This window comes from Sutterella wadsworthensis, assembly GCF_003315195.1.
In the GTDB taxonomy this organism is placed as follows: Bacteria; Pseudomonadota; Gammaproteobacteria; order Burkholderiales; family Burkholderiaceae_F; genus Sutterella; species Sutterella wadsworthensis.
The window spans coordinates 57,672-173,014 of the sequence record NZ_QNRV01000001.1 but is presented as its reverse complement, the minus strand read 5'-3'; the positions used below and the strand labels follow the sequence as shown (position 1 = coordinate 173,014).

74 protein-coding genes and 2 pseudogenes (2 of these 76 cut by a window edge) are annotated in these 115,343 nt (G+C 56.9%); 33 read left to right on the top strand and 43 right to left on the bottom strand.

Going from position 1 to position 115,343, the window contains the following annotated elements:
* The 5 genes from DES29_RS00615 to DES29_RS00595 form a co-directional block, all read left to right on the top strand.
* Window positions 1-763, top strand: partial view of an AraC family transcriptional regulator gene (locus DES29_RS00615; RefSeq protein WP_113854292.1) — the 3' portion only. Its footprint begins 344 nt before the window's first position; only the last 763 of its 1,107 coding nucleotides appear in the window; its start codon lies off the left edge, out of view; the stop codon is at window positions 761-763.
* Between the two features lie 92 nt (window positions 764-855).
* Entirely contained in the window at window positions 856-2,127 is a 1,272-nt protein-coding gene (locus DES29_RS00610) for an MFS transporter (RefSeq protein ID WP_165648823.1), read from the top strand.
* A gap of 279 nt (window positions 2,128-2,406) precedes the next feature.
* Entirely contained in the window at window positions 2,407-3,369 is a 963-nt protein-coding gene (locus DES29_RS00605; RefSeq protein WP_021995493.1) for a 2-hydroxyacid dehydrogenase, read from the top strand.
* Between the two features lie 111 nt (window positions 3,370-3,480).
* Window positions 3,481-4,338 (top strand): NADPH-dependent 7-cyano-7-deazaguanine reductase, encoded by an 858-nt coding sequence (locus DES29_RS00600; RefSeq protein ID WP_021995492.1) that lies wholly within the window; start codon window positions 3,481-3,483, stop codon window positions 4,336-4,338.
* 277 nt (window positions 4,339-4,615) lie between these two features.
* Entirely contained in the window at window positions 4,616-6,103 is a 1,488-nt protein-coding gene (locus tag DES29_RS00595; protein WP_038024919.1) for an FAD-dependent oxidoreductase, read from the top strand.
* Window positions 6,104-6,256: 153 nt separating this feature from the next.
* Here the strand turns inward: DES29_RS00595 and mmuM are convergent, their stop codons facing one another.
* Together mmuM and DES29_RS00585 are read right to left on the bottom strand one after the other, a co-directional pair.
* Complete coding sequence (mmuM, locus tag DES29_RS00590; protein ID WP_016474210.1) at window positions 6,257-7,213, bottom strand: homocysteine S-methyltransferase; 957 nt, start codon at window positions 7,211-7,213, stop codon at window positions 6,257-6,259.
* Window positions 7,214-7,338: 125 nt separating this feature from the next.
* Window positions 7,339-8,229 carry a MetQ/NlpA family ABC transporter substrate-binding protein gene (locus tag DES29_RS00585; protein ID WP_005432258.1) on the bottom strand — a complete coding sequence of 297 codons (891 nt, stop codon included), beginning with the start codon at window positions 8,227-8,229 and terminating at the stop codon, window positions 7,339-7,341.
* 610 nt (window positions 8,230-8,839) lie between these two features.
* Between DES29_RS00585 and DES29_RS00575 the strand changes: the two genes are divergently transcribed.
* A complete protein-coding gene (locus tag DES29_RS00575; RefSeq protein ID WP_021995491.1) occupies window positions 8,840-9,286 on the top strand; it encodes a hypothetical protein in 447 nt (148 codons plus the stop codon).
* 101 nt (window positions 9,287-9,387) lie between these two features.
* On the opposite strand, the gene DES29_RS00570 is transcribed toward DES29_RS00575, so the two are convergent.
* From DES29_RS00570 to DES29_RS00545, 7 genes are all read right to left on the bottom strand, one after another.
* Window positions 9,388-9,669 (bottom strand): hypothetical protein, encoded by a 282-nt coding sequence (locus tag DES29_RS00570; RefSeq protein WP_231293725.1) that lies wholly within the window; start codon window positions 9,667-9,669, stop codon window positions 9,388-9,390.
* Window positions 9,670-9,739: 70 nt separating this feature from the next.
* A complete protein-coding gene (locus DES29_RS12410) occupies window positions 9,740-9,886 on the bottom strand; it encodes a hypothetical protein (protein ID WP_016474206.1) in 147 nt (48 codons plus the stop codon).
* Between the two features lie 53 nt (window positions 9,887-9,939).
* Window positions 9,940-10,620, bottom strand: coding sequence for a methionine ABC transporter permease (locus DES29_RS00565; RefSeq protein ID WP_005432253.1), 681 nt, complete (start codon window positions 10,618-10,620; stop codon window positions 9,940-9,942).
* The gene (locus DES29_RS00560) at window positions 10,620-11,645 is read right to left on the bottom strand and encodes a methionine ABC transporter ATP-binding protein (protein WP_016474205.1); all 1,026 of its coding nucleotides are present in this window, start codon (window positions 11,643-11,645) and stop codon (window positions 10,620-10,622) included. The genes DES29_RS00565 and DES29_RS00560 overlap by 1 nt, the downstream gene beginning before the upstream one ends.
* Before the next feature lie 35 nt (window positions 11,646-11,680).
* Complete coding sequence (locus tag DES29_RS00555; protein ID WP_113854329.1) at window positions 11,681-12,916, bottom strand: M20 family metallopeptidase; 1,236 nt, start codon at window positions 12,914-12,916, stop codon at window positions 11,681-11,683.
* A 189-nt stretch (window positions 12,917-13,105) separates the two neighbouring features.
* The gene (locus tag DES29_RS00550; RefSeq protein ID WP_021995489.1) at window positions 13,106-13,969 is read right to left on the bottom strand and encodes a MetQ/NlpA family ABC transporter substrate-binding protein; all 864 of its coding nucleotides are present in this window, start codon (window positions 13,967-13,969) and stop codon (window positions 13,106-13,108) included.
* A gap of 399 nt (window positions 13,970-14,368) precedes the next feature.
* Window positions 14,369-15,295 carry a LysR family transcriptional regulator gene (locus DES29_RS00545; protein WP_021995488.1) on the bottom strand — a complete coding sequence of 309 codons (927 nt, stop codon included), beginning with the start codon at window positions 15,293-15,295 and terminating at the stop codon, window positions 14,369-14,371.
* 177 nt (window positions 15,296-15,472) lie between these two features.
* Between DES29_RS00545 and DES29_RS00535 the strand changes: the two genes are divergently transcribed.
* The 3 genes from DES29_RS00535 to DES29_RS00525 all read left to right on the top strand — a co-directional run bounded on the left by DES29_RS00535 (window position 15,473) and on the right by DES29_RS00525 (window position 20,608).
* The gene (locus DES29_RS00535) at window positions 15,473-17,377 is read left to right on the top strand and encodes an FAD-dependent oxidoreductase (RefSeq protein WP_170126107.1); all 1,905 of its coding nucleotides are present in this window, start codon (window positions 15,473-15,475) and stop codon (window positions 17,375-17,377) included.
* A 139-nt stretch (window positions 17,378-17,516) separates the two neighbouring features.
* Window positions 17,517-19,796, top strand: coding sequence for an acetate--CoA ligase family protein (locus tag DES29_RS00530; RefSeq protein WP_236578962.1), 2,280 nt, complete (start codon window positions 17,517-17,519; stop codon window positions 19,794-19,796).
* A gap of 182 nt (window positions 19,797-19,978) precedes the next feature.
* Window positions 19,979-20,608 carry a hypothetical protein gene (locus tag DES29_RS00525; protein ID WP_021995484.1) on the top strand — a complete coding sequence of 210 codons (630 nt, stop codon included), beginning with the start codon at window positions 19,979-19,981 and terminating at the stop codon, window positions 20,606-20,608.
* Window positions 20,609-20,740: 132 nt separating this feature from the next.
* Here DES29_RS00525 and DES29_RS00520 read toward each other — a convergent pair whose 3' ends face one another.
* A complete protein-coding gene (locus DES29_RS00520; RefSeq protein ID WP_016474199.1) occupies window positions 20,741-21,949 on the bottom strand; it encodes an amino acid aminotransferase in 1,209 nt (402 codons plus the stop codon).
* A gap of 308 nt (window positions 21,950-22,257) precedes the next feature.
* Between DES29_RS00520 and DES29_RS00515 the strand changes: the two genes are divergently transcribed.
* The 4 genes from DES29_RS00515 to DES29_RS00500 all read left to right on the top strand — a co-directional run bounded on the left by DES29_RS00515 (window position 22,258) and on the right by DES29_RS00500 (window position 26,264).
* Window positions 22,258-23,064 carry a ZIP family metal transporter gene (locus DES29_RS00515; RefSeq protein ID WP_005432229.1) on the top strand — a complete coding sequence of 269 codons (807 nt, stop codon included), beginning with the start codon at window positions 22,258-22,260 and terminating at the stop codon, window positions 23,062-23,064.
* A 224-nt stretch (window positions 23,065-23,288) separates the two neighbouring features.
* Window positions 23,289-24,317: a universal stress protein gene (locus tag DES29_RS00510; protein WP_021995483.1), complete on the top strand. Its 1,029-nt coding sequence runs from the start codon at window positions 23,289-23,291 to the stop codon at window positions 24,315-24,317.
* Window positions 24,318-24,425: 108 nt separating this feature from the next.
* Complete coding sequence (locus DES29_RS00505) at window positions 24,426-25,337, top strand: universal stress protein (RefSeq protein WP_021995482.1); 912 nt, start codon at window positions 24,426-24,428, stop codon at window positions 25,335-25,337.
* 33 nt (window positions 25,338-25,370) lie between these two features.
* Complete coding sequence (locus DES29_RS00500; RefSeq protein WP_021995481.1) at window positions 25,371-26,264, top strand: universal stress protein; 894 nt, start codon at window positions 25,371-25,373, stop codon at window positions 26,262-26,264.
* A 192-nt stretch (window positions 26,265-26,456) separates the two neighbouring features.
* Here DES29_RS00500 and DES29_RS00495 read toward each other — a convergent pair whose 3' ends face one another.
* Window positions 26,457-29,666 (bottom strand): beta strand repeat-containing protein, encoded by a 3,210-nt coding sequence (locus DES29_RS00495; RefSeq protein ID WP_113854284.1) that lies wholly within the window; start codon window positions 29,664-29,666, stop codon window positions 26,457-26,459.
* 387 nt (window positions 29,667-30,053) lie between these two features.
* On the opposite strand from DES29_RS00495, the gene DES29_RS00490 reads away from it, so the two are divergent.
* Window positions 30,054-30,422 (top strand): hypothetical protein, encoded by a 369-nt coding sequence (locus DES29_RS00490; protein ID WP_021995160.1) that lies wholly within the window; start codon window positions 30,054-30,056, stop codon window positions 30,420-30,422.
* Window positions 30,423-30,617: 195 nt separating this feature from the next.
* Here DES29_RS00490 and DES29_RS00485 read toward each other — a convergent pair whose 3' ends face one another.
* Complete coding sequence (locus tag DES29_RS00485) at window positions 30,618-32,123, bottom strand: C69 family dipeptidase (protein WP_113854282.1); 1,506 nt, start codon at window positions 32,121-32,123, stop codon at window positions 30,618-30,620.
* A 324-nt stretch (window positions 32,124-32,447) separates the two neighbouring features.
* A complete protein-coding gene (locus DES29_RS00480) occupies window positions 32,448-34,256 on the bottom strand; it encodes an FAD-dependent oxidoreductase (protein WP_113854281.1) in 1,809 nt (602 codons plus the stop codon).
* 332 nt (window positions 34,257-34,588) lie between these two features.
* Between DES29_RS00480 and DES29_RS00475 the strand changes: the two genes are divergently transcribed.
* The 4 genes from DES29_RS00475 to DES29_RS00460 all read left to right on the top strand — a co-directional run bounded on the left by DES29_RS00475 (window position 34,589) and on the right by DES29_RS00460 (window position 39,818).
* The gene (locus tag DES29_RS00475; protein ID WP_021995163.1) at window positions 34,589-36,841 is read left to right on the top strand and encodes an inorganic phosphate transporter; all 2,253 of its coding nucleotides are present in this window, start codon (window positions 34,589-34,591) and stop codon (window positions 36,839-36,841) included.
* Between the two features lie 337 nt (window positions 36,842-37,178).
* Entirely contained in the window at window positions 37,179-38,078 is a 900-nt protein-coding gene (ttdA, locus tag DES29_RS00470) for a L(+)-tartrate dehydratase subunit alpha (protein ID WP_021995944.1), read from the top strand.
* Complete coding sequence (ttdB, locus tag DES29_RS00465; protein WP_021995945.1) at window positions 38,075-38,692, top strand: L(+)-tartrate dehydratase subunit beta; 618 nt, start codon at window positions 38,075-38,077, stop codon at window positions 38,690-38,692. The genes ttdA and ttdB overlap by 4 nt, the downstream gene beginning before the upstream one ends.
* A 193-nt stretch (window positions 38,693-38,885) precedes the next feature.
* Complete coding sequence (locus DES29_RS00460) at window positions 38,886-39,818, top strand: LysR family transcriptional regulator (RefSeq protein ID WP_113854279.1); 933 nt, start codon at window positions 38,886-38,888, stop codon at window positions 39,816-39,818.
* 8 nt (window positions 39,819-39,826) lie between these two features.
* Here DES29_RS00460 and DES29_RS00455 read toward each other — a convergent pair whose 3' ends face one another.
* From DES29_RS00455 to DES29_RS00425, 7 genes are all read right to left on the bottom strand, one after another.
* Window positions 39,827-40,297, bottom strand: coding sequence for a CYTH domain-containing protein (locus tag DES29_RS00455; protein ID WP_021995150.1), 471 nt, complete (start codon window positions 40,295-40,297; stop codon window positions 39,827-39,829).
* A gap of 261 nt (window positions 40,298-40,558) precedes the next feature.
* Window positions 40,559-41,347: a hypothetical protein gene (locus tag DES29_RS00450; protein WP_021995151.1), complete on the bottom strand. Its 789-nt coding sequence runs from the start codon at window positions 41,345-41,347 to the stop codon at window positions 40,559-40,561.
* A 309-nt stretch (window positions 41,348-41,656) separates the two neighbouring features.
* Window positions 41,657-42,133 carry a YjiG family protein gene (locus tag DES29_RS00445; protein WP_005430257.1) on the bottom strand — a complete coding sequence of 159 codons (477 nt, stop codon included), beginning with the start codon at window positions 42,131-42,133 and terminating at the stop codon, window positions 41,657-41,659.
* On the bottom strand, window positions 42,126-42,797 hold the full coding sequence (locus DES29_RS00440) for a nucleoside recognition domain-containing protein (RefSeq protein ID WP_016474183.1): 672 nt from the start codon (window positions 42,795-42,797) through the stop codon (window positions 42,126-42,128). The genes DES29_RS00445 and DES29_RS00440 overlap by 8 nt, the downstream gene beginning before the upstream one ends.
* A 243-nt stretch (window positions 42,798-43,040) precedes the next feature.
* Window positions 43,041-43,301 carry a heavy-metal-associated domain-containing protein gene (locus tag DES29_RS00435; protein ID WP_005430254.1) on the bottom strand — a complete coding sequence of 87 codons (261 nt, stop codon included), beginning with the start codon at window positions 43,299-43,301 and terminating at the stop codon, window positions 43,041-43,043.
* Between the two features lie 121 nt (window positions 43,302-43,422).
* Window positions 43,423-45,996, bottom strand: a complete 2,574-nt coding sequence (locus DES29_RS00430) for a tetratricopeptide repeat protein (RefSeq protein WP_021995152.1) — start codon at window positions 45,994-45,996, stop codon at window positions 43,423-43,425.
* Between the two features lie 34 nt (window positions 45,997-46,030).
* On the bottom strand, window positions 46,031-46,891 hold the full coding sequence (locus tag DES29_RS00425) for a DUF4261 domain-containing protein (protein ID WP_016474181.1): 861 nt from the start codon (window positions 46,889-46,891) through the stop codon (window positions 46,031-46,033).
* A 148-nt stretch (window positions 46,892-47,039) separates the two neighbouring features.
* On the opposite strand from DES29_RS00425, the gene DES29_RS00420 reads away from it, so the two are divergent.
* Together DES29_RS00420 and DES29_RS00415 are read left to right on the top strand one after the other, a co-directional pair.
* Window positions 47,040-47,804, top strand: a complete 765-nt coding sequence (locus DES29_RS00420) for a hypothetical protein (RefSeq protein WP_016474180.1) — start codon at window positions 47,040-47,042, stop codon at window positions 47,802-47,804.
* Between the two features lie 437 nt (window positions 47,805-48,241).
* Window positions 48,242-49,738, top strand: a complete 1,497-nt coding sequence (locus tag DES29_RS00415; protein ID WP_113854277.1) for a lyase family protein — start codon at window positions 48,242-48,244, stop codon at window positions 49,736-49,738.
* Between the two features lie 120 nt (window positions 49,739-49,858).
* On the opposite strand, the gene DES29_RS00410 is transcribed toward DES29_RS00415, so the two are convergent.
* The 9 genes and pseudogenes from DES29_RS00410 to DES29_RS00375 all read right to left on the bottom strand — a co-directional run bounded on the left by DES29_RS00410 (window position 49,859) and on the right by DES29_RS00375 (window position 83,277).
* On the bottom strand, window positions 49,859-52,939 hold the full coding sequence (locus DES29_RS00410) for a DEAD/DEAH box helicase (protein WP_236578963.1): 3,081 nt from the start codon (window positions 52,937-52,939) through the stop codon (window positions 49,859-49,861).
* A 267-nt stretch (window positions 52,940-53,206) separates the two neighbouring features.
* On the bottom strand, window positions 53,207-56,452 hold the full coding sequence (gene carB, locus DES29_RS00405) for a carbamoyl-phosphate synthase large subunit (RefSeq protein ID WP_016474177.1): 3,246 nt from the start codon (window positions 56,450-56,452) through the stop codon (window positions 53,207-53,209).
* 51 nt (window positions 56,453-56,503) lie between these two features.
* Complete coding sequence (gene carA / locus DES29_RS00400) at window positions 56,504-57,688, bottom strand: glutamine-hydrolyzing carbamoyl-phosphate synthase small subunit (RefSeq protein WP_005430247.1); 1,185 nt, start codon at window positions 57,686-57,688, stop codon at window positions 56,504-56,506.
* An 849-nt stretch (window positions 57,689-58,537) separates the two neighbouring features.
* Window positions 58,538-76,213, bottom strand: a complete 17,676-nt coding sequence (locus DES29_RS00395) for a leukotoxin LktA family filamentous adhesin (RefSeq protein WP_113854273.1) — start codon at window positions 76,211-76,213, stop codon at window positions 58,538-58,540.
* A 62-nt stretch (window positions 76,214-76,275) separates the two neighbouring features.
* The gene (locus DES29_RS00390; RefSeq protein ID WP_113854272.1) at window positions 76,276-77,988 is read right to left on the bottom strand and encodes a ShlB/FhaC/HecB family hemolysin secretion/activation protein; all 1,713 of its coding nucleotides are present in this window, start codon (window positions 77,986-77,988) and stop codon (window positions 76,276-76,278) included.
* Between the two features lie 590 nt (window positions 77,989-78,578).
* Window positions 78,579-79,598 carry a c-type cytochrome biogenesis protein CcmI gene (gene ccmI / locus DES29_RS00385; RefSeq protein ID WP_005430246.1) on the bottom strand — a complete coding sequence of 340 codons (1,020 nt, stop codon included), beginning with the start codon at window positions 79,596-79,598 and terminating at the stop codon, window positions 78,579-78,581.
* Window positions 79,595-80,191, bottom strand: coding sequence for a cytochrome c-type biogenesis protein (locus DES29_RS12720; RefSeq protein WP_227058121.1), 597 nt, complete (start codon window positions 80,189-80,191; stop codon window positions 79,595-79,597). The genes ccmI and DES29_RS12720 overlap by 4 nt, the downstream gene beginning before the upstream one ends.
* An 84-nt stretch (window positions 80,192-80,275) precedes the next feature.
* Window positions 80,276-82,237 (bottom strand): annotated as a pseudogene (locus DES29_RS00380) (heme lyase CcmF/NrfE family subunit); the annotation flags it as partial.
* 233 nt (window positions 82,238-82,470) lie between these two features.
* The gene (locus DES29_RS00375) at window positions 82,471-83,277 is read right to left on the bottom strand and encodes a peptidylprolyl isomerase (RefSeq protein ID WP_021994993.1); all 807 of its coding nucleotides are present in this window, start codon (window positions 83,275-83,277) and stop codon (window positions 82,471-82,473) included.
* Window positions 83,278-83,719: 442 nt separating this feature from the next.
* Here DES29_RS00375 and DES29_RS00370 point away from each other — a divergent pair, with 442 nt between their 5' ends.
* Window positions 83,720-84,532, top strand: a complete 813-nt coding sequence (locus tag DES29_RS00370) for a MetQ/NlpA family ABC transporter substrate-binding protein (protein WP_021994992.1) — start codon at window positions 83,720-83,722, stop codon at window positions 84,530-84,532.
* A gap of 106 nt (window positions 84,533-84,638) precedes the next feature.
* On the opposite strand, the gene DES29_RS00365 is transcribed toward DES29_RS00370, so the two are convergent.
* From DES29_RS00365 to DES29_RS00350, 4 genes are all read right to left on the bottom strand, one after another.
* Window positions 84,639-86,090 (bottom strand): amidohydrolase, encoded by a 1,452-nt coding sequence (locus DES29_RS00365; RefSeq protein ID WP_113854268.1) that lies wholly within the window; start codon window positions 86,088-86,090, stop codon window positions 84,639-84,641.
* A gap of 305 nt (window positions 86,091-86,395) precedes the next feature.
* Window positions 86,396-87,820, bottom strand: coding sequence for a hypothetical protein (locus DES29_RS00360; protein WP_113854266.1), 1,425 nt, complete (start codon window positions 87,818-87,820; stop codon window positions 86,396-86,398).
* Between the two features lie 261 nt (window positions 87,821-88,081).
* A complete protein-coding gene (locus tag DES29_RS00355; protein ID WP_016474170.1) occupies window positions 88,082-88,501 on the bottom strand; it encodes a DoxX family protein in 420 nt (139 codons plus the stop codon).
* 274 nt (window positions 88,502-88,775) lie between these two features.
* A complete protein-coding gene (locus DES29_RS00350; protein WP_021994988.1) occupies window positions 88,776-89,525 on the bottom strand; it encodes an endonuclease in 750 nt (249 codons plus the stop codon).
* Window positions 89,526-89,659: 134 nt separating this feature from the next.
* On the opposite strand from DES29_RS00350, the gene DES29_RS00345 reads away from it, so the two are divergent.
* Window positions 89,660-90,469: a MazG-like family protein gene (locus DES29_RS00345; RefSeq protein WP_113854264.1), complete on the top strand. Its 810-nt coding sequence runs from the start codon at window positions 89,660-89,662 to the stop codon at window positions 90,467-90,469.
* Window positions 90,470-90,489: 20 nt separating this feature from the next.
* Here the strand turns inward: DES29_RS00345 and DES29_RS00340 are convergent, their stop codons facing one another.
* The gene (locus DES29_RS00340) at window positions 90,490-91,164 is read right to left on the bottom strand and encodes a methylated-DNA--[protein]-cysteine S-methyltransferase (protein WP_021994986.1); all 675 of its coding nucleotides are present in this window, start codon (window positions 91,162-91,164) and stop codon (window positions 90,490-90,492) included.
* A 123-nt stretch (window positions 91,165-91,287) separates the two neighbouring features.
* On the opposite strand from DES29_RS00340, the gene DES29_RS00335 reads away from it, so the two are divergent.
* The 7 genes from DES29_RS00335 (at window position 91,288) to DES29_RS00305 (ending at window position 99,326) form a co-directional block, all read left to right on the top strand.
* The gene (locus DES29_RS00335) at window positions 91,288-92,619 is read left to right on the top strand and encodes a beta-ketoacyl synthase N-terminal-like domain-containing protein (protein WP_236578964.1); all 1,332 of its coding nucleotides are present in this window, start codon (window positions 91,288-91,290) and stop codon (window positions 92,617-92,619) included.
* Window positions 92,616-93,119, top strand: coding sequence for a hotdog family protein (locus DES29_RS00330; RefSeq protein ID WP_021994984.1), 504 nt, complete (start codon window positions 92,616-92,618; stop codon window positions 93,117-93,119). Before DES29_RS00335 ends, DES29_RS00330 begins: the two co-directional genes overlap by 4 nt.
* A gap of 39 nt (window positions 93,120-93,158) precedes the next feature.
* Window positions 93,159-93,908 carry a 3-oxoacyl-ACP reductase FabG gene (gene fabG, locus DES29_RS00325; RefSeq protein ID WP_021994983.1) on the top strand — a complete coding sequence of 250 codons (750 nt, stop codon included), beginning with the start codon at window positions 93,159-93,161 and terminating at the stop codon, window positions 93,906-93,908.
* Window positions 93,905-95,179 (top strand): beta-ketoacyl-ACP synthase, encoded by a 1,275-nt coding sequence (locus tag DES29_RS00320; protein WP_021994982.1) that lies wholly within the window; start codon window positions 93,905-93,907, stop codon window positions 95,177-95,179. The genes fabG and DES29_RS00320 overlap by 4 nt, the downstream gene beginning before the upstream one ends.
* Window positions 95,180-95,240: 61 nt before the next feature.
* A complete protein-coding gene (locus DES29_RS00315; RefSeq protein WP_113854262.1) occupies window positions 95,241-96,278 on the top strand; it encodes a hypothetical protein in 1,038 nt (345 codons plus the stop codon).
* Window positions 96,279-96,331: 53 nt separating this feature from the next.
* Window positions 96,332-97,411, top strand: a complete 1,080-nt coding sequence (locus DES29_RS00310; RefSeq protein WP_046446019.1) for a methyltransferase — start codon at window positions 96,332-96,334, stop codon at window positions 97,409-97,411.
* 439 nt (window positions 97,412-97,850) lie between these two features.
* Window positions 97,851-99,326: an aldehyde dehydrogenase family protein gene (locus DES29_RS00305; protein WP_021994978.1), complete on the top strand. Its 1,476-nt coding sequence runs from the start codon at window positions 97,851-97,853 to the stop codon at window positions 99,324-99,326.
* Window positions 99,327-99,449: 123 nt separating this feature from the next.
* Here DES29_RS00305 and DES29_RS00300 read toward each other — a convergent pair whose 3' ends face one another.
* The 5 genes and pseudogenes from DES29_RS00300 to argC all read right to left on the bottom strand — a co-directional run bounded on the left by DES29_RS00300 (window position 99,450) and on the right by argC (window position 105,622).
* Window positions 99,450-100,370 (bottom strand): LysR substrate-binding domain-containing protein, encoded by a 921-nt coding sequence (locus tag DES29_RS00300; protein ID WP_227057976.1) that lies wholly within the window; start codon window positions 100,368-100,370, stop codon window positions 99,450-99,452.
* An 814-nt stretch (window positions 100,371-101,184) separates the two neighbouring features.
* A pseudogene (locus tag DES29_RS00295) lies at window positions 101,185-102,408 on the bottom strand (acetylornithine/succinyldiaminopimelate transaminase); the annotation flags it as partial.
* An 87-nt stretch (window positions 102,409-102,495) separates the two neighbouring features.
* The gene (locus tag DES29_RS00290; protein ID WP_021994615.1) at window positions 102,496-103,254 is read right to left on the bottom strand and encodes a GNAT family N-acetyltransferase; all 759 of its coding nucleotides are present in this window, start codon (window positions 103,252-103,254) and stop codon (window positions 102,496-102,498) included.
* 502 nt (window positions 103,255-103,756) lie between these two features.
* On the bottom strand, window positions 103,757-104,563 hold the full coding sequence (gene argB, locus DES29_RS00285) for an acetylglutamate kinase (RefSeq protein ID WP_021994614.1): 807 nt from the start codon (window positions 104,561-104,563) through the stop codon (window positions 103,757-103,759).
* 18 nt (window positions 104,564-104,581) lie between these two features.
* Window positions 104,582-105,622, bottom strand: coding sequence for an N-acetyl-gamma-glutamyl-phosphate reductase (gene argC / locus DES29_RS00280; RefSeq protein ID WP_016474155.1), 1,041 nt, complete (start codon window positions 105,620-105,622; stop codon window positions 104,582-104,584).
* Window positions 105,623-106,083: 461 nt separating this feature from the next.
* Here argC and DES29_RS00275 point away from each other — a divergent pair, with 461 nt between their 5' ends.
* Together DES29_RS00275 and DES29_RS00270 are read left to right on the top strand one after the other, a co-directional pair.
* Window positions 106,084-107,664 carry an FAD-dependent oxidoreductase gene (locus tag DES29_RS00275; RefSeq protein ID WP_016474154.1) on the top strand — a complete coding sequence of 527 codons (1,581 nt, stop codon included), beginning with the start codon at window positions 106,084-106,086 and terminating at the stop codon, window positions 107,662-107,664.
* 184 nt (window positions 107,665-107,848) lie between these two features.
* Complete coding sequence (locus DES29_RS00270; protein ID WP_021994613.1) at window positions 107,849-108,568, top strand: Crp/Fnr family transcriptional regulator; 720 nt, start codon at window positions 107,849-107,851, stop codon at window positions 108,566-108,568.
* 76 nt (window positions 108,569-108,644) lie between these two features.
* Here DES29_RS00270 and DES29_RS00265 read toward each other — a convergent pair whose 3' ends face one another.
* From DES29_RS00265 to DES29_RS00255, 3 genes are all read right to left on the bottom strand, one after another.
* On the bottom strand, window positions 108,645-109,829 hold the full coding sequence (locus DES29_RS00265; protein WP_021994612.1) for a porin: 1,185 nt from the start codon (window positions 109,827-109,829) through the stop codon (window positions 108,645-108,647).
* A 222-nt stretch (window positions 109,830-110,051) separates the two neighbouring features.
* Entirely contained in the window at window positions 110,052-111,260 is a 1,209-nt protein-coding gene (locus DES29_RS00260) for a porin (RefSeq protein WP_021994611.1), read from the bottom strand.
* A gap of 338 nt (window positions 111,261-111,598) precedes the next feature.
* Entirely contained in the window at window positions 111,599-112,108 is a 510-nt protein-coding gene (locus DES29_RS00255; RefSeq protein WP_021994610.1) for a hypothetical protein, read from the bottom strand.
* Between the two features lie 198 nt (window positions 112,109-112,306).
* On the opposite strand from DES29_RS00255, the gene DES29_RS00250 reads away from it, so the two are divergent.
* Both DES29_RS00250 and DES29_RS00245 read left to right on the top strand, forming a co-directional pair.
* Window positions 112,307-113,440: a DmpA family aminopeptidase gene (locus tag DES29_RS00250; protein WP_021994609.1), complete on the top strand. Its 1,134-nt coding sequence runs from the start codon at window positions 112,307-112,309 to the stop codon at window positions 113,438-113,440.
* 98 nt (window positions 113,441-113,538) lie between these two features.
* Complete coding sequence (locus DES29_RS00245; RefSeq protein ID WP_113854258.1) at window positions 113,539-115,164, top strand: Na/Pi cotransporter family protein; 1,626 nt, start codon at window positions 113,539-113,541, stop codon at window positions 115,162-115,164.
* Window positions 115,165-115,184: 20 nt separating this feature from the next.
* Here the strand turns inward: DES29_RS00245 and yddG are convergent, their stop codons facing one another.
* A protein-coding gene (yddG, locus tag DES29_RS00240; RefSeq protein WP_046446014.1) for an aromatic amino acid DMT transporter YddG crosses the window boundary here: on the bottom strand, window positions 115,185-115,343 show its 3' end. It continues 819 nt past the right edge of the window; the window shows 159 of its 978 coding nt (coding positions 820-978); its start codon lies off the right edge, out of view — the gene reads right to left on this strand; it ends in the stop codon at window positions 115,185-115,187.

The window sequence follows — 115,343 nt, the reverse complement described above, 5'->3', positions numbered from 1 at the left end:
CCCCTATGAGCTCCGGGGCGGTCTCGCAGATTACGGCATTAAGCCCGGTTACGAAGAAAATATTTTGCTCGCTGGGAAAATGACGCTGGACCCGACGGCTGCCGCTCAGCTGCGCGCTGCGCTCCCTCCGCTTCTGATCCTCAAGCCCAATGACAACGAGGCGGATCGCCTTGGATGGATGATGAAAATGCTCCATGAAGAGGTCGAATCTTCCGGGCCGGGCAGCTCACTGGTGACCACCCACTTGATGCAGCTTGTGCTCATCGAAGTCATTCGATGCTGGATTCATTCGCCTGAAGCGAAAAACCACCCCGGCATTTTTCTGGCGCTGCGCCAGCCGACGCTCTTTCGCGCGCTCTCTGCCATCCACAATGCGCCCGAGAAGCCTTGGACTGTCGAAACACTAGCCCGCACCGCAGGTATGTCTCGCTCGGGCTTTGCCAAACTTTTTAGAGAAAGCGTCGGCGAGACGCCGCTCGCCTACCTCACCCAATGGCGCATCACGGCAGCCTGTCAGCTCCTGCGTGACACCAACTTCTCCATCAAAGAAGCGGCCTCCCGACTTGGTTTTTCCTCTCCGGCCCTATTTACCGCTGTCTTCCAGCGCATTATGGGAATGACGCCGACACAATGCCGAGAGCAGCAGATGCGGGAACTGACGGCAAGCCTTGCTGCTTATGCGGCTTATGAAGCTTATGAAGCTTCCGGCAATATTGGCCAAGAAGCTCAAGTCCCCACAATCGGCACAAACCGTAAAATTTAGACGAATCCTAAAGTAATTTGGACTAAATGGCATTATTAGTCCATCATTTTGTTCCTAGAATGGCGTCCGTACAAATTCCATTCCAAGGATTCATGATGGCTCTCCGATCAATCAACAAACAAAACAGCCCTTCTGACGGCCGCCGTGCATTCACCTTCTCCGTAGCGGCGCTCTGCGTGATTATCTGCTTCGCCGCAAGTGCAATACCAGTTCCCCTCATTGCAATCTGGACACAGGCACTTGCGCTCACCACTTTTGAAGTTTCCATGACAGTCTTTGCCTATGTCGGCGGCTGCCTTGCGGTGCTTCTCTTTTTCTCAAAACTCTCCAATTATTTCGGCCGCAAAATAACGGTCATTCTGGCCCTTGCTGTCGGCATTGCCTCCTGCTTGTGCTTTATTGATCCGCACAATGCCTCAGCGCTCATTTTGGGGCGCCTGCTTCAAGGCGTGTTTGCCGGCCTGGTAACAAGCGCCGCCATGAGCTGGACGGTTGACACGGCGCCCAAGTCCCATGTATGGCTGGGAACCGCTCTGAGTGCTGCCGGCCCCGGCATCGGATTCATCTTCGGAACCGTGCTCTCCGGGCTCTCGGCGGAAACCGGCATCATCTCGGGAGATACCCTCTTTATTGGACTGGCCGTCACGCTTGCCGTCGTGCTCGCAGCAGCAATACCAGCAGTCGAAACGATGCGGCCGGGGGCTATGTCGCTGATCAGTGCATTGACCCCGAGCTTCGGCATCCCTCAGAAAGCCAGAAAGGTTTTCCCGCTCTGCGCAGTCGGTTATATCGGCACCTGGGCGCTCAGCACTTGGTTCCAAGGCTTCTCGGCCATGATCGGCAGTGCGGTTTTTGCAGATGGTCAGCCCTCGCCGGCCTATGCTGCACTCACGTACATGCTGTTAGTGACCCCCTTTGCTGCCGGCGGCATCCTTTGCGGAAAACTGAACCCGCGCAGAATGCTTTTGCCTTTAGTGACCGGGTATCTGGTCTCCGGAACCGGGATGTTTGCGGCAGCAGCCTATGCCCGCCCGATCCTCTTTGCCGTACTCCTTGTTCTATGCGGCTTCATCATGGGCGCGATCTGCTCTTTGGCGCTCAAGCTCCTCATGGAATACGCTGACATCACGGAGCGCGCTCAGACGATTTCGACGCTTTATCTGGCCGGTTATCTCGGCACGAGCATTCCGTCGTTTCTGCTCGGTTATTTTGTGCCGAACGCCGGTCTCGGCACCATCGGCCTGGCATTTTTCGGTTGGTTTGCACTGGTTTGGATCAGCGCTTTCGCCTTTAGGCGTCTCGCCGCACAGCCTGACGGCGGCTGCACGGCTCTGCACCCTCAGTCAGCCGTTGCGATGGAATGATCTTCCAGCATCTCAGTGAGCCCGCTAAACCGGGTTGACTCGCATAAGCCTCCGTTCGGCGCTGCTGACGGAGGCTTTTTTCTGCCTGGACTTTGAAAAGACTTGTCGTCCGTCCGGATGAAACGAACTCATCCCTTCCAAACTCAATCCGCAAAGCTCGATGCGTGTACTGCGAAAATCACTCTTTGACATGGATTGACGCCTTCAGAGGAGCTTCATCGTCCTAAACTGTTGTTCACGCATTAGCCGCCCGAACAACTTTTCTCTAAGGTTTGGAATATGCTCAACGACCGTCCCTGCATCGTCAATTTGATTTCCTCGCGCAATACCGGGCATCCGCTCTCACTTCAGCTGCCGCAGCTGGGAGAAGTTTTCTATCGTGATCAGCTCACGCCCGAAGCAGCGGCCAAACTCGGTCCCAGCGTTGATGTCCTTGTTGGTGCGTCCAACCTCAAAGTACCCAAATCCGAACTCGATCTTTATCCCAACCTCAAAATGGTTGCGGATTTCGGCGTCGGCTATGACGGCTTCGATACGGCGGAAATCATCCGGCGCGGACTCCGCTTCAGCCATACCCCTGACGTTCTCAGTGAAGACACGGCTGACCTTGGCCTCGCGCTTTTGCTTGATGTCACTCGCCGCGTCGCTCAGGGCGACGCCTTTATCCGCCGCGGCGACTGGCCGAAGAAAAACTTTCCGCTGGGACGCCGTCTTTTCGGCAAAAAGCTCGGCATTGCCGGTCTCGGACGAATCGGGAGCGTCATCGCTCAGCGCTCGCAGGCCTTCCGCATGGAGGTGGGCTACACCTCACGCTCACCCAAGAACGTCCCTTGGCAGCGTTTTCCCGACATGAAAGCCTTGGCTCAGTGGTGCGACTTCCTTATCGTGGTCATTCCGGGAAGCCCCGAAACGCATCACTTGGTTAATGCTGAAGTGCTCGATGCGCTCGGCCCTCAGGGGTATCTCGTCAACATCGCCCGCGGCGCGCTTGTCGACACCGATGCCCTTATTAAAGCCCTGAAGGAGCACCGCATTGCCGGCGCTGCGCTTGACGTGTTTGAGCACGAACCTCACGTTGAAGAAGGACTCATCGCACTCGACAATGTTGTGCTGACGCCGCATCAAGGCTCTGCAACCGTAGAGACCCGTGCCGACATGGCGGATCTTGTCATGCGCAATATCCGAAAGGCGCTCTCCGGCCAAGCTGTTATCACGCCGGTGCCGGGAACACGCAAAGACTAATTTCCGTCCAATCATCTGCGGCGGCCTTGACGCCCAGTCTAAGCATGTGGAGAATGCGCTCACCATAGTGCAACCGCATGCTTGGCCGCCGGCGCGGCAAAAGGATTTCTAATGGCTGTTTTGATGCCGGAACCTCAGGGCACTGCTCTGGGTTTAACCACCGTCTATGCGGATCAGTACGATCCGAAACTGCTTTTCCCCATTTCCCGCAACATCGGTCGAGACGCCATCGGCGACCACGACTTCATCGGCACCGATATCTGGCGCATGTATGAATTCTCCTGGCTCAATGCCAACGGACTGCCGCAAGCGGCAGAAGTTGACCTCTTTGTGCCGGCATCGTCGCCCTCGATCATCGAATCAAAATCACTCAAGCTCTATCAAGGCAGCTTTGCACAAACCCGATTTGCGGGCGGTGCCGAGGAAGTTGCGGCGATTCTGAAGCGGGACCTTTCCAACGCCGCCGGCGCTCCGGTTGAAGTGGCTGTCAATACGCTCGACACTTGGACGCCGACGATTGACGATCTGCCCGGAGAACTCCTCGAAGAAGCCTTCCCGGATGTGAGCATCACCGATTTTGAGGTCAACACCGAACTCCTGCAGAAAGCGCCGGCTGCGATCGATACGGACGTTAAGGGCAATATTCGTGCGGCGGTTTGGCGCACGAATCTTTTTCGTTCGCTCTGCCCCGTCACCGGACAGCCCGACTACGCATCCGTCTCTATAGCGCTCACCGGCGAAGCTGTCGACCCGCGTTCCCTCCTGAAGTACCTTGTGAGCTACCGCGCCCACCGAGGATTTCACGAACAGTGCGTAGAGCAGATCTTCCACGATCTGCGCTCGAGGTTCACGTTCACCGCGCTTGAAGTTCAGGCCTGTTTTACCCGTCGAGGCGGCATTGACATCAATCCTTACCGCTCCATGAGTTCCAAGATGCCCGAATTCGTCATCCGCGAAGGACGTCAATAAACTTGACGGCAAAGGACTGCAGCAGCAAAAACTGCAGTCCCATTCATACAAACGTAAACCAGTCTGTCAGCAGGTTTGCTCTTTCATTTTGTTACTCCGTTTCGTGCGGGAAATAACGTGAAACAGACTTTGTCATTTCGACATAAATAAGAACAATTCTCATCTATTCACTGCACCCGACGCTTCTATGATCTTTTTTGTCAAATAACGGCCGCCGCCTTAATCCCCCGTTCCAGAGGCTTAGAGCGGATGGCCAAGACCATAAAAAAGGTGAAAAATGACCACAAATCGTCGTGAGTTCTTCAAAACTGCAGCCGTCGGAGCAGTAGGAGCGGCGGGTATGCTGGGCGGCGTGACTGCTGCCGAAGCCAAATCGAGCAAATCCGCCAAATACGACCTCGTTATTGTCGGTGCCGGCTGCGGCGGGCTCGTTTGTGCCATTCATGCAGCAGAACTTGGCCTGAAGCCGCTCCTGCTCGAAAAGATGCCGATGCCTGCGGGCAATGCTATTTATGCCGCCGGCTTCCTGCTCGGTCTTAACACGAGCTTCCAGAAAGCCAAGAATGTCCCGGCCGATACGGCCGAAGCGTTCTATGACGACATGATGAAGGTGTCGCAGCAAAAAGCGGTGCCCGCTTTGACGCATACCGTCGTTGACAACTGCACGCGCCTTCTTGAATGGCTCCACAGCTACTGCGGCATCAACTTCCTGACCGGCAACAAATTGGTGTGGCCGCAGCTTTACCGCTCCCACCTCGTCACCGGCGAACTGAAGCCGGGCGGAGCACAGCTCGTCATGACACTCCTCAATAAGGCCAAGGCCATGGGCGTTGAAGTGCGCACGAGCACCAAGGTGGTCGAACTCATTGCCGACCCGAAGACGGGCGGCGTCGCCGGCGCCAAGGTGAAGACCAAGGGCGTTGTGTCGGAAGTCTATGCGAAGTACGGCGTTGTGCTCGCAACGGGCGGCTTCTCGGCCAATCAGGCACTCGTCACGCAGTACATCGGTTCTGCCGGCGCGAAGATGCCGATTCGCGGCTCGCGCATCGTCGCTGGCGAAAACATTGTGCTCACGGCACCCTTCCTGCCCAAAGTTGTCAACGTCGACCAGTTCCACTGCGGTCCGATTTACGGCCCGACCGGCGCCAACCCGCTCAACATTGTCAACAACGGCGTCTGCGTCAATCGTCAAGGCGTTCGCTTTACCGATGAAGGTCAGACCTATGTGCAGATGTCTCGCGATGTCGCGAGCATGACGCCGGATAACTGGGCCTTCATGGTCTGCGACCAGAAGACGCACGATATGCCGATTCTGAAGAACGACTGGGAATCCTACGCCCGCACCAAGGCGCCGGTCTACACCGGCCAGACGCTCGAAGAAGCCGCCAAAGCGGCCGGCATCGATGCCAAGACGCTGCAAAAGACCGTCGAGGACTTCAACAAGGCCGTTGCCGGCGGTGATGCGGGCAAGCTCACGCCGCCCAACACCCGTGACAAGGCTCCGGTCATTGATACGGCGCCCTTCTATATTGTCCCGTTCCAGGGCGGCATGACGGCCACCTTCGGCGGCCCGCTGATTAATACCGAAGGCGAAGTGCTCGACACGGAAAATCATCCCGTCGGCAATCTCTACGCCATCGGCAATGCGGCCGGCGGCTTGTTCTATGACAATTACGTGGGCGGTGCACAGCTGACGGCTGCCGGTGTATTCGGCATGATTGTCGCTGAGCACGTCAAAGCGCTCAAATCCGGCAAAGCAGCTTAAAATAGTCTTCTTGCATGCCAATGCTGAGGATTGAGAAGCACGCTTCTTAATCCTCAAAGCCAAAAAAACGGCGCCCATTTCTTCGTGAAATGGCGCCGTTTTTCTTGGTTCTTCAGAAAATTGGATTTGCAGAGGGGCTTTCAGCCCTCTTCCTTAATGCTTCTCGGCCGCCCTATGAAGGAGCTCCGCAATCTGCACAATGTCCTTAGGCAGCGTGCGGCAGCAGCCGCCGATGCAGCGTGCGCCCGTATGTTCCCAGAGCGGCACGTAATGATTCCAGTCCGGCTCATGCACACCCTGAGCATGCCAGGTCTTCGTTGTCGGATCATACGTCTCACCGGAATTCGGATAGACAACCAAAGGCTTGTCTGTATAAGCGGACAACCGCTTCAGACCCGGTTCCACCCATTCGCGCTTAACGCAGTTGAAACCGAAGGCTTCAACATGCGGATCTGCATCAAGACATTTGGCAAGGACTTCGAGCTTTGTGCCGTCGGGCATATCGCCGTCCTTAAGCGTCACAGTCACCCAGCAGGTGATATCGCGGTCAGCAATCATGGCGAGGAGCGCCTCAATTTCATCAAAACGAGGCTGCGTTTCAATCGCCAAAATGTCCATGCCGGAATTGAGCAGTTCGTCAAGGCGAAGCTGATGAAAAGCGTAATACTCCTCACGCGTTAGATCGTAGGCGCCCGTATATTCACTGCCGTCTGCCAGATATGCACCGTAAGGCCCAATGGAGCCCGCCGTGAGCAGATCCGCCGGATCCCATTCCGGGTGCTCGAGCAGCACATCGTTTTTCGCTTCGCGCACCAGTTCTCCGCTCAAGCGAATCAAGCGGGAGGCTTCGGCCTTTTCAATGCCTTTGCGGGCAAAGGCCGCTTCAGTCGCCTGATATGAACAAGCCTCGACGGCATTCGCACCGGCTGCGTAGTAGTCGTAATGAACTTTGCGCACCAGATCCGGACACTCCAGAAGCGCCTTGGCACTCCAGAGCGTATCGTTGAGATTGAGCCCAGCGGCTTCGAGCGGAGTTGACATGGCTCCGTCAATAACGAGTCCGCCGCGGCGAGCAATAAGGTCGGCAATGGGATGTTTGGTTAAAGCCATCAAAGAAACTCCAAATCGGTTGTGCCGGATATTTTAAAGCGGCAGAGGAAACCGGCGATTTCGTCGTCTGTTTCATCCGCCGCTTTTAGGCAGCTCACTAAATCTGCTGAGCGTTCAGCAGATCATTATTTGGCGGGCTGCTCCCAGGCCGGGTTGATCTGTCCCTTGAACTTTTCCTTGATGAAGGCAGCCACTTCCGGCGACTGATAGCACTTGACGAAGGTCTGCACTTCAGGCGACTGCACATTGTCCGGACGTGCGGCAATGATGATGAGTGCGTACTTAGCGTCGCGGGACTCAAAGTAAAAGCCCTGCTTATTAACGTCGAGACCGCCGGAAACCGCGTAGTTCATCGGCACACAGGCCACATCAAGATCCTGCAGGCTGATCGGAAGCTGAGCGGCTTCGAGTTCAACGAGCTTCACACCGCGCGGATTTTCCGCCACGTCATGAATGGAAGCTTCGCCCTTATAGTCGGGCTTGAGTTTAATGATGCCGGCCTTCTCGAGCAGAACGAGCGCGCGTCCGCCGTTAGACGGATCATTTGGAATGGCGATTTTCGTATCGGCCTTGATGTCATCCAATGAATGAATCTTGTTGGAATAAAGGCCCATCGGCTGCACAACGGCATTGGCAGCAACCACCAGATCCGTGCCCTTTTGCTTATTGAAATTGAGCAGGAACGGTTCGTGCTGATAGACAGCGACGTCAAGCTGCTTTTCGGCAAGGGCGGTATCGGGCGTGATGTAATCCGTGAACTCGACCACTTTGACGTCAAAGCCCTGCTTCTTAGCAACTTCAGCGGCCTTCGTCACGATGTCGGCATGCGGTCCTGCGGTCACAGCAACCTTGATGGGCTTAAGCTTCGGAGCCTCGGCAGCTGCGGGTGCAGCCGCAGGCGCCTGCGCGGCAGCCTGCTTTTCGGGCTCAGCCTTGCTGCAGGCAGTAAGAATCGGAGCTGCGCTCAGAGCAACGCCGAGGGCCAATGCGGATTTAAGGAAGGTGCGCTTCTGCATGGTGAACTATTCCTGTCGATAAAATTTTGGGACTTATACAGTTAAAAGAGACCCGTTTGCTCTAGAGCGCTGCAGGCGCTGCACACAGCTGACTTCGTCACTGCGTCGACTGCGGGACCTGATGTCCTGGGCCGGTCTCTTCTTCGATGCGGAGCTTCTTGTCCGGACATCGAGCAGATTCGTCCGCGACGAATCTGATTGGGATGAATGCGTTGGCGGATCCGCGATCCGTCTGAATTATTCTGCCCGAAGAGCGCTCGGGAGCAGCAAGAAATCTGAAGGAGACAAAGTAATACCTCAAGGCAATTAGGCGGCTTGAGTATGCTCGATGCGGCTTTGATCGACCAGACGCACGGCCATCCCTCAAACCGCAGCCCGCACGTGCCTCTCATGGGGCCGAAGTTTTCAGGATGTCACCTGGACACCGCTGAAGCAAACGCACGCAAACCGGTACTTGTCGAAACACCATCCGCAGACTTTCGAGACGGCTGCAACATCTGCAACTTTTAGGCAAGAACCCGCCCTGCCGGTTGCAATTTGCGAATGTCTTCATAGATGCAATGGCGGCAGAATAAGCCCAACAACCGTCATTTCAAAGGAGTTATCTTCCATGGCCAACATGAATTTCAAAGCGGCAGCGGCCGTCGCCGCCCTTTCTGCACTCTTCCTTGCCGGCTGCAGCGACGGGGCGAAAACAGAGCCATCCACCGCTGCCGCTTCCTCATCTGCAGCCGCTCCGGCGAAGACGGAACCTTCAGCAGCACCATCTGCGGCTGAGAATACTGCCCCTGCCGCACAGCCCGGCCGCGGCTGCCTGCAGGTAACCGCCGTCCATCCTTATGATCTCAAGGACATGCGTTTTGACGAAGCCGCTCAAGCCTTGGCGCATGCCACCGGCTGTGCAGTGCGCTACACCGATCAGGAACTTTCGGCAATGAAAATTGCACCCGTTGTCGGCACGATGTCAATCAAGGATGCCATTGCCGCAGCGCTCGACGGCTCCCCTTATACAATTTCAAACGCTACGGATGAAGTGATTGAAGTCACCAAAAAATAAAGGACTGAGGCTCTGTCAACGTTGATAGGCTGCACCCTCCAAAGATGCAGCCTATTTTCTTTCATGCCTTCAGGCAGCCGAAGTCTGCGGACCTTCCGCCGTCATTTTTTGGTCTTGAGCGGTGTCTTCGATGAATCTCGTCCGTCCGCGGCTTTTGGGCCGTATAAAACGGACAATACAAGCGTCAGGATGCAGCAGACAAATGAAACGATGATCACCGGATAGGACAAATATTTTTGGTCCACAATCGGCGCGATCACGGCTGCGACGAAAACCAATTCGGAAATTTTGGCAACTTTCTTTATAAGAATCTGTAGAAGTTGACGCACGGTACACCTTCTGGAGGATTGGCTGCTGTTTTTAAATGCGGCGCTGGTGAACAAAGCCGCACTCCATCAACAGCATAACGTTGACGGAGCGGCCGTTAAATCAAACCTGTCCCATTTTGCGTTCTCAGGCATCAGTGAGGCATTTTTTCGCACGATCTTCTTCACTCTTGACGGCCGTCCGCCGACGGCGCTCCTTTGGGAGCCGCTTGGGCTTTGCACCGGCAGAATCGATGGGTTCGACGCTGCCGGAGCAAACATCCGTTGTCGTCATATGTGCATGACTAGTCGGGTTTCAATGCTCTCTGCATGTTCCAAAAGAAACCGTCAGTGCGTGGTACGGCGGATGATCATATTTCCAAAGAACTGGAAGATGCTGATGATGGCGAGAATAATGAGCACCGTCAGCCAAATCATGTCGCGGTAGCCCATCTGATAGCCGTAGCGGATGGCAAAGTCGCCGATGCCGCCCGCGCCGATCGCGCCGGCAATGGCCGTAATGCCCACAAAGCTGACGAAGGTAATCATCGTCACGCGGGTGATGCCCGGAATACTTTCCCGCAGATAGACGCCGAAAATGATCTGCCGCGGTGAAAAGCCCATTGCCGCACTGGCCTCTACGAGACCGTGGTCAATTTCGGAGAGCACCGATTCGATCTGACGCGCAAAGAAAGGCACCGTACCGAAAACGAGCGCAACGAAGCTCCCCGTCACGCCTGAACCGGTACCGACCAGAAAGCGCGAGAGCGGGATCAGAAGCACGATCAGGATAATGAATGGAATCGAGCGGATGATGTCGATCCCGCGGTCAAAAATCGTGAAGAGCGGCCGATTCTCAAGGATGCCGCCCGGACGGCACGTGACGAGCAGCACTCCGACGAGAATGCCCAGAATCCACGAAAGAATGCCGGACACGCCAATCATTGTGAAGGTCTGCCCCAGGCAGGTCAGCAGTTCGCCGCCCAATTGCTTGAGGTTGGGCGCAAGAAAATAGATCCAGTCAAACATTAGAGAGCCTCCACGACGACGTTCTGGCTGCGAATGAATTCAAGCGCATCTCCTACAGATTCAGGTGTACCCGAGAGCGTGACGGCGAGTTTGCCGAGCGGCGTCCCCTTGAGCAGCTCAACATTGCCGAAGATGATGTTGGCCTCCACGCCGAAGCGCTGGTAGAGCTCGACCATCAGCGGCTTTCCGGCCGAAGAACCCGTATAAGTGAGCAGATACACCGTCTGGCCGTGATTGACGCCGTCGCCCGAACGAGTTTCTTCAAGGAGTTCATAGAGATCATCGACATTCGTCGCTGTATCAATAAAACCCTTCGTCACCGGCATTTTGGGATGCGAGAAGATCTCGAGGATCGTGCCTTCCTCGACCACTCGGCCTTTTTCCATAACCGCCGCACGGTCGCAGATGTACTTGACGACCGACATCTGGTGCGTGATCACGACAATCGTGATGCCCAGCCGCTGGTTGACCTCCCGCAGAAGCTTCAAAATCGACCGCGTCGTCTTCGGGTCAAGTGCGCTCGTCGCTTCGTCGCACAGCAGCACCTTGGGATCATTGGCCAGCGCGCGGGCAATGGCCACACGCTGCTTCTGACCGCCAGAGAGCTGCGAGGGGTATGCATCCGCTTTATCAGAAAGCTCAACGAGCTCCAAAAGCGACGAGATCTTGGCCTTGCGTTCGGCAGGCGTAAGCGTCGTCAGCTTCAGCGGCATTTCGATGTTCTCGGTCACCGTGCGCGAGGGCATCAAGTTGAAGTGCTGGAAAATCATGCCGATACGCTGACGAACTTGACGCAGCGCCTTTTCGTCGAGCTCAGTGAGGTCGACACCGTCGACAATCACTTCGCCTGAAGTCGGCCGCTCGAGCAAATTGATGCAGCGCACAAGCGTGGACTTCCCCGCCCCGGAAAAGCCGATGATGCCGAAAACCTCTCCGGCGTTGATGGCGAGCGAAACATCGTCGACTGCGGTGACGGTTCTGTCGCCCGATTCAAACCGCTTGGTAATGTGATTGAGCTTGATCATTTGATTTTCTTGTGATTCAGGCTGATGAATGAGGGTTAATGCTGTTTTGCGGCCGCAGCCTGACGCACGAGCGCGTCGGCATGATCAGCCTTGATGTCGGCAAGCAGCTGCGGATCCGTCAAGAGGTCGAGCCCCGTAAGCGCAAGCGCTTTGGCGCCCAAACCGATGGAAGCCAGTCCGAGCGCAGAGCAGGACGCCGCTTTGAACTCTTCACTGTGACCGCGCACGGGCACTTTACTGATCCGGATCGTCGGCTGAATGGTGGGAATCACCTGTGAAACATTGCCGACATCGGAGGAGCCGCCGGCTTTTTCTGCCGAATCCTCAACCTTTTCGCCGCTGCCCGTTTCGGCAAGCAGCTCTTCCATACGCCGGCGGTAGACGGCGTCGAACTTAGGCGTGAGGATTGTATTTTCCACGCGGTTCTGCGAGGGTTTCATGGATCCCTTAGCCCCCGTCATCAAAGCTGCGCCCTCGACAATGCGTTCGACCTTCTTCCAAACCTCTTCGAGTACCGGAGCAGTTGCCGCGCGCAGATAAAACTTCGCCGCAGCGTATTCCGGGACAATGTTCGGCGCATCACCGCCATGCGTAATGATGCCGTGAATGCGCACATCGGCCGGGAGGTGCTGGCGAAGCGCATTGATGCCGTTATAGACCTGAATCAGTGCGTCAAGCGCATTGATGCCCTGCTCGGGCGCACTTGCGGCGTGCGAGGCCTTGCCATGAAATTCAATGTCTACCGGCGCACAGCCTAAGGAAGGATTCGTCAGGCGATGACCCGAGGAGCTCGGATGCACGCAGAGCGCCGCATCCACATCCTTGAAAAAGCCTTCGCGAACGAAGCTTCCTTTGGCACTGCCGTTCTCGCCGCCTTCTTCGCCGGGTGTTCCATAAACGCGGATTTCACCGCCCACCAATTTTGCGGCTTGTGCCAGCGCAACGCCGGCGAGCGCACTGGTGGCGCCGAAAAGGTTGTGACCGCACCCGTGCCCGAGACCGACCAGCGCATCGTACTCGGCCAAAAAGCAGAGAACCGGACCGGGTTTGCCGGATTTGAATCGTGCGTCAAAACCCGTAGGATGACCGGCCACATCAACCTGAACTTCAAAACCTTCACCTTTAAGCAGATCCGAAAGCCGCTTGCAGGCAAAGTATTCGTGGTTGCTGGTTTCAGGATGCGCGTGAATATCGCGCGCGGCAGCCTGATAGATTGGCAGGCGCTTCTCGACAAACGCTTTGATGATCTGTTCGGGGGATTCGGTAGTCATGACGGTCGGCTTTCTTTTTTGAAGGGATGGATGCTGACGCTTTGAGGAGGCATGCGGGGCTTTCAGATACGTCCCAAAAAACACCGCAGATGAATGAAGCGCAAAACCGTCCGGGCGCAGCAGCGCAGATCCGGACGGTTGAATGCGGCGGCGAAAAAGCATCGGACGGTGCTTTTTTTTGAGAGCCTCTTACTTCAGTTTGTAATCAGCAGCCCCAGGCCAGACCGGCACGTAGGCACCCTTATAGGCATCCTTGAGCGTCTGGGCTACATCCTGCGTCTGATAAGCGGCAACCACCTTCTTATAGACAGGATTGTCCTTATCGGCTTCGCGCGCAACGATCACGTTGACGAGCTGACCAAAGTACGGATTCGTCTTCGGATCCAGATTTTCCGAGAAGATTGAATCCGCATACGGATCGAGCTTCGCAGTAAAGGCATTGCCGCCGTTGATGACCGCCGCCGTCACATCAGGCAGGAGGTTTGCGAGCATGCCGGACTCTGCCTCAACGATCTGCACTTTCTTATTGAAATGCGTGATATCGGTTTTATTAGGCACATAGCCCTTGTCGGGATTGAGCGTGAAAAGACCCGCGGCTTCAAGCAGCTTCAGCGCACGGCCGCCGTTGGTCAGATCCGCCGGAATGGCAATCTTGTCGCCGTCCTTGATGTCGGCAATCGCCTTGATCTTCTGCTTGTTGTTGAAGACGCGAAGCGGCGTCACAAGCGTGTCGCCGATGGCGACGATCTTGTAGCCGTTGCGCTTGATGTCATTGGCAAGATATGCCTTGTGCTGGAAGGCATTGAGATCAATTTCCTTATCTGACAAGGCGCGGTTGGGCGTTGCATAGTCGGAATATTTGACGAGCTCAACTTTGATCTTGTCTTTCTCAAGGAGCTTATTGACGGTGTCCCACTGGGCGTTGTATTCGCCGACAACACCTACCTTGACGGTTGTGATATCCGTTTTTTCATCACCGCCGCAGCCGGCGAGCGTGACAGAAACGAAAATGGCAGCGGCCGCAGCAGCAGCGCTCTTGGTGAATTTGGTCATGTCTGAAAAGTCCTTCTGACGATGTTCTTGATTCTTTTGTCTGAAAGGGAGCGCCGCGCGCTCCACGCCTTCGAAAGAGGATTTGCAGCTCCGCTCGAATTCCCGCGGAATCCGACGCTGCAGAAAATTGAAGGCGCACTTATGTGCGGAAGGGAACGGCCGATCATCCTATGAGGCAGCGGTTCCTGACGTACCCTCTAGCGCTCTGCATAAGCATCTAGGGGGCGCGTTCTGTAAGAATATCTGATGAATCACTAGGCGTACTAAGCACAATTGCCAGGTATTGATGATGTTCGTCGAAGCCAAAGCGAACATTCGTTCATGTCTGCCTCTCTCCGGTCTCACTGCAGCGCTCTTGACCTCACCCGCGCCTATTCGAATACGGACCATGAGGCACACTCAAAGCGTTTTCATCCCTGCACGCGACGGGGCTGAAGCATTCACCAGGAACCGGAGAAGAGCATCCGCATCCGGGTTCAATTCTTTGAGATTGGGCACATGCCAGATACGAATCAAAAGCGAAGCCCAAGGTTCATCGAGCGTTAACGCACAGACTCTTTCATCCTTTTTGGCAGCCTCAAGCGGCAGAATCGTTACGCCGCGGCCTGCTGCTGCAAAATGAAGCGCACTCGCGTAGCTCTCCGTCCAAATCTTGACGCGGAGCCTGCCCCCCGTCTTCGCCACCTCTTCGTCAATCACGTGACGCAGCGCAGTATCTCGATCGAGTGCAATGAAATCGAAATCAAATAAATCTGCGAGCCGCACACCCTTTTGTCCCCTCAAGGCCTTCCCTGCCGAAGACTCGGGTGCGAATACAGCAGCGAGCCGCAGCGGCCGGTACGGCGCACAAAGCAGTTCGGCGTGACCTCCCGTCCAAGAGGTGAAGGCCAGGTCACAGGTGCGGTTCAACACCGAATCGAGCAGTCGTCCTGCTCGAGCATAGTTAGTGAGTTTGATGCTCACCTCGGGATTCTGCTCCAAAAAGGCACTCACGTCGTCTGCCAAGCCAACCGTCATCGCATTGGGAAGCGCTGCCACGCATACCTCCTGATGATTCATTCGAAACCGCGTCAGAACACTTTCCAAAACTTCTGCATCGTGGAGCATCGCCCGAACGGCATGCACGGTCTCAACGCCTGCAGGCGTCAAATCCACCCCGTGCGGTCTGCGCTCAAAAAGCTTCACGCCCGAACGAGCTTCGAATGCCTTAAGCCTCGCAGAGGCTGAACTTACCGCCAAATGAACTTCAGACGCAGCCTGCGATACAGAACCCGCACGTGCGGCGGCAGAAAAAAGACGGAGATCAACCAGATCGTAGGTAAACATTTTGTCGGTACTTTAACGCTTTGCATTGTGATTTCGTTTTTAACGAATTCACTATTCGCAAGAATAATAAACCAACATGATGATATTTATATAGTATTTTGTCGTTCACACGACAAAAAACTCATTCGATTTACTCGTATTCGAGAATCCTTTCATCACTCTTTCAAGAACAGCATTATGCGTGCCTTTCGTCTCTCCGCAGCCGCACTCTGTCTGAGCGCCGCATTTCTCTCCTTTCCTTCCGCTTATGCTGCCGAGCCTGCTGCTCAGGAAGTCATTTCGGCTTCAAGCAGCTATCTGCAAAGCATTCAATGGGACGCCGAATACGACGTTGTCATCGCCGGTTACGGCTTTGCCGGCGCCGCAGCCGCCATTGCTGCTGCAGATGCCGGCGCCAACGTGCTGATGGTTGAAAAGGCGCCCTACGGCAAAGAAGGCGGCAACAGCCGCTACGCTCATCAGGGCTGCCTCTTTTTTGATCCCTCAGCACCCGACGATGAGCTCTTCGCCTACATGAAGGCGATGCAGAAGGGCGCTGACAATCCTTCCGATGAAGTGATTCGAACCTATATCAAAGAAACCAAACATCAGGCTGAATATCTCAGGAAACTCGGCGCAGATCCTAAAGTCACCCCCAACGCGGCTGAATTTCCCGACTTCAAAGGCGCCAAGTACATTCAGCGCGTCTTTGTTTCACTGCCGGGTGCAGACGGCAAGCTCTATGCGCTGATGCAGGAAAATGTTGAAAAACGCGCCAGCCGCATCGACATTTGGTACGAATCGCCGGCAGTCAAACTCCTTCAAGATGAAAAGACCGGGATCGTTCACGGCATGGTGGTCAAAAGCGAAGGCCGCGACCGCCTTATCCGTGCCCGCCGCGGCGTCGTACTCGCTACCGGCGGATTTGAAAACAATCCGCGAATGTATGAAAACTACGCCTATATCTACAATGCATTCCCCAAAGGCGCGCACTTCAATACGGGCGACGGCATCGAGATGGCGCTCGACGTCAATGCCAAACTCGTCAACATGGCCGTCGTCAACGGCCCGGATCCCAACGTGATCAATCCGGACACGGGCGCGGCTTACGGCTATCTGCTGCACGACACCTCGCACAACATTTCCGGCTGCGGCTTCACGCGCAACAACGCCGTCATCGTCGGCGCTGACGGATGGCGCTTCATGAATGAAGCCACCCACTCCAAGCACGGCCGCGTGCCCTACCACAACGGCTGGACTCCGCTTGTCATGCCCGACAATGCCTTCATGATCTTCGACGAAGAAGCCCGAAAATCCGAATGCATTTACGAATCCTGGAGCAAAGATTCCGAAAAAGAAATTGCTTCCGGGATGGTGAAGAAAGGCAATACGATTGAAGAGATTGCCCGCGAGCTCGGCATAGATCCTGACGGTCTGCGCCGACAGATCGACTTCTACAACGAACAGTGCGCCAAGGGTGACGATCTTCAGTTCAAACGCGGCAAACGCTATTTGAAGCCGCTCCTTTCCGCACCTTTCTACGGCGTCAAAGTCGAGAAAACCTTCACGAATACGCAAGGCGGCCCGGAACGCAATGAGCGAGCCGAACTGATCAAACGCGGCGGCGGTGTGATTGCTCATCTTTATGCCGCTGGCGAACTTGGTTCCGTCTTTCCGAATCTCTATAACGGCGGCGGCAATATTGGGGAAGCGCTTGCTTTCGGCCGAATCGCCGGCATGGAAGCCGCGCGGGTCAAAACGGATGCAGATCCTCAGAGCGTCATGCAGGGCGCCGCGAACTGGCATCCCAAAGCCGTTCGTGCCTCAGCAGCTCAAGCCGGCGAAGTGACGGGCCGCAGCCGCGGGATCGGCGGCGCAATCGTCCTGGGCGTGAAGTTTGAGGGCGACCGCATTCAAGCCGTCCGTGTGATTGAACACCATGAAACGCCCGGCATCGGCGCAAAGGCATTGGAGTCGCTGCCTGCTGCAGCCGTCGCAGGAAACGGCAAAGTCGACAGCGTTTCCGGAGCCACCATCACGACCAAGGGTTTCCGCGAAGCTATCGCTGACGCCATTAAGAACCACTCTGCCAAAAAGCAGTAACTGAGCCCCCGCTCAAACGCACGGCTTCTTCGAGTGCCTTCGGGGCGCTTAGGCTCTCCGAAGGCACTCGCCATAGAAAACGCCGGCGAACAAAAGAATGGGGGCGCAAGTAATCCGAATGGTCAAATGACAATTGGACTTGAATCGATACAATGCAGTGATGCCGTCTGTTTCAACGATGCCTGCGAGAGCTGCGGGCATCCATTGCCAACGCAATCTTTATAGAAATACTGAGCGCCTGGCGCAGCCGCATATTGAAAAGAGTCTCTTTGACACTAACACCAAGGATTCACCCGCCATGCTGCTTGACCATATCCTGAAGCCTCGTGCAGTCGCCGTCGTCGGCGCCTCCACTCGTCCGCACACGATCGGCAACGATCTTCTGAAGCGCCTGCTCGAATACGGCTTCAAGGGACACATCTACCCGGTCAACCCCAAGGGCGGCGAGATCGAAGGACTTCGCACGTATACGTCCGTCAGCGAACTCCCCGACGGCGTGGATCTGGCGGTCATCGTTGTCAACGCGAAATTTGTGCTTTCCACCGTTGACGAATGCGCTGCCCGAGGCATCAAGGGACTCGTCGTCATTTCCGCGGGCTTTAAGGAAACTGGCGGCGAAGGCCGCGAGCTCGAAGAAGCGCTTGCGGCCAAGGTCCGCGCCAACGGAATGCGCATGGTCGGTCCAAACTGCCTCGGCGTCGTCAACACCAACCCGAATGTGCGTCTTGATGCATGTTTTGCTGAAAGCCTCCCCGTTGCGGGCGATATCGGCTTTGTTTCGCAGTCGGGCGCATTGGGCGGCGGCATCCTCAATATTCTCAAGGATCTCAATGTTGGCTTCGCGCAGTTTATTTCAATCGGCAATCAGGCCGATGTGAACGCGGAAACGGCGCTTGAATATTGGGAAAACGATCCGGATGTGAAGCAGATTCTGCTTTACATGGAATCGATCCCGGATCCCGCGAACTTCCGCAAGCTTGCCACCCGCATCTCCAAGAAAAAGCCCATCGTTGCGCTCAAAGCCGGCCGCTCGGCCGCCGGTGCTTCAGCGGCCTCTTCGCACACGGGCTCCCTCGCCGGCGGCGACCGCGCAGCCGACGCGCTCTTAAAGCAGTCCGGCGTCATCCGCGAAATGTCGCTCAAAGACCTCTTCTCCACCGCCAAAGTGTTCGCCAACTGCCCAATTCCGAAGGGCGACCGCGTGGCGATCGTCACCAATTCCGGCGGTCCCGGCATCATGGCGACCGATGCGGTCTGTGAATTCGGCATGCAGATGGCCCCGATCAGTGACGAAACAAAGGCGGAACTGCGTTCCTTCCTGCCTGCAGCCGCTTCGGTGAAAAATCCCATCGACATGATCGCCTCTGCCCCGCTGGAACACTACCGCCGTACGGTCGAAACGGTTTTGGCCGACCCGAATGTCGACATGGTGATGGTGATTTACCTGCCGTTCCTTGGCCTCAAAGACATCGATGTTGCCCGTGAACTGATGCGAATCCGCGCTGATCATCCTGAAAAGCCCATCGTCGGCGTCTTCATGACCAAGAGCGAATTCTTCCAGCAGCTCTCCGAAATGAAGGTCACCGTACCCTTCTATATGTATTCGGAAGAAGCAGCAGAAGCTTTCTGCCGCCTCAACCAGCAGCGCCTCTGGCAGGCTCGTCCGGAAGGCGTGGTGCCGCAGCGCCCGATGGACGAAGATCGTGCGCTCTCGATCTTCAAAGCAGCTGCCGCTGAGGGCCGCCGCGAACTCACAACGCGCGAATCCCTCGAAGTACTTGACGCCTGCGGCGTGCGCACCTGCCGCAGCGGCATGGCTCACAGCGAAGCAGAAGCCGTTGAGCTCGCCGCCCGCGTGGGCTACCCAATAGTCATGAAAATGACGTCCAAATCCACCTCGCACAAGACGGATGTGGGCGGGGTGCGTGTCGGCATTGCCGACGAAGCACAGCTGCGCACCGAATATCAGGATCTGCTTGCCAAACTCGAGGCCAAGGGGCTGCTTGAAGGTCTTGAAGGCGTCATCATTCAGGAAATGGTCAAGAGCAAGCGCGAACTTGTCACCGGCATCGCCACCGATCCTCAAATGGGTCCGATGATTATGTTCGGTCTCGGCGGCGTCTTTGTTGAAGTCCTTAAGGATGTCGCTTTCCGCATCGCGCCGCTTACCGACATTGATGCTCAGGAACTCATCCGCTCCGTCAAAGCGGTGAAGCTCCTTGAAGGCGCCCGCGGCATGATCCCTGCACAGATGGACAAGGTCGAAGACACCCTGCTGCGCATTTCGCAGCTCGCCGATCAGCATCGCTTCGTGAAGGAGCTCGACATCAACCCGCTGATGGTGAGCGATAAGGACGGCGAACCCATCGCTGTTGATGCCCGCATCGCTATCGACGTGGATGCCGTGAAAGCCCTTTGATACTCACGCGTCTTAGCAACTCTGTCAAGCCTCTTTCTGAGACTTGAAAACATACAGCCTGAAGCAATCCTTTGCTTCAGGCTGCTCTTCAATGACCGCGAGCACTGCATTATGCTGAGGGAAGTTCGTGCCACGGTTTCGGCAGCACGCAGCCAGTCCAAGAAGTCACAAGGATTCCAAAAATGCTTGATCTTCAGCGCTACGCCTTCTACGACGCCAAACGAACCATGCGTTTGACGCTCGAGCCGGTTTCCATCCTCGAAATGCTTCAGGATCTGCCGGGAGAATTGCTTTTCTCAGCACCGCTTCCTGCTGCCAGACTGGGTGTTCCCTGTGCATCGCCTGACGTTATGCATGCGCGTGCTGCGGAATTTGCGCAATTCGATGAAGAAACGGCCTTTCGTCTGTGGTTCAATCCCGAACCGTCGGCCGACGGCAGAAGCGTTTACGTATCCGCTCCCGACGCACTGCCGGAGATGAACGGCGCGCCGGACTTCGGCATCGCCAGCGCGGGCTTTCTCATCGGCAGTACGCTCGAAATGCTTCAATGGGTTCAAAGCCTCACCGGAGCGGAAACCCCTGACGAACAGCGCTCAGAGCTTTCCAAAATGCTTTCTGCAGCTTGCGAACCGCCGCATGCCGCAATTCTCACGGAACTCTCGAGCGGCACGGAACTGATGCGCTGGCCCGTGCAGTGCGGCAATCCTATTCGTGCACTTTCTCAAGCCGCTGCACAGTGGCCGGAAGTCAAGTTTGCCGAAGACGACTTCGAATTCTCCTTGAAGCCGGATCTCATCCACGACCTGGGATGAGGATGAGCAAAATTGAGAAGACGGCTCTCCGGGCACAAAAAAGCTCTGAAAAATCCCTCGATCCCCCAGAGCCTCGATGTACGCCATGCTCCGCCCCGCAGTCCGCTGAGGCGAAGCATGTTTTTCACCCGATTATTGACGCGACTTAATGACGTCTGCAATCGCCTTGGCAGCAACGGAAACATTGCGCAGATTCAGTCCCGCAATGCAGATGCGGCCGTTGCGAACGCCGTAGACGGCATGCTCTTCACGAAGCACATCCATTTCTTCCGGCGCAAGACCCGTGAAGGAGAACATGCCCTTTTGCTTGACGGCAAAGCTCATATCCACGCCTTCGGCCTTGCCGGCCTCAAAGAGCGCCGTGCGCATCGCATGAATGCGGGCGCGCATGCCGTCAACTTCCTTGCGCCAGGCCGCTTCGAGCGCCGGGTCGGCGAGAACTTCGGCAACAATCTGGCCGCCGTGGCAAGGCGGGTTGGAATATTCCTGACGAACGATGCGCTTGAGGATTGAAAGCACCACTGCCGTGGATTCCTGAGTGCCGCAGTAAATATGCAGCGCGCCCACGCGTTCGCCGTAGAGTCCGAAATTCTTCGAGCACGACGTTGCGGCCATGAAGGTGAGGCCAAGCTCAGCGAAGAGACGAATGGCATAAGCATCTTCCTCAATGCCGTCGCCAAAGCCTTGATATGCCATGTCAATCAAAGGAAGGAGATCCTTTTCCGCCACGACCTGAGCAACCTCACGCCATTCCTCATGGGTGAGATCAAGCCCGGTCGGATTGTGGCAGCAGCCATGGAGGAGCACCAGCGTCTTGGGCGGAAGTGCCTTGAGCGCCTTGATCATGGCGTCAAAATCCACTGCCGAGCGGTCAGCCGAAAGGTACGGATACTTGCCGACAGAGAGCCCGTCAGCCTTGAAAATCGCAATGTGATTGCCCCAGGTCGGATCCGATACGACGGATTCCTGAATGCCCAGGAACTGATGCGCAAACGCCGCACCCAGCTGCAGTGCGCCGGTGCCGCCCAGCGTCTGGACAGTGGCAATCGTGCCGGCGGCAACTGCCGGATGATCCTTGCCGAAAACGAGCTTCTGCACGGCTTGACAATAGGCGGGAAGCCCCGACATCGGCATGTAAGTACGCGGCTGATGACGGTTCGTCATTCGGCGTTCGGCCTCTTCGACCACCTCAAGGAGCGGCACCTTGCCCGCTTCGTTCAGATACACGCCGACGCCGAGATTGACCTTATTGGGACGCTCATCGGCCTGATAGAGACTGACGAGACCGAGAATGGGATCGTCCGGCATGGGGGCGAGAGCGGCAATATCGTTCTTAAGCATTTGATGCGTCCTTGCAAAAAACAAAAGAGAGCGGAGAGGACAGTGCGGCGGCACCCTGCCGTCAACTGTGCGAATGGATTGGAACATTATGAATAATGCGCATGCGCTTTGGCGAACTGCAGCAGAGTCCGCCGCTCTGCTGAGCGCAATTTGCGCCCTGCCCTTTGATGCTGTGCCGACCCGCCTCGGGTAGATTGCTTATGAATACTTCGTCGATCGTCCTACACTGCTCAAATCCGATACGATGTTTTTGAGAATAATTCTCAATTAAAATATTTCTCGTTTTTTTCTTTAAGCAGACAAGTACGATGGATGGAGAACTCCTGGCCGTTCTGAAGTGGACCGCTGTCTATACAGGATTTACATTTCTGTGTACCGCCGCAGGCGCCGCAGCTGTATTTTTTCTTAAGCCCGATGCCAAGACTGAACTGGCTGAAACGCTTTCGCTCGGCTTTGCTGCCGGCATCATGACTGCTGCCTCTGTCTGGAGTCTGATCATACCGGCTCAGGAAATGGCGCAGAAACAAGGTGATACGCCGTGGCTGATAGCCTCCTTAGGGATTGCTGCGGGCGCAGGTTTTCTCAAACTCCTTGATGCCGTGCTGCCGCACCTTCACCCCGGCGCTTCGAAACCCGAAGGGCCTAAAACAAAGATGCACCGTGCGATGCTTCTTTTTCTGGCTATCACGCTGCACAACATCCCCGAAGGCGGATCGGTCGGTCTGACTGCGGGGCTTGCGGCCATTGCCGGCGATTCCGCTTCACTTTCAGCGGCTTTCGCGCTGGCCTTGGGCATTGGCATCCAGAACATCCCCGAAGGCGCCGCAGTATCACTGCCGCTTGCCGGACAAGGCGTATCGCGCTGGCGGGCTTTTTGGTTCGGCACGGGTTCAGGCGCTGTTGAGCCGCTTTTCGGCATTCTCGCGGCCCTTGCCATTCCGCTCTTTCTCCCGGTGATGCCCTTCATGCTCGCTTTTGCCGCCGGCGCCATGCTTTACGTGGTGGTCGAAGAGCTCATCCCTGCCGCCCATTTGTCTCAGCACTCTGACGCCGGCACGCTTTGCTTCATTTTCGGCTTTGTCATCATGATGGCGCTCGACACCGCACTAGGCTAAAGCGACTTTTTATGTCGTTATACAAAAAGATTTAAAATAAGGCATTTTCAAAATAGTACAAATACGGTAGCGCTCGAAAGCCAAGAAGGATCATAATCAAATCAAGAAAGAAGACTGTAATCAGTCGTCTTCCAAAGGACGCTGACCATCAGTCTTCCAGCACGGCGCCGCGGATAAGTCCCCCGCTGAGCGCTCCGGAGCCACCCATAATGAAGGAGTGTTCCATGCGCATTCTCGTACCGGTTGACGGCAGTATTCCCAGCCGCAGTGTTTTACAGTTTGTTTCCGACCGCGCCAAGCAAATGCCGGTTATGCCCGTTGTTCAGCTCCTCACGGTTGAGCCGCCGGTTCCTTCAAGCGGCATCGGCACGATGATGGAGCTCGAGGCAGTGCGTTCGGCGTTTGCCGCCGAGGGCGAACGAGTGCTTGAATCTCTGCTTCCGATCGCAGGCGGCATTCCGCTTTACCGTGCCGTTGTCTACGGGCGCCCTGGAGAGGAGATTGCCAATGCCAGCGACACCTTCTGCGCCGACTTAATCGCCATGGGTACGCACGGCCGCAGGGGTGTTTCCCGTCTTTTTATTGGTTCAACGTCGCACTCGGTGCTCGCACTTGTCGAACGCCCGCTCCTATTTATTAAAGGAACGCAATATCCCGAACCGACAGAAAACCTGCATATCACACTGGCTGTCGACGGCTCCAAATTCGGCAGTGCCGCAGCGAAATTTATCGTTCGCTCGCGCGACTTCTTTGGTCCCTGCCCAACGGTTGATGTCGTGAGCGTGCTCCCCGATATGGAACGCTGGCTCACCAACCACTCCGTCGGTTTCGAATCCATAGTTGTAAAAACCCGAGATCGCTGGAACGAAGAAGCTGATGCACTCTGGAAAGAAGCTGTCGCTGTGCCGCTTGAAATACTCTCGCGCGCCGGCATTAATGCCCGCGGCGTCAAATATTTCGGCAAACCTGCGCAAACAATTGCGGAGCATGCTCGAAAGACCGGCGGCATTGTTGTCATCGGCAGCCATGGCCGCGGAAACTTCCTGCAGGCTGTGCTCGGCTCCACGGCTTCAAAACTCTGCGCTATTGTTGATCAGCCGCTTCTCATTGTTCGGATGCCGTCAGGTGCGCTTGACCCCAAAGCAGAGAATGATGACCTTCCCATGACGCTGGAAACGGACTGGGACGCCTGTGCGGAGCCCTCCGAACCTTCGGCGGCGTCACATCATGGTGAAACACCCAATCAACACTGATAGACACGAAAGAGGAGCGACGAAGATCGGTCGGAAGCTCCCGGTGCTGATACTGTCAATAAGAGATAGTGAAGCTTTAAAGAAACAAAGCTTCTCAAAGGAGTGAAAATGAGGATTCTGATTCCTGTAGACGGAAGCACATACAGCCGTGCAGCTGTTCGCTTTATTGGCGCCCGCTCGAAGTTCATGGGCGAAAAACCTGATGTAACGCTGCTCAATGTGCAGCAGAACATACCGGGAACAGTGATTGAGCATTTCAGTCTGGAAGCCGTTCGGTCCGTTTATGAAGCTGAAGGCAAGGCGATTGTGGAGAAACTTGCGCCTGAAATCGAGGCCTACGGCATTGAACCGCATATGGCGGTGCGTATTGACGACTGCGGACCAGCTGTCGCCAAAATCGCGGTCGACGACAATATTGACCTGATTACCATGGGGTCTCGCGGTCTTTCCCCCGTCAAGAGCTTCTTCCTGGGTTCTGTTTCCCGCAGCGTGCTCGAGCACACGACAACACCCGTGCTGCTCGTGCGCGAAAAAGAGCTCCCCGAACGCGAGAACCTTCGCCTGCTGCTCGCAGTCGACGGCTCGGATTACGGTGAATCGGCCGCAGCCTTTATTGCCGACCATCCCGGTCTTTTTGGTCCGAATCCCACTATTGACGTGATCTTTGTGGCGCCCGACTACACCAAGATGGCACTCGCGGAAGTTGACAGTGTGACGCCCGCGCCCACGCTGAAGTTCTTTGAAAAAGAGAACCAGCTGGCTTGGGAAAATGCCGTGACGCCGGTGCTCGCCACCCTTCGCGATGCGGGGTTCGACGCCAAGGCCGTTAAGCGCACGGGCGATGCGGCTGAAGCGATTGCCGCCTATGCCGGCGAAAACGCGGACCTCATCGTCATGGGTTCGCACGGCTGGGGCAAGTTCAAATCTGCAGTGCTCGGTTCAACCGCCGCTAAAGTCGGTGCCGCAACTGAACTGCCGATCCTCATCATCCGTACAGACAAAGACGAACTTCTCGTTTGATCGTCAAATTTTCAAACTCAAAGGATATGCCACATGCGCATTCTTGTTCCCGTTGATGAAAGTCTGCACAGCCGCCGCGTGATCGAATTCATTTCGCACCGCGAAACGCTTCTCGGCACCACGCCGGAAATTGAACTTGTGAACGTGCAGTACTCCGTGCCGGAAACGATCATCCATCTTTTCGGCATGGAGGCGGTCAAACAGTACTACCTCGAAGCCGGGAAGAAGGTTTTTGATGAGCTCGGCCCGGAGACTCTCCGCCGCCGCGGCGTCACCGAACGCGTCCTTTACGGCGATATCGGCAAGACGCTTGCCGAAGAAGCAGAGGTCTTTAAGGCCGATCTCATCGTGATGGGCACCCGAGGCCTCAATCCCGTCAAGGGACTGCTTCTTGGCTCGGTCTCCAACGACCTCCTTGCCCGCACAAAGGTGCCGATGCTCCTTTTGCGCGACAAGACGCCGCCCTTGATGGACAAGCTCCGTGTCGGCATTTTTGTCGACGGCTCCGACTACGGCGCTGCTGCCGCAGACTTTGTGCTGCGAAACCGTGAACTCTTTGGTGCAAAATCGGAATTTACCGTGGTGCATGCCTCCGCGCCGATTCCAGACCCCGTCGCGCCTAATCCGGTTTCACCGCATATGCCTACGCTCACGCGACAAGAACGTGAAGCGGAGCAGCGCCGTGTCTTTGCTGACGCCGTAAAGCCGGTGATTGACCCCTTTGAGGCTGCCGGCCTTGCCGTGAAGGCTGAACTCGTCGTGGGGGACGCCGACCATGCCTTGGCCGACTATGCCAACAAGAATCTTGACATTGTGGTAATGGGCAGCCACGGCTACGGCAACTTTAAAGCGGCCGTTCTCGGTTCGACCGCCATGCATGTTGCCGCACTGACGGAAGCGCCTATTCTGGTTATTCGCAAGGATTAATTCTTAGAAAGCGATTCCATTGCGCAGATCGGAGCCGTCATGGCCCGATCTGCTTTTTTTATAAGAAGCCCTCAGTCTCTTTTCACCCCGAAAAGTTAAGCTCGGGCTCGCCCAAAAACTAAGCGCACCTGACGGCATCTGCCGGTCAGGCGCGCTTTTGGCGTCAAGCGATTTCCTTTCGCTTAAAACAGATTAGAAGGCATAAAGAACGCTGATATTGCCCGCGGCACCGCGGCGATCGCCAACGTAGCCTTTAACGCCGATACCTGCCGTCCACGGACTTGAAGCCGAAGGCTTCACGGAGAGCCCCAACTCAAGAATACCGGTATTGCCTGAAAGCGAAGGCACATCCAGAGCCGCAGCTGAACCGCCGAAAAGAATGTCAGCCTCTGCATCACCGTCAAAGACATGTTCGTATGCTGCGCCGACCTTCCACGAAGTCGTTTCAGAGAAGTCGCCCGTCAGACGGCCGCCGATACGCAGTGCATGCGTTGTGGCTGAACTCATCGAAAGCGTTTCGCCGTAACCCGTGCCGAGATCGGTGTCATCGTTGTCCAGATAGGTGACCGTATAGCGGCCATAGAGGTCGAGCTGTACCGGATCGAGTTTGAACACATATCCGCCGCCAAGATGAGCGGAGGCATAGAAAGCATCGGATTCAAAATGCGCCGAAGCGTTCCCGAACGCACCATCAAAATCGGTCGAAGCAGAACCCGCCCGCACGGAACCTTCAAGATAGAAGGGCGTCGAGAAGTCATAGCGCAGGGCCGCGCCGACGCCATAGTAATCATGGTCGGCATCGCCTCGCGCACCGTTAACATGAGAGTCAGAAGACGCCCAGCCGGCTTCTACAAAACCGGCAATCAAAGCGCTGCCCACTCGGCCTGCTGCACCAGCAGCCAAGGAAGTGCCGCGCAGGTCAACATGAGAACCGGTTTCATAGCGAGACTTTCCGCCGTGAATCGCACCGAAGGCCGTGAAGCCGGAAGCGCCCTGAGCGGCGCGAACTGCTGCATTGAGACCTTCGTCGGCAATGAACTCTGCCCCCTGATTCACAAACGCCACGGAGCCCAGAAAGGCTTCGGAAAGCGTCTTGGAATTGGTGTTGGCTTCACCCTTGCCGCTGATTGTTGACTCACCGATCTGAAGGCCGCCGGAGGTGATGCCCATGCCGTTACCCGTACCAGCTTCGACGTTGTAGGTAAAGTCGCCGGTCGGCGTTTCAACAACAACAACGATGTCTTTATCGGTCTTCACGGAACCATCGATCAGCGTCTGACCGGCTTTGGCTTTCGCACGAATGCTCTTTGCCTCACTTAGATCGATGGCTCCCGTACCGTCACCAACGGTAAGCACTGGGGCGTTCTGGTCGTCGGCAGCATTAAAGGTATAGGACTGAGCGGTTCCAGTCACACTGCCAACGGAGTTGACGCCAGTGAAAACAATGGATGTTTTGTCAGAACCTTTTAAATTCAATTCACCTGAAACCGTGGTGTCCGTTAAAGAAGCGCTGCTCGTGCCGACCGTACTGTTAGCACCGGAACCGCCTGTGTACACAGACCCCGACACCGTTGTAGCCGTGATCTGCAGCTGGGCGGATTCGACAGAAGACTTTGCACTCCCGGAAGCAATACCGCCAGCGTAGACATTCACTTCCTTGCCGAATGATCCCAATTCAGCATTTGAAATAGTGAGAGCGGCGCTCTTAACGGCCGTTTCAGAACCGCTCCCGTAGGCATAACCGCCGCCAACAACGTTGTCATTAATAGTTGCACCGTCGATCACAACTAACGAAGTATCGGAAGTGGATGTTAATGTGGTTGTAGCATTATCAAGCTTGTTCCAAGATACGCCGCCGCCAACCACTGCCGCTGAAATATTGACCTTGTCTCCAGCCGCAAGATACGTTAAGGCTTCTACCGTACTATCTCCCGAGATGGAAACTACGGATGAACCGACAGAGGATGTGGAAACAAAATCTCCCGTCTTGTCATAGGCGTAGCTAAGACCGCCGCCGATAACGCCATGGACAGTTCCGCCCGTCATTTGGATTGATGCCTGTCCCTCAACATCGGCCGCCATGTTGCCGGAAGCGCCTTGCCCGATTTTGGAATGTCCGCCGCCGATCACAACACCCTCTACGGTTCCGCCGGAAATTGTGACGGATGCATCACCGGTGACGGTATTGGATATCGTCCCTTTCAATCCGTTTACCTTGCCGCCGCCGATCACATTACCTTTGATAGTCCCATTTTGGATAGTGACCGAAGTGCTTTCAACAGTTACGTTAGCGGTGTTCGTACCATTCGGATTGCGCTGCCGAACATAACTGCCACCAATGACCTCATCACCCAGCGTCGCATTCTCAGCATCTACGAATACCGAACTTGTTCCGCTGATACTCGAACTTGATGACTCACCATCAAGCGTCAAATGCAGCAGACTGCCGCCAATGACGGATTCACTAGTCGCAATCTTCTTAGAACCCGTGATGGAGACAGAAGTACTGCCGTTGATCGTACTTGAAGTGGCGTTTTTGCCAGAGCCGCCAAATCCCAAAAGATCCCCGCCGACTACGCGGCCCGTAATGTCAACATCTTTTTTAGCGTCAATAATGACCGAAGAGCCTGATGACTCCGTCGATGATTTTTGCCCTAGAGCAGCACTGCCGCCGAAGACGCCGAACTCGGAAGAATTAAAGGTTCCCCCTTCAATCAGGAGAGAACTGACGCCGGTCGTAATGGAAAGGTGCGGTTTAGAGGAATCCGATGCTTGTTCTTTACCATAGTTATCTGCAACACTGCCGCCAAAAACAGCTCCGGTAAAAGTTCCGCCGGAAATACTAAGGGAAATATCCCCTGTTTCTGCAGTAGTTAAAGCCGGAATACCATAATCTTTATTACCTGTGGATTTCACATACGATCCACCGATCACACTGACCTTGTCTCCCCAACTCATGGCACTGCCAGTGACGGTTCCTCCTGAAATCGCTGCCGTCACATTCCCTGTAGTCAGGTTGGTGTTGTCCGCATTATTGGCCTTGCTGCCGCCAATAAAATAGGTGACGGAGCCTTCCCCCGACAGAGTGACGTGAGTGTTGCCAATCTTAAGATCGTAGCTACCGGTATTAGGCTTCCTGATGTGATTGCCGCCAATCAATTCATCAAATGTTCCGCCCGTGAGTGTGATATTAGTGTTGCTCGCACTATGGTCAAAAACGTTTGTCTCAGTTTTGTCGTCATAATGCCACCCGCCGATCAGTTTTATCGAGTCCCCTGAGGGGTATGACCCTGTTCCATCAAATATCTTTGTTTGCCCGTTTGCTTCGTATTCAGAAGCCCCTGCAAATGCAGGTCCCATTGCCAATGCTGTCAACGAAGCAGCAATAATCGTTTTCTTCATCAAGCTCTCCAGTGAAAACAAGGGTTGCAGTCTTTTTTACCCCCCCCCCCCTTCTTCTGTCAAGCGTCTTGGTTTTCCTGATGAACTCGGGCGTGATCCTGGACGATAAAAAAGAGCTTTCCAGCAATGAAGCAAAACCCATTATGATTGATGTTCCGTGAACATCAACTGTTTGATTATCCAAAAAATTTGATTGATATACGGTAATCAAATGAAAACTATTGGCATTGCCTCTGCGCAATGGCTGTTGTTTAGCGGATCTGTCTTTAAGGGTCCGTTAGGTATACGCAAACAAGTGATTGTATACATTTGAAGCTGTATGATTCATCCTCGTACAACCCATTGAGCTCAGACTACGTAACTTCTCTCACTTTTCCGAAATTAATCATGAAAAAAGCACTAATCGCCATTACCGCATTGACTTCATCCGCCCTGATCGCCGGCTGTGCCAATGTCCCCCGGGAAGCTCATCGCATCAATTTGATCACTCTCGATGAAGCCGAGGCCAACCACTGCAAGAGCCTCGGCTGGGTTGGATCGGTTTCGGTTCTCCTCATCAACGGCAAAGCCCGCAACACGGCCGTCATTCTGAAGAAAGCTGTCAAGATGCCCGGCGCGACGCACATTGCCTATACCAAAGGCGAAGCCGGCTATGCCACGACTCGCGCTCAGGTGCTGAGCTGTCCGAACCCCAACCTGAAAACAAAAGATCCGGAAACGATGGCTTATCAGCGCGAATACCTCGAGCACGACTAACGCTGGAATCAATCTGCTCGACCGCTTTCGCGCTTCATCAGCTCTTTCGGGCCTGAGTACGATTCAAAACCATCCGCCCGCTGATTTTCTTCAAATCAACGGGCGGATTTTTGTGAAATTCAGCCTTTGCAATGAAAAGCGAATTCCGGAGACGAGCTCAGTTTGAAACAGGTCTCCTGTAGAGAGACAGGCTCATTAATCCTTCTTTTTACGGTTGGCGAAGAAGTTATCCTTTTGGATATCTGCAGTACGGATCGTGAAGACTTGATTCATCAAATCTGCGGTCAGCGCTTCTGCATCTGCTATCACCTGAATGTTGAAGTCGTCGAGCGACTTCTGAGCAGCCGCAGGATCCTTTTTCAAGGTCTTGACATAGCTGTCCTCAAAAGTCTTCATCCGGCCTTCGACCTCTTTTTCAAACTCCGCATAAGCCTTCTTCACAACGGGGGCGAGCGTCGGATAGTCCGTCATAACAAGCGTCTGAAGCTTGCGGAACTTCCAATAAAGGCTCTTGTCATCGGCCTTGTCGGTACCCATGCCGAAGTGTTCCGGATAGGCACTCACGCCCGAATACACAGGGAAATAGACCGAGAGATCAGCCATGCCCATCGCCAGATAGGTCACTTCGCCGATCGCACGCGGCAGCCATGGGCGCACCTGCATCACATGAGACTCATAGGTGCGGAAGACACTCACCGGGCGGTAGGGTTCGTCGCCGCGAAGCCCCTTGGTGTACGGATCATGAGACTGCAGCTCTCCGGACTCAAAGTGATTGCGCATGATGGCCTTCAGGTCAGCAATGGTGACCTTCTGGTCGGGCGCGGCCCATACCGGGAAGCTTCGGCCGGCCTGCACCGGCTGCTCGAGACTCGGCGTCAGCAGTTTCTGAATCTGCCAGACGCGCGGATCGTTGTAGTCGCGGTCACGATCATCATCGCGGCAGTACGCCTTGGAAAAATTGAATTCTCCATCTTTCTTCGGGTCGTAGAAACCGTTCTTTACAGCGAATTCAACGAGCGTTTTGGAAGCCAAAAAGTCCGAGCTCTTCGGATCGTACTTCTGCAGACGTCCTTGGTTGCCGGAAGCAAAGTATTGTTTTTTCGGTGCGCGCTGAGCGAGCCACTGGTGGCCCGTGCCCGTTTCGAAGTACCACACTTCCTTTTCATCCATCAGCACAACGCCGAAACCTTCTCCGGCACCCTTGGTTTCAACGATGGATCCGAGCAGCTGCACGGCTTCGCGAGCGGTTTTAGCCACTGGCAAAAGCACGTCCGGAATGTCATCTTCGGTGATGCCGGTGTCCTCAACATAGGGATCAATCTTCAGAGCATCATCGCGCGCAAAGATTGATTCCGTTCCCGAAAAACCGACGCCCGCTTCATTCCAGCCCGTTGCACCGTGCACTTGGGTCTGCCAATTCGGCACCGTGGTGAAGCGCATGGCATTTTCCGGCAGCGGATACTCAAAATTGTTCGCTCCGTGGTGATCGGCTGTTCGATACATGCCTTTCTGCCCTTTCTTGGCCGGATGAATCACCAAATGCTGCGCTTTCAGTGCGCTGCTGTCAGCCGAGCGGGCAATCAGGATTGAACCGTCAGACGTGGCATCTTGCCCGACCACAACCGTGGTGCAGGCCAAAGCAGAGCCGGCGACGAGCGAAGCAATGGCACCGGCGAGCGCAGCAATGCGAAATGATTTCATTAAAAATTCTCCTCATATGGTGGATCCCGAATCAACGCACTCCCCTTGGTCATCGCAAATGGGCAGGGAACCGCACTGCGAGGGGACTGCAGCGGCAAAACCTCAGTCGTGCCGCACTGTCAACCAGGCCCCCGCAAGGCTAATGCTTCTAGGTAATTTGTCGTATAAGGACTTCTCCGGTCTTGCATATTGCGGTGACTTCCATAGAGCGCTTTCAAAGCAATGCATTGAAAAAAAGATCCTGCAGCCGATGCTTTGTCTGCAGGATCTTGATTGAAATCTCTCCGAGAGGCGTGCAGCGCACGCCTTCAAACCGAGAGTGTGTTATTTCGCGTAGGAAGCAGCCGATTCAGCAGCCACGACACCCGACACGATGGCCCACGAATTCATCATGGCGGTCATGGAGTCAGCGCCGTTCGCGCCGCCCACCACGCAGCCCGCGCCATAAAGACCCGGGATGGCAGAACCGTCCTTCTTCAGAATACGCATCGCGCCGTCAGCCTTGAGGCCGCCCAGCGTGGTCTGATAGCGAACCTTCTGCTCCACAATGCGCCAGGTGCCGCCTTCGGCAAGACCGCCCGTCAGACGGCGGCTGAAGTCCTTGTCGGAACCGGCCTTCACCATATCGTTCCAATGTTTAACGGTCGCCTCAAGCCCTTTCGGATTAATGCCCATTTGTTTGGCAGCATCTTCAAGACTCTTCGAGACCGCCATCACTGGGTGACCATTGTTGACGATCTTTGTCCATTCGTTAAGCGACTCGGCGCTGGGCACGAGCTTATCTTCCAAAGACTTCGCAACGTACTGCTTCCAGGCAGCGTCATCCATGACGATATAAGCAATGGAGCCAGGCTGCTCGATCGTCTTATCCGTCAGAACGCCCAGTCCGGCATTCTCATCGACAAAGCGCTTGCCGTCACGGTTGACGTAAATTGCGCCGCTCTTTTTCATGGTGTCGGTCGACGAGGCCGTTGCAGCCAAGCCGTGGTGCGGACGCGTTTCAACGCCCTGCGGATACTGCTTCACAAGGTCCATATTGATGGTTGCAGCACCGATGGCTTCACCCATCTTGAGACCGTCGCCCGTTTCACCGTCCACGCCATAGAAAAGGAAGCTCTTCATCTTCGGGGGCAGCAGCGACTGATCCGCACCGTAGCCGCCGGAGGCGAGAATCACCGCCTTGGAAGTGAGCTCCACCGTATTGCCGGCAGCATCCACAGCCTTCACTCCGACCACTTTGCCGTCCTTTTCAATGAAGGACTGAGCACGCGTTTCAAGCATCAGCTTCCCGCCCATATCGAGGAACTTTCCTTTCATGAGATTGAGGAAGTTGACGGAGCGCCCCTGAACGCCCAACTGACGGTTTGCGGAATGATCCGGGTACTGCGTGGCGGCCGGGCCATACGGAATCTTCATGTCGTAGATCAGCCAGTCGACTACGCCGCCCACCTTCTCCGTCACCATCTTGACGAGCACCGGATCATTGCGGTTCTTGCCGACGCGGAAGATGTCCTTATAGGCAAGTTCAGGCGAGTCCTTCGTTTCCTTCATGACTTCGCGCTGGTAGCGAGAGCCGGTGGCGATCAGCGTGCCGGCATTGAGCACCGTAGCGCCGCCGATCGTCGGCATCTTTTCGATCAAGATGACGCTCTTGCCGAGCGTTTCGGCCTTAACCGCTGCAGAGATACCTGCGCCGCCGGCACCGACAACCACGATGTCAGCAGATTCCTTGATGACTTTATGAGCTGTCTTTTTCGAGACAACGGCAGCCGCAAATGCTGCCGGATCTCCGCCGCCCGCTTTAATGGCTGCGGCAACCGCTGCTTTGATGCCGTTGGTAGTGAGTGTTGCGCCGGAAACCGCATCAATGCCTGTTGTCTGAGCCTGAACAATCTCGCCGGGCACGCGGGCGAGCGCCGCATCAGAGATACCCGGCGTTTCGCTGTGTTTTACGACCTTGACGGCGGTGATCTTTCCGCCGGCAGCAGTCAGTTCAACAACGATCGCCCCGTTGCGTCCCTGTCCTTCTCCCGTCCAGGTGCCGTCTTTGAGCTGCGCCGCGGCATTCGCGGCAGAAAAGCCAGTCATCGCGGCAGTCAGAGCGGCAACAAGGCAAAGCTTGCGCATCATCATGATTTTTCCTCCTCACAAATGAGTGAAGTTCACTGCGGACGGCAGGGCCTCCGCTCGAACCTCATAACGAGGAAGGCTAGTGGAGACGTTAAACTCGGCAAATCGAAGAAACCCTTACTCCGACGCCGCAAATGCCCAAAATGAAAATAAACTAGGGTAGATTACCTACTCTTTTAGGGTTGCAGAACCTCTTCTTTCGCCTGCAAATCATGACGTCTTGACGGCATTTCCATGACGAATCACTGCATGTCATCAAAATGTCATAAATCAGTAACAAACGCGTCACCAAGCTCGGCAACAATGCAGGCTTCGTAAACCTGATGAGCGCTCAAATGGAGCAATACTATATTGTGATGCTGGCGTTTCTCGCCGTCATCGCCGTCATCGACCTCTTCGTCGGCGTCAGCAACGACGCCTCCAATTTTCTCAATTCAGCCCTCGGCTGCCGCATTGCAAGCTTTCGCACCACAATGTGGGTAGCCAGCCTCGGCGTTCTGCTCGGCGCCACATTCTCTTCGGGCATGATGGAAGTGGCTCGTTCGGGCATTTTCCATCCTCAGATGTTCTCCTTTTCGGAAATCATGGTGGTGTTTTTCGCCGTCATGGTGGCTGACGTCATACTGCTCGACGCATTCAACAGCCTCGGACTGCCCACCTCCACCACTGTTTCCATCGTCTTTGAGCTTCTCGGCAGCGCCGCCGCTGCAGCTGCTTGGAAACTGCTCGATGCCGGACAGTCCTTGGGAGACCTCTACACCTACATCAATACGAGCAAGTCCCTCGGAATTGTTTCAGGCATTCTCATCTCGGTTGTTGTTGCCTTTATTTCCGGCGCCGTTATTCAGTACCTCGCGCGGCTCCTTTTTTCCTTCCGCTTCGAAGGCATGTACCGCCGCATCGGAGCAATCTACGGCGCTTTTTCTATTACTGCCATCATCTACTTCCTCGTCATGAAGGGCGCCAAAGGCGCGTCCTTCATGCGTGCGGAGTGGATCGACTGGATCAACGCCAATACTTCGCCCATTCTGATCACACTCTTTGTGGGCTTTACGATTCTCTTCCAGATCTGCATTTCTTTCTTCCGCATCAACGTCTTCAAGATCATCATTCTCGCGGGTACTTTCTCGCTCGCTTTTGCCTTTGCCGGCAATGACTTGGTGAACTTTGTGGGTGTGCCGATCGCAGCCTGGGACAGTTTTAAGATCTGGTCGGCTGCTCAGAGTCCGGCAGAAACCTTCATGATGGGTGATCTGCTTAAACCAGCTACCGCAGCGACTTGGATGCTTCTCGCCTCCGGCATGGTAATGGTCTTCACGCTTTGGTTCTCCAAGAAAGCCCACCGCGTCATTCAGACCTCCATCAATCTCGCCTCTACTCAAACGGGTGAACAGGAGCAGTTCGGCGCCTCACTGCCCGGCCGCATGATCGTTCGTGCCGCCGTCGGCATGGGTACCGTTATCAACCAGATCATGCCTGGGTTCCTGCAGCGCGGCATCGCCAGCCGCTTTGTGCCGGCGCCGCAGGAAAAAGGCACGATTCCGCTGCCCTTCGATTATGTTCGCGCTTCGATCAATCTCGTGCTGTCGGCCGTATTGATTGCCTCTGCTACTAACCTCCAGCTGCCGCTCTCAACGACCTATGTCACCTTCATGGTCGCTATGGGATCGAGCTTTGCCGACGGCGCCTGGGACCGCGAAACGGCTGTCTATCGCATTTCCGGTGTTCTTACCGTGATCAGCGGATGGTTCATCACAGCACTCTGCGCGAGCTCCCTTGCTGCAGTTGCCGCGACGATCGTCTTTTGGGGCGGAGAAACCGCCGCGGTCATCATGGGGCTCGCAGCCATCGCAATTCTCGTGCGTTCCAACCTTAAGAAGCACGAAGAAGAGTCGCTTGCCAAACAATCTGCGCAGCGCTTCACTGCGCCGGCCATCCGCACCATCATTCACACCAAGAGCCCGGCCAACCTCTGCCGCACACTCGACCTCCTTGACGAGGTTGTTGACGGCCTGCTTGCCGACCGAGAACTCGCGCTTCGCAGCGCAAAAAGCGAAGCCTCGGAATTTTTCGACCAGCTGAGCAAAGACCGAAGTGTTTACTATCGCATGGCCATGATGGATAAGACGCCGTCAAAGGTCGACTTTAATGCGCGCTACTGCTACTTCCGCGCTTTTACCAATATGCGTGAAGTTGGCCGTTCACTGCAGAGTCTCGCCAAGCAGTCTCTCGAACATGTCGCCAATCGTCATCGCGTCTTCAAGGGCGATCTCGCCGATGAACTGCGTGCATTGACGGCGGAGCTGCGCCGAATTTCGAGTTCAGTCGACGGCAAACCCGATCTCGAAGAACTGCACCTGAATGCCAAAGCTGCAATTGACCGTATCGACGCCATGCAAAGCGAACTGATGCGGGCGATTCCGGACGGCGAACTTTCCATCCGCGGCAGCGAGCTTTATCTCACCTTCCTGCTTTTTGCCCGCGACTTCATCAATCACTATGAAATTGTTTCGATGCTCGCCGCCCGCATTGATTCTTTGGAACAGACGCCGTCAGGCGTGACTGCCCCAAAAGAAAAAATTTCATAACCTGACCTTTCTTTTTCTGATTCACAACGCCGCATTATTTTTCTAAGAGTGCGGCGTTTTTTGTTTTTCATGCCTCAGTCCGCGGCTTAAAGAATAGATTTTTAAAAAAACTAAAAGATGCTGCAGAGCACCTTGGCATATAACTCACATCCTATTAATTTTATAGATTACAGAGTATTTGACTTATATAAAGTGGCCTCCTACACTTTCTTTCAGCGATTGAAAGCAAAAACTTTACTGAGCCAGCTCAGCAAAAAAAACGGCCAAAAATTCAGCCGGCGCTGCCTGCGGTCGCTCGAATCCAATATTTACCAGACCTCCATTGGAGACCCCCTCAATGCAGAAGGAAGAGCTTAAAGATCAGTTCACCGACCTGTTGAGCAAATTCACGACTTACTTCGGAAAGTATTTGCCTGACGACGTCATGGAAAGCCTGAAGACGCTCAGCAGCAAGCAGCAGAGCGAAATTTCGAAAATCATTTATGACGTCATGTTTGACGATATGGATTTGGCCAAGAAACGCAATGTGCCGATCTGTCAAGACACCGGCGTCATCCAGTATTTCGTGAAATGCGGTGCAAATTTTCCGCTTTTAGGCGACCTTGAATCCTGCCTGCGCGAAGCGACTAAACGCGCCACCAAGAATGCGCCGCTGCGGCACAACGCCGTCGAAATTTTTGACGAAAGAAATTCCGGCGACAACACCGGCGTGCGCATTCCCTGGATAGACTGGCAGATCGAGCCCGATTCCGACAACGTCGAAATTTACGCTTATATGGCGGGCGGCGGCTGTTCTCTGCCGGGAGCCGCGAAGGTTTTAATGCCGCTCGAAGGCTATGAAGGCGCCGTGAAGTTTGTTTTCGACATTCTCTGCGACCGCGGCGTCAACGCCTGCCCGCCGCTGTTGGTCGGCGTAGGTATTGCCGGCTCCATTGATGTCGCCTCAACGTTGTCCAAACGCGCCCTCATGCGGCCGGTCGGCTCTCACAACTCCAATCCTGTCGGCGCAGAATTTGAAAAACTCCTCTCTGACGGACTGAACGAAATCAACATCGGCCCGGGCGGTTTTACCGGCACAGATTCCGTCATGGGCGTCAACGTCGAACAGGCGGCCCGCCATCCGTCCTGTATCGCCGTGGCCGTGAGCGTCGGTTGTTGGGCACACCGCCGCGCGCTTATCCGCATCCATCCCGATATGTCCTATGAATTTCTCTCGCACAAAGGAGTTGTGCTGTGAAAACCCATGTCCTGAACACGCCGATCCGCGACGAAGATCTCGAAAACATTGAGATCGGCGATCTCGTCTACCTAAACGGCGCACTCATTACAGCCCGCGATCAAGCGCACCACCGCCTCGTTAAGCTCGGCCGCAAACTTCCCGTTGACTTGAACCGCAAGGCCATTCTGCACGCCGGTCCGATCATGGTTCCCGCCGAAGATGTCAAAAGCGGCTGGAAGGTAGCCTCTATTGGTCCGACGACTTCCATGCGCATGGAACTCTTCGAAAAGGAATTCATCGAAGAAACCGGCGTCAAACTCATCATCGGCAAAGGCGGCATGGGTCCCAACACCGAGGCGGGCTGCCGAGAAAAAAAGGCAATCCACTGCGTCTTCCCGGGCGGCTGCGCCGTCGTTGCCGCCGCCTGTGTTGAAGAGGTCGAAGACCATCAGTGGCCTGAACTCGGCATGCCCGAATCCATGTGGGTGATGCGGGTGAAAAAGTTTGGCCCCCTGATCTGCTCGATTGACACCCAAGGACGCAATCTTTTCAAAGAAAACAAAAAAGTCTTTGAAGAACGCAAGGCCCCGATTGTTGAACGCATTTGCGCCCTTATCGACTATCAAAAATAATCTGCTTTGAGCTGACGACGAACGTCCTCCGCCCCCATCATTGAAGCGTTCCGCCGGCATGATCCTGCGGCGCATTCCCGGTCTTTCGCCCAACGCCATCGGAATGCGCCGCTCGCTGCCTTTCGCTATTCTGAGTCCATAGGTCTTTTGCGCGGTGTTTCTCAACCCCGCCCCATCTTCCCGGAGCTCCTCGATGCCGAGCAACATCTGCCGCTACTTAACCGCCCTCATCGCCGAGAGCAGTTTTTCAAAGGCCGCACAGCGCCTCGGCATCTCGCAGCCCTCGCTTTCGCAGTTTCTCGTCCGCTTAGAAACCGAAGCCCAAACAGAACTCGTCGATCGTTCGGCCAAGCCGCTCAAACTGACGGCTGCCGGAGCGCTCTTTTTGCGTACGGAGCAGCAAGTCGATCTGCTCCGAGAAACCGCTGCCAAGCAAATGCTTGACATCAAAGGGGGCGTACGCGGACACGTCACTGTAGGGGCGAGCGACTACCGAGAAACTTTTTTTCTAGCCGAAGTGCTTCCAGTTTTTCACCGGCTCTATCCCCTCATTGAAGTCTCCCTAACGGAAGGACGCACCAAAGTACTCGAACAAATGGCGCTTGAAGGCGCCGTCGATTTTTCCCTAGTCATCACGCCGCTCTTTCATCCGGGCACGCTCACCACCATTGAACTTTATCAAGAGCGAATCCTGATCGCCCTTTCGGAAAAGCACCGCCTTGCCCAGCAGCATCCTGCCTCGCCAAGCGAAGAATTCCCGGTCATTGACTTCCATGATCTCGATCGTGAACCTTTCATCAAAATCAAGGAAGGGCAGCAGATGGATGTGCTTTTCCGAGAGCTCTGCAGGATGAGCGGAGCAAAACCGCGCGTGGTTCTCGAAAGCGAGTCCATGATTGCCGCTGCCACACTCGCGAGCGCGGGGCTCGGTGCGGCGTTAACCACTGAAACGCTGGTGCGGCGGGCAGGCACGGCCAAGCCGCTGCGTGCCTTTAGCGTTGAGCCGCCGGTGCCGCCTCGTATCGTCGCGGCCGCCTACCGGTCCGAGCGCTATCTCTCTAAGGCTGCGCACGCACTGATTCGGGTGATGACAGATGTCGCGGCCTGCCGCTTTCAAAACGGTTAGATCGCTTCTTAAACCTGCCATTGGCAAAAGGGATGACGCACTAAGTTTGAATTGAAGTAGCGAGGATCATTAGAAACCTCTCGACCCAGCCAGTCCGGCCGCTCAAACGGAGCGTCCTCGTCGGGCAGTTCAATCTCGGCCACAATCAATCCGGCATTTTCGCCGAGGAACTCATCAATCTCCCACACCAATGAACCGGCAGGGATCTTGAAGCGGCGCTTTTCGATCAAAGGTTTTTCAGCTAAGCCGCTGAGCATTTTGTCAGCATCTGCAAATGGTATTTCATATTCAAATTCAGAACGTGTCACACCGTTTGTGATGCCTTTTACCGTCAAGAACCCCTTTTCGCCTGCGGTGCGCACCCGGACGGTTCGCTCCTTGGCGCTGCTGAGGTAGCCCTGTCGGTAAAGCACGCCTTGAGCGAGCGTTCTCCAGGCATTTCCATTGACTAAAAATTTGCGTTCAATCTCTTTGCTCATCGCGGCTCTCAATGTGTTTTTTTGGGTCGTCAGCCGGCTTGGCCTCATATCCGGTTCGCTGACGAACCCATGAAGAGAATAGAAGATTCCCTGCTTTTTCGCCGGCTCAAGGGCTCCCACTGCCCGGCATGAAAGCACTTGGAACACTTCATAGGGCCTGCAGTGCCCTATTTATAACGGCCAAGCGCACGTCAAAGAGACCTTTTCAGAAAGCAGAGCGCTTGGGCGCCAATCGCCCGTTCAGGCCATTCTCAGCCATTCTCAGCGCCGGCGGCGAGGATCCCAGCCTCGTCCGCCGTAGCATGCCTGAGCATCTCGTTCATACTTAATGTCCTTGGCATACTGCACCCAGGTTTCCAGGAGACTGCGCGTGATGCGGTTCCCGTGATATTTAGGCCAGGCACGCTTGAGAAAACGCTTTACGGCTTCTTCGCCGGACTCGGAGAGCGTTTCGTCATAGGCCACATAACCCACCCAGAGCCAAAGCATGCGCAGCACCGCTTCATCATCTGCGGCCCTTGCGGGATCGCTCGGCATCGGCTGGCGCAGCGCACTGACCGACAATCCTGTGCGGCCGTGAGCAATCGCCTGCAGATGAGTGATAAAAGAGGCCTCAGCACGACGCCGCGCCTCTGCCTCATCCTCTGCCCTCGCCAAACGCTCCGGCGGCAATGTCCGCCAAAGTTCAAAAAAAGAAGTGGGGCCGCCGTCCTGCAGTGCGCCGGTGCGGCGCAGCCGCAGGCACCAATACCGCCACTGCCAGTCTCGGTCGCCGAAATGCTTTGCCGCCAGGCGCAGCGCCTCCGTCCTCCGGCGTTCAGCCGCCGTTGCGCGGGAAGCATCCGATATCCGCTTTTCTTCGTGCTGCAGCAGTTTTTCAAGTGTCGGACGTGAAAAGCGCCAGAGCCAAGGCTCCATTTTTTCGAGCCAGCTCTTAGAAAAATAAACTGCCGCTTTTTTCTCCATTCGCGCAACGGCACGCGCCGCTGCCCCCGTTACGACACGGACGGCACGAGTCAGGCTCTTTAAAAGCGCTCTTTTCGTCTGCATAGACCGCCTCTTTCCTTTTGACAATGCTCATGAGCATTGCCATTACCTTCAGAAACAGTCTAGCACTCCAAATTCACAGCGGCATCGGTCAAATCGTAATTTCTTGTTGAATTTCAATGAATTGCGTTTATTTCTAAGGTTCATTCTCATTAGCAGCATCCGCATGAGAAGGAGCGGCAAACGCAAATTTCGATCCGTTCTGTCATCTGAAAAAAACGCCCGCTGCAAAGGGCTGCAAGCGGGCGTCAGTTCTGTTTATAAAGCCTCAGTCACATGAGGCTTTATCACAGATGAAGTTTATTTTCTGCTTTAGCTGAAGAACGGCATCAAGAGACGCATGATCCACATGGAGAGGAGCGCGTTCACAATGGAGTTCAGCATCAAGAGCGGCCAGTAGCGCTTCGGGCAGTCAGCCACGCCAAGCAGACGTCCCATGTACTGGATCTGCGAGGCCATCAGGAAGATTGCCGGCAGAATGACCGTCACGCCGTCAGCATCAAGAACACCTTGAGCAAGCAGACTCGCTGCCATGCCGGCGCCGGCTGAAGCCGACAGCCAAGCGGCCAGCAGCACCGTAATGGCTTGACCCGGAAGGCCAAAGAGCGCCATGAAAGGACCGCAGTGCTGGCCGAGGAAGTCCATCACGCCCAGAAGGGTCAGCATGTGCGCGAAGACGAACGCCATCAAAACGTTCGGCGTCAAATTCAAAAGGGCGATATTAATACCCTTGCGGACGCCGACGATGAAGATGTCAAGCGGATTAGTAGACGTGGTCTTCTCAGTCATTTTCGAAGTCCTTGCGGTAGACCGTATTGAGGACGCAGCGGACGAGGAAGCCGCCGACGAACTTGAGCACAATCATGAGGATGAGCGGCACGATGAGCGGGCAAAGCGTCGCAGCGAAAAGCGCGGAACCCGAAGCAAAATAATTGCCGATCAGACCTGCGCCGGAATACTGCCAGGCGCAGACCACAATGAGCCCTTTCTTATCGAAAAGACCGCGGTCGTACATACCCTTTGTCAGCGCAGCGCCGGCATCGGTGCTCTGCAGGTCGGTGATGAGTGCAAGACCCGTCGAACCCGGAACGCCCAGAATCGGATTGAGAAGCGGCGTCATCAGCTTCTGTGCGGCACGCATGGCACCGTAGTAGGTGACAACTTCCATCACGCCCAAGGCGAGCATTACGGAGGGGAAGAGCGAAAGTGCAAAGAGGAAGCCCTGACGAGCGCCAAAACCGCCCTTGCCGATATAGGTCAGGCCGTCGATCTTGCCGAACCCGCCAGCGAGCGTCGTAAAGTCAAACGAACCGAGCCATTTGTACCCGTCAATGTTGTAGAAAAGCCCCGAGAAAAAGAGGATCGTGATGATCAAAGCCACATAGGCGCCAACGCCTACATGTCCCACATCCTGATCGTCCTCACTCGCAGCGGCCTGATTGTTCTCAGTCATGGCATGCCTTTGTGGGGAAGTTGGAGTGTTTGAAAACTCGTGATTTTAACGATCTCTCACAAAAACATCTAAGCAATTCCCCTAATTCAGTTACCCAACATCAATGATTAAGTCTACCTATCAGATGCACCCTATAAAAATAAGGATGGCCGCTCAGTTTGCACGAGCGGCCATCTTCCGAAAACAACTCAACAGAGAGTGGAAATCCTTAGTCGAGGAACATCCTGCGTCAGACAGTCACCCTCACCCGAAGAGTTTGGCAAAGAACCCCTTCTTCGGCGCTTCCTCAACGCAGGCAAATGACGTCACCTCATAGCCTGTTGGCGCAATAGCGTCACGCACGGCCTTTTCATCGAGCGGAAGCTCGGTAATGATTTCGGCACATTTCTTGCTGCGTGAGGCCTTGACCTTATTGACTTCAAAAGCCTTTTTGATCGTGCTGCAGATGTGTTCCTCGCACATCCCGCAGGCCATACCTTCAATACCAACGATGGTTTTATACATTTGCTTATCCTCAATGGGCTCAGTCGAACACGCCGCCGGCCGTCTCCGCTGCCTCTGGGAGAGACCGCAGGCCTATTCGACCCAATAATATTGAGAACCATTCTAATCCTCGCTGAAGCCCCTAGCTGACCTCATCGGCCTCATCGGCAATATCGCCGGCATCCGACGCATTCTTTGAACGATCTGCTGATTTGAAGAAAAGAATGCCGGCCGGCCGCCGATAGGAGCGGAAAGCAGCCGCTCTGACATTTGACGCCTGACTGCTCCAATTTTGGACGGCTTCAAAAACACGGTCAGAATCCCAGAGCATCACCTCCACATAGCAGCGTCTCTCAGAGAAAGCCTCACCGACAACCGATGCTGCTCCGGGTGCCGTCTCGGAAAGCATGCCTCGGAAATCCGCAATGATCGTTCGATCCAGCGCTTCGGCAGCTTCCGGAGAAACCGCTGCTGCACGTTCGAAAAAGAAGAATCCAACCGCAATGCCCTGCCGATGAAGCTCATCAACAACCTCAGATTCACCAGAACGGTAACTATTGATGAAATAGGGAGCGGCAGTCCATCCAAAGCGGATATCAAAATTGATTTCGGCCTCTTTCTCAGGCTTAAGCCAATAATCGAGCCGTTCATCAGCGATGTCGCGATGGGTATAGTTCTTTGCCCGAGGCTCCAGCGCTGCAATGCGTTCAGGCAGTTCTGAAAGCAGGAACCCTCCGTCTTCGGGCGGCTTGCGCAGAATCGTCAGATTGCGGATAAACCGCATGGATGCCGCTTCGCCGATTAAATGGTCAATCAAGAGCGTCAGCTGCTCGAAGACCGGGGCACTCTCTTCCTCATCCAATCCGCGCAGCGACTCCGCAAAAAACTGCAGCACCCAAGCGTTCTCTTCTTTAACGAGACGGCAGCGAATTTCTCTGCAGTCAAAGAGCAATCCCTTATTAAATTTGAGTTCGACGGCTGCCGGTTTCGGTCTGAGGCCGGCAGCAAACTCCCAATGTGCTCCCAGAGCAATGGGGGCAGCATCCAGAAGCTTCAGGATCGGCAAAATCTGCACATAGTCGTGCTGGGGCGACAATTCGAGCAAAAAGTGACCGGCAGCGTCTGTCGGGGACGAGAAACCGATCCCCCAGCCTTCCGATATTGACTTGAGCATCTTCACAATCCGCTCAAGCGCATCAGCAGGATTTCCGCTTGCGATTAAAGCCCGCAGCTCGGCATCCGCCTCGCTGAAAGCATCCCAAAATTGAGCGGCACGTTCATTGAAACACCTGCGGAAGATGGGAATGGTTACAGCACGCCTTGCAGCATCCAGCATTTTGATGGTGTCTTCGTCGCCGGACCTATATTCCAAAGCTCGCTCCCAATATGGGATGGACTCCCCTTCGCGATCCAGATAAAACAGCGCATAGGCCGTACGGAAGTTCCATTCATGCGTATTTTCTTGCTCGGCGCGGCACGATTTGAGGAGTTCCAGGGCATGAAGAAATAAAGCATCCTCACCGGGCTGAGCCAGATTGTTGTAGGCCCGAGCCAATTCACTTGTTAAACGAAGCGTTCTCTTCGCTGCCGGCAGAGCTTCGACTGCATCAATGATGGTTTGGTATTCATTCGACTCATTCCAAATCCTGATCTTTGGGATGAGCGCTTCTTCTTCTGCCGTATAGTCCTCAGTCTCTTCATCCGCCGGCGCACTATCTCCCATATGCACTGCAGTTTGCCGGATGCGGAAACACACCTCCCCGGCTTCGTCGGGTTTGCCGTCCTCGCCTCTGATGAGCAGTCCGATCTCCTCGTTTTGCCGCACGTTAATGCAGACCACGTCAGACGCAGATATGTCATGGTCCTTAAGCAGCTGCGGAACAACACGGATTAAATCGCCGAGCCATCCAACAGAGACGTGTGAAAGCGCCGGAACATTCATTAAGAACCGAAAGACCAGCGGAAACCCAGCCGCAGAAGAGGTGCCCGTACAAAAAGGCACTTCAGGAGGATCCGCAGGCTGCCAGTCACTGAAGTTAAAGAGCGCAAAAACCGCCTCCAAACCATCGGGCTTAGCGAGAATGCAGTTGTTAAAGCGGGTATAGACGAGAAGCTCATCAGAGGGCATCTGGTTTCGCTGCAGCGCTTCATCCGCATCCGGATCAATCAGGTGATTGGAGAGCTGAAGAATGTCGCTCCCCGACTCAATCTCACGGCGTGCTGTGAGGAACTCCGGATCACCGGGCACCAGTGCGAGACCGGTCTCGATCGCTTTGAGCGCACCTTCCGCATCGCCGAAATGCGCCCGCAGTTTTGCTGCTTCCAGCCATCCCCATGGATATGTCGGCTCTTCTCGCAGGGCACGCTCCGCACATTGATGCGCCTCTTCAATTTTCCCCAGATGAAGCCACACTGCACAAAGACGATAAAAGAAGATTCCGCAGCCGGCAGCCGAAGCTTCAGCTCGCCGAAGAATGCTGAGAGCGCGGATGCAGTCTTCATATTGGTGCAGATTAAGGCAGGCATGCGCGCGCATCAATGCACACTCGAGATCTTGATCAGCCGCTTCGCGCGTGAAGCGCCCTTCCATGATGCCTCGATCTATGATGGCATCGATTTCAGCCAGAATTCGCCCAGGCCGAATTTCATTGCCCGAGTCGAAGGCAGCCAGTTTGGCTCGATCTTCATCCGAAAAAATAATTCCGCGCGGCGTCATCACAATTCTCCTCTCATGCGTGCTGCGAACCGCCTCACGCGTGAGCCTCATCCTCATGGGCGAGCAATTCATTGGGCTGGAACCGAATCTTCCAGGTGTCACGTCCCTTTAAAAAGATACCTGGACTTCTCTCGAGCGGCAATTTTTGTCCGGCGGTATAGCTCACCGTTTCGCCGTCCTGAAAGTCCACTTCGTTTTCAGACACATAATCCGCTGTATCGGCAAGGAAGAAAAAGAGCTCCATGGGGTCAATATCCGCTGCCGGAACTTCCATTTCCATTCGGCCAAGGGCTTCAAGACCTTCCGTCCAAGCTGCGAAGCTGCCCGATTCAAGGCGCACGACAGAGACCCACACGAGGCAAAGCGTTGGAAATGCGCCGTCTTTCATACATTGGGCAAAATCACGGTATGTTTCGGGCTGATGCACCACTCCATTGATATAGATGCCGACAGAGGAAGCCTCTCCTGAGAGCGACGCACAAACCTTCGCAAATGCCCTGCCGGCCCTTTTCCCGGGCAGAGGCGCAGTCACAATCAAGTGCGCACGATGGTGCGCCACTAAACTTTTATCTCCTCGCCAAAGGAAATTGTCTTCTGCCGCACCGAGCGCCTCATTATCAGGAATCGGTGCAGGAATCAAGCGTATAAAAACCGGCACGTCGTCAACGATGAAGCATGATGTCGACGAAGAAGCATCGTCTTCGAGCTCAATCGAATCGTCCCACTCTCGGCGGAAGCGCTTCGCGAAAGCTGACGCACACCATGCCGCATCCTTAAGAAGGACAAAAGAGAGGAAAATGCTGCGGGGCGAAGATCTCGCGGCACCATTGCTGATCGAATCACACATAGGCACACCATGGCGGTTAGTGGAGAGGCTTACGCTGCTTTCTGTCATTTTCTCATGCCGCGCCCCAATCTCTTTATGAAGAGACTTCAATGTCGACAGTCTGCCCCAAAAGCGCAGCCCAAATAATTTCCTGCGGCCTCAAATCGATTGATAATGGTTTTCTTCACATTTGACTATCGCGGTCTGCGCCGTTGTCATGATTATTTTCCTCATCAAGCTTATCGCTGCACCGCTTCTGCTTGCGCTGGCCACATTGGCTGCTCGGCGCTGGGGAACGGTTTTGGGCGGGATTCTCATTGGACTGCCGCTGATCTCCGGACCCATTTCTGTTTTTCTGGCCATCGAAAACGGTGCCGGATTTGCCGTTGAAACAGCCAGAGGCGCACTGGCTGGAACCGTTGCTCTTGCTGTCTTCACCTGTGTCTATGCGGCAGTCTGCCCTAAAGGATGGCTTAAAGCTTCTTTTTTAAGCGTGGCGCTCTATGTTTTAGCCTCTTGGATCGCAGCCGAGCTTCCGATCTCTGCTGTGACGCTGGCAGTCTCCGCTGCGGCCGCCATCGTCCTTTCGCTTTGGATCATGCCCGTTCCTCACAGCGCAGCCGTGAAACGCCGTCCGCCGAAACATGATCTCCTGATGCGCATGGGCATGATGATGGTGCTGATGATTGCCATCACCTTCCTGGCGCCCTATATCGGCCCTACCGCCTCAGGCATCGCATCAACTTTTCCGTACATGGCGCTCACCATGGCGGTTTTCTCCCAAATCCAAGGCGGCCCGGATAATGCCCGCCGAGCCATGCACGGGCTGATGCTCGGCATGTACAGCGGTCTGGTCTTCAATCTCGTCGTATGGGCACTGGCGGCTGAGGATCGACTGCTTATCGCTTATGCGGCCGCAATAGCCGCTGCGCTCGCTGCTCAGGGCGTTGTTCTGGCCCTGACGCTTAAAAAAACAGCATGACGCCTCTCTGATCCAGTGTCTTTTAAGGCATTTATAGTTTGAAAACATCTTGTCATTCAGACTGTGCGGGGGCCGTTGAGCAGAAAACACGATCAAAGAGGCTTTGAATCATTTTCTTGATGCCTTCCTGACTCTTTCAGAGCCCATAAGATATGGCTCAGCCGCAGCCATATGTTTATCTTTAATCGATTCTAAATAGAGACTTATTTTGCTTATCGTGCAAACTTATTTTGTTCAACACGATATATATTGTTTTCAATGCAATATATTGATAAACAAGATTAAGTAGTCATAAAATTCTTTATATTTCAAATACACAGCTCCTCATCCCCATCATAAAATACGGTCATTGTGCCGCGTTAATCATGCCTATTAAACGCTGACACAGCTTCCCGCATTCGACGCAGGGAATAAATTTCCAAAAAAAGGAGTTTTGGATGAAAAAATGGATTCTTGGAGCTGCAGCCGCCGCGCTGCTTCCCATTTTTGCTCAAGCAGATCAGCCGCGAGATGAATTTTTCTGGCTTTCTGAAATCAATAAAGCAAGCTGCATCATTAATACCGAAGAAGGCCTGCTTGAGAAGACAATGGGTGAGCGCATTGCCAAGGGAATCTCTGCCGTCATCACCAACGGCAATAAAGAAAACGGTCCTCGGCCCAAGCAGGTCATCAAGTATGAGCCTTACCTCATTAAGGAAGTCGGCATGGATGCAACCATGCTGCATATCGGCCGCTCCAGTCAGGACATGCATGCCACCTACCGAACGGCCATCATTCGTGACAATACGCTCAAGCTTTCAGAGACGCTCACCAACGCAATGGAAGTTTTGAATACGCTCGCCAAAAACAATCAGGCAACGATCGTTCCGAACTACACCAACGGCGTAGCGGCTCAGCCCAATTCTTATGCGCACTACCTCATGGGCTATCAAGCAGCCTTCTCGCGCGATCTGGAAAAAATCCGCAACTTTTATCAGCGCCTCAATTACTGTGCGATGGGCACCACCGTTCTGAACGGGACGAGCTGGCCGCTGGATCGTCAGCGCATGGCCGATTATCTGGGTTTCGCCGGACCTGTACCCAATGCCTACGATGCCGGTCAGATGAAGTCCGTGGATGAACCCGTCGAACTGGCAGCCATTGCAACGAGCATTGCACTGCACGTGGGCACTTTCATTCAGGATGTTTCCGTTCAGTATGCGCAGCCCCGTCCCTGGATCCTGCTGCAGGAAGGCGGAGACAACACCTATGTTTCCTCTGCGATGCCGCAAAAGCGCAATCCCGGCTTGATGATCAACACGAGAGCTGCCGCGAGCGATGTAATCGGTCAGGCGCAGACAGTCATCCTCAAGGCCCACAACATCCCGCCCGGAATGAGTGACCCCAAGAGCGTTTCGGCCAATGCCAAACTCGCCAACGATACCTCCGCGCTTTTGAAGCAGTTCACGCGCGTTATCAAGGCGCTGCGCGTGAATCCTGAGCGTGCGCTTGAAGAGCTCAACAGCGACTGGACAGCTTCTCAGGAAGTTGCGGACGTTTTAATGCGCGAATATAAGCTCCCATTCCGCGTGGGTCATCATGTAGCGAGCCATATCGTCACCTATGCCCGAAACAACAACCTGTCGCCCACCAACTTCCCGTATGAACAGGTCAAGAAGATCTATGCAGAGGTCATCAAGAGTGAATATCCGCAAGGGAATCCAGTCTGCCCAATGAGCGAACAAGAGTTCCGCGACACCCTCAATCCCACCGCGATTGTTGCCAACCGCAAGACTGAAGGCGGTCCTCAGCCCGCAGAGCTGACTAAAGCACTGTCAGCCGCAGATGCCGCGATTGCCGAGCAGCGCGAGTGGACGAAGCAAAACCGCCGGCACATTGATCAGAGTCTCGCTAAGCTCGATGCGGACTTCCAGAAACTCATCGAGCAGAAATAACCGACATCCTGAATGCGGGTTCCTCCCGCATTCAGCTGGACGTTTTGCACCTCCCGGAGAGATAACGCCCCCAATGAGGGGCGCTTCGCCGGGAGTTTGCAGATGGGCGTGTGACCCGCTTTAGCCTCTGCGTCCGGTGAGATACTCGTAAAGCCCCTCTTCCACGGGCGTTTCCAAACGCCAGTGCATCTCAAACGCCGATTTGCCATTGGCAAGGCGAACGGGCTGCGGCGCTGCGGCAGCGTGCATTGCGCCAAGGAAATAAAACGCCTTGGCTTCATTGTCGCTCTTGCTGCGGCGTACAAATAAGAGTATTCGAATCGAGGCGTACTGACCTTTTTGCGTCATGCGCTGAGCATCCTTCGAATCAATCTGTCGATTGCCCTTAGAGAGCGAGATCAGTTCTGCCGGCGAAATAAAACGATCGGCATAAGCAATCGCGCCGGCCTGCTTCTCGTAATTGATGAATATGGGGAAGGTCTGCGTTTGCTCATCGTAGAAATAGCCGCCGATAATGGACGTTTTATTGCGGTCCCAATCGAGCAGCAGACAGACATCATCATAGGTGTAGGTCGACCCGAGCAGCAAAAATGTGTCCTCCCAGCGATGATTTGCGCGTGCGCGGCAGCGATTGAGCACAAAATCGGTGAGCGACTCCAAACGCCGGCGAAAAGACGGTTCATCCGCAAGAGAGCAGACGAACTGCGGATCTGCCCGCCAGCGGCGCACCCGCTTTCCGTCTTCGACATCATCGAACGCTTCAATCACTTCACAGCCGGCATTTCGCTCGACGTCATCGGTCTTACGCTCAAACTTCGCAGTCATCACGCATTCCACATTGCGCAGATGCGCCGGCGAGGCTGTGAAGTTGTAGGGTTCCGCACTGAGTTTTTCGATCAGCGCCGCACGCAGGTCGGACTGCCCCTCAAGCACAGCCTGCAGCACCAAAGCTTCCGACGGCCTGAGCGCCGACCCCAAACGGTTCGAGCACCATCTCAAACGCTTGACTGCGGCATCCGACAAATGTTCTGAATAGTCGGGTTCATGTTTAACCAAAAAATCGTAGTAGGACAACCCTTTCCGCAGCAGGAACTTGGAAGCATCGATGGACGCATGTTCCTCAAAATCAGCGAGCTCGGGTATCCGCCCAAGCTTATATTTCAGAAGTTTGTAGGCATCCAGAAGCAGTGGATCGGAATTCAGGGACGCGCTGTCAATTGCCCGATAAATACGGCTGCGGGCCACCTCGTCAAAGTGGATGGAGGAAGCCCCCGGAATGCGCTCAGCCCCCGTCGTCACGAAGCGGCGGAGCTTTTCTTTCGAATACGAGCGATCATCCGAAAGCGCGGTCGCAATGAGATAGTTTTTCTCATAGTTTCCGATAAAGTCGAGCACAATCACATATTCCTTGTCGGCGGCACGGCGCAGCCCGCGGCCGAGCTGCTGCACAAACACAATTGCACTTTCCGTGCGGCGCAGCATCAGAATTTGGTTGACCTCAGGGATATCCACTCCTTCGTTAAAAATATCCACCGTAGCAATATATTCGAGCCGTTTGGGGCCCATGCCGTGCGTGAGCCGCTCAATCGCTGCTTCGCGCTCGTCCTGAGTGGTTTGACCGTCAAGCGCAATCGCCGGATGCCCTGCACTCGTGAAAGCGGCTGCAACGGCGCGAGCTTCTTCGAGACTGCCCGCAAAAATTAAGCCTTTCACGCGGTCACCGCAGGAGCCGAAATACTCCGCCTGATGGATAACGTGCTCGATGCGCTCAGGCCAATTCGGATTTGTGAAATCCGGCAGCTGACCTGCTCCTTTGCCCGTCTCGTCTTCCGTTCCGGCAGAGAGCCCAAAGTAATGAAAGGGCGTTAAGAGATTCTCTTCAAGGGCTTCGGAAAGACGAATCTCATGCGCGATGACATGGTCAAAGAGGTCGAAAATCTCAAAGCCGTCCGTTCGCTCCGGACTGCCCGTCATCCCGAGCCAGAAGGCTGGTTTGAACCAATTCATGATGCACTGATAGCTCTTCGCACCTGCTCGGTGCGCTTCATCAATGATGATGAAGGCAAAGGCATCTTTAGGAAACGCCTGGAGCACCGCGGTCTTGGCAAGCGTCTGCATCGTGGCAAACACAAAGTCGCATCCCGACGCTTTTTCATTTCCGGAAAGCAGCCCGAAGGAACCAGCGGCATCTCCCAAAACAATGCGGAAACTCTTCAAAGCCTGCCGCGCAATTTGCTCTCGGTGAACAATGAAGAGCATGCGGAAGCGCTGCGAATGTCGGCTTTCTCGCTCTGCCGGAGCGTCTGCTGAATGGGTACGCTGAAATTGAGCGATGGCATCGCGCACCGCAAAGGCGGCTGCAAAGGTTTTGCCCGTACCGGTAGCGGAAATCAGCAGTGCGCGCTCAGCCCCATTGCTTCTGAGTGCTTTAAGCCGAGCGAGAAAAGCCTGCTGCATGGAATTGGGCTCCGCGCAGCCCGGCTTAATCGTTGGCTGAGCATTGACCGCCGCCTTGCGGGCTTCGAGCTGAGCAGCGCCGAGCTGACGATATTCCCGCTCATACGCTTCCATTTCCAGCGCTGCATCGCGGGATGCGGCATCGGACCAAAGAGAATCAAATTCGGCGAGGATCGACTGAGCGAACTCACCTCTTTCGCAGGCAACGATGCGCGTATTCCATTCGCGGTTGGTCGTGAGCGCCGAGAGCGTCAAATTGGAACTGCCGATGATGATCCGCAGAAGATTATTGGAGCTGTGAAAGATATAGCCTTTGGTGTGAAACCCTGTCGCCCCCTGCGTGCGAAAAATTCGGACCTCTAAATTGGGCAGTGCCAGGAGCTGCCGCAATGCGCCGGGTTCAGTGAAATAGAGATAATCGGTCGTGAGAATGCGCCCATGCACACCCTTGGCCGCAAGACGCTGCAGCGTCAGAAGGAGCGGCGCAATGCCGGACTTCGTGATAAAGGCAACGCTGATAGAAAAGGAGCTAGCATGGCTAAGCTCATCGTCAATCGCCGTCAGTATTTTTAAATGACGAATCGGATCGTTGGCGAGAAGGGTTGTCCGCAGTCCGGCTTCCGAAGGAATAGCCGCATCGGCAAATGAAGTAGCCAGACTCTTTTGGAAATTTTCCGAAGAATTCTCGAGGAATAAGCCGTCTTTATCCCTATGAGCAGCTGAAGGGAAAGTTTCGAAGTTCATGGCAGCATACGACCAAATGGGATGAATACGAAGCAGCATAGCAGCCGAACGACACCCCTGCGGTGCGCCAATGCCTTTTCCCTTTAGGAATCAATGGCGACAACCCCGTTGTTTCTTCTCCGCATCCCTCAAAAACAGAGCGGCTGGTCAGGTGATCTACGCGGACATCACGCTCAAAGCGCCCTTCATCAATAGCAAAAGCCGCCGAAGCACCTGTGTCAGGCGCTGCGGCGGCTTTGCTTGTTGGGCTCGATTCAGATATACGTATTAATCCACTACGCCGGCCTGAAGATGCTGCAGATCACGAACCTTTTCGGAGAGTTCGCTGCGGCGGATACCTTCGGCAGCGGCCAGGCCGCCGGCCATTGTTGTGTAATACGTCGTCTGCTCGGCGAGGCAGACCTGCCGAATGGCACGGGCGTCGTCGAGTTCGTGCTCATGCTCGGCCACCGACATCACGACAAGGTTGATCTCCTTATTCTTGATGAGGTCAATGACGTTGGGGCGGCCTTCATGCACACGGCTCACGCTGCGGCAGGGAATGCCGGCCGCTTGAATGACTCTGGCCGTACCTGCTGTGGCAATCAGTTTGAAGCCGGCGTGATGAAGTTCGTGGGCTGCGATCGTCACCTTGGGCTTATCGCTGTCGCGCACAGAGAGGAAGCACAGCCCCGAAGACGGCAGCTTAGAGGCCGCGGCAAGCTGACTCTTGCGAAGCGCTTCGCCGAAGTCGCTGCCGATGCCCATCACTTCGCCCGTGGAGCGCATTTCCGGCCCGAGAACCGGGTCGACCCCCATGAACTTCGCAAACGGGAAGACCGCTTCCTTGACGGAGAAGTACTTCGGCGCCTTCTCGAGCTCTTCAACCGTCAGTCCCTGATCGGCGATCTTGTCGCCAACCATGCAGCGCACGGCGATCTTGGCGAGCTGGTGGCCCGTTGCTTTGGAAACAAACGGCACGGTACGCGAAGCGCGGGGATTCACTTCCAGCACGTACACCACAGGTTCTTCGGTGTGGGCATTCTTAACGGCAAACTGCACGTTCATGAGGCCGACCACTTTGAGCGCCTTGGCGAGTTCGCGGGTTTCGCGGCGAATTTCCGCAACGAGCGACGGCGCCAGACTGTAGGGCGGCAACGAACAGGCCGAATCGCCGGAGTGCACGCCGGCTTGTTCAATATGCTCCATGACGCCGGCAACAGCTACGACGTCTCCGTCGCAGACCGCATCAACGTCCATTTCAACCGCATCGTCGAGGAACCGGTCGAGGAGCACCGGTTCTTCCGGGCTTACCTTCACAGCCTCGCGCATGTATTTGACGAGGCGCTCGGGCGTATGCACGATTTCCATCGCACGGCCGCCGAGAACGTAGCTCGGACGAACGACAATCGGGTAACCGATTTCTTCGGCCTTGGCAAGCGCTTCTTCTTCCGTGTGCGCAATACGGTTGGGCGGCTGCAGCAGACCGAGCTGATTGATGAGCTTCTGGAAGCGTTCGCGGTCTTCCGCGCAGTCAATCGCGTCGGGCGTTGTGCCGATGATGGGCACGCCGTGGGCTTCGAGTGCACGGCAGATTTTGAGCGGCGTCTGACCGCCGTACTGCACAATCACGCCCTGGGGCTTCTCAATTTCACAAATGGCGAGCACGTCTTCGAGCGTCACCGGTTCGAAATAGAGACGATCGGAAGTGTCGTAGTCGGTGGAGACCGTTTCCGGATTGCAGTTCACCATGATCGACTCCCACCCGTCCTCGTGAAGCGCCATGGAAGCATGCACGCAGCAGTAGTCGAATTCAATGCCCTGACCAATGCGGTTGGGACCGCCGCCCAGCACGATCACCTTTTTCTTGTCGGTAGGATCAGCTTCGCTGATGCGGCTTCGTTCAAAGGTTGAATAGAGGTACGCCGTGGTGGTGGCAAATTCCGCTGCGCAGGTATCCACCCGCTTATAAACGGGTTCGACGCCGAGCACTCGGCGAGCTTCACGCACTTCATTTTCGTGGCAGTCTGCCAGCAGCTTGGCGATGCGTTTGTCGGAGAACCCGCGGCTCTTCAATGCCCAGAAGTCGTCGACATCGAGTTCATTGAGATTGTGGCCGGCAATAGACGCTTCCACTTTCACGAGGTCGTCAATTTGGCGCAGGAACCAGGGATCAATCTTTGAAAGCTCGAAGATTTCTTCCACCGTCATGCCGATGCGGAAGCCGTCGGCCACATAGAAAATGCGTTCCGGTCCGGGTTCGGCAATTTCGCACAGAATCTTCGAACGGTCGGTAGTAATGGGATCCAGACCGCACTTGCCGGTTTCGAGACCGCGGAGCGCCTTCTGCAGAGATTCTTCGAACGTACGGCCGATAGCCATGACTTCGCCCACCGACTTCATCTGCGTGGTGAGGCGATCGTCGGCAGCGGGGAATTTCTCGAAAGCAAAGCGCGGCACCTTGGTGACCACGTAGTCAATGGCAGGCTCAAACGACGCCGGGGTCTTTCCGCCCGTCATTTCGTTCTTCAGTTCGTCAAGCGTATATCCCACGGCGAGCTTCGCTGCGATCTTCGCAATCGGGAAGCCCGTAGCCTTTGAGGCCAGAGCAGACGAACGCGAAACACGAGGATTCATTTCGATGACGATCATGCGGCCGTTTTGCGGATTAACCGCAAACTGGACGTTCGAACCGCCCGTATCCACGCCGATCGCACGAAGCACCGCCATCGAGGCATCGCGCATCGCCTGATATTCCTTGTCGGTGAGCGTCTGTGCGGGGGCGACCGTAATGGAGTCGCCGGTATGAACGCCCATCGGATCCAAATTTTCGATCGAGCAGACGATGATGCAGTTGTCCGCCTTGTCGCGGACCACCTCCATCTCGTACTCCTTCCAGCCGAGAAGCGACTCTTCAATGAGCACTTCCGAGGTGGGCGACAATTCAAGACCGCGCGAAACGATCTCCAGGAACTCGTCCATGTTGTAGGCAATGCCGCCGCCCGTACCGCCCAACGTAAAGCTCGGACGGATCACCGCCGGGAAACCGACGGTCTTCTGAATAGCAAATGCTTCTTCGAGCGTATGAGCAGCACCCGAGCGCGCGCTTTCAAGACCGATTTCGGTCATCAGCTTCTTGAAGCGTTCGCGGTCTTCGGCTTTGTCGATGGCTTCCGGAGTGGCGCCGATCAGTTCAACTCCCCAGCGGCGGAGGACGCCGTGGTGAACGAGATCCATTGCGCAGTTGAGCGCCGTCTGGCCGCCCATCGTCGGCAGGATCGCATCCGGACGTTCTTTTTCGATGATGCGCGCCACCGTTTCCCAAGTGATCGGTTCGATGTAGGTCGCATCCGCCGTCTTCGGATCGGTCATGATGGTTGCGGGGTTGGAGTTCACGAGAATAACGCGATACCCCTCTTCGCGCAGCACGCGGCAGGCCTGCACGCCCGAATAGTCGAATTCACATGCCTGACCGATGATGATCGGACCGGCACCGATGATAAGAATAGATTGAATGTCTGTACGCTTCGCCATGATTCGCTTCTAGTTCGTTTGTTCTGTGCTTTGTCGACTTCGCTGGGCCCATCAGCCGGCACGGCGGCCGGCGAGGCTCTTCGCAAACTTTTCGAAGAGCACATCAATATCGTGCGGACCGGGACTCGCTTCCGGATGCCCCTGGAAGCAGAATGCGGGCTGTCCAATGAGCTCAAAGCCCTGCAGACTGCCGTCAAAGAGGGAGCGGTGCGTGGCACGGGCATTGGCCGGCAGTGTATCGGCATCCACCGCAAAACCGTGGTTCTGGCTCGTGATGTAGACACGCTTCGTTTCAACGTTTTCCACCGGGTGATTGGCGCCGTGATGGCCGAACTTCATCTTGAGGGTCTTCGCACCGACGGCGAGCCCCATGATTTGATGACCGAGGCAGATGCCGAAAAGCGGCAGCTTGGCCGCGATGGCCTTCTGCGCCACCTCAATGGCGTATGTGCAAGGCGCAGGATCGCCGGGACCGTTCGAAAGGAAGATGCCGTCGGGCTGATGCTTCATCGCTTCTTCAAAGGGCGTCTGAGCCGGCACGACCGTCACACGGATGCCGCGATCCGCAAGGAGGCGCAGGATATTGGTCTTGATGCCGAAGTCATAGGCAACGACGTGATACGGGAAAACCGCTGCGCGGCGGAACCCGGCAGGCTCGCCCTCGCGCGAAGGCTCCCAGCTGCCGTCCGTCCAGTCATAGACATGATCGGTCGTAACGGTCTTTGCCAGATCCTGGCCGGCCATTGAGCCCCAGCTGCGGGCAGCTTCAAGCGCCTGCTGCAGATCCTCATCGGTGAGCTCATCACCCATCTGCTTGGCGATGATCGCGCCGGCCTGAGCACCGGTCGTACGCAGATGAATGGTCAGCGCACGCGTATCAATGCCGCAGATCGCCTTCACGCCGGCATCCTTCAAAGCTTCCGGGAGACTTTGACGAGCGCGCCAATTGCTCGGCACATCAGCAGCCGCCTTGACAATCAAACCCGCTGCGTGAATGGCATTGCTTTCCATGTCCTCGGGATTAACGCCGACATTGCCGATGTGCGCGCAGGTAAGCGTCACGAGCTGGCCCGTGTAGGAGGGATCCGTGAGGATTTCCTGATAACCCGTCATCGAGGTGTTGAAGACAACTTCGCCAACCGTAAGACCTGCCGCACCGGTACTTTCACCCTGAAAGACCGTGCCGTCGGCCAGTACGAGCGCCGCTTGAGGTCGAGTTTTCGCAATAAGTGCCACGATGGATACCCTTCCGTTTTGTGTTCTGTTTCTTGATGCTGCGGCTGAGCGAGATCGGTAAATCAAAGCTTGGGGAGAGGTGCATTCGAAGGCTGGTTCGAGGACCGCAATAAGTTCAGTCCTCAAGGCCGCTTTCGAATGCTCCTCCCGGTCTGTATCCGCCATCCATTTTTTTCGGAAAGGGATAAACAGAGTCTGAAAGAAACCGGCATGCACCGAAAAGTGTCTCTTAGGCACCAATGATGCGTGGCTGCAAGCACACTCCGACCGCAGTACGGCGGAAAGTCTATCCATGACCTGTTTGCGCTCGCCTCTGCTCATCTAGGTAAATTACCTTCCCCAACCCCGACCTTATCAACCACTCTCAATGTGTCGATCATTTGTCGACCAATTGGTTGAAATTCAAGTGATTTGGTTGTTCGATTCGCTTCTTTTTCAACGTTGGTCGGCCAGAAAACAGGCGCTGCAGCAGGTTCGAAAACACCGTCTGAAAAGCCTTTCGGCACCTATTTTTTTGCCTTTCAATACTGACTCGAATTCAAAAAAAGAAGGCCGACGCACCCTTTTGCGATGCTCCGGCCTTTTTAGCCTTGATCTGCACCGTTCGAGACGAGCCAGAAACCTAACGAAACTTTGAAAACCTGACTTATCCGTCTGGTCAAAGTCCGCAAAGTCAGCGGCAGGGTTGGAACCCTCTGGAGCGCCTCATGCTCAAACAGAGCACCGAGCGAACAGAACCGGCCCGCACAAGCGCATCTCCTGCACACAGGTGCTCCGCGGAACCGAAGCCTATATCTGCAGTTTGCAGGGAGGCGCGCCGCAGCACGCCTCCCTGCACTTCACCCAAGGTCAGAGACTCGTCATGATCCAGCCGAAGTCCTCCTTCGTCGGTTCACGGAGATCCCGGATCACGCCGTCCTTCCGGGCGGGGAAGCCTTCGAGGAGTGCTTCGTCCGCCTGATCGTCCTCCGCCGCATCTGGCCGCAGTCTCAGGAAGAGCCAGCTGCCAAGAGGCGTCGTGAGGTCTTCGAGGAGGAAGCGCCACGGTCCGATGCGGTCCGTGTCGGCGTACTCGAGGTTTCTCGCAGTGAAGCTAAGCCGCGGCAGCGCCGATGGGTCGAGCTCTGCTGCGTCAAGGTTCAGCCACTCCGAGAGATCCGGCACGAGGCCGATCGGCTCTGCATGCTCCACGGCACCAGCCTTGTGGACGTCGCTCGTGAAGCCGCTCCGCCCGTAGACTCGGCCTTCCCATCCGGCGAACGCGTAGAGCGTGTCGGCCGAATGCATCGGACCCGCAACCACATCGCCGCGCGCATTGAAGACCACGAGCGTATGGGCCGAATCTGCTTCGCCCACACGGACGACGCCGCGCTCGGTCTGGTCGAGCCGGTAGACGTCTACTTCGCCCAAAGTGGAGCGCACGGGCCCTTCAATCACAACGTCGCCCGAACCGGCGTAGACCGTCACGATGCTGCCTGAGAGCCCGCCGGAGAAGACGACGCCTTGAGGCGCACCCTTAGGCGCATTCTTCTCGAGCGCAGTGACGATGGCCAGACGCCCGTCGGCCGAGAGATCGCTGCCCTGCACTGCAGCGGCATTCACCGCCACTTCACCCGAAGCCGAAACACCGTTGGTGAAGATGACCGCACCTCGTTCGCCCTGCACGCGCAGGTCACCCGAGACGGTGCCATTCTTCGATGCGTTGACAGCGAGCTCGGTTGTGCGGCCGGTCGACCCAAAGACGACGTCACCCGCAGACTCGATTTCAGCCTTCGTGAAGGCGTTGCCGCCCTCACCGGATGTTCCGCCTTCGCGGGCATCGAGCTTCACGAAACCGCCCGAAGACTGAGCTTCAAGGCTCGAGCCGCGCACGCCCGCGTTGCCCGACACCTCCCGCTGCAGGATGCTGCCCGCCGCTTTGAGCGTGACCTTCGCTTTGTTCTCCGCCTTTGTCTCGTCGCCCACCGTGACAGCACCCGTAAAGGTAATGCCGCCAGATGCCGCGCCGATCCCGACGGAGTCGTCCGCCGTTACGAGGACGTCGCCCGTGAAGGCAACCTCGCCCGAAGCGTCGATCTTAGCCGTCGATCCGCCGCGCACTGTCGTGCGGTCGGCGAGCGTAAAGTCCTTCGACGAGAACTTCACGTTCTGGCCGGAAGCCTGGACGCCTTCCTCGACATGCAGATCCTCCTTCACCGAAATTGAAAGCGCGCTGCCTGCCGTCAAGACGGACTCTGCCGCGATACGGTCGCCCGTGAGGTGATTCGCTTCAACGGTGAGGTCCTTCTTGGTCTCGAGCGCAACAGTGCCTTCGCCGAAGTTGACCGCATCGCCGGCGCGGATCGACATGCCCTCGGCCTTCACGTTCTTTTCTGGCGTGAAGACGTCGTCGAGCCGGGCGTCTTTGCCCGCAATCACAGTCATGTCGCCGATGAAGCCGTCCGAGGTCTTGGCGGTGATCGTGCTCCCTTCAAGGTGCACGGTGCCCGTCGTTGCCTCGAAGTAGGCCTTGCCGCCCACACCGTTCTCGTCCTCGGTGATCTCGAGCTGAAGGTTGCGGGAGTTGATGTCGCCGCCCGCGGAAATGCGCAGAATTTCCTCAACCGAGAGCTCCATGTCCTCCATGCCGATCGACCCATGGGCCTCCATTTCAAGGAAATCGCCCTTGAGGCCAGTGGCGCCGGCGAGCGTCAGGTCGCCGCCCGTGCTCTTGAAGCCAAGGCCGCCGTCCTGAATCTTGAAGCCTGCCGTTTCGACGTTGAGGTCGCCTTCAGAGCGCGCGAAGAAGTCGCCCTTATCGGCCTTGACGTCGGCTCCCGTCAAGGTGACGGGACCCTTGGAGGACTTGAAGGTAACGACGCCTTCGTAGTCGCCGCGGTTACCCTCGTTGTAGCCATTGCCCGTCACGTCGACCTTGATGCGAGAGCCTTCAACCCCTGCGTCGCCTTCGGCGCGGAGCGACCCGCCCGAGACATTGGCGTCAGTGAGCGTCAGCAGACCGTTCGATCGGAACGATGATGCTTCCTTAACTGCAACCTCAAGCCGCAAAGCGTCGAGAGCACCGCCTGCAGTGGCCGAAAGCGACTTCGCCGTTACTCTTGCAACAGTGTCGCCTGACGGCGCGAGCTTCAGATTCTGACCGGCCGTCAGTGTGGCCGCACCCACTGCGGAGATGTTTACACATGAGGCGTCGATGTCAGCAGCTTCAGCTGTGAGCGTGATACCGCCCTTAGTCGCCTTAATCTCCGCTTCTTTGACCGACAGATCACCAGTCTTCGCAGTTGCCGTGAGGGTACCTGCGGTGAGCTCGGCATTGTCAAGCATCACAGAGTCGCCCGCTTCAACCGAGGCTTGATCAGCAACGGTCGCCCTGAAGCCGGAGGCATCAACGCTGCCCGTATTGGCCGTCATCGTGAGCGAATTGGACGTCACCTTGGCGCCAGTTGCAGTGATCGACCGCTGCGCCGTGAGTTTTGCGGCGCCGGAAATATCAAGCTCCGCCGACTTCATAGACAGATCACCCAAGTTCGCAGTTGCCGTGAGAGCACCTGCGGTGAGTACGGCCTTGTCAAGCGTCACGGAGTCACCAGCCTCAACCGTAGCCTGATTGGTGATGGCCGTCGTGAGACCGGAGGCCTCAACTTTGCCCATCTCAGCCTTCATCGCGAGCGAATTGGACGTCACGTTGGCGTCAGTTGCAGTGATCGACTGCTTAGCCGTTAGTTCAACCTTGTCTTTAGCCTCAACCTTGTCTTTAGCCGTCAGTTTGGCACTGGAGGCGTCGATATCGGCAGCTTCAGCCGTGAGCGTGAGGGTACCTTCAGTCGCATCGATGGCAGCTCCGCGTGCGGAAAGCCCCTGCGCGGCAACTGCGTTCACTGTACCGCCCGAGATAACTGCACTGTCAAGCACCAGATTTCCACCGGCCGTGAGCGCGGCCGCTCCCGTAATCGTGCCCTCCAGCCCAGTTCCGGTGAGGTTCTGCGCCGCAGTGATCGCGAGCGAAGCGGCCTTAACGGTGGAATTCGAGACCTCAACATTTTCCTTTGCCGTGACCGTAACCTCCTTGGCTGCCGAGAGCGTAGCGTCCTTCGCGACGACCCCTGCGAGACCGTCGAGCTCAACCTTGCCCGCTGTGGACTTAACCGTCGCATTGGCGAGGTCAAGCGTCTCTTCAGACGAGATCTTCACGTCGTCCGCGGCTTCAATCGAGGAGCCGCCCGATAGCGCAATGCCGCCGCCCACAGCGGTGATGAGTGTCCCCGCGCCAGCTTGGGTCTGGAGCCCTGCCGCATCGATGCCGCCGCCCGTGGCGCCGATTTCGATCCGGCCGCCAGCACTGAGGTTGCCCTGAGTCGCGGTGACAGATTTACCATGGAGCGATGCATCGCCTGCAGCCTCAACAACGCCGCCCGTGAACTTCAGCTCGCCCGCCTTTGCGTCAAGCTTCACGCCGCCCTTGGAGCGGACGGTCGAGTTGTCAGCAAGCTCGATCCCGGCCTCTTCCGACGTCACGGCGAGGTCCTTATTCTCACCCGTCGACTCCAAATTGCCCGTAAGCGTGATCTGCTTCACGGCGTCGAGCTCAACTGAATCGCCCTTCACGGCGCCGACTTTTAAGCCGCCCTCGGAGTCAATGTCCACCACACCCGAAGCGTTGATGCCGTTGATCGCGAGTTCTCCCGATTCACCCATGCCGTGCAGCCGCACGTTGCCCACGGACTCGGAGAAGTTCACCGTTGAGGCGGTGCCTACCCGCAGCGCATTGTCTTCGGTACCGAAGTCGCCGAGCACTTCGAAGTTGAGCGTCTGCCCTTGGATGTAGCCGAGCTCAGCGAAGTCGTCGTAGTCGTCTCCGAGCTTGTCGCCCGAGTACGCGTAGAGGTTGTTGGCCTTTAGCGAGACATCCTTGTCGCCCGCGAGCGAATAGAGCGTCATGTCGCCAAGCGCCCCGTTCGCATCAACGGCCTCAATGAAGATGTCGCCGCCCGCATTGACGGCGGCCCACTTTGCCGGATCCGAGTGGATCTTTAGGTAGGCGTCCGCAGCGCCGATGCCGCCCGTGCCGCCGCGCAGCGTCACGGTATTGCCGCTCACAAGCCCGGAACCCTCTGCCGCCGAAATGCCGCCGCGCGAGGTAACGCGCACGTCGCCCTTCTCGGAAACGATTTCCTTGACGGCAAGCCCTGAGCCTTCAGGCGACTCCAGGAAGATGTTGTCGCGGGCATTCACGGTGAGTTTCCCCGACGCATCGATGGTGACGGGGATCTTGAGCGTGACGGAAACCTCTCCGTCCTTGCTCGAGAAGTCACCGATGTCGGCACGAGAAAGGGCTTTGAGGAGCGCGAGGCGCTTCGTCTCGTCCTCGTCTGAGAGACGTCCGGTGACGGTCTCACCCACTTCGCCCACCGAACCCGCGTTCGCCGCGTTGATCACGACGTTCTTGCCCCGGACGTTCGTTGCGCGCGCGGTCGTGGTCGATGAGCCTTCCGAATTAATGATCGTGTCGGCGATCGAGTAGAGCAGGTCGTTCTCGGTCCAGCCGTAGTTCTCGCGGCTCGCGACAAGCTTGCCGAGACTCGAGGTGTCGTCCTGCTCCATGGCCAAGACGGCCGCTTCAGCGCTCGCGAACTCCCCGTATATCGCCTGCAGGTCTGTGTAGTCCTGTTGCTGAGCATCCGTGAGCTCACCGCCCTTTTCTTTGAAGGCCTTGTAGCTCTCCATCCGGGCGTAGGCCTGCGTGATGCGGTTCTTTTCAGCCTCGACGTCCGCCTTCCAGAGCGTGTCACCCGTGCTCGAGCCATCCGCATTGATGAGGCCCGCACGTTTCCACGCCTCGAGGCGCTTTTCATCGGAGACATCCGACGCATCCGCAGCGCCCGAAGCGTCGTAGACCGATCCGTTTTCCACTGTGAGAACCACGTCACCCGACTTCGATTCAATGAAGCCGAGACCGAGGTCGCCTTGAGAGGCCGTCACTTCAACGTCCTTCAGGGCGGAAATATTGACAGCATGGGTGCCTGCGGCTTCGAGCTGCCTGAGGTCGTTCACCTTCACGCCGCCCTCGACGCTCGAGAGCGTCACGTCCTTGCCCTGCGCCTTCGCTGCCTGGAGGTCGCCGCGCACGGCCACGCTGAGGGTCGAGCCGGCGAGCAGTCCGTCCGAAGAAACAGTGCGGCCCGCACCGAGGTTCGTGCCGTCGATGTGGATGTTCGCAGCCTCCGCTCCGAGCTTAAGTTCGCCCGAGCCGCCTTTGAGCGCGATTGGACGGAGCGAAGAACCAATGTCGCCCTTCGCGGTCAGATTAATCGTGTCTGCGCCGTTAAGCGACGCTCCGGCGCTCTCCGCACGAATGTCGCCGCCCGCATTCAGTTTGATGGTGCCGCCCTGCGCGGTAATCGAGTTACCGAGGTGGATCGACCGGTTCGAGGTGATGTCCACGGTGTTCGAGCCCTTGAGGAAGCCGACCGAGACATCCTTGTCAGCCTTCACGGTGTAGGTCACCATGCGCTTTGAAGTCGTGTCGCGTGTGATCGTGTAGCTCGTCCATTTGTGGCAGCCGAGGAACCCCGTCTTCCATTTCTTCTTCGTCACCTGGTAGCCCGTGTCGGTCTGAGCGAGTACGTCCATCCAGGCGTAGAAGTTGGCGTCCTGATCGCCGCCCTTGTTGGGGCGCGTCAGCTGGTCGGTGATCGTCGCCCCCTGATAGAGATCGCCGGACTTTGTAACCGTCGTCTTTTCGGTTTCAAAAGCGTCCTTTAGCTTGTCGTCGGCGCCGCCCCACCATTTCGCCATGTATTCGTAGTACTGCGTCTCAGTCGAGCCCGAAACCGTCCCCTCGGTCCAGACATAGAGGAGTCCGTCCTTGGGCGAATAGTTCTGGATGCCGTTCTTGACTGTTTCCTTCCCTATCGCTTGGCCGTTGTGATCCACCAGATATTCGGTGGTCTTCCCGTCCTGCCAGCGCGTGACTTTGGCGCCCGTACCCTTTTTGCTGTCGCTCCAGAAGAGGTCGGTGAACTGCACGACGCCCTTTGAGCTTCCGGTATCGATGCGGCCGGTGAGAACGTCGTGATTGCCGGCATTAAACCGCACGTCAGCCGATCCGTCCGACGCAAAGATCTTGCCGCCGCCCGTACTGGCAATCTTGCCCGTGATGAAGATGCTCCCGCCTTCGGGGAGGACGTCGTCCATGACGATCCGATCCTTCACCGGGTCATACCAGGCGGCGACGAGGAGCTTGTAGGAGCCGTCGTCCGTCTTCACAGCTTCTTCGGCCTGCAGTCGATAGGCGGAGCTCTTCACATCGATGTTGGTGGGGCTCCCCGCCCGACGCCAAGCCTCGCGGATCTCAGAGATCTTCGCCTCAAGCACGGTTTCGTTGATCGTGAGCTCATAGGTGTCGTAGCCCGACTGTACGGTGCCGTTGAGGTTGATGAGGTCGCCCGAGATAATGATGGCGCCGCCCGCCACCCATCGGCCGCCCGAAGGTGCTTGGGCATTGGAGGAGACGGAGGTCGTGCTGGGGTCTTTCGAAGAATCGTAGTTATCCTTGCTGCTGATTTGGCCGATCTCGGTCTGCCACGCGTTCCCCGGAACATCGCCGCCGATGTTCGTGAGACCCGATGTGTAGGACTGCATGATCGAACCCTTTGCCGTCAAGGTGAGGGTGCCGGACGCTCCCACGTCGCCGAGGGACACCAGGTCGCCGTCCTTTGCCGAGATGCTTACGTCAGCCGCGTTGTTGCGGATTTCGCCCGTGAGAACCAAGTTCGTGGAAGGCGTCACCGTCTCTTCAAACGGCTTCCCTGATTCGTCCTTCGCGTGTTTCACGATGTAGGAGCCCGTTTTGGCCTCCGACTCGATGCTGATCACCGGATCGGCCGTGTTGTCACTCGAGCGAACGTTCCCTTGGAAGCCCGCCTCTTTGAGCGCACTTGCGTCGGCCGCAACGCCGTTGAGTTCAATTTCGCCGCCCTTGGCCTGAATCACGATGTCGCCCACCTTGAGCGAGGCGTTGGACTCATTTTTGATCCACACGCCTTCGGCTGCGTTGGCGGAAATAGTCCCCGACCCCGTCACTTCGGCGGCGTTGAGCTTGATGCTGCCGCCTGAGACGGTAATGACGTTCACAGCGACGTAGAGTTCTTCACTCTTCTCAATCGGCACGAAGGTACGCTGCGTAACCGTTTTGCCGTCTTCCGTAAACTCGAGCGTCACCCATTCGCCAAGCCCCTTTTGTTCCATAAGGGCGGCAAGCGCCTCGAATTCGGCCTGATAGCCGACGATGGCTTCTGTCGTCGCGCCCGTATATTCTCGGAGGATCTTCTCGAGCTCCGCGTAGCGCTCCCAGTACACGTTGCCTTCGGATTCGGAAACCGGACCGGAGATGCTGCTGAGAATGCTCTCTTTCGCCTCTTCGGTGCCCGCCTCAACCTTGACAGTGGGCTTGTTCTGCGAGCCGGCGATTTCTGCATCGCTCCCCTCGGGGTTGAGCAGCCCCGAGATCACGATGTCAGCCTTGGTATTGACGCCTGCGTCGATCGAACCCGTGACGTTGATGCGGCCCGTCTCTTCGACGGCAGCATCCTTCTTGCCGCTTCCCTTGACGGCGAGCGTCGACTTGTCGTCGGCTTTGAGCTGTCCCCAGTAGTGCGAAAGCGAGTCGCCCGTGATCATGTAGTCGCCCGAATCGCCCGTAACCGCCGTATTGGTGGTCGAGACAACCTTGCCCGCGACGTCTACGATGCCCGAAAGCTTTGTCTTCGCATTGAGGTCGGCACTGATGCCCGAGAGGAACGCGTAGGAGAAGGACTCCGCGCGGTTCTGCATCTCGAGCTTCGACTGCGTGCCGTCCGCAGCCGCGCCGGCATTGAGGAGCACCTCACCGCCCGAGCGGATTTCGGCGCCCGACTTGAGGCTGACGGTGTTTGTGCGCTCCACCGTGACCTTGGCGTTCGAATTCGCGTTGGCAAGCGCTGAACCCTCAATGCGGGTGAGCGCCTCGTGCTCGAGCTGGTCCTCACCCGTGGCGGCAAGCGCCACAACGCCTTCGGTAGACTGCGTGCGCAGGACCGCCCCCGATTCGACCGAAACGGTGTTGGCGTTCTTCACTGAACTCTCAACTGTGGCGCCCAATGCGTTGAAGGCGCCCGCGGTGCGCGCGAGCACGCGCACATCCGCATCACCCGTGCTCTTCGCCTCGGCCGTGATCGAGTCGCCGGCAAAGAGCGATGCATTCTTGCCTACCGACACGTCGGCAGAACGCTCGACCGTGTTTGTAAACTTTATGCCGCCGCCGGCAATCGCGCCGTAGACCTCAGACTTCACGAGATGGTCGCCCGAGGCGGCGCCGAGCGTCCAGGCGTTGAGCGCGCCAAGCCGCAGATCACCGCCAGCAGAAAGCGCGGCGCCGTCCGTCACCCGTACGGCCGTCGAACCTTCCATGGTGTTCGTCCCCACGGCGCCCGAAAGCGCGGCAAGGCCGCCCTTGGTATTGTCGGCCGTCATGAGAAGGTCGGAATTGGACGCGGCCTCAAAGCTCATGTCTCCGGCGGTCGTGAAGCTTCCCGCAACCGTCAGTGCGGCGCTCGAAATGTCCTCATGAGTGGTACGCACCGCATCGTTGCCATCTGCGTTGATGAGGGCGCCCCCAGCGGATTCACCGAGAATCTTCGCGCTTTCGGCATTTTCTACCGCAGCGTCAAGCGACCCGAACGTCGTCGCGCTGCCCTTAAGGGTCATTTCGGACTCGAGTCCGTGCACCACCGTGAGGTCGTTGCTGCCTGCTGCCAGAATGCCGCCCGCCGCGACGGCGTCGGCCGAGGCGTCGTAGAGCCCGTAGCCGCCCGTGCGGAGTTGGGCTGCTGTGCCGGCGATCTTCTCTTCAGCCGCCCGGAACGCAGTGCCGTCCACGCTGAGAGAAGCCTTCGCCGTGTTGCTCAGATTCACCGTATTGAAGTTAAGGCCTGCAACGGCCGCGCCGCCATAGCCTTCAACGCGGCCCGTGAGGCGCAGCGCATCGGACTCTTTGTCCGTCTTTTCGCCAGCCAAAGCCGAGAGCTTCACTTCGTCGCTCTTAAGCTCACCGCCCGTAACGACAAGCGTCGCCTCGCCCGATTCTTCCGCCGTCGCCTGGACGACGCCCGCGGAGACACCCAAAGCGCCGCCCGCAGCGTAGGACTTGACGCTGAGTTCGGGGTGAAGGTTCACCGCCGTCTCAAAAGAGGCGCCGGATGCTGAGACGTTCGTGAGCGTTGCCTGTGCCTTGCCGCTGTCGCTGATCTCCGTGACGGCGCCCGCACCCGCCACCGCGCCGCCGTAGCCAGCCGTTGCTTCTGCTTGGAGGCGCTGCGCACGGTCGACGGTCGCCTTGACGTCACCAACGAAGTTCGAGTTTTCGAGCTTCACGACGACGGAAGAGGCATCCTTGATCTTCGCGATCTGCGCGCCGACGGCCACTGCGCCTGCGGCAACGCCGAAGGCATCGGCCGTTACGGACGAGTCGTTCTTCGCCGTGATGTGAACCGACTCGCCCTTGACATTAGCCTGATTCTCAACAACAGCAGTCACGCCGCCCGAGACTTGCTCTCGAACGTAGGAGGCGTTGCCGCCCACTAAGCCCGCAGATCCCTGATGGACCTTGAGACTGTCGTCAGCTCCGGCGCTTGCCGTAATCTCCGCGGTCTTGGCATTGATCCCGCCGCCGCTCATCGTGACGGAGGCACCCATCACGCGGTCAACGGTGACCACCGACGCGCCGATGCCGACGGCGCCCGCCGTGCCGAGTCCGAGTTCAGCATCAATGCCTGAACCCGCCTTGGCATCTTCTTTCGCAGCAAGGGTGACCGAGTTTGAGCCCTCGAAGGTCGAATTGACCGACATCACGCCCGTGCCCTTGACAAGATCCGACTTGGCTTCGGTTTCGGCCTTCACTTCGCCCTCAGAGGCGCCGCCCGCGGCGCCCGTTGTCAGCTCCTTCTTTGAGAGTGCGCCGTAGTCGCCCTTAAATTTTTCAAGTGTCGCGGAAGTACCCGCGTCGCCCTCGCCCAAGAGTTCCGCATAGCTCCCCGTCCCGCCCACGCGGGTCGAGAAGACGTTGGCGGCAAGCCCTGCGGCAAGCGAAGCAGAAGCCGAGACGAGGGTCGACTTGGCTTTTCGGTCGGCAAGAGCCTCGACTTTGACGTCCGTGCCCTTAAGGGCAGCATTCTTCACCATCGTGCCGACGTTTCCCGCCATGGTGTTCACCGCCACGGTCGCGCCGGCAGCGACGTATTTAGCCCCGGCTGCAGAGACGGCGACGAGTTCTATCGAGTCGTCGTTCTTCGCCGAGAGCGTCACCTGGTTCGTGCCGTCACCCAATTGGGCATCATCCACGACAACGAGCGTTTCGCCCGCCGTCTCGTTGATGTAGACAGTTCCGGCTACAGCACCGGCGCCCGACGCAGCCGCGGCGCCGCCGTACTCGTTCCAGTCGAGCGTGCGTCCCGCTTCAATCGAGACCGCGCCCGCGGGCTTGACGGCGCTGCCGCCATCAACCACAGACTTCACAACCACGTCTGCCGTATTGATCGCAACCGTCGCGGCGCCGGCCAAAGCGCCCGCGCCGGCAGCCGACACGCCGAGATTGGTGATTCGCCCGAGGTAGTCTGCTTTCTGCGTATAAGCGCCGCCCGCGACCGTTGAGTTCTCCAGGGCGGTCACGACCGAGGACTTCTGGTTCGCGATGGCCACGACCGCATCAACCGCAATGGCGCCTGCGCCGCCCGCGGCGATTGTGAGATTCGAAACGCCTTCCTTCGCTTCAGCGCTGAGCGTCGTTGCCGCGGCGGACGTGAGCGAAGAGTTTTCGACCGCCGCACGAGTCGCGTGCGCCGCATCGGTCTGCGTCACCGACCCATTGGCGCTTATCCCCCCGGCGCCGCCCGCTGTGACGAGTACGCTCGAGAAGTTCGCGTAGTCACCCGCCTCGACGGCGAGCTTGCCGGCGGATTCAAGCGTGGAACTGGAGACGCCCGCTTCGGTCCTGCCCGCATGCGTGACGATCGAGGCCGTCCCTGCGGCCTGCGCGCTCCCCGCGCCGCCGCCGTTGATCGTAAGCGTCTTATAGGTCGTCGCAGAAGTCGCCGCAACCGCAATGCCGTCCACCGTCTCTTCGGTGCGCTTGTCTTCAAGGCTCGTTTGGACATTGAGCGCATCCTGCTCAACAATCGCGTTGTTGATATGCGTGTCGTCTACGCCCGACTTCATTGTGAGCGTCCCGGTACCCGTTCCGGTTTCCTTGACGGAAGAGCCGCTCACCGTCGCCGTGGTTGCCCCCGAGCGTTCGCTCATCGCGACGGATAGCCCGAGGGCAATCGTCCCGGCGCCCACACCCTGACCGGCATAGGTGCCGATCACATCGTCGGATTCAGCGTGCACCGCGACAGCATCTGCCGCTTGCAGGATCGAATCTGTCAGCGCAGCCGACGTGTCGCCCGTGATCGTGTTGAAGGCCGTGGAGCCTGCAGCCGCGATCGTGCCCGCGCCCGCGCCGCCCACGCCGATCGTGTCGATATCATTGGCCGAGTGGGCTGCGACGTTTAGCGAACTCACGCCCGCCTTCAGGTCGTGTGCACCCGCTGCGACGTCCACGTCGATGGTATTGACGGCAACGCCGGCCCCAAGGGCCGCAGCCTGACTCCCCGCCGCTACGAGAGCCAGATTGTCAATATCGGCGCGGCTCTCGGCGCGCACGACGACGTCGCCCGCACCTTCAATGGTCTCATCGGCTTCATTCGCTTTATTGTTTGTTTTCAGCCCCGTGAGGTCTGCCGCAACCGTGCGTTCCACGACATTCTTCGCCGCGGCTCCCGAGAGTCCCACCGAACCGCCCGCACCCACGGCGAGCGTGAGGGTAGAGACGTGATCCTGAGCTTCGGCCGACACGCCAATATCCGTCTTCTCTTCAGAGGCGAGAAGCGTGAGTCCGTTCACGTCCGCCTTGGTTGATCCGCGGCTCGAGGCGAAGGCAAGTCCTGCGCCCGCGGCGGCGCCCGGCTTCACTGCGGCCGAGACGGCGCCCGAGAGCGTCCAGAGTTCGGAATCGTCACGCGCTTGAGCGTCAAAATGCCCAAGCCCGTCGAGCGTCACCGCGTCGACGTCGATCTGCGCATTTCCGACGGCGCGGTTCACCGCGACGCTCGCACCCAGTGCTACGTTCGAAGCGACGGTCGCCGCGGCGGCGGCAGTCCAAATTTCGGACTTGTTCTCGGCGAGGAGTCCGAGGGCGCCCGGCACTGTCGAGCCGTTACCCGCAGAGGCGCCCTTAAAGCTCGAAATCGTCGAATTGTTGAGTGTCGTCAGGGCATTGTTCTCAACTTCAGCCACCACGACAGCGGCCCCAAAGCCGCCCCCGCCCGCTGAAACCTGCGCGCTCACGTTGCCCGCGACGTTCACGGTCTTGGCATTCGTCTGTGCGGCGAGCACTGCACGGACCGCATCGCCCTTCATCGCACCGGCCGTAAGGGTGAGTTTTTCGGCCGAAGCCTGAGCCGTCTGCTTCACGTCTGAGACGATCACCGAGCCGGAAGCCGCGAAGTTGCCGGAGGTGCCCGCGGCGCCCGCGGCGACAGCAACCGTCACGACGTCGCTTTGTGCCTTTTCGCTAAAAAGCCCCGAGCCGTCGTGCGTCACCGTGAGGCCCTTCGACGAAGCGCCGAAGGTGTTTTCAAAGTTCGTAACCACAACGCCGGCACCGCCCGCGCCGCCCGAGGAACCGCCCGTTGCCGCAACGGAAAGCGCCGCGGAGACCTGCGTCATGCCCGAACCAGCCAGGAAGCCGGAGCGGAGGTCGCGGTAATTTTTGCCTGAGTTGTCCTTGGCGATCTGAACGTCATCGAGAAGAGAGCGGTTCAAAAGCTCATCCTCTTCCACGAGTCCCGTGCGGCCCTTTGCGCGTTCGGCGTAGGCATGCGCTTCCTCGCCCTCGCCCGTACCGGCATCGCGTGCGGTGATCGTGAAAGATCCGTCCTTCGCGAGCGAAGCTTGCGACTCCTCAACCGTCGCGTTCACGCGGTTGGTGATGTCCGCCGAGATGATCGAGCCATTTAATGCCACACCCGAACCGCTGCCCACGGCGGCCTGCACGCCAACCGCGGTATTGACTTGCGTGAGCGAAGCGAGCGCCTTCACGTCAACAGACTTCGCGTTTGTGAAGCTCGCGCCCTTGAGCGTCGAGGCGACGGTGTTGTCGATGTCCGCCACGGCCACGGCAGCGCCCGCGGCGCCGGAGAAGCCGCCCGAACCGGCGGCGACGCCGACGGTGGTGCCGCCCGTCACCTGAACTTCGCCCGTCCAGGCGGTCTGCGCGTATTCAAATTCGCCTGATGTGTTTCCGACGGACAAACCTTCAACATCCGCACGGACGGTGTTTTCGATGAGGTTCACCGAGACGCCCGCGTCGATCGCGCCGGCAGGGCCGTTCGAGGTCGAGACGGCAACGCCGAGCCCCTGGGCAACGGTCGTGCCGTTGACGAGCGAATAAACGCCCATGTCCTCAACTTTCTCCGAGAGCGACACATTCTTGAGGGTCAGGCGGTTTTCCGCATTGTTTTGGTTCACGGCCGCAGTGCCGCCGATTCCGACCGACGTACCCGATCCGCCCTTCGAGACAGAAACGGCTGCGCCGCCCGCAAAGGCGCCGACCCACTTGTTCGTCACCGACTCGACGGCCGTCTTTTGGGCGTCGAGCGTAATCTTTCCAGCCGAAGCGCCTTCAATGTGAAGGACATTCGATTCGGCCACATCGTTCCAGGCGAAGGATCCTGCCGCAGAGATCTGGAAGCTCGATCCGGCAGCCTGAACGCCTGAGGTGACGCTGTCGGCGGAGGCAATGCCTGACGATCGTTCCCCAGTCTCCAGTCCAGAGTAGCTCCCGTCGCCACCAGCAGCATCGCCGCCGGCCTGAGCCGCCGCCTCACCTGCGCCCTTCGTAACTGCGCCCTGCAGAGCGCCACCTTCGGCAAGACCAGACGCGGCGCCCTTGAGCGCCTCTGAGCGCGTCTGTTCCCCAAGAGCACTGAGATCGCCCGCCCTATCGGGCTTCTTGGTGTTGGCAGAGCCGGACCCGGAAACGCCTGCCTGACCGGCGAGTCCGACGGCATTGAGGTTGAGACCGCTTTCAGCCGTGAGGGCGAGTGTACCGTCCGCTTTGAGCGCACCCGCGCCGTAGTCCCGAATACTCGACGTCCCGTCAAGGTCCTTCATTTCGAGCGTATTGCCGAAAGACCCGAGATTCACTGCGACGCCCGCCCCCACGGCGTTTGCCGCCCCCTGCGCGCTCTTCACAAAGGAGAGTGCACCAGCAGCAGTCTGCACCGAATCGTCTCGCAGAGCCTTCATCGTAAGGTCGCCCGACCGTGCTTCAATCCGTGCCTCGTCGTCAATGGCGATGCGGTTCTTTGCATCAGCTTCCGTGACGGCCGCCATGCCCGACGCTGAAAGCGTGCCCGTGTTGTAGCCCGCGGACGCGGCGATGGTGACGCCGTCCAATTCATCGTTCGCGGTGAGGTCCGTCTTTGTGCCGGAAAGCGCTGCGCCCTCCTTCACGAGAATGAGATTGTCGGTGCCGAGCTCGTGATAGACCACCGAAGCGCCGAGGGACGTACCCTTGTCGATGGTCGGAAGCGGCACGCCCAAGAAGTCGTCGAGCTGCCCGCTCATAGCGATGCTTTCATTGCGGCTCGTCGCCGTAAGCCCAAGGGCTTCGGCCGACTCGAGGGCCGCCCCTGCGCCCACTTCAACTGTGCTCTTCGTCGTCTGATCGAGTACCGCGAGCGAGCCCGCGACGGAGAAGGGATTATCGGCCTGCGCCTCGTTCGTCTTACCGGCTGCCGAAACAAAGGCGTTGGTGTAGCTTGCCGGATTGAGGAAATCGAGAACGCTCATGCCGAAGTCGATGAGGTCCGGTGCGGTTTCCGCACCTTCACCCGCGAGCGACATGAGGGCCTTCAAGGTGCTGGAGAATTCTTCAAAGGCGGTCTGGAGCTGAGTGATGCCGGTCGTAAAATTCTCCGCTTGGCCCACCGCATCGAAGGCTTCGACCATCTTGTCCTTGGCAGCCCTGAAGGCGGCGAGCTTGTCCTTATAGCCTTCTGCGGAGAAATGATCCGCGTAGGCGTTGAAGCAGTCAATGAGCTCCTTTTTAAGGAACTTGAACCGGTCCTTGTTGATCAGCGCTTCGGAGGAAAGCGTGAGGTCGCCTGAGCTCTTCGTCGTGATCGAGGCGCCCTCGCCCACTGTCACGCTTGCGAGCGAGGAGGCACCGTCACCCGCTTCATTGATGAGAATCGCGAGCGCACCCTGCTTGTCTTTCCCTGCGTTAGCCGTCTCCTTGTCGATAACCTGCTTTGTCACCGCCTCGTAGTGGTGGTCAGCGAGGTCAGACTTCGCTTCAACGGTGAACTTTCCTGTTGACTGAAGCTGCACCTTCGGTGCGATCGTCACCGTCGCCGACTGGGCGTTCTTCACGTAGGCGGCCGCACCGCCGAACTGGAGCTTCTGGATCGTGGCGCTCCCGTCCGCGGAAGTGCCGAACACGCCGGCGAGCGATTCAGCCACCTTGCTCAAGGCAAGGTTCGACCCGAAATCCTGGAGCTTCATCTGGAAGCCGTAGTCGCCCACGGTGGTCTTTGCCCCGACCTTGAGGGTTTCCGTCTCGTTCGTCGCACGTACGTCTGCCGTCCCCGAGGTCGTGAAGCCCGCGCCGAGATTCGTTTGGACCGAAGCGTTGAACTTCGTGATGTTCACCGCGAGGGCGATGTTGCCCGTGGGCGGCGTATTTGTTTCTGCGTCCGTCTCAACGCGGTTCGTCTGCTTGGCCTCCGCGGTCACCTTGGAGGGTCCCTGAGCACGCGTGTCGGCCGCGCCAATCTTTGCGCCGTCGGCAACGGAAACGGTTGTCCCTGCATCCAGGTCCGCATAGATGAAGCTCGCCTGCGGCGCCTTCGTCGCCGAAATAGCCGCCTTCACGCTGGCATCCACTTTAAGGTCGCCCGCTGCGGCGAGCTTGAGTTCGCCGTCGGTTGCAAGCGCCCCCTTGATCTCCACGGCACTCATGTTCTTCACGCGCATCGCTGCGGCAGAGACCACCGGGATCGATTCGGCCTCGCCCCAATTGAGGAAGTTCTTAAACCCGGACTGGTCGCCCACCTGGAGGTCGGAGTGCGCCTCGCTCTCAAGGGTGAGCCCCTTCACACCGGTCACTTCGGCCTTTTCGCCTACCGTAACCCGCGCGTCGACCGACATATCCACATATTCGATCGTGCCCGTATCAATCGGCACAAATCCGCTCTGGATCGTCTCGAGCGCCTTCCCGATGAAACTCTTCGAATGGTCAACAATATTGAAGGCTCGAGCCTCAGCAGTCAGTTTTCCTTCGGCGCGCACGGTGCCTAAGAGTTCGACGGAAGCCGAAACATCACGGCCTTCGCCGTCACTTGACTTGAAGAGAATCGGGTCGCCCGCACGGGGATTTACAGCGCCGTTGCCGGCATAGGCCTTCGTCGTGAGGTTGCCCGCAGCCTTGACGACCGCTCCTTCCTCAACCACCACGCTCGCGGAAACCGCTGTTCCCTTGCCGTCCGTCTTCTCTGCGGACTCCGGAGCCTGCGTTCCAGCGTCTGCCACAAGATCGCCTGCCGCGCGTGCGAAAAGAAGTACGTCGCCCGTTTTGGGATCGGTCTTGAAAGCGAGGTCCTTTGCGAGGTTGGCCGAAGTGGTCACCTTTCCGTCTTTGCCGCGGATATTGACGAGGTCCTGGAAGTTGGTTACGCCCGTTGTGAGACGCGCGCCCGAAGTGATTTGGACGCTCCCTGCGAGCAGTGCTAGGCTGTTGCCCGCGTTGATGTTGCCCTTGACGGTGATCACGCCCGCGGGATTGATCGGCACGCCGTCACCCGTGCGGAGGTTTTGGAGAAAGGCGTCATTGAAGGTCGTCGGCTTGTCACCGTTGGCGAGGTTCGACCACGTGTCGAACTGTTTCTGCGTCGTGATCGTCGTCGTGAGGCTGCCGGCGTTGATGACGCCCGTCGTTCCCACCACCATGCCGACCGGAGAGACGAAATAGAGGTCGCCGCCGATCTTATTGTTCTTCACGGCGTTCACGACGCCGTTAATCTCGATCTGTGCATTGACGAGGTTGAGGAGCTGCTGGCCGCGGTCGAACTGCAGATTCGCAATCTGTTCCGCATTCACCGTGAACTCTTTGAACTTGTTGATGCCGGTCTTGCCGTCGTTGACGAACTTGGAAGTCGTGACGTTGAAGACCTTGCCCGCTTGGTCCGCCTTCACGGTGGTACTGTCCCATCCGCTCACGATGCCCGCGGCCGAGACACTCCCGGCAGCCAGAGCCGAAAGGAGGAGTGCCGAAAGGCCCTTTTGGACCGTTGAGCGCACTTTGCCCTTGCCAAAGGCGGTCTTCGTTTCATCCGTCGCAACAAACTGTCCGCGGGCCTTGTTCCAGAGTACCTTGAAGATCGCGTTCATACATCACCTCAATCAATTCTTCGTCCGGGCGTTCCTGCGCCCGTCGTCCGCGGCCCTGTGCGTCACCAGGACGCCGTCACCGCCAAGTCGAAGCGCGCCTTGTCCGCGCGCTCGCCTGCACCGAGATTTCTAATGAGCGGGAAGCCCGCCGTTGCCGTCACTGAGGCGCCCTTCCAAAGGGGCCAGGTTGCGCCGAGCCCCGTGGAAGCGAGTTCGCGCCGGCTGTAGGAGGAAGTCCCTGCAAGCCGCCCCGCATCGAGGAAGGCAAAGAGCGCCGTGCGGGGACCCGCAGGCGCCCAGGAGGCCTCAAAGTTCACGTAGGCGCCCGCCTCGGCCGAGAGCACGTCGTTGTCATAACCGCGCACGCCGCTCGTGTGGCCGAGATAAAAGTACTGCGACGAGGAGAGTGGATCGCCGTCGATGACCGCCTGCCAGGCGCCCGAAACGGAAACCCGCCAGTCGGGCGCGGCCTGCACCCGCCAGAAGGCGCTTCCCGTAAGAATGTTCTGTTCCCAGCGCTCCTCGAAGGTGCGCTCCTTCACGCGGCCATGCCCGACGGCAGTCGTGAAGTAAAAGACCGACTGGCTGCCGAAGACAATCGCCTCGACGCCCGCCCGGGCGGTATCGATCTCCACGTCGTTGATCGTCACTGCAAAGAAGTCTGTTTCGCTCTTTTGTCGCGACCATTCTCCCCAGAGGGTCCACTTCTGCTGTGGGGTGACGTAAACCGGGTGCTCTAGCCGCAAGGCATAGTATTCAGAGTCCCCTTCAACGTCGCCCGCGGCGGAGGGCCCCGCAATCACGTCCACACTGCCGATCGAGACGCTCGCCGTGAGGCGCGTGCCCATCGAATTGAGCGGCATCCCGTAGCTCGCGTAGACGCTTCGGCTCCCTTCGCTTACGAGGCCGAGGAGCGTCGCCGCATCGCGCCGCCCGAAGACGCTCCGATTCGTGATCGAAACGCCTGCCCGGGGACGCCCTGTCGAGCGGGGACCCAGCGTGTCGGCGAAGAAGGACGCGCTCCAGTTGGGCGGCTCCGTCGTGCGGATTTCATAGTCCGTGGTGCCAGGCACCTCACCAGCGCGAATGTCCACCGACAGTTCGACGTCGTTGGTCATGTTGAAGCGTACAAGCGCATCGCTCATCTCGCGGTAGTTCGCGACTTCACCCTGCTTGAGTTCGAAGGCGCCGAGGATGTAGCCCGCGCTCGTATGTTCGGCGCCCGAAACCGTCGTGCGCCCCGTGCGCCCTTCGACGAGCGTTACCAACAGTCGGCCGCCCCGGATGCGCTGAGGCGCAAGACGTGCTTCACAGACGACGTAGCCCTTTTCTCGGTAAAGGGCGTTCACCGCCTCGAGCATTGCCTTCAGATCCGCTATCGCGACGTCGCGTCCCACGAAAGGCGCGGTCACGCGCGTGAATTCCTCGTCCGAAAGAATCGCCGATGGCGTGTGCGTCACAGCTTCGAGCCGGAAGCGGAAAGCTCCCGCGGGAACCGTCGGCTCCTGAACCGCCGGAGGAGGCGCTGCTTCACGGCGCTGCGCCTCAAGCGAATTCACCTCGCCTTCAAGCCGGCGCCATTCGACCTCGTCGCGAAGCTGCCGGAGATTGCGGCTCGCCTGGTTCTCCTGTACGGCTTCCTTGAGGGGGGGGGGGGCAGCCTGAACGGCCGGTACAGCTGCAAAAAGTGGGCCGAGAACAAACCCGGCCGTGCAGACGCAGACACCGAGCGATCGGCCTGCGGCCGCGGCCCTGAGGATGTTCCTTCTCTTCATGTCCGCTCTCCTTTTTTCATCAGAATTAGGCTTACAATGGGCTAAGAAGACCCACTAAACCATTTTAATTTATTTTGAGTATATCTCAGTATTTCGGTCAAGAATAGCCTCAGCAAACATGCAGCGTTCTTTCTGCGAAGCGTTCCTCAATCTGAGCTGTCGACGGATTTATAATGATTTTGCATAACACTTTTCGACACTTCGATTCACCTGAGCGACTAGCTGTTCTCTCTGCGCCCTAGCTGCCGCGAGTATTCCCGTAGATTGCGCCTGGTCCTTCTCGTCCTTGATGTTTTTTTGTTCTTCGTCACCGCGGGGATGTCGGCAAGACGGAATTCACATCCTGGACGAGCGAGGCTGGAGAAGTTGCCGGGCTTTCTGCGGCGCCCGAGTGCAAAACAGATGCTTTCCCCATCAGCTTTAAAAACGGCTGCAGTCGGGGTTTGGGGCATTTCTTAGGGCTCAAATACCTTTGAGCCCCTTTTTTTTGCCTTTGAATACCGACTCGAATCCCAAAAAGAAGGCCGGCGCACCCTTTTGCGATGCTCCGGCCTGTGCAGGCATTGATCGTTTTATTCGTATGGAGGACTTCAGCGCTTAAGCGGATTCAATCCCACGCCATCCTGACCGCGCTCAGGCGCCTGCTGCATGCCGCCCCCTAATTTCATCATCTTCTCAAGGTCCGTTTCGGGCTTCTCACCCACGTCATCCTTGGGAATTGCCTTGAGGCCGCCTGCCGCGAGCGTCATCTCAATTTGCTGCGTCAGCGCGTCATGGACTTCATTGCCTGCCGGGATCTGTTTTCTCAAACGGTCGAAAAGCACAGCCGCATGAGCATAGTCGCCGCGTTCAAAGGCCGCTGCCGCGCCGATCATCAAACCTTTCTGGTGCCAAGGATCGACTGCGAGCGCCTTCTCTGCCATCTCACCGGCCTTCAAAAGATCGGACGGATTAAGTGCAATGGTCAAGTCGGCGAGCTCAGCCCAGGCGTTGGCGTTTTTCGGCGCAAGCCGCACCACGTTTTCAAAGGCGATCGCCGCCTGACTTAAGTTTCCAGTCGCGTTGTACTGCTCAGCCAGGAGCTCCCACGCTTCAAGATTGTCCTTGTTGCTCTGAACGGCTTTTTCAAGCGAAGCCATCGTGCCCTGCATGTCGCGCTCAGACTTCGCCGCCTGCGCAGCCAAGCGAACCTGTTCGACAGCACGCTCATCAAGCGCGGAAAAGTCGCCGTACCAAAGATAAGCACCCACCGCTGTCGCCGGAATCATCACAGCAACCGCCGCTGTCGTAATGAGCGACGTGCGGGCATTGTCCGCGTCCTTACGCACCTGCGACGGATCGGCGGAATCCTTCGTTTCCTCAGTCTCCTCGAGTACGCGAAGCGCAAGCTCTTCCTCTCGCTCTGCAAATGCAGCTTGCGTCAGACGGCCGGCCGCTTGCTGTTCAACAAGATGGGCATACTCTTCGCGAAGTCCCGCAAGATTATCTGCCGTGCGCGCTTCTTCAGCACGACCGCCCTTGGAGTGACCGAGCAGCGCCCAAGCAAAGGCACCCACAACGCCCGCCGTCAGGACGAGCGCAAAAATGCAGAAGATCACTTCGTATTTCATTCTGATGCTCCGCGAGTTTGAACGCCATGCTTGAGCGAACTTTGCCGGGCAGCGAAGCCGCCGTCTACATATTCGACTTCACCTCTGAGGAAAGCCTTGGCGCAAGCGAGCGACTCTGCAGATGCAGCAAGCCTGCGGGCTTTCGCATCTTCTCGGCGGATGCGCACTATGCGCACCATGCCCCAGAAGGCCAGAAACACGAATGCAATCGGCCCCAGCCACAAAAGCCAGGTCTTGGCCTTAAAGGGCGGCTTAAAGAGAACATAGTCGCCGTAGCGCTCGACCATGAAAGCCACCACTTCGTCATCTGTACGGCCGGCTTTAACCTGCTCGGCCACTTCTCGGCGCAGATCCACTGCCAGCTGAGCATTCGATTCCGCAATAGTTTCGTTGGCACAAACCAGGCACCGAAGCTGAGATGCAATGTTGTGCACGCGAGGATTGGCTGCCGGATCAAACTCAGAGGGCTTAGCTTCAGCCGTTTTCAGGTTAGCAAAGGCATCGGCCGAATTTTCAACGGTTCCCAGTGAGGGCGCTGAGTCCAGGAAAGCTGCTGCCGCTTTGGATTTTTCGGTAGCCGTGACGGATCCCATGAGCGGCTCTGCCGCATAGCTTGATGCCGGGGCAGCAAGCATCGCCAAAACGCAGCATGCCGCAGCGGTGCCGGCTGCTGAAATTGCAGCGCGCTTTCCCATTTCACGCAGTTGAGGCGCTCTGGTCGAACGCGTTGCCATTGCGAGGAGTCCGCCCAGCGCCATGAAGAGCGTACCGATCCAGATGAGTGTCACAAAAGGCTTCACATAAGCGCGCACCACCCAGCCTTCCCCGTCAGGGGTAGGCGAAGCAAGCGACACGTAGATGTCTTCGGTCAGTCGATGAAGAATGGCCGCCTCCGTCATCGTCATGTTCTGCACGGCGTCGTAGTTGCGTTTTTCCGGGAAAAGCTGCTCGAATTCTTTGCCCTGATCATTGACGATCGTCAGTACGCCTTTAGCGGCCGTGTAATTGGGACCGCGGTATTCGCTCCAGCCGTCATAGCGAAGCGTAACGTCGCGCACCTGCACAGTCTGACCTGGCTGCATAGCCGCCCCTCGCTCCACCTGATAAATCCCGTTGGCAGCCGCGCCGAAAATGAGCAGCGCAAGCCCCAGATGGGCAATATGCATGCCCCACCAGGGAAGCGTCTGTCCGAACACACTGCGTTTTTGCGCACGGGCCGTACGGGCGTAGCGCACCCAGTCGGCAGCGGCGCCGAAGACAATCCAATAGGCGAGGAATGCAGCAAGCGCCATCACGGTCGACCAGGCCCCCAGAAGAACCGGCGTGAGGAGTCCCAAAACAAGCGCTAGAGCAAGCGGCAGTCCCAGCAGACGACCCATGCGGTCAATGCTTTGCGACTTCCAAGCACAGACAGCACCCACCGGCACAAGGAATGCAAGCGGCACCATCGCGCTGCCGAAGACGCTCTCAAAGTACGGCCCGCCCACGGTGATGCGGCCGCCTCCGACCGCATCCAGGAAAAGCGGATAAAGCGTGCCTAAGAGCACGATCGCCATACCGGCGACGAGGAGCAGATTGTTTCCCATGAGGAGCGATTCGCGCGACAGTCCCGAGAAGGACGCCGCCGATGCGACCGAGCCGGCCCGCCAGGCAAAAAGCAGGAAGGACACGCCGATCACAATCACGAGGAAAATAAGAATAAACATGCCTCGGGCCGGGTCTGACGCAAAAGCATGAACACTCGTCAGAACGCCCGAACGCACGAGGAACGTGCCCAAAAGAGAAAGTGAAAAAGTCAGAATGGCGAGGAAAACCGTCCAAATCTTGAAGGCTCCCCGCTTCTCGGTCACCGCGAGACTGTGCATCAATGCCGTGCCTGTCAGCCACGGCATCAGTGAAGCATTTTCCACCGGATCCCAGGCCCACCAGCCGCCCCAGCCAAGCTCGTAGTAGCTCCAGTAAGAGCCGAGGCTGATGCCGAGCGTCAGGAGCACCCATGAAGCCGTTGTCCACGGACGCATCCACCGCGCCCAAGCGACGTCCAGACGGCCGCCCAGCAGTGCCGCAACGGCAAAAGCAAAAGGAACGGCAAAGCCCACATAACCTAAGTAAAGGAGCGGCGGATGGAAGATCATCCCCGGGTCCTGCAGAAGCGGATTAAGGTCCGCACCGGCCTCGGCCGGCGGAAAGAGCCGCAGGAACGGATTCGAAGTGGTGAGGATAAAGAGGTACAGCCCGAAAGTGATGATGAAGAGCGTGCCGAGAATGCGCGCAAGCACGCGTTCAGGCAGATGACGGGCTGAAAGCGCAACTGCAAAAATCCACCACGCGAGCGTCGTCACCCAAAAGAGGATTGAGCCTTCGTGTGAACCCCACACAGCCGCGAGCTTGTAATACCACGGGAGCGCAATATTGGAGTTGCGGGCGACATTCAGAATAGAAAAATCGCTTTCGACAAAGCCCCAGGCCAGAGCGCCGATCGCAATGGTTGCCAGAACGGCAAGAACGGCAGCGGCAGCCATGCCGACGCGCATCCAGCTTCTGCTCGCTAATTCGGCGCCGGCAAGGGTCAGCACACCGCCGACGGCGCTCACCATGAGCGCCAATATAAGGGCATACTGCCCAATTTCTGCTGTCACAGGATGGTCTCCTTCTTGAGGCCGATTGAGGTGCTCTCACGAGCCTGCGGACCTTCTTTTGCTTTCGGGGTCCTTGCCGCTGCGTCCGGGCATTTGTCTTTGCGCAGCATGTACGAAAAACGCCGCCCGCTGACCACTCTCACCCGAAAACACCCAGGGAGAACGGCACGAGCGGCGTTTTCGCCGCAGAACGCGATCCAGCCAAAGGCCGGCCGCGATCTCCTGAATCAGGATTACTTGGCGTCCTTCACTTCAGCGCGCAGAACCTGTTCATGAATGAAGGCCTGAACCTTGCGCTGCAGAAGGATATGACGGAGCTCTTCCTTGCGGGCTTCATACTTCGGATAGAGTTCAGCCGGACGAACATCCTCAACCTTCACCACATGGAAACCAGCCGGGGACTGCACCGGAGCCTTATCCATTTCGCCCTTCTTGAGGCCCATGATGGCGCTCGAGAGCTGGCCGGTAAAGACCGAAGCAGAGGTCCAATCAAGAATGCCGCCGCGGTCCTTGCTTTCTTCGTCCAGAGACTTTTCAGCAGCGATTTTCGCAAAGGATGCACCCTTATTGATCTGATCGATGATCTGCTTGGCTTCGTCCTGCGTCTTCACGAGAATGTGACGGACGCGGTATTCGGTCTTGCCCCAGCGATCGCTTTCCTTCTGATATTCGTCCTTGAGTTCCTTTTCGGTAACCGGATTCTTCTTGACGTACTCATTGACGGTATGCTTCATCAGAACCATGTCGGTCATGCGTTCGATGTCATCCTTGACGGCCTGCTGCTTGTCGAGGCCTTCCTTCTTCGCGTACTGGCTCATCACCTTGTACTCGATGACCATCTGGCGCACCTGATCCTCAATCTGAGGATTCGCAATGGCGGCATGAGGATTGGGATTATTCGAGATGGCTTCCGTTGCAACGGCCTCCTGCTGTCCCTTGGTCACGAGGTCGCCATTGACCGTGAAGTCCTTGAATTCAGCCATGGCGGCGCCGGAGGCGACGACGAGAGCAAGCGCGGCGGCAATGGTGGTCTTCATCATTTTTTATGAATCCTCTTTTGTTGGGTCTATTCATGCCTGAGACGGTGCTTCAAAAACGAAAGCTCCCGTCGGTCTACGGCAATTGGATGAAGGCATTCTGCGCGGGAAAAATTTCCCGAACCTTACAGGAATGACCGTCAAGGCTATGAAATGCGCCGATTTCGGGTTCTCCCGTATATGAAAACAGCAGATGAGACGACTTTTTCTCATAAAGGCATCACCGAACACCTGCCGATACCCTCTCCCAAGCGATCTGCCGCGGTCCTTCAAACCCTCAATAACCCTGCGGCAGAAGTCTCAAGCCGTCAGGCAATACCGCAATGAACCGTCAGATCTTTCTTCAGACCGATCCCGCCGTGCATAGACTGCATTTCATCAGCACGGCGACCGCTCGATATTCGAACGTTCGACCCATATCAAAAAAGAGAGAGGAACCAACACTATGAAACGCCGCGACATCGCACTGGCAGCCGCACTGCTGCCTTTTGCCTCCATTTTTGCGGGCAGCACCGCTTTTGCCGCTGATGCCGGGAATCTCAAGAAACTCCGCGTCGGCGTCACTGCCGGCCCGGCAGCCGAAATTCTCGAACAAGTCGTGCCGCTCGCTAAAGCCAAAGGCCTCGACATTCAGATCTTTGAATTCCAAGACTACATTCAGCCAAATGCAGCCCTCGATTCGGGTGACCTTGACGCCAATATCTTTCAGACCATTCCGTTCATGGAGCAGACCATCAAAGACCGCGGCTACCACCTGAGCGTCGCCGGCAAAGGGTTCACGCTGCCGATGGCCTTCTATTCGAAGAAAGTGAAGAGTTTTGCCCAAGCGCCTAAAGGCGCCACGGTCGGCATCCCGAACGATCCGGCCATGGGCGGCCGCGCCCTTTTCCTGCTTGAAAAGGGCGGCGTTATTAAGCTGCGCAAGGGTGTGGGCTACACGCCTTCAGTGCTCGATATTGTTGAGAATCCCAAAGATCTCAAGTTCGTTGAACTCGAAGCCGCTCAGCTGCCGCATTCGCTCAATGACCTGACGATTTCGGCCGTTAACGGCAACTACGCCTATGTTGCCAACCTCAATCCCACGCGTGACGGCATTCTGGTCGAAGATGCCGACGGACCGTACGTCTGCAACATCGTCGTAAACACGAAGGATCTTGGGAAACCCTGGGTGAAGCAGCTCGTTGAAGCCTATCAGCAGCCGCAGATTGCCGCTTGGATCAAGGAAAAGTACAAGGGCATTGTCATTCCCGGATTCTGATCGCTGTAAACGCACCCGCTTTTCAAATGGATTAGCGGGCATCTCGGCAAAATCGGCTGCCTCTTTGAGCACGAGAGGCGGCCGATTGATTTCATCGGCTTCAGCCTCAGCGCCAATTGCCGAGCACTGCGGTAATCAGATTGGCCCACGTGTCGTAAAGCGTAATCACCGCGGCTTCATCAAAATCGACAGCGGGTTTCAGAGCACTTGAAGAGAGTGCGCCGCCGACGAGGAAGTACCCGCCTTTGCCGCCCTGCTCCTGCACACGGCGAATGAGGAGTGTACCGTCGTCAGAATAGTCGCAGTTCCATGTCGGCAGCACTTTGCTGCATCCGCGGGCCCGACGAGCGCAGACGGTAAGCAGCTGAGTGGTTGACGCCTCGGGCTGGTAGTCGATAGCTTCACCCACAATGCGCTTTCGGCATTCCACCCCAAAGCTCATGGCAGCACCCTGTGCGCGCGTCAGCGCCTCGGCGGTCAGGTCACGATTGATCTCTCCGGTTTCGCCGCGTACCTCTACTTCCATCCAGGCGTGAGAAGGCACAATGTTGCGGCCTTCGCCGGCATGAAGCTGACCCACATTAACGCGCGTCATACCGTCTGCATGCCGCGGCAGCGCCATGATGGCGAGCGAGGCAGCCGCTCCTGCCAGCAGCGCATTGCGGCCGGTCTGCGGGTGCGAACCGGCATGCGACGCACGGTCAGTGAATTCAAAGTCAATCTTGGTAGTGGAGAGAAGCCGGCGCGGAGCAGCAACAACGGTGCCGAGTTCGAGCTCGGGCGCGATGTGCCCGCAGATAATCATGTCAACGTCGTCAAGCACGCCGGCCTGAAGAATCGGATAGGCACCGCGAGAACCTTCTTCTGCCGGCTGACAGATAAAGCGGATGCGGCCGCAGAGCCGTTCGGCATTGGCATGAATGAATTTAGCGAGTCCGATGGCAGCCGCCTGGTGTCCGTCATGGCCGCAGGCATGCATCACACCGCGGCGAATGGACGAAAAGCCGTCCCGGTAAGGCAAATGCGCGAGCGATTCGGGCTCCTCAACCGCTATACCGTCGAGCTCGACGCGAATGGCCAGCGTACGGCCCGGACGACCAGTGTCCCATTCAGCAATGAGACCGGGATAATCGCCCATGCGGCGCATCAGTCCGGCAGGAACACCGTTCTGCATGGCAAAAAGCCGGCCTTTTTCAACTTCAGCGGCATCGCGCCCGCGCACGAACTGCGGGGAAATGAAGTCCGGACCATAGGTAATCTTGAAGCCTTCAGTCTCAAAAGCCTGCGCCAGACGCGCCGTTGAGATGAATTCCGCCCAGCCGATCTCAGCGGTGCGGTGAATCTCACGGCGAAGCGCCATCAATGCGGCAGGATCCACGGGATCCTGCCAGCCGGGGAGCAGATGCGGCCGATCAGGAGCCGCCGCGGTACGCATCGCGAGTGTCTCGGCCTGCGGGACACTCCTTAAAGAAGATGTCCCAACCGCAGCAGCCGAGCGTTTCCGCGGAGCGTTTTTCAGAATACTTTTATTTTTTTCGGGCGAGGCGGTGGATGTCATTTTTATGTGTTGGGAAATATCGACGCCGCGCCGAGTCGCGTCTTAGTCGAGAGAGTTAGGTGCTTATGCGTATTTTCTAGGTCTTTATTCTACGCTGTCGAACGAATTCTTCCAACACATTTTTTTAACTGAACGCCTGGCCAGGCAATGCGAAATTCCCTGTGTGACAATGAGATAAGGTCATTAGCCATCACCGGGAAAAGTAAACATAAGCTCAGCAAAAATACGCAAATCCCGCAAAATGTGCGCAGGTTTGCATAGATGACAGGTCTTCAGCATGAAGACTGCTGCCTAAACCTAAGTGCTCAAGGCTCGATGTTGTCTACCGTGAACGATCGAGCTGTCAGCGAGCCGCGCCGAGACTCCTTCATTTTGAGTTCCCATACTCGGCCTTCAGGCAGATCTTTGGGCGTCATAAAGCGCTTCACAGACTGCCCGCGGGCATCTGGGCGCGCCCCTCGAACAATAGTGTCCACAATTTCCAGAACAGGTTCGGGCAGCTGAGCTGAAAGCGTGAGCTCTGTCTCGGGAAGCTTGCCGCCCGAGCGGCGGGCTTCAAGAACGCCTGAAGCCGAAGTTTTCTGGGCACCCTTGGGCCCGGATCTGAAACCGAACTCCGTGAGTTCAAAATGCATCGGACCGGCAGCATCGAGCGTTTCCTCAATGCTTTCGTCGTCAACTGCGCCGAAAAGCTTGAATGGGACATCAGCCGCCTTCATCTTCATGCGGAAGTCTTCAGCATTCAGATGGCGCTCTAGATCTCCCTTGTGGTTCGTCACTCTGAGCGTCGCTTTTTGAGCAAAGGCGCTGTAGCTGCCGTCAAGGGCCTCTGCCGGAGTCGGATCTTGATGCGCCTGAGCAGAGAACTTCCGCATCAAGACCTTAAAGATCCCGCGCCAGTCACCCGAAGAGAAATCCAGTTCGTCGGCTTTAAGTTCCGCTTTTTCCACATACCAGAGCGCTCGCTCTGAGGATTGGCTGTCATCGGCCGCATCGGCAGGAAGAGTCTCATCCTTCGCGCCAGCTGCCGGCAGCGCCATCGTTGGGTCAGTTTTGAGGGCGATGCCGTCAAAGGATGCACGCGTGAGCCGGACTTCAGAAATATTGGCTGCCGGATCCGTAAGACTCACCAACAGCGCTGGGGCCGTGCAGACTGTAGAGAGAGACCCCTGCTTAGGGAGCTTTAATGAGCACTCCACGGGCTTTGGGGCGGCAAGTCGCCAAGAAATGGGGCCTACACCGGGCTTCACGAAATTGAGCCGCATGTCAAAGGGCGCAGCGCTTGCTGCAATCTTCAGTGCAGCATCGAAAACCGAGCGGCTCCAGCGAATGGAAAGACGAGGATGGGTGCCTTCGAGCATTTTGAGCAGCTTGGCACTTCCCGTCGTTGCATTGAGGACAAAAATATCGCCTGTTAAGCCAAAGGGGCCAAAGTTGGCCGTGACATCAAAGTCAAGCGTGAGCGGCGGAGCTGAAGGGTTGTCGGAATATAGACTCGAAGCAATGGTGAAGTGAACGCGGTCTCTTCGGCTGAAGATACCGTCATCCATCCGATCTCCCACCGCGAGCACGCCTTCGGCCAAAGCCCCTGGCGTGAGCAAACTCCCCATAAATTCATCATACTGAGCTTTCTGCCAGCCAATGAAAGCTGCCTCAGCACCCAAAATGACAACTACCGCCAGAGCAGCTGTTCGCGAGTGAGCACAGATAAATCCGTAGATCCGTTGCATTCAGGCCCTTCAAGGAGTCTTTCTCAGTGGCGCACCATGCACCCTAGTGTTGGGAATCTTACGCGAGCTGTGACCGGTTGTCGTACTTCACCGCCGGCCGTTACCGGCAAAGAGGTAAGCAATGTTTGCTTAAAAACGACACGCGTGTCAACAGCCATCGGTTATTGCTTAAAAAACAAAGTCGGCAGAGATTCACCCGCACAGAAACTTTTAAAGCGGAGAATCATCTGCCGACAAATCCTGCGGCGCAGAGATGCGGCCTTAGGCTGCCGCCTTCTTGAGCGGGCAGCGCAGTGCATCAACCGAGAAGCGCCCGGCACCGGTGAAGAAAAGAACAACCCAGCCGGCAAGATAAAGGTACGCCAGTTCACGCTGCGCAAACGCAGCGCCGCCGCTCACCACAAAGAAAACCACAATAAAAGTGAAGATGAGCGGCAAGACGGTCAGTCGAGTCCAAAGCCCAATCAAAACCAGAATCGAGCAGACCACTTCGGCAAAGATGGCGCCGAGCAGAGCCGGCAGCACGCCAATACCGAGCGGATCCAGAAAGGATGTCGACAGCGCAGAGAAATTGGCAATCTTGGCAATGCCGTGCGTGAGCAGCCCGGCCGCGAGCAGTACGCGCAGAAGAAGCAGACCGAAATCGAGCGAGAGCGGTGAGCTCGTAAAGATTTTCTTCATTTGGAAATTCCTTTTAAACAGCAATCGAACCATTTCCGGCTGTGAACGCTTGCGGAAACGTTCGATATCAAATTAAGTTCAACTATACTAGCCGTTGTCTTAAGGGATTTCCCGCTCGTTTTGCAATTGGTTTCCTTTTTAAGTTGACATAGGTACTTTATTGTAGAACGACTTTGTTTACCGACATGTCAATCTATAGAAAAAGCGCGTTCACTTCCCGCTCTTGGAAATGAACGCGCCTGAAAACGCTGGTGAATGTGTATTCACTGTGTTTTTAAAGTCCCGCTTTCCTGCAGGCTTCAGTCACAAATCGGTTTTCATTTTTCTGAATCTTTTGAATGCGCTGAGCACGCGTGCATTCCCACTGATCGGCGGGATACATCTTGTTCCAAGCTTCCATCAGCTGACGCTGCTGATTGGAGAGTTTATAAACGTCAGCATAGGCCTCAGCCATATAAAGCGTTGAGCGTGCAATCGGCCCGCGGGTATATTCCGGCGGCTCGGCCCGGCGGTTAGCCACCTTCATCGGACAAGTACCGAATGTAGCCGCCGTATCCGGAAGCATCTGGTAGTTGAAATTGGAGCGTATGGCGTTGACTGCGCCGATAGCCGGATAGAGGTTATAGAGATCGGCCTGCATAAAGCGGTATTCCCTGCTCGCTTTTTCAGCACACTTGCGGCCTTTAAAGCTGCGCCCTTTGGAGTCGACACACTCGGGCGACCCGTCACGCCATTCTGAGAAGAATCGGCCGAAGTTTTCCGCAGGAACGACATGCTCCCATTCAACGCGCTTGGCGCGTTTTTGATGTTCAGGCGTCACGAAGCCTTCGGGCAGCGTAATGTTCTTGTCCCGATCGAAAGATGCGAGGCAGTAAAACGTGATGCGGTGATCCTGATAAACCTGATGCTCAAGAATCTTCTTGGCTTTGTTGAAGGACTCAATCGTGGTATTGCCTGCAGCCTCGACGGCACCGGCGGCAAAAAGCGAGGCACTCAGCAGCAGGCAAAGAAGACGGTTCGACATGGACTCTCCAATGAGAAATAATTTTCACCTGCAGCGTCCAGAGCCGCCGCAGGACGCGGTGATTTTAATCGTTCAGCGGCATTGAAGACCTTGAAACTCAAACCTGCCTCCCTTTTGTCTGTAAACAGTCGTTTATGTCTTTGCCCCCTCATTCAGCAGCCCAAAGCTCTCAATCCCATCCCAAACTGCCGCCGCCGGCAATATCCGCCGAAACTGCAGCCCGGCTGCTCGCTTTCCGTGACGCCCGCCGCTGGGCGCCCAAACATAATCCGAAGGATTTAGCGGCATCCATTGTCATTGAAGCGGCTGAACTGCTCGAAGTCTTTCAATGGTCGGGCGATGATCTTGAATGCCGGGATAAGCATGAACAAATGGAAGATGAGCTCGCCGATGTATTCGCCTATGCACTGCTTCTTGCTGACCGCATCGGAGCTTCGCCCGACCAGATGCTGCTTAAAAAGCTTGAGAAACTCGAAAAGAAATATCCGGCGGAGGTCTGCCGCAGAGACCCTCTGCTTGAGACCTACGAAACACTGAAAACCGCGGAGCGAACCCGCCGCGAGATGCTCGAGGACCCGCAGCTGCAGCGCGTGCTCGGATTCCTCGATTTTCTTCATGAACATTCGGTCGGCGCATGGACGAGCGCTTCGGACGGGCGAGTTTTCTTTGTGGCCTATGACCGTGCTGCAGTCAACTTTTGGCAGGCCGTGGAAGACTGGACCTCACATTTTCCGGCGAAGATGCTTGAAAATGCACTTCCCGAAAATTTTGCTGCACGTCCGAGCGCAAAGGATATTGCTGAACTTTCATTTGCCGGCACCGCTGCGCTTCTCAAAAAGATTGTTCGCGAAGAACGCATCCATGACGGCGCCTTCCTTTCGGCGGCTGAGTCCGGCGTATTGAAGTGTGTTCTTGAACGCCTGCAGTCACTTGCCGAGCCATAAGGTGACCGGCAGATCATCTTTTAAAACAATGCGGGTTCGGCGGAGCCAAAGCGCTCGGCCTCCCACATCAGCATGTGCCGCTTGAGATCCGTAAGGGGGCCGGTCATGGCCCCCGAAAATCCGCCGACGGTTTCATAGGGTGCGCCGCCGAGTCGTTTGGCCCGCTTAGCCGCTTCAAGCGCTGATGCCGGAAGCACACGATGACAAGGAGTCATCAGCAAAACAGGATTGCGGCGAAGCGCATTCCCGACAGCCTGAGCCCCTCGCGGCACACCGATTACCCCCGCAATATCGCCGTAGGACGCGCACGAGCCAGGCTGCACCCGCCTCGCGGCCGCCCAGACACTCTTTTCAAAGTCCGTGCCTGGGAGCTGTTTGGAAAAAAGTTTATCCGCATCATTGAGAGCACTCCCGTCACCGGCCCACCACGCATGGAGTCGATCCGCGGCTGCCGCCAAATATGATTCTCCAGCGGCTGAAGCGGGCGTTGGCTGGCTCGCTAAGAGCGTCCCGGCTGCCTCATCGGCCATACAGCCCTGCGAATAAACTGACGAAAGACCGAGAATGCCGTCAGCGTCCGCGGTGAGCATCCAGCAGCGCAGTGCGAGAGGGAGACCCTCCCCTAAAGGAACCTGGATAAAGCGTAATGAGATGCCGGCAGCGGCGGCTTTCTTAAGGCTGAGAATCAAAGGCATTGGGTCAGTTTTCAAAAAGTTGTCAGCAAACGCAGTTTGGCGCGGCGAAATGCAGCAGCCCGAATGAGCTGACTCCGTCACGCCGCCCAATATAATGCGCCGATGGCTTCTATGGATTTTTGTATGCCTTTTTCGGCCTGTACTCAACGCACTTCTTTCCCCGACCCGCTCTCCAATATTGCCGGCGCCAAAAAGCCTCTTCGCCCTGCTGTCGTCATACGCCGTGCACGACTGCTCTCGGCGCTCGGCAGTTCTTGCGAAGATACGCTCCGGCAGCTTGCATCGGCAGAAGACCTTTGTGCACAGCTCGCTCCGAGTGATGTGCGAGTACCCGAAAGCGATTTGGCGGAAGCGGATCGGCGCATTGCTGAAGCTGCCCGAACAACGGGACTTAAAGCCTTTACTCGCCCCGCCAGAAGTCTTCGGCTCGCAGCCTCAGCAGCACTTCCGCTGCTTGACGAAGCGCTGCAAGCGGGCATTGCCCCTGCAGACATCGGCCTTATCGTCGGCAACACTGCCGCAGGCACGGCCGAAACCGTCTCCGTCCTGCGCAGTCATCCTGAAACTGAAGCTCCAGACAAACGGATGCCTATTGAAATCGGCGCTGTCGCCGCGCTCACTGCCCGCCTCGCAGGGATTTCGGGGCCCGCCTATTGCGTTTCCACTGCCTGCACGGCTGGGAGCAAAGCCATTCTGGAAGGCGCAAGGCTCCTTCTCACCGGTCGAGTTCGGGCTGTTGTAGCGGGAGGAATAGACGCTGAGTCACCGCTTACCGAAGCGGGGTTTTCTGCTCTGGGCGCCAGAAGCCCCGGCCGAGCGCTTCCTTTTGATGCGCGGCGAACCGGCATGCATCTCGGCGAAGGCGGCGGATTTTTGCTGATGATGCTCGCCCAGACTGAGCAGGCATATTTTGGCGGCATGCCCGATGAAGGTCCTGAAGTTCGGCTTGCCGGCTGGGGAGAAACGTCGGATGCTCATCATATCTGCGCCCCGCACCCGGAAGGCGCAGGCGCTCGTGCGGCCATCGAAGCGGCTATCCGCAATGGTGCGCCGCACCCTGTCGGCTTTGCCCTTTTGCACGGCACCGCTACAGCGCAAAACGATGCCATGGAAGCAAGAGCCATGATGTTTGCCGCTCCCGGCGTATCCGCAGCCAGCCTCAAACGCCATGTCGGTCATCAGTTGGCCGGTGCAGGCGCCTTTAACGCTGCTGTCGCGTGGAGCCTTCTCAAAGGTCTGGGACCAACGCCTCTTAATTTCTCCCGTTCTAGTCACCCCGATCCTGAGCTCCCTGCAGCCTTTAGGGCGGCATTGAGCGGACCGGAAAACACCAGCAGCGACCTGACCGCGAAGCTCGATTCGCCGGGTGCTCCCGGCGTGCTGGCCTCCGCATTTGCTTTTGGCGGCAGCAATGCCGTTCTATTCTTTACCGCTCGGCAGGAGCTTGACCAATGATCAGCACGAATGAGCTCAGTTTCCCGATGCCGGCGGCGAACCTCATCGCACAGCGCGATCCCATGCGCTTTGTCGATACGGCGCTTTATGCTGATGACTGCGCTGCCGAATCGGTCACCCTGGTACGTGCAGACTTTCTGGCTGCTGATGCCTGCGGGCGTTTTCCCGCCGTCGCATTAATTGAAATCATGGCGCAGACCATCGGCATTTATGCCGGTCGGCTGCAGCGCCTGGCCGGCGAGCCTCCCGTTGTGGGTCTGCTTCTCGGCACGCGCCGAATGTCGCTGCCCATTGCTTTCTTCACGCCGGGCGACAAACTTTTCTGCAGAGTTCAAAAGAAATTTGAAAGCGATGAAGGACTCTGGCAGTTTGACTGCGAAGTCATGCTGATTGAGCGGGCGAGCGGCGCCCCCTGCCGCGTCCCTGCGGGGTCGGCAGCGCTCAATGTCTTCAATCCGCCTGCCGGATATTTCGAGCGCCTCGAAGACAGTACTCGCTAGAATGCCAGCCTCAGTATTTGAAAACACACCGATAAGAAAATGATGTCTCCTACTGCACAGTCTGATCGCCGCACCGTGCTCATTACGGGCAGCACCCGCGGCATCGGCCGCGCAGCGGCGCTTCGCCTGGCTCGAGACGGCTACGATGTCGTCGTTCACGGCAGAAAGCCCTCTGCAGAAGCCGACGCACTTCTCGCCGAACTTCGCGAATTCAATACCGCGCCCAGAGCGCTATTTTTCGATGTCGCCGATCGTGCAGCTGCAGCTGCAGCACTCTCGGCCGATATTGAAGCCCACGGCATCTATTGGGGCGTTGTTCTGAATGCCGGCATCAACCGCGACGGCCCCTTGGCCGGCATGCCGGCGCAAGATTGGGATCAGGTTCTCGCCGTTGATCTCGGGGGCTTTTACAACGTCCTGCAGCCGCTCACGCTGCCGATGGCCCGAAAGCGCCGCGGCCGCATTGTGGTAATGAGTTCAGTGTCCGGCATCTCCGGCACGCGCGGCCAAACCAATTATTCCGCAGCCAAAGCGGGTGTCATCGGTGCGGCCAAAGCGCTGGCCGCAGAGCTTGCAAGCCGTTCGATTACGGTCAATGTCATTGCCCCCGGGCTTATCGACACCGCCATGGCTTCGGCGGAAGACCGCGAACGCATTCTTCCCTATATTCCGATGCGGCGTCTCGGCAGTCCTGATGAAGTGGCTGCCGTCGCAGCATTTCTGCTTTCCGACGACGCGGCCTACGTTACCCGCGCCGTTATCCCTGTTTCTGGAGGTCTGATCGGATGAAGCTTCCTCAGACAGCGCGCCGCGTCGTTATTACCGGCATGAGTGCCATCTCTCCGCTGGGTTCGAGCTGGGCGGATGTGCGAAGCGCACTGCTTCATAACCGCAGCGGCGTGCAGCATATGACCGAGTGGGAAGACCTGCAGGGACTCAACACCCGAGTCGGTGCGCCCGCCGCTCCCTTTGAACTCGACCCCGAATTCTTCACCCGCAAACGCACGCGCTCAATGGGACGCGTAGCGCAGATGGCCGTCAAAACCGCCCGAGATGCGCTTCGGGATGCCAATCTGCTCGATTCTCCGGAAGTCTCTTCTCCGCTCTGCGGCGTCTCTTTCGGTTCGTCAGCCGGACAGCCGAGAGCCGTCGCAGAACTCGCGCACATGATTCTCACCAAAAGCTGCCGCGGCATCACCGCGACGACCTATGTGCGCATGATGTCGCACACCGCACCGGTGAACATCTCGGTCGCCTTCGGCTGCAAGGGCCGCATCATTACGACCAGTTCGGCATGCACTTCCGGCTCTCAGGGCATCGGATCGGCCTACGAAGCGATTGCCTCAGGCAGACAGACGCTGATGATCGCGGGGGGCTGCGAGGAACTCGACGCCACCGATGCCGCGATCTTTGACACGCTTTTTGCCACCAGCACCAACTGGAACGACGATCCGACGCATACCCCTCGTCCTTTTGACCGACGCCGCGACGGCCTTGTTGTCGGCGAAGGCTCGGGCGCCCTCATCCTCGAGGAGCTCGAGCACGCCCGTGCCCGCGGAGCCCGCATCTATGCGGAAATCTTAGGTTACGGCACCAATGCCGACGGCGAGCACATCACCAGCCCCGCTTCTGAACAAATGGCGGCAGCCATGCGTCTGGCGCTTGATGATGCCGGACTCGCCCCCAAAGACATAGACCTCATCAATGGTCACGGCACCGCTACCGATCGAGGTGATCTTGCAGAAAGCAAAGCGACTTACGACGTTTTCGGCGGCACCGTTCCCTATACCACCTACAAAGGCCACATGGGACACACGCTCGGAGCCTGCGGTGCGCTGGAAGCGATTTTTGCCGTTCACGCCATGATGGAGGGGTTTGTCTCCCCCATTCTTAATCTTGAAGAGCCCGACCCTGAATGCGCGCCTCTGGACTTTGTCATGGGCGGCGTTCGTGAACTTGAGCAAAAGATCATTATGTCGAACAACTTTGCCTTCGGCGGGATCAATACCAGTCTGATCTTCCGCAAGTGGCCGACAGACGACTCAGCCGCATCGCACTGAATGCATTCTTTTAGTCCGCTCTTCATTTTGAATACACGACCGCAACGCATTGCATAGTCTTATGCCGAACGCACACGAATCGACAGATCCCTGGCCGGCTCCGCCGCAAGAAGACCGCTCTTCGCCTGACCCGTCCTCAGCGCTTCAGGCGCTGCAGCCGCTTTGCTTTACGCAAGCGCTCTTTGACAATCGCTCAGCCTTAGAGGCTGTGCTCGCGCATCTCTTTACCCCGAGTTTTGAAGATTTTGCCGACTTCGAAGATGCCGAGCTGGAAAATGATTCAGACATCAGTGCTGAACCCTCTGTTCCGGCCGGCTGGGCAGCAACCGTCATGGCCATTCCCGACACGCTTGGTCCGGACCTCGAGCGTGCTTTGACGGCGCTCCTGCCAGAGGAAACACAGCACCGGCTCATTCGGTTCACGCATCCTGCACGGCGCCTGCAGAGTCTGTTCGGCCGCCTCCTTGCACAGCGTCTTGCCAACCTTGCCTCGCATGCCGGACAGTCACCCTATCATCTGCGCGAACAGCCGCCTGAAGGCCCTCAGCTCACCGATTTTTCCGGTGTTTCCGTCGGCCGTTTTGCGGTGGCTCATACGGACGGCTGCGTTGCAGTAAGTCTTTCTCGACGGGCAATGGGGATCGACCTGGAGCAGCCAACCCGCGCGCAGCAAACGAAGCGTCTGGTGAGCCTCGCAGAATTTGCTTTCGGGGCGCGTTTCGCCCGCACGATTGCCGCTGCATCAGCCGTCAACCTGACGCGCGCTCAGGAAGCTTTCCTTGCTGCCTGGGGCATTTTTGAAAGTGCTCAAAAAATGAACGGCGACGATCGAGAGCCCGCCAATGATTCTCCGCTGACCGACGAAGTGCTGAAGAAATATGCCCGTGCCCGCGAAGTGGAGCTTTTTTGGGAAGACGTACTCCGTACTCGCGCTCCTGATGGTTCTGCCGTAGCGCAGCGCTTTGTGCGTACGCCGGCGGGTCTTTTGACGCTGCTCGGCGGCGGACCGGCCGACGCTCCGCATGCGCTCGAGTGGCTTGATCTCACGCCCGAGGCGCTTCTGGTTGAACTCACCGCTCATCGTCATGCCTATGTGTGACGCTTCAAAAACCAATACGCCCACATCACTCTTTTTTCCCTCAAGGTTTCTTTATGTCCCGCAGCCGTTCGAATTTCCTCGCTCAGCTTGAACGCGCACAGTTCATCGCCTTTTCGCCTTTCATCTTTCAGGCAGCGGCGGCCGCGCTTCGTACGGGCCTCCTCGAGACGCTGAGCCGCAGCCCCGGGCAAAACGTCGCCGGAGCCGCTGCTGCATCCGGCCTCACACCTTACGCGGCCGGTGTTTTAATCGACATTCTCGCCACTGCCGGCATTCTGGAACCGGCACCGAATGAAGGTCTGCGCGGCTGGAAGACGACCCCGGTCGGAGATCTGCTCATCTACGACGAAATGACCCGCGCCAATTTCTTCTTCACTGCCGATACCTGCTGGCCGGGACTCGACCGCACTGAAGAGGCCCTGAAGGAAGGCAAACCCGCGGGTCTTGCCGCTTTTAACCCCTCCTGGAAGACCATCTATCCGCACCTGCCGGAACTCCCTGCCATGGCGCAGCGCTCTTGGTTCCGGTTCGACCATTATCACAGCGACCGAGCCTACGCCGCTGCGATCGAAGCCATTCGCGAATTCTGGGCCCCTCAGACGCCTGCACGCATAGCCGATATCGGCGGCAATACGGGACGCTTCACCAAGATGTTCCTGGAAGCCTTCCCCGATTCGACTGCCGTGCTTGTCGACCTCCCCGTGGAAGTAAATGCGATCCCGGAGCGCTCTGAACTCAGCAGCGTGCAGCACCGTCTTTCGGGTCATGCCATTGACTGGCTCACATCTGAGGAACTGACCGGCATGGAAGACGTTGATCTCTTCTGGATGAGTCAATTCCTTGACTGCTTCAGCCTGGATGAGGCGGCCTCCATCCTTGAACGTACCCGCCGCGCAATGAAACCCGGCGCCAAACTCTGTGTGCTTGAACCACTCACTGATGAGCAGCGTCATCAGGCGGCAGCGCTTTCACTGGCAGCTTCGAGCCTTTACTTCACCGTGCTGGCCAACGGGGTAAGCCGGTTCTTCCACGGCGCCGAACTTCGAGAACTTTTCAAAAAGACGGGATTCCGCATCATTGAGGAAAAGCCCAACATGGGCGTTTCGCATACGCTCTTTTTGCTTGAGGCTTAACGACCGATTCGGAACCGATCGCCCGCGGATCTGCAATTTGAATGCCGATGGATGCTGCTTAAGTTCATCGGCATTCTGTTTTCCCAGTCACATCTTGAAGCCGCCTGAAATCACTTGATACTGATAGGGTTTTCCATATCGATCCCATTGTTTAGATGACGATGCGGAGCAGCTCCTTTCTGCGAACTTCATACTTTCGCTCGTCCACAAGCTTGAGGCGCCCTCCTCCGGCTGGCAACGACGCATCTGCAAGATATCCCTAGTCCAATCTGCGTACTTCATTTGCTCCGCACACTCCGTCCAATGGTTGATGACAAGCGCAAATTCCTGCGCCTATTCTGAATTCAAAGCGATGCCGCAGACGCCCGGCGATTCAATGAGCAGCCGCTCTCCCGGGCAGAAAGCGGCGACAGCGCAACAGATTTGGAAAGGAGTTTTTATGACGCAATACCTAAAGGACCGCTATGGACTTCTGATTAACGGCGAATGGGTTGACGCAGAAAATGACGCAACATTTGAAACCCACAACCCCGCTACCGGCGAACTGCTTGCACTTTGTGCAAACGCTTCGGCCAAGGATGTGGATCGCGCCGTCAAGGCAGCCGCAGCAGCTCAGCCCGCCTGGGCGGCCAAGTCGCCGGCCGAACGTGCCAACATCCTCCTCAAGATTGCCGACCGCATTGATGAACGCGCACTTGAGCTCGCCACGGTTGAAACGCTCGACAACGGCAAGCCCATCCGTGAAACCACGTTGGTCGACGTACCGCTTTCGTCGGATCATTTCCGCTACTTCGCCGGCTGCATCCGCGCCGATGAAGGCGAAGCAACGATGATTGACGAAAACACGCTCTCCATCATTCTTCGCGAGCCGATCGGCGTGGTCGGTCAGATTGTGCCGTGGAACTTCCCGCTCCTGATGGGCGCCTGGAAGATTGCTCCGGCCATTGCTGCCGGCAATGCAGTGGTGATCAAGAGCTCCTCGACAACGCCGTTGTCGCTCAATGTGCTCGGCGAAATCCTCAATGAGTTCCTCCCGCCCGGCGTCGTCAACATCATCAGCGGACGCGGTGCGCAGACCGGTCAGGCCATGCTTGATCATCCGGGCTTTGCGAAGCTTGCCTTTACGGGTTCTACCGAAGTCGGTTACGACGTGGCCGAAGCCGCTGCCAAGCGCCTCATTCCGGCTACGCTGGAACTCGGCGGCAAATCCGCCAACATCTACTTTGATGACTGCCAGCAGGATAAGGCCATTGAAGGCGCTCAGATCGGCATTCTCTTCAATCAGGGGCAGGTTTGCTGTGCGGGTTCGCGCATCTTCGTGCAGGAAGGGATCTACGACGAATTCGTCGCCAAACTGGCTGAGGCCTTCAAGAAGGTAAAGGTCGGCAATCCGCTTTGCAAAGACACTCAGATGGGTTCGCAGATTAACGAGCGTCAGCTCCAGAAGATTCTCGGCTGGGTCGAAGAAGCCAAGAAGGAAGGTGCCAAGGTGCTCGCCGGCGGTGAACGCGCCGTCGTTCCCGGCTGTGAAAAGGGTGCTTTCATGCAGCCTACGCTGCTCGTTGACTGCGAAAATCAGATGAATGTCTGCCAGCAGGAAATCTTCGGGCCGGTCGCCTGCGTGATCAAGTTCAAGGATGAAGCTGAGGTTCTCAAACTCGCCAATGACTCTGAATACGGTCTTGGCGGTGCTGTCTGGACCCGTGACATCAACCGCGCCTTCCGTGTCGCCCGCGGCGTCCAGACGGGCCGCATGTGGATCAACACGTATAACGAGCTGCCGGCGCACTCGCCCTTTGGCGGCTACAAGAAGTCCGGCATCGGCCGCGAGACGCATAAGGTCATTCTCGAACACTACAGCCAGATGAAAAACCTGTATATCAGTCTTTCAGAACAAAAGCGCGGCTTCTTCTAATTCATAAGCTTAGACGCTGACACTCAAAACGGCTTTCCCGGTTAATCAACTGGGGAAGCCGTTTTTTTGCTGCACTGCGATAGTGCTGCGGCGGGAACCGCGTGCCGATCAATGACCGTTTTTTCAGCGCAGCGCGTCTGCCTCGCGGCGTTCAAGCATCCGTGCATAGTTGCGGCAATGCTCAACCCACTCGAGCATATCGACAGAAAGGTATTTGCCGCGTTCATGACAGAAGGTCAGCTGCCGCATCCAACGGTCGGGAATCTCAACGCGGGCAAGGAAACGGCCGAAGATGGGGTCGGTCAACACGCGTTTAGACATGTAGGTGATGCCGAGCCCAATGCGAACGGAACGAAGAATTGCATCAAAGCTGTTGAGCTCAGCCGAGACATTGACTCTGGAAAGCCGCTGATGGAGCTGCGTTTCAAAAAAGTCTCGGGTGGAGGAGCCTTCTTCGCGCAGGAGCCAAGAAGCACGCTCAAGCTCCTCATAGCTCACCGGACGGCCCGTGAGCGGATGATCTTTCGGAGCTACCACGACCATTTCATCGGCCATCCAGGGAAAGGTCACCAAGTCGTTGTTGGTCACAGGACCTTCAATCAGCGCTATGTCGAGCTCAAAGGAAGAGAGTTTCGCAGCGATCCTTGAAGTATTGGCGATTTCAGTAGCCGGCATCCATCCGGCAGCATCCCGAAAAGACTTCAAAAGATCGGCGAGCATGAATGTGCCGATGGTCCGCGTGCAGCCCACGCGAAACGGACAAGGCTCATGGCCGCGGCGAAACAGATCAGCAATGTCTTCCGCTCGATGAAGCATCTCGTCGGCCTGAGGCATCATGCGGCGGCCTTCAGCCGTTAAAAAAATCCGCCCTCGATTGCGGTCAAAGAGCTGAACGCCAAGACGCGTTTCAAGCTCGGAAAGCGCCTGCGAAACGGCGCTTTTGCTCATCGTGAGCGACTCGGCGGCAAGACCAATGCTTTCTGTTTTGGCAATGGCTAAGAAGACCTGAAGCTGGCGAAGGGTAATCGGAAGCAATCTGTTCACCGTTGTTGCGGGCAAAAGAATCCTGCAAACGCAGGTCTTTCAAAAACCTGCGCCTCTCAAAATCACTTAAGACGATTCTACCGAATGCGTCAAATCTCTGTCTGCAAGCCAAACGGCGGCCTTTGAAATCGTGCAAAAGCATCGCGAAGATTTGCGATTCATCGAGGCGGCAGCTGCGGACCACTGACGGGAATGCATCTAAAGAAGAGCGATGCCGCTGCAGTTTCCCGCAGCGGCATCGCCATGAAACATTAAAAGATTGCATCGGCAGCTCGACGCCCTATTGGGCTGAGCTGCCGGCGGCTCAAAGAACCGGCTTGCTCGGAACTGCCGAAGCAGCTGACGGAGCCGCAGGTTTAACCTCTTTCGCCGCTTCGGCCTGAGGCGCCTTAACGGCAGCAGCTGCAGTCCCTGCCGCAGCAGGTGCCGCCGGGGACTTAACCGGCTCGACAGCAGGTTTCTTTGCCGGAACTCTCGGCGTCACGGCTGCCGGCGCTGCTGTCTTGACAGCTTGGGCAGGAGCAGGTTTGCGGGAAGCCGCAGGTTTAAGAGACTGAACTTGCGGCGTCTTCACGGCGGGCTTGGCCTGCTCGGCAGCAGGCTGCTTGGCGGAAACCGTCGCCGCTCGTGCCGCAGGCTTCTCAGCCTTGGCCGCTTGAGCAGGAACGGCTTTGGCCGGAGCTGCAGCAGCGGGTTTTGCAGGCTGAGCTTTACGTGTCTGCGGGGTCTTCGCTGCGGGCTTAACCTGCTTGACTGCCGGTTCCTTGGCAGAAGCTCTGGTCTTTCGTGAACCAGTCTTCACTGCCTTCACCGGTTCCTCGGCCTTAGGCAGATTGGCGAGAAATCCCTTCAGAACCGACTTCAGAATCGCCACGCCCTCGGTGATCTCACGCTTCTTGATGATGAGCGGCGGGCACAGACGAATCGTCGTGCCGCCGGCCGTCAGAATAATGAGCCCGGCTTTAAGCGCGGCCTTCTGAATGTCGCCGAGCTGCGCACGAAGCTGCGGAATCAGTTCACAGCCAATGAGCAGGCCCATGCCGCGGACTTCCGTAAAGACATGCAGTTCCTTGTTGAGCGCTTCAAGCGACGCCTTCATGAAGGCGCCGTGCTTGACGACCTTTTCCAGGAATTCCGGTGCAGAAATATGCTTCAGAACCGCATTGCCGACCGCGCAGGCCAATGCATTTCCGCCAAAGGTCGATCCGTGCGTGCCGGGTTTGAAATGCTTGGCAACAGCGTCGTTGGTCAGTACGCAGCCGATAGGAACGCCGCCGGCCAAACCTTTCGCCGTCGTTACGATATCGGGGCGAATGCCGATCTGTTCATAGGCGAAGAACGTGCCCGAACGTGCGCATCCTGACTGCACTTCATCAAGGATGAGCAGTGCATGGTGCTTGTCACAAAGTTCGCGCACACGTTTGGCAAACGCGGGGTCCACGGGCAGCACGCCGCCCTCGCCCTGCACCGGTTCGAAAATCACGGCACAGGTGCGGTCAGAAATCTGCTTTTCAAAAGCACCAATGTCATTGAAAGGCAGATGGGTAATCGCACCCGGACGCGGGCCGAAGCCGGAAGAATACTTATCCTGCCCGCCGACACAGACCGTGAAAAACGTGCGGCCGTGGAAACTGTGCGTGAAGGAGATGATTTCATCCTTCTGCTCGCCATAATCGTCAAAAGCCGTTCGGCGGGCGAGCTTGAGCGCAGCCTCATTGGATTCGGCGCCGGAGTTTGTAAAAAACACCCGGTCAAATCCTGTGAGTGAAGTGAGCCGCTTGGCCAGTTTCAGCGTAGCGTCGTTCGTAAAGACGTTGCTGATGTGGCAGAGCTTTGCGCTTTGTGCTTTCAGGGCCTTGCGCACAATCTTTGGCGCGTTGCCGAGGCTATTGACGGCGATGCCGCCGCCGAAATCAAGATAGCTGCGGTTCTGCGAATCATAGAGGCGGCACTTTTTGCCGTGCGTCATCACAAGATCAGCGGGCTTGTAACAGGGAATCATCACCTGATCGTATTCGGCGCGGGTAGGCTGCGTCATGATTTATTCCTTTGCGATTGAATGGTTTTGCAGGCTCAGAGCCTTACAGACGGCAGCGCCGTCAAGCTCTTCGCGCTTAAGGCAAGTTTAGAAATTGTATTCGTAGGCAAGCTCGTCGCACCGCGCGCGCTTGGGACAATTCTCGCAGTCCTTTAGGATCTTCTCAGGAAGTGCGTCGATTTTGGTGAGCGAGAAACCCACGCGTTCGAAGAATTTCGGGTTGCGGGTCAGCACGAAAACTTTGTCGATATCGAGCCGGCGGGCTCTTTCGAGCAGATATTCAACAATCGCACGCCCTTGTCCCTGACGCTGAATGTCGGGGGCAACGCCGAGCGAACGGATTTCAGCGAGTCCCGAGTCATAAACGAAAAGACTGGCACAGCCGACAAGACGGCCGTCACGTTCGCAAATGGCAAACGAGTCGATGTTGCGGATGATGTCTGCCCGTTTGCGCGGAAGGTTTTCGCCCTGTTTGGCCCAATATTTGACGAGTCCCTCCAAGGCATCAACGTCGGAAAGACGAGCCTGACGAATGTAAAACGGGCTCACCGCTGCGGCTTCGCCTGTCGTCCGCTTGGCGAGCAGCTGCGTGAGCGCACGCGAAAGATAGCGCAGCTCATCGGCCGTGATGTTGCGGCTTCTCAGGAGATTGAGCGCCTCCTCATAAAGGTCGGCGAAAGGCGTACCGCGGAAACTCGCCGCGACATCGTCGGGGAGCTTGACGCCCAAGGGCGGCAGTACCCCGGCCTTTTCAGCCGGGATCATGTGGAGCACAGCGCTCATGTCGGAAGCGGCATGTTCTGGCACCAACGGAAAAATCTTTTGCTGTGCGCTAGCGTTGTTCATCAAATTGCCTCAGAAGACTTCCTGTTTTCAGTGACAGGAGAGTTGACGAATTTTGTTGGGGAAAAATGTCTTTGACTGAAGCCGCGCCCAAACGGACGCCTGCAGACCTGCAGCGCCTCAAGGAATCAACGGTTAAACGTTGGGGTGCTTTCCTTGGGCTTCAAGTTCGTTCATTTTATGAATTTCATTTTTTGGTATTAGGCGCATTTGCCTAGCTTGAGTTGATGCAGACCAAAAAATAGAAAATCAGTCGGCGGATTTTTGCAAAATACTTTTCATTGAAATATTTTATATAAATATCAATGCGCTACAGCATCCAAAATCGTCGAGTTGAGATTGTGAAAATCAATCTCATGCAACACGCACAACAAAACGAAAAGACCTCAAAGAAATGCCCGACTTTAGTCGATTTGTTCGACTTCACCCAGCACAATAGTCGACAAATAACGAAAGACGGGCAATAAATTCACATTTGAACTGCGCTGACAGTTCACCGTCGGATTCACTCAAGCGTGAATGTGGTCCCCGGCAATTGTCCAGATGCAAGTTTATTGGGCAGCATCGGATCAAAGACAGAGGCTGCAGCCACCGGTTTGCCTGTCATGGCCGCAGCACGGAATGCGGCGCGCACCTTGACCGTCATGCCGCCGGAAATCACGCCTTCGGCAATAAGCGTCTCTGCCTGCTCCTCATTCAACTGTTCAAAGAGATGTTTATTGGCATCGAGCACGCCGGGAACATCCGAGAGAAAAATGAGCGGCGCACCCAAGAGCGCAGCTGATGCCACCGCCGCATCGTCGGCATTAATGTTCCAGAGCGCCCCGGCAGCATCCATGCCGACGGACGAAATAACCGGCGTAAAGCCGGCATCGAGCAGCGCTTGGAGACGGCGTTTTGCGGCAGAGTCTCCGGGCTCAATCACGCCGACGCGTCCTAAACGCGGGTCCGCCGGCACGACCCGGCCGATGCCTGCATCGGTAGCGCAGAGTCCGAGAGGCATCAGCCCCGCCCTTTGCGCAGCTCCGCGCAGCTTCAGGCTGCAGGTGCCGGCCAAGGCGCCGGCAATAACCGGCATGTCTTCGGCAGGACTCACACGCAGTCCCTCGATCCTGTCGATTGGGCGGCCAAGGCCGCGCATGAGTGCGTCCACCTCAACGCCTCCCCCATGCACCAATACGACTCTCGTACGCTCTGCGCTTGCGGCTGAACCGGCCAGTGCCGTAAAAAGCGCGTCAAGCGCTTTATCCGCTGTCAAAGCCTTGCCGGAAAGCTTCACCACAAGCACATCAGCTTTGAATGGTTTTGTCATTGCGCTCTTCCCCCGAAGTCAAAGCAGTCCCTTCGTTTCAGGAAAACCAAAGCGCAGATTCATCACCTGCACCGCCTGTCCGGCAGCTCCTTTAATCAGATTGTCGATAGCCGAGACCACAACAGCGTAGCCGGCTTCCTCATCCACGCTGAAGCCGATGTCACAAAATGGCAGATTCACCACATCATCGAGCTTGGGAAGCGCCGGACGCAGACGAACCAAAGGACATGCCGCATAAGCGCTCTCATAAGCCTGCTGAATCTTTTCACGCGCTTGAGACTGATCACCGAGTCCCGGCGCAAGCTTCACGGTGATCGTGGCAAGGATTCCGCGCTTAAAGGGCCCCAGGTGCGGCGTAAAGATGACCGGGCGCCCTAAATGCGCTTCGATTTCAGGCCGATGACGATGCGTAAAGACCCCGTAAGCCGAAAGACTCACTTCACAAAAGGCATTCCCGATCTTGGCTTTGCGGCCCGCACCGGAAACACCAGAAACAGCATCGATCACAGGTTTAAAGTCAGCGGCAAGCAGACCCGCATCAATCAAGGGCTTAAGCGCGAGCTGCGATGCCGTTGGATAGCACCCGGGAAGAGAAACGATCCGGGCTGCGCGAAGCTTGCCGCGGTCGACAAATTCCCCAAGGGCATAAACCGCCCGATCAAGCAGTTCAGGATGCTCATGCTCAAACCCATAAAACTTCGGATAATCCGATGCATTCGGCAGTCGATAGGCACCGGAAAGATCAAAGACCACTGCGCCTTGAGCAGCAAATATCGGCGCCAGGGCCGCACTCACAATGTGTTCGGTAGCCAAAAAGACAGCATCAAGCCCCTGCGCCGCAGCAGCCGGATCCGTCATGGGTTCCAGCACGAGCTGTGTGCGGCCAAAAAGACGGCCGTCAATTTCTGCAATCGCCCTGCCGGCGTCGCTGCTCGCGGCCGAAACATAAAGATGCGTCAGTTCAACCGCCGGGTGCGCAAGCAGGAATCTCGTCAATTCTGATCCTGCATAGCCGCTCGCGCCGACCACGGCCGCTCGGATTTTTCTTGCTGCTGTCATCTCAAGTTTGTCCTCTTTAGATGCTGGCCGGTGCGGCCGAAGTGTTTGGAGGGGAGTTTGACAAATGTCGATCATCTTGCCGCACTCGTCCTCAGGCCTTTTGCCCAGAGTTCTTGATGGATTTCGGAGACCTCGCTGATTGCATCGGCATCCTCAGCGGTCCGTCGATGATTTCACCGCTTTATTCAAGGTCTCCGCAGCCTTTTAACCTCGGGCCAGAGCGGCAAAGACTGCGCTTGGTCAACGTGTTTCTAAACGCCGTACAACATTGGTAAACATATGAAGAGATAGCGTTAATCCTTAAAAAAACAAACGATGCATTGTGCGCTGGCGCACAGACGAAAAGGCTCTCCAAATCTAATCTTTTCCGAACTTGCAGTCTCAAACGCGAAACTAAACCCATGGGACTGCAGACTGAAATTCAAGAAGCCGCTGTCGGCTTCTGAAACAAGGAGATTCATATGCCTAAGTTCAATCGCCGCCAATTTCTCGGCTCTACGGCCGCTGCCGCTGCTTTTGCAGCAGCACCGGCCATCGTTCAGGCTGCCGTCGTTGAAAAGAAGGTCGACCTTGTCATCGTGGGCGGCGGCCTTGCAGGCCTTGCCGCCGCGAATGCTGCCGTTAAGAAAGGCGTGAAACCGATCGTGCTTGAAAAAGAAGCGTTCCTCGGCGGCGCCGGGCTGTTCCCGGAGGGGTCGCTCGGCGTCGGCACGCGCTACCAGAAGGAGCACGGTATTAAGACGACCGTGCAGCAGGTGCTCGACGCGGCTTTGCAGTTCCACCACTATCGCTGTGATCCGGCCGTCCTTCGTGTGCTGATTGAAGAGTCCCGTCAAACGATTGACGAAATTCAGGACATGGGCATTGAGTTCCGCGGCATCCGCACCATGTACGACAAGCACGAATCGCTCATGACATGGCACTTGTTTGTCGGCGGCGCGGCCAAGGTAATCGAACTCTTTGTGAAGAGCATTCGTCAGGGCGGCGGCGAACTCCGTACGCAAACCTCAGCGCAGCGTCTCATCATGAACAACGGCAAGGTCACTGGTGTTGAAGCCAGAGATGCCAAGGGCAACACCATTATTCTGCATGCCAAGAAGGTGATCATCGCCACCGGCGGCTTTGCTGCCAATAAGGAAATGCTCGCACAGAACGTGACGGACTCCTCGGCGCTCGGCATGGTCGAACCAATTTGGCTCCGCGGGCCGGTAGTGGACGGACGCACCGGCGACGGCATCACGATGGCTCGCTTGGTCGGCGCCAACGTTGCCGGCATGCACGCCGTTGCCGGCAATGCACCGTATCTTCCGGACGTTCCGCCGATCAACCAGTTCTCGGGCCCCGACGAACTTAAACAAGGCCGCTGCGCACTGGCTCAGCCGTGGCTCTGGGTCAATCATGAAGGCAAGCGCTTCTTCAATGAGTCGCGCGGCGCCGTGTTTGTCGACGTCTACAATGCCATGACGAGCGCGGGCGGCGTGCTCTACACGATCTTCGACCAATCCATGATCGATGATCTGATTAACAAGGGTGCCGTACTGCCTTTCAACGCCATCGTGCTGGCCGGCGTACCGCTTAAGGCGCTGCCGAAGACGCTAGAAATGGGCTATGAGCGCGGCTGGGCCTTCAAGGCAGATACCGTCAAAGAGCTTGCCCAGCAAATCGGCGTGCCGCCAGAGAATCTTGAGTCGAGCATGAAGCGCGTCAACGAATTCGCGAAAACCGGCGTTGATGAAGAATTCAGCCGCAAGCCCGAGCATCTGCGGGCGTTCAACCTGAATAAAGGTCCCTACTACGCCCTCAAAGGCGTGCGCTGCTTCTTCCTGACGTTGGGCGGCGTTACGGTGACGCCGCAGTTCGAAGCCAAGAATCCGCAGGGCAACGTCATCCCGAACCTTTATGTTGTTGGACAGGATATCGGCGGCCTCTATGATTCGTCTTACGACCTTCGCTGCGAAGGCTCTGCCTCGTCCTTTGCCATGACTTCCGGCCGCGTCGCCGCTGAGAACGCCATTAAGGCCATTGAGGCTGGCCGCGTCTGAGCAGCCCGCATCAGCCTTCCGCATCGCCGCAGATCACAGGCGCATCAGCCTGCCGCTGCGGCAAACGCCGCCCGCCGCGCTCACGCGCTTCGGGCGGCTGTTTTCAGGTAAAGTCAATCCGCATAAGACCAAGCAGTCCGCTCGGCTTCATTTTTTTGAGTCCCCACTGCAGAACATCCATTGGATGAACAAACCGCGCATGCCCAAAGAACTCATTCCGCTCCTCGAGCCGGGGATTTTGTACTCCAAATGTCCGTGGCGCTTTCATCCCGACCCGCCGCTGCTCGAAAAACTTTTTGTGGATGCGCCTGTGGTCGAACTTCCTGCGCACATCGATCATGCTTTTGGGAGAGAATCCTTTGTATATTGGATTGATCAAGGCATACTCGCCACCTGTGCACCGCGCACTCGCGGTCCGCGCATGACTGCCTTATTTGTGCCCCGAACCATTCTCGGAGGCCCCAAAGCCCTGCTCCATAAGCGGCCGCTGGAGCTCACCATCCGCACACTTTCTCCCGTACGTCTGCGGCGCAGAGATGCTTTGCAGTTCAGACGCTTCTTAGCCGATCACCCCGGCATAGAGCTCGAATACCTGCGCACACTGGCATGGAATCACGAAGCGCAGCTCGACGGACTGCTCGTCAACGGTCTCGATCCCGTTCCTGTGCGTCTGGCAAGACTGTTTCTCTCGCTTCTGGCCATTGGCGGAGAAGAGAGCTCTGCCGGGCTGCTTCCGATTGAGCCGACAGTAGACGAATTGGCCCTGATGGTTCATGCCACCCGAGCCGTCGTCAATCGACTGCTCTCCGATTGGATCAAGCGAGGCTTGATTGAGCGCAGCGGCCGCAAAATCATAGTGCTGCCGAATTTTAAAGCCGCTTTTGAAAGCTCACTTGCGATCTAGTCCCCCCGCAGTCCGAAGATTGCCGACAGCTCCAAGCCTGCAGAGCTTTTGGTCATGCAGGCTGGAGGAAGGATGATCAGAAGCGGTGCATGAGCCCCACGGCCGTCAGCACCTGGTTAAAGCGGTCGACGCCGTCGAGCAGCTTCTTGCCGTCAGACCAGCTCGCTGCGCCATAGAAGTTTGTGCGCTTTGAGAAGTTGTAGTAGTAAACCAGACCGGCCATCGTCATGGTGCCTTCATCATGCCCTACTGACGTTTCAGCGCCCTTCCACTTGCTCTTCAGGAAGCCGACCGAACCGCTGATCGTGTGCTGACCAATAGGATATTTAGCACTCATAAAGACTGCCAGGTTGTCCAGACCTTCTTCGCTATTGCTGACAACATCATTGCCGCCGACGATTGCTGACAAATCCCCCACCGGGCCGATGCGCCACTCGTTTTGACTGGCATACAGAATGCCCGAAACTGCCGGTCCGCCGAAATCGTAGCTGGCGATCAAATGCACGGCATGCGTATTCTTCTTGCGCAATGCCTCTGGACGAGTGCCGTCTGCATTCTTGACGTTCCCCGGCATTTCAAAGGAATACACCACGGCGGTTTTCAGATGATCGCCCGTCCAGCCTGTACTGAACTGAGCAATGTGACGACGGTCAGACCAGTCGTCGGTTGTTTCCGTATCCGTACCATTGACCGAGTCGCCGTTTGAATAAACGCCGCGGACGAAGAGACCCGACTGAGCATTGGTTGAGAAGGCGATCGCATTGGAAAGATCACCCGGCTGGAACATGATATTGGCCGGTGCAATTCCGCCGAGTGAGGCGAATGTCATGTTGGCATTCGTCTTACCGTAAACAGAATACGGGCGGCCGGCCACAGTCAAACCAGCCATACGGCCGAATGAAAATTCAATCTGATCGTTGCCGACGAAAAGGCGAGACTGGGCATCAAACAAATACCCATTGGAGCGGAAGGTACCGGAATCCGGATAGAACCTGTTCTGCAGCTGAGCGCCCGTGTACCAACCGTTGCCAAGGTCTTCTCGCGCAGTCAGCATCAAATGCGGATCATCAGGCAATTCACCCATACCGCCCATTTTGAGGCTGCCGTTATCAGCGCCTTCAACTTTATTGAAATAGAGACCGGTGATGACGCTGCCGGAAATTTTGACATCCGCAGCGTGCGCGGCTGCGCATCCGAAAGCTAGTGCCAAGGCAGTGCAAAGCAAAGTGCAGGCGTGCGAACGATGATGGTTATATTGCATTGAGAGAGCTCCTTCTTACATAGGCAGCATCAACGCGCGCCTGAATCTGCCTTCTGGTCCTGCAGATTCAGAGACAGCGCGTTGTGCTTTGAAGAAGAGTAGTTACAGTTTTGAAACTAATCCATTAGCACTAGTTAAGGCTGTCCAACCGTTTACGAAAGAAATCTTTTCTGTAAACATAACAATGGCTAGCTTAACCGTGATGATTTCGATTTATATGAATTAGAAATACTTCATCAAACCGACCGTTCCCATGACTCGGTTCAGTCGCGGTGCGGCGTCAAGGAGCTTGCGGCCGTCAGCCCAGCTTGCCGCGGCATAGCACCTCGTGCTTTTCGAAAGGCTGTAGTAATAAACCACGCCGCCCATCACCATGGAACCTTCGGTATAGCCGCTCTTCGTAGATTCTCCGTTCCATTTGGAATGCAGGTAACCGGCCGCGGCGGTAAAGAGATGACGGCCAACGGGATATTTCGCACTGACATGGACCGCAACATTGTCAAGACCCTCCTGACTGCTTCCGATACGGCCGTCACCCACAAATGTAGAGAGATCGGGCACAGCGCCAATACGCCACTCGTTGCGGCTTGCATAAAGGATGCCGGCGATGCCGGGCCCCTGCTTGCCGGCGAAATGCCAGCTCCCGATTAAATGAAGCGCATGCGTGTTTTTGCGCCGAACATCGCGGGAACCGTCTGCATTGGCCAATTGTCCGGGCATTTCAAACGAATAAACCACCGCGGTCTTGAGTTTGTCGCCAAGCCACATGGCGCCGAGCTGCGCCACATGGCGGCGGTCGGACCAGTCTTCAGTCGCTTCCGTGTCTCCGCTGTCGCCGATGTTTGAATCACCATTTGAATAAACACCGCGCAGGACAAATCGACTGCCATGCGTTGTAAATGCAAGCGCATTAGTGAGCGCACCGGCTTGGAAAGTAATGTTTGCCGGCGCAATCCCAGCAAGCTGGGCGTAAGTCATGTTGGCATGCGTCGCAGCATAGACCGAATACGGATCACCGGAAACGGTAAGCCCGGACATACGGCCGGCAGTGACTTCAAACTGCTGATTGCCAAACGACATGTATGTGGAGCTGAAGAGGCCGTTGTGCCCGGAAAATGAGCCGGTATCAGACGTTACATTGCTCGTGAGATTAAACCGAACGTAATAGCCGTTCCCTAAATCCTCTCTTCCAAGAATTTTGAAACACGTATCGTCCGGTGCCTCACCGACACCCGCGAGAACCAGATTCGAATGCTCTGCGCTTTCTGCCTTGGAATAGAAAAGACCGGAAACGACAGCGCCGGCAAGTTTGACTTCTGCAGCACTCACCGCTGAAGACGCAAAGACGGCAAGAATGAGTGCAGCCGCAGGCAGCAGCCCTGCCATGCGCATCCGTTTGAAACCGACTCCATGAGCGTTGTGATCGGGCATAAAGGTCTCCTTTGTCCTTTTTCGGTGTTGTTCGCCTGTTCGAATGGGACTTCGGCATCTTCTCTGCCCGATGGATCGGATCAGTGAGGTTTGTGAAGATGTTTGAAAATTTCGTCAGGCACCGTGGACTAGCGTAGATAGATCTTTAGGTCTAATCCATTAGAAGTAGATTTCGCTTCTGCACAGAAATTGGAACTGTCTATTCTCATTGTGACCAGAAGGTTATGGATAACCAAACCGTTCACTGATTTCGATGGAAAGGAAGATTCCAATCAGATCTCTGCATTAAGAAAAAACGACAAGGCAAACACAGGATTGATAAAGTAGCCGGCTGTTTATTACTTATAAAAACCAAATTTACGCAGCCACTGCGCAGAACTCCCCGAAAGGCGGCTCCAGAAAGATTCGCCGCCTGTATAAAGACCGTCGGAAAAGACATCGGGACTCAAAAACCGCCGGCCTATGCCGTTTTGAACCCAAAAACTTTGCTTGTCGGAATCCAGCTCATCATTTCCGACAGAGGATTTCCACACATCGATCTCGCCCGAAGCATGGCGCACATTTCGATCCCTCATGCTTTCGAGGAGCTCCGAATCACCGCTGCGAACTCCCACGGCATCAAATCCAAAAGAGCACATGCAGCAGCCCTCTCGCTCTCGAGCAAAACCGATGCCGCTTTCGCAGACCTCATCGCTGCCCGTGCCGGACATGAAACTGGGCGCTTCCTCTGCAGGCAGCCACTCCAATGGAGCCGCATCAAGATTGTCGTCCCACGCGCTGCAGTCGCCCAGCGTGCCGACATTAAAAGCACGAACAGTGTGAGATGCACGGCTAATCTTATTGGTCATTCAAAAATCTCCTCTTTCTTAACAAAAGGATTCCTGTCGTTTTCAAACAATGATTTGTTTTCACACTATTTTGAAAACATCATCCATGGCATCGCGTCGGTTCTCGACGCATGCAGACAACACCGACTTCCCCATACCGCAAAAAAGGTATCGGCAATAGAATCTTCAAACCATCAACCTCGAAGAAGAGCTGTCCAAATGACCAACAACCGAGTCCGCAGTTACGGCATCCATATCGGCATCCTGCCCGCCGGCAAATTCAATGCCGTGACCGATGTGCCGGGAGTGAAAGTCGGCCAAGTTACCTTGGAAGACGACGCCTGCGGCATGCACACGGGCGTGACGACCATCCTCCCGCACGGCGGCAATGTTTTTCAGGAAAAAGTGCCCGCCGGCGTATTTGTCGGAAACGGCTTTGGCAAGTCCGCGGGAATTCCTCAGATCAACGAACTCGGCACGCTTGAAACGCCGATTGTTCTCACCAACACGCTCAGTGTCGCCGCCGGGATTGACGGACTTCTCTCCTGGACGCTCGAGCAGCCCGGCAATGAAGCGGTCAAAAGCGTCAACGCCTTTGTCGGCGAAACGAATGACGGCCGCGTCAACGACATTCGTGCACGATTCGTTTCGCCCGACCACGTTATTGAAGCGCTGCGCAGGGCGGAATCCGGTCCGGTTGAAGAAGGCTGCTGCGGTGCCGGCACCGGCACTGTTGCCTTCGGCTTCAAAGCCGGCATCGGCACCGCATCGCGCAAACTCCCCGAAAGCTTAGGCGGCTGGACCGTCGGGGTCATTGTTCAGGCCAACTTCGGCGGCTTTCTCACCGTAAAGGGCGTTGAAGTCGGCCGGCAGCTGGGCGGCTGGAGCAATGAAAAGCTTCTCACGCAAGCCATGCCCGCGGGATGGGCCGAACGAGTCAAAGACGTGGCCGGGTCTGCCGACGGCTCCATCATGATGATCGCAGCAACGGATGCCCCGCTCACGCAGCGATCGCTCGAGCGTCTGGCCGAACGGGCATTTATGGGCATGACCCGTACCGGCGGTATTGCCTCCAACGGATCGGGAGATTTCGCCCTTGCCTTTTCAACGGCACCCTCCATGCGGGTTCGTCATGAAGCCCCTTACGGCCTGCTCGAAGGCGGCCCCACAGTCCGCAGTGACGATATGACGCCGCTCTTCATGGCCGCCATAGAATCAACCGAAGAAGCCATCCTCAATGCGCTTTTTACCGCTCACGATACGGCCGCATACGACGGAGGCCGGATCGCCGCGCTGCCGCGCGAGGCAGTGCTGCAGATGCTTCGAAAAGCCGGCGTTCTTGCCGAGCACTAGAAGTCTCCGCGGCCGAGCGCTCTCAGAAGTCATGTCGGCACGGGCCGAGTCCTACAATGGGAGCACCCGCAGCGCCTTTTTTCCTCGGATTTTGATCGGTGTACACATTCCTTTTGCACAGCGCCAGCGCCGTTGCGCTCCTTGTTTGGGGGGCGTACATGGTGAAAACCGGCATATTGCGCACGTTTGGTGAGGCGCTTCGTTCATGGCTGGCCACACGCCTCTCCAACCGCTTTGCCGGCTTTGCCGCCGGCATGGGTCTGGCGATGCTGCTGCAAAGCTCAACGGCCGCATCACTTCTCGTAGCAAGTCTGCAGGCCGGAGGATTGGTATCTACGGCGGCTGCTCTGGCCGCCGTTCTCGGCGCCGATCTGGGCAGTGCCTTGGCCGCACGCATTCTGACACTGAACATTTCCAGTCTTATTCCCATTCTGCTCATTGCAGGCACCTTCCTCTTTCTGCGGCGAATGGAAAAGCGCGAAGGCCAGTTCGGCCGAATGCTGCTGGGTTTTGCCTTCGTTCTTCTGGCGCTGCAAAGCATCATGGCCTCAACCGAGCCGATGCGCGACAGTCCGATCATTCTGGAAACCTTGGCGCATCTTCCGGAGCATCCCTGTCTGGCGGCGGCTGTCGGCATCGTCTGCGCCGTCCTGTTTTTCTCCAGCCTAGCCGTTGTCGCCGTGACGGCGGCTGCCACTGCGAGCGGTCTGCTGCCGGCCTCAGCTGCGCTTTGGGTCGTATTGGGTGCGAATTTCGGCAGTGCGCTCTTGGCTGCAGCCGCAACAGCCGGGGCATCAAAAGCGGCTCGGAAAGCGCCGCTCGGAAATTTCTTCTTTCGGGTCGGCGGCTTTGCTGCCGGCGCAGCAATCCTCTACTTTATTCCGGCTGCGGGCAGCGTTTTTGCATCTCTCGGCGATCCGGCAGACGGCGTGATCTTATTTCATGTGGTCTACAACACTGTAATCGGTGCTGTGGGGCTCTCTTTCATTCATCCGGCAGCCGCGCTGATCGACCGTTTGGTACCCGTGTCGATCCAAACAGATGACTTTGAAACGCATCTGCTTTCAAAGGAAAATCTCCTTTCGAGCAGCTCGGCACTTGTCCAAGTGCGTCATGAGAACGCGCGCACGGCAGAGCTATTTCGCAAGCACTGGGATGCACTCACTCCGCTTATCTATGAAAATCCGCCGATGGGTGAACTCTTGGCCTTTAAAGAGCGTCGAAAGCTCCTGGACCGCCGCTGCCGCACCGTCTCCAAAGCGCTCAATATCATCATCCGTGACGACCTTTCGGAAGAGGCCGTCATCGAATGGCAGTCGCTTTCTGCCGTTTCTGATGCACTGCTATTCTCGCTCGAAGTCACAAACGATATCGTTGATCTGCTGCGGAAGAAAAAAATCCGCCGCTCGCTCTTTTTCAGTGCACAGGGTGCGCAGGAACTCGAACAAGAGCATCACGTCGTATCTGCGCACCTAGAGCTCCTCGCGCAAATACTCTCAACGAGTGATCCGCAGGAGATCAATGCGCTTCGAAGCAGTCTCCTTTCAGGCGAAGCGGCATCCTCGAGCGACGCCGCGGAACTGGTCTCACGCCACATGGAACGCGTTGATAAGGGGAGCGCCCTTTCCATTGAAACGAGTGCTCTGCATCTCGATCTTCTGCTCCTCTTTCGCCGGGTTGACAGCATTCTCGCTCACGGCGCCCGAAGCTTTGCCGTGAGTTGAAAGGCACTCTGGAAGCTGTGTCAGCGTTTGCTGCCGCGGCCGGTTAGATGGAGCCAAATGCGGTTTGCTGCGGATGTCCGGCCCTGAGCTTCAAGCGCCAAGAGCGGCTTCATTCCGCGCGCCGTCGCGTCCCAGCAGAGCAGTGAGCCGACAACGACAGCAGCGACCCCCGTCCAGAA

Excerpts from the sequence above, each read along its gene's own strand:
- DES29_RS00610 (WP_165648823.1), top strand. The coding sequence starts at position 856 with ATGATGGCTCTCCGATCAATCAACAAACAAAACAGCCCTTCTGACGGC.
- DES29_RS00605 (WP_021995493.1), top strand. The coding sequence starts at position 2,407 with ATGCTCAACGACCGTCCCTGCATCGTCAATTTGATTTCCTCGCGCAAT.
- DES29_RS00600 (WP_021995492.1), top strand. The coding sequence starts at position 3,481 with ATGGCTGTTTTGATGCCGGAACCTCAGGGCACTGCTCTGGGTTTAACC.
- DES29_RS00595 (WP_038024919.1), top strand. The coding sequence starts at position 4,616 with ATGACCACAAATCGTCGTGAGTTCTTCAAAACTGCAGCCGTCGGAGCA.
- mmuM (WP_016474210.1), bottom strand. The coding sequence starts at position 7,213 with ATGGCTTTAACCAAACATCCCATTGCCGACCTTATTGCTCGCCGCGGC.
- DES29_RS00585 (WP_005432258.1), bottom strand. The coding sequence starts at position 8,229 with ATGCAGAAGCGCACCTTCCTTAAATCCGCATTGGCCCTCGGCGTTGCT.
- DES29_RS00575 (WP_021995491.1), top strand. The coding sequence starts at position 8,840 with ATGGCCAACATGAATTTCAAAGCGGCAGCGGCCGTCGCCGCCCTTTCT.
- DES29_RS12410 (WP_016474206.1), bottom strand. The coding sequence starts at position 9,886 with ATGACGACAACGGATGTTTGCTCCGGCAGCGTCGAACCCATCGATTCT.
- DES29_RS00565 (WP_005432253.1), bottom strand. The coding sequence starts at position 10,620 with ATGTTTGACTGGATCTATTTTCTTGCGCCCAACCTCAAGCAATTGGGC.
- DES29_RS00560 (WP_016474205.1), bottom strand. The coding sequence starts at position 11,645 with ATGATCAAGCTCAATCACATTACCAAGCGGTTTGAATCGGGCGACAGA.
- DES29_RS00555 (WP_113854329.1), bottom strand. The coding sequence starts at position 12,916 with ATGACTACCGAATCCCCCGAACAGATCATCAAAGCGTTTGTCGAGAAG.
- DES29_RS00550 (WP_021995489.1), bottom strand. The coding sequence starts at position 13,969 with ATGACCAAATTCACCAAGAGCGCTGCTGCTGCGGCCGCTGCCATTTTC.
- DES29_RS00545 (WP_021995488.1), bottom strand. The coding sequence starts at position 15,295 with ATGTTTACCTACGATCTGGTTGATCTCCGTCTTTTTTCTGCCGCCGCA.
- DES29_RS00535 (WP_170126107.1), top strand. The coding sequence starts at position 15,473 with ATGCGTGCCTTTCGTCTCTCCGCAGCCGCACTCTGTCTGAGCGCCGCA.
- DES29_RS00525 (WP_021995484.1), top strand. The coding sequence starts at position 19,979 with ATGCTTGATCTTCAGCGCTACGCCTTCTACGACGCCAAACGAACCATG.
- DES29_RS00520 (WP_016474199.1), bottom strand. The coding sequence starts at position 21,949 with ATGCTTAAGAACGATATTGCCGCTCTCGCCCCCATGCCGGACGATCCC.
- DES29_RS00515 (WP_005432229.1), top strand. The coding sequence starts at position 22,258 with ATGGATGGAGAACTCCTGGCCGTTCTGAAGTGGACCGCTGTCTATACA.
- DES29_RS00510 (WP_021995483.1), top strand. The coding sequence starts at position 23,289 with ATGCGCATTCTCGTACCGGTTGACGGCAGTATTCCCAGCCGCAGTGTT.
- DES29_RS00505 (WP_021995482.1), top strand. The coding sequence starts at position 24,426 with ATGAGGATTCTGATTCCTGTAGACGGAAGCACATACAGCCGTGCAGCT.
- DES29_RS00500 (WP_021995481.1), top strand. The coding sequence starts at position 25,371 with ATGCGCATTCTTGTTCCCGTTGATGAAAGTCTGCACAGCCGCCGCGTG.
- DES29_RS00495 (WP_113854284.1), bottom strand. The coding sequence starts at position 29,666 with ATGAAGAAAACGATTATTGCTGCTTCGTTGACAGCATTGGCAATGGGA.
- DES29_RS00490 (WP_021995160.1), top strand. The coding sequence starts at position 30,054 with ATGAAAAAAGCACTAATCGCCATTACCGCATTGACTTCATCCGCCCTG.
- DES29_RS00485 (WP_113854282.1), bottom strand. The coding sequence starts at position 32,123 with ATGAAATCATTTCGCATTGCTGCGCTCGCCGGTGCCATTGCTTCGCTC.
- DES29_RS00480 (WP_113854281.1), bottom strand. The coding sequence starts at position 34,256 with ATGATGATGCGCAAGCTTTGCCTTGTTGCCGCTCTGACTGCCGCGATG.
- DES29_RS00475 (WP_021995163.1), top strand. The coding sequence starts at position 34,589 with ATGGAGCAATACTATATTGTGATGCTGGCGTTTCTCGCCGTCATCGCC.
- ttdA (WP_021995944.1), top strand. The coding sequence starts at position 37,179 with ATGCAGAAGGAAGAGCTTAAAGATCAGTTCACCGACCTGTTGAGCAAA.
- DES29_RS00460 (WP_113854279.1), top strand. The coding sequence starts at position 38,886 with ATGCCGAGCAACATCTGCCGCTACTTAACCGCCCTCATCGCCGAGAGC.
- DES29_RS00455 (WP_021995150.1), bottom strand. The coding sequence starts at position 40,297 with ATGAGCAAAGAGATTGAACGCAAATTTTTAGTCAATGGAAATGCCTGG.
- DES29_RS00450 (WP_021995151.1), bottom strand. The coding sequence starts at position 41,347 with ATGCAGACGAAAAGAGCGCTTTTAAAGAGCCTGACTCGTGCCGTCCGT.
- DES29_RS00445 (WP_005430257.1), bottom strand. The coding sequence starts at position 42,133 with ATGACTGAGAAGACCACGTCTACTAATCCGCTTGACATCTTCATCGTC.
- DES29_RS00440 (WP_016474183.1), bottom strand. The coding sequence starts at position 42,797 with ATGACTGAGAACAATCAGGCCGCTGCGAGTGAGGACGATCAGGATGTG.
- DES29_RS00435 (WP_005430254.1), bottom strand. The coding sequence starts at position 43,301 with ATGTATAAAACCATCGTTGGTATTGAAGGTATGGCCTGCGGGATGTGC.
- DES29_RS00430 (WP_021995152.1), bottom strand. The coding sequence starts at position 45,996 with ATGACGCCGCGCGGAATTATTTTTTCGGATGAAGATCGAGCCAAACTG.
- DES29_RS00425 (WP_016474181.1), bottom strand. The coding sequence starts at position 46,891 with ATGACAGAAAGCAGCGTAAGCCTCTCCACTAACCGCCATGGTGTGCCT.
- DES29_RS00420 (WP_016474180.1), top strand. The coding sequence starts at position 47,040 with ATGATTATTTTCCTCATCAAGCTTATCGCTGCACCGCTTCTGCTTGCG.
- DES29_RS00415 (WP_113854277.1), top strand. The coding sequence starts at position 48,242 with ATGAAAAAATGGATTCTTGGAGCTGCAGCCGCCGCGCTGCTTCCCATT.
- DES29_RS00410 (WP_236578963.1), bottom strand. The coding sequence starts at position 52,939 with ATGAACTTCGAAACTTTCCCTTCAGCTGCTCATAGGGATAAAGACGGC.
- carB (WP_016474177.1), bottom strand. The coding sequence starts at position 56,452 with ATGGCGAAGCGTACAGACATTCAATCTATTCTTATCATCGGTGCCGGT.
- DES29_RS00395 (WP_113854273.1), bottom strand. The coding sequence starts at position 76,213 with ATGAACGCGATCTTCAAGGTACTCTGGAACAAGGCCCGCGGACAGTTT.
- DES29_RS00390 (WP_113854272.1), bottom strand. The coding sequence starts at position 77,988 with ATGAAGAGAAGGAACATCCTCAGGGCCGCGGCCGCAGGCCGATCGCTC.
- ccmI (WP_005430246.1), bottom strand. The coding sequence starts at position 79,598 with ATGAAATACGAAGTGATCTTCTGCATTTTTGCGCTCGTCCTGACGGCG.
- DES29_RS12720 (WP_227058121.1), bottom strand. The coding sequence starts at position 80,191 with ATGGGATCCGTCACGGCTACCGAAAAATCCAAAGCGGCAGCAGCTTTC.
- DES29_RS00375 (WP_021994993.1), bottom strand. The coding sequence starts at position 83,277 with ATGATGAAGACCACCATTGCCGCCGCGCTTGCTCTCGTCGTCGCCTCC.
- DES29_RS00370 (WP_021994992.1), top strand. The coding sequence starts at position 83,720 with ATGAAACGCCGCGACATCGCACTGGCAGCCGCACTGCTGCCTTTTGCC.
- DES29_RS00365 (WP_113854268.1), bottom strand. The coding sequence starts at position 86,090 with ATGACATCCACCGCCTCGCCCGAAAAAAATAAAAGTATTCTGAAAAAC.
- DES29_RS00360 (WP_113854266.1), bottom strand. The coding sequence starts at position 87,820 with ATGCAACGGATCTACGGATTTATCTGTGCTCACTCGCGAACAGCTGCT.
- DES29_RS00355 (WP_016474170.1), bottom strand. The coding sequence starts at position 88,501 with ATGAAGAAAATCTTTACGAGCTCACCGCTCTCGCTCGATTTCGGTCTG.
- DES29_RS00350 (WP_021994988.1), bottom strand. The coding sequence starts at position 89,525 with ATGTCGAACCGTCTTCTTTGCCTGCTGCTGAGTGCCTCGCTTTTTGCC.
- DES29_RS00345 (WP_113854264.1), top strand. The coding sequence starts at position 89,660 with ATGTCTTTGCCCCCTCATTCAGCAGCCCAAAGCTCTCAATCCCATCCC.
- DES29_RS00340 (WP_021994986.1), bottom strand. The coding sequence starts at position 91,164 with ATGCCTTTGATTCTCAGCCTTAAGAAAGCCGCCGCTGCCGGCATCTCA.
- DES29_RS00335 (WP_236578964.1), top strand. The coding sequence starts at position 91,288 with ATGCCTTTTTCGGCCTGTACTCAACGCACTTCTTTCCCCGACCCGCTC.
- DES29_RS00330 (WP_021994984.1), top strand. The coding sequence starts at position 92,616 with ATGATCAGCACGAATGAGCTCAGTTTCCCGATGCCGGCGGCGAACCTC.
- fabG (WP_021994983.1), top strand. The coding sequence starts at position 93,159 with ATGATGTCTCCTACTGCACAGTCTGATCGCCGCACCGTGCTCATTACG.
- DES29_RS00320 (WP_021994982.1), top strand. The coding sequence starts at position 93,905 with ATGAAGCTTCCTCAGACAGCGCGCCGCGTCGTTATTACCGGCATGAGT.
- DES29_RS00315 (WP_113854262.1), top strand. The coding sequence starts at position 95,241 with ATGCCGAACGCACACGAATCGACAGATCCCTGGCCGGCTCCGCCGCAA.
- DES29_RS00310 (WP_046446019.1), top strand. The coding sequence starts at position 96,332 with ATGTCCCGCAGCCGTTCGAATTTCCTCGCTCAGCTTGAACGCGCACAG.
- DES29_RS00305 (WP_021994978.1), top strand. The coding sequence starts at position 97,851 with ATGACGCAATACCTAAAGGACCGCTATGGACTTCTGATTAACGGCGAA.
- DES29_RS00290 (WP_021994615.1), bottom strand. The coding sequence starts at position 103,254 with ATGAACAACGCTAGCGCACAGCAAAAGATTTTTCCGTTGGTGCCAGAA.
- argB (WP_021994614.1), bottom strand. The coding sequence starts at position 104,563 with ATGACAAAACCATTCAAAGCTGATGTGCTTGTGGTGAAGCTTTCCGGC.
- argC (WP_016474155.1), bottom strand. The coding sequence starts at position 105,622 with ATGACAGCAGCAAGAAAAATCCGAGCGGCCGTGGTCGGCGCGAGCGGC.
- DES29_RS00275 (WP_016474154.1), top strand. The coding sequence starts at position 106,084 with ATGCCTAAGTTCAATCGCCGCCAATTTCTCGGCTCTACGGCCGCTGCC.
- DES29_RS00270 (WP_021994613.1), top strand. The coding sequence starts at position 107,849 with ATGAACAAACCGCGCATGCCCAAAGAACTCATTCCGCTCCTCGAGCCG.
- DES29_RS00265 (WP_021994612.1), bottom strand. The coding sequence starts at position 109,829 with ATGCAATATAACCATCATCGTTCGCACGCCTGCACTTTGCTTTGCACT.
- DES29_RS00260 (WP_021994611.1), bottom strand. The coding sequence starts at position 111,260 with ATGCCCGATCACAACGCTCATGGAGTCGGTTTCAAACGGATGCGCATG.
- DES29_RS00255 (WP_021994610.1), bottom strand. The coding sequence starts at position 112,108 with ATGACCAATAAGATTAGCCGTGCATCTCACACTGTTCGTGCTTTTAAT.
- DES29_RS00250 (WP_021994609.1), top strand. The coding sequence starts at position 112,307 with ATGACCAACAACCGAGTCCGCAGTTACGGCATCCATATCGGCATCCTG.